Here is a 112606-nt window from a genome sequence, read left to right on the forward strand (position 1 = left end):
TCGAGACGCTGCTCAGATGCGGGAAGGTTACGTGCCAGAAGCGCTGCCACGCACTGGCCCCGTCGACTTTTGCAGCGCTCAGCAGCTGTTCGGGGACGGTCTGCAGGCCAGCCATCATCATGATCATGGCAAACGGAAACTCGCGCCAGATATTGACGACGATCAGGGAGGGCAGCACCGTGCTGACGTTGTCGATGAAATTCGGCGGCCGGTCGGCCAATCCGAGACCGACCAGCACCGCACCGATGACCCCGAAGTCCGAATGGTAGATCCACTTCCAGATGTAGGAAGCGGCGACCGCGCTGATAACCCAGGGAATGATCAGGATAGCGCGCAGGACGCCACGGCCGATAAAGTCGCGGTGGAGCGCCAGCGCGGAGCCAAACCCCAGGACGAAGGAGATGAAAGTCGATGCCAGTGTCCAGATCATAGTGTTCCAGGTGACTTTCCAGAACACCGGACTGGTGAGGATGTTCGTGTAGTTGTCGAAGCCGACGTAGATCTTGTCGCGCAGCTGTAGGCCTGGCGGCGTCTTAAAAAACGACAGCTCGATTGTGTAATAGATCGGATAGGCGATGACGATGAGCATCACGGCGATCGCCGGGAGCACGTAGGCGTAATCGGCGCGATGCTCCCATACCCTCCGCAGCACGCCGGACCTACCGGATTGCAATCTTCGGCGAGCCTCGGCCTTACCGGTCACGATCGTCACTATGGCGCGCCCTTATTTTCCTTGGAACGAACCGGCTGCACCGTCGGTGCAGGCCGGTCGAATCGTAAGCCAGGTTCAAACTAGAGTTTGCCTTCCACCAGGCTCTTCACCTTTTCAGCCGCGTCGTCCGCTGCCTGATCGACGGTCATCGCTCCGGTCAGGGCATTCTGCAGCATGTCCGGGACGATGATGTTCATGATCTCGGGAGACTGCGGCAGCGCTGGAAACGGGATGCCGTATGGCAGCATCGACGTCGTGACATCGAGGAACTTGATGCTGTCCAGACGTTCCTTCATCCATTTGGTCTTGAAGCCGTTGAGGTTGCCCGGGTTCGACCCGGCGTAGGCCATCTTCAGCGACCATTCAGGGCTTGTCCACATGCAGATGATGGCCTTTGCAGCCGGCTCGTCCACCTTGCCGCCCTCGACATATTCGGGCTTCAGGATGTGAATGTTCGAGCCGCCGAATACAACGGCGCGCTTGCCGTCTGGGCCAGTCGGAATCAGCCCGTAGCGCATGTTGTCGATGACGGTCTGTGCCTTGTCCTTGTCGGTGCCCGTCGCCTTTTTCTGCAGGTCTAGCATGACGTTGTAGTCGGACGGGTGCGAGACCATCATGCCGAGCTGGCCGGCGAGGAACAGCGGCTGGTTATCTGCCTGCTGGTTGGTGAGTGCCGACACCGGAACCGACTTGTCGCGAACATACATATCGTACGAGGCTTGCAGCGCCGCCTTGCTCTGGGGACTATTGAGTTCGACCTCCTTGTAGGTCGGGTTTGCGGTGGCTTCGTCGAAGACGCCGCCGCCGTAGGCCCACAGCTGCGGCATGAACCGGTACGGCGTGTTGCCGGCATTCTTGCGAGCCACGAGGCCGTAACCGGAAATGCCGAGCTTGTCGTGGATCTGCTTGGAATATTTGACCACGTCGTCCCAGGTCGCCGGAGCCTTGTCCGGATCAAGGCCGGCACGCTTGAAGACGTCGGCGTTCCAGATGAACGCCATCGTCTCGTTGTTGGTTGGAATGCCGTAGGTCACCCCGTCCCAGGTCACCGCCTTCATGGCGCCGGGCCAGAAATCCTCGGTCGAATACCCCACATCCTCGGGCTTGAGCGGCTGCAGATAGCCCTTTGCGGCGAACTCGGTACCACCCAGGATTTGCAGTCGGACCGCCATCGGCGCGGCATTGCCCAGGAGCGCCGTGCGGAACTTGTCAAGAAGGTCGTTGTAGGTGAGGGCCTGTTCCTCGAGCTGGATGTTTGGATAGGTCTTGCGGAAGGTCTCGAAGAACTCCTTGTAGTACTGGCGCAGGAGGTCGGGATCGCCCTCGAACACGCCCTGATACCAGAAAGTCAGTCGCCCCTTGTAGTCGAGCGGGGTGACTTTGCCGCAATCGGCCGCCGTATCAAAATCCTGCGTGCCCGCAATGGAACGCACATATTCCGGCGACCACTTGCTCAAATCGACCGGCGGCGCACCCAGCGCCGATGCGGACAGCGATACCACTAAAGCAGTGGAGACAGTGCCGCGCAGGACGGCACCGCCGAGTGTAATCCTCGTCATAGGTATCCTCCAGGTTCTCTCCCATGCCGCTTTGCTTCGAGGCAAGCGGTCCATGCTCGTTCGATCGCGGAACGTCTTCCTGTTCTGTGTATCCCTTCGAGCACTTTGTACGTTTTCAGATCATGGATTGTCTGTCAACGCGATAAATCGTACATTGTTTATGGAAACCGTGCGTGATATCGATCAAAGTGTGTATTGAATTGGGGAGCCGGCCTTGGCCGAAACAAGCGATTTTAAAGCAGAGCCACCCGCGGGGATTGATCCCATCGGGGCCTCCAGCGAGGGCGCCTCGCTTTATGAACTGATCAGGGAAGACATCATTGAGGGGCGGCTCGCCGCCAACGAGCGGCTTGTGGTGACCGATCTCGCCCGGCGCCACGGCACCTCGACCAACCCCGTGCGCGAGGCTCTGCAGCTGTTGCGCGGGGAGGGCTTCGTCACTTTTGTCGCCAACCGCGGGGCGCGTGTCCGGCCCATAGATCAGGATTTTGTGCGAGATATCTACGAGATCGGAGTCCTGATCGAGCCAGCCCTGACGCGATGGTTTGTGAATATGGCGACCGTCGAAGACATTGCCGAACTCGAACGTATCCAAGGCCTGATTGAAGAGAACAACTTTGCCGACACGTTCAGGCACAGTGAACTCGATACCGCCTTTCACACCGTGATGTACCAGCGGCACTATAACCGCCATGCCGCCGAGCTTTGGTGGAAGCATCGCGAGGTGCTGCGGGCCGTAAGCCGGCGATTCAATTTYACGCTCGCACGGCGCGCCGCAATCCTTCGCGAGCATCGGGAACTCATCGCACTCGTGAAGGCGGGAGAGGCTGACAAGGCCGCCGACCTCATTTCCCGCCATGTCGAGGGTTCCGGCCGGCATGTTCTCGAACAGATGCGTGCGCGTAACGCCGCTCGGGCCGGATAGCCTCTCCAATCTGGAACATCGTTAGCCTGACAATCAGATAAAGGTAGTTGAGAGATGAAAATCACGAGCGTTCGGCCGTGGCTGATCAAGTCCGATGCTTCATATTGGGGAGAGTACCTGTTCGTCGAAGTGACGACCGATGAGGGGGTGAGCGGCTGGGGAGAGATCACAACCACCACCAGGCTCGCCAACCGAGCGCTCTGCACGATCCTTCGGCAGATCGGCATCGCCGTAACCGGCGAGGATCCATCGCGGATCGAGCACCTCTGGCACAAGATTTTCCGCAGCTTCACCTATATGGGCAGCCGCGGCGCCGCCGTCGAATGCGTGAGCGCCATCGATATAGCCCTCTGGGACATCCGCGGCAAAGTCCTTGGTAAGCCGATTTACGAACTGCTGGGTGGACCGGTACGCGATAAAATCGCGCTCTACACCCATCCCAACCAGGCCAAATTTACCAGCAAGGAGGCCGTGGTCCGCGAAATTCGAGACATCGTCGAGTCCGGACACACCGGGCTCAAGTTCGACCCTTTCCCCCACCAGGGTCGCACCGCGGACGGCCTGTCGCGAGAACAGCGGGACGGCTACCTCGACGGCAGCATGACCCGCAAGGACGAGCGCGAAGCGGCCGAACTCACGGCGCTGATTCGCGAGACGGCAGGCCCCGATGTCGACATCCTGATCGACGCGCATGGCCGCTTCGACGTTCCCACCGCCATTCGCCTGTGCCGGAGCCTTGAGGAAGCCGGCCAGATCGACTGGTTTGAGGAGCCTTGCCCGCCAGAGAGCCTCAACGCCCTCAAGCAGGTGCGTGAAAAGGTCAGTGCCGCTATCTCGTGGGGCGAGCGCGGCCACACGAAGTGGGATTTCGTGCCGGTGCTCGAGAACAAGCTCGCTGACTACATCATGCCGGACGTCACCTGGACCGGCGGCATTACCGAACTGAAGAAGATTTCCGCCCTGTGCGAAGCCTATTACATCCCGGTCTCGCCGCACGACGCCGCGGGGCCGATCAACGTGGTTGCGGGAGCGCAGGTGATGATGACGGTGCCTAACTTCTACAAACTCGAAACGTCGGAGTGGAACCTGGGCAAATACGATCACCTGATCGACAGACCGCTCGACGTTTCGAACGGCAGCCTCAAGCTGACGTCGAAGCCTGGTCTCGGCGTTGAGATGAACCGCGACTACCTGCAGGCCAACGAGATAGAGCTGGGCTAGCAACGCTCCATGCCGCCCCGGCGTGCTTTCGACAAACCCCGCCGACCAGAATGAGGATAAGTCATGCCAAAGACAGGTGGAGCCGACGGGGCGCTCAATCGGGTGAACACGAATTCCAGGCCCAGCGACCTGCGCATCACGGACCTGCGCGTCGCTGAAATCGTCGGCGCGCCGTTCACCTCAGCGCTTATCAAGATCTACACCAACCAGGGCATCGTTGGGCTTGGCGAGGTGCGCGACGGCGCCAGCGCCACCTATGCGCTGATGCTGAAGAGCCGGTTGCTGGGCGAGAATCCCTGCGACATCGACCGACTGTTCCGCCGCATCAAGCAGTTTGGCGGTCATGGGCGGCAGGGTGGTGGTGTCTCGGCAATCGAGATCGCTCTCTGGGATCTCGCCGGCAAGGCCTATGGCGTGCCGATCTACCAGATGCTTGGAGGACGGTTCCGCGACAAGGTGCGAGTCTATTGCGACACCGACGCGGACAAGCCCAGCGGCACCGAGACCGGAAAGCGGCTCAAGGCGCGGATGGACCTCGGTTTCACCTTCCTCAAGATGGACCTCGGGCTGGCGCAGATCTCCCACATCCCAGGCGCGGTCGTCGCGCCGGCTGGCGTGCTCGACGGTTTCCGCACGCATGCCGGCCGCGGGCGAGCACGCACGCTGGACGAGCGCCGGGCGCGTAATGCCGCCTACGACGCGCAGAACGTGCCGCATCCCTTCACCGGCCTCCACTTCACCGAAAAGGGCATCGACCTGCTCGATCAATATATCCACGAGGTCCGCGAGGTGATCGGCTATGAGATTCCGCTCGCCATCGACCATGTCGGTCACGTCTCGCTGCAGGACGGCATCCGTCTCGCCCGGCGGATCGAGAAATACGCACCAGCCTGGCTCGAAGACGTGATCCCCTGGCAGTACACCGACCAGTATCGGAGGTTGCAGGAGGCAACGTCCGTGCCGATCTGCACGGGTGAGGACATCTACCTCAAGGAAGGCTTCGAGCCGCTGCTCAACTCAGGCATTTCGGTCATCCATCCGGACTTGCTTACCACCGGCGGCATCCTCGAGACCAAGAAGATCGGCGACGCGGCGCTGGACCACGGCGTCGCCATGGCCATTCACATGGCGGAAAGCCCGATCGCGGCAATGGCCGCCGCGCATGTCGCGGTGGCCACGGAAAACTTCATGGCGCTCGAATATCACAGCGTGGAAGTGGACTGGTGGGACGACATCGTCACCGGCTTGCCCAAGCCACTGGTCAAGGACGGGTTCATTACAGTGCCCGACAAGCCGGGCCTGGGCATCGACGACGTGGTCGATGAAGTCATCAGCCAACACCTGCAGCCCGGTGTCACAGGGATATGGCAATCCACCGAGCAATGGGACAATGAACATAGCTGGGACCGGACCTGGAGTTAGCCCAGACCCCATGCCCACATTCCCCCCAGGCTCACAGGGCCAACGACCGACCATTCGTGTCGACCTCCTCCCAAGGGAGAGGCGAAGAAAGAAACGGACGAAACCATGATCTACGAACTGCGTATCTATGACTGCCTGCCGGGCAGGCTGCCGGCTTTGCTCAAGCGCTTTTCCGACCAAACGCTGGCCATCTGGGAGAGGCATGGCATCCGCCAAGCCGGGTTTTTCACCACGGCTATCGGCGAAAACAGCAATCGCCTCACCTATTTCCTCGCCTGGGAGTCGCTGGCCGAGCGTGAGGTGAAATGGGCGGCTTTCGTCGCCGATCCGGGATGGCACAGGGCTCGGGACGAGTCTGAGCGCGACGGGCAGATCATTGCCAATATCAGCAGCCAGCTGCTCACGCCGACAGCTTTCTCGTCTGTGAAATAGGACTGCGCCATGAAGATCACCGACCTGCGCTGCGCCGTCATCGGGCGGCATCCCATCGTTCGCGTCGTCACTGACGAGGGCCTCTACGGTCTGGGCGAGGTGGAGTACACCAAGCCTTATCTCAAGCCTTGGGTGCTGCATTTTCGCGACGCACTGATCGGCGAGGACCCGACCGACGTCGAGCGCTGCATGCTGAAGATCCGCCAGCGCGGCTCGTTCAAGCCCTATGGCGCCGCTGTTTCTGCAATCGAGCATGCCTTGTGGGACATCGCCGGCAAGGCGGCAGGCGTTCCGGTCTACAAATTGCTCGGCGGCAAGGTCCGCGACAAGGTGCGGGTCTATAACGGCTCCATCCGCAAGAAAAGGACCGGCGACAGGCCCGAGGACTATGCGGCGGATGTCAAATGGATGATGGAGCAACCGCAGAACTTCTTCATGGTGAAGCAGGGGATCAGCTTCCACTCCAACATGAAGACGAGCGTACCCGACTTCCATTACGGTGTCCGGCAGCCGCCGACCTATCACGGCGCGATGGACCAGGGGCAGATCAGCGAGCGCGGCATGGCGCATATGATCGACTGCGTCATCGCCATGAAGGAAGTGCTCGGTGACAAGGTTTCGCTCGCGCTGGATTGCGGCCCCGGCTGGTTCCTGCCCGACGCGATCCGCTTCGCGCAGGCGGTGGAAAAATACAATCTCATGTGGCTCGAGGATATGCTGACGGGCGACTATGTGCCGTGGGTCAATCCGCAGGCCTACCGCGAACTCACCACATCCACCTCCACGCCCATCCACACGGGAGAGCAGATCTACCTGCGTCACAACTTCAAGGAACTGATCGAGACGCAGGCAGTACGCGTCATCGGTCCGGACCCCGCCGATATCGGAGGCATCGCCGAGCTCAAATGGGTGGCCGAACACGCCTATATGCACTCGATCCTGATGGCGCCGCACGGCACCGCGAATGGCCTCCTCGGTCTCGGCGCGCTGATCAACGTTTGCGCCACCTTGCCCGCCAACTACATCGCCTTCGAATACCCGAGCGCCTCCGACCCATGGTGGAACGACATCGTCATCGGCCTGCCCAAGCAGATTGTGAAGGATTCGATGATTGATCTGCTCGAAGCCCCCGGGCTTGGTCTCGACATCGACGCCAAGGCCGCCAAGAAGCATCTGCTGGAAGAGGACGCCAGGTTCTTCGACTGAACCACCTTTTTCGCCACCCTGACGTCGTGAGACGGGTGGCGCCGATCTGCACGATTGAGCGAGACCGAGCCTTACGTGGCCGCCATGCCTTCCGAAGCCGCTGACATACTCGTCATAGTCCCTTGATCAGGACATCAACTATCGCTGCCGCACGAGGCTTACCATTTGCGTCGTCAGTACCGTCAATCAATGTGCCATCGAGCCGGGGAAAATCGTCCTGACGCCCGGTGTCCTTTTTGGGCCCAATCTGGTCAACTGTGGACTCATAGGAATCCACGCCGGTTTTTGTAACGTCCGCCGACCTTCTATCTGAGATATTAATCACATAATCTAAAACATCACAACAGTGTTAGCGCCGTCTATCGACAGGTCAGGCTATTCGGAACAGGCGTTACTGTTACAGCGCGGTTCGCGCGTCGACAGGCGGCCTGTCGAGTTTATCGTGCGGCAGCACGTCTGGCTGCGCCCATTGCCTGCGGGCCCCTTCGGAGAGGACAAGGCCATGGCCGGGGCGCTCGGGGGCCTGAATCCATCCATCGACGATTGCCATAGGCTCATCGACAAGGTGGTTCAGATTCTGGAAGGAATATTCGAGCCACTCGACTTCGGGCAGGGCGCAGGCCATGTGCACCCCTATTTCAAGAAACGTATTGCCGAGGGTCACCGGGATGCCGAGTTCAGCCGCCAGCCAGCCGATGCGCATCACGTCGGTCACCTGTCCATGAACATTCAGCATGTCGGTCGCCCCGGCCTGCATCAACAGGCGCTTGCCGCCGGCATCGAGATATTCGCCTGAATTGATCATGGTTTGGGGGGTTACCGCCTTGAGCATCCGAAGGCCTTCGAAGTCATGGCGCAGAATCGGATCCTCAACCCATAGGAGTTCATAGCCAAGGTTATGAATTTTATGGATTTTTACCGATGCTTCCTTTGCGCCCCAAGCCTCGTTTGCATCGATCATGATCGATGCGCCCGGCCGCACCGTCTTTCTCAACAGCTCCAGCCGGGACAAGTCGCGGTCGAAATCGGGGTGCCCCACCTTGATCTTGAACGCGCGGTACCCGAGGGCGTCGGCATGGGCAAAAAACGCTTGGAACTCGTCGTCGCCAAGGTGGAAATCGAGACCTGAGGCATAGGCTCTCACGCGCTTGCGGCGGCTTCCCAGCAGGCTGTGCAACGGCAGGCCGGCCTGCTTGGCGCTCAGATCCCACAAGGCAACCTGAAGGGCCTCTTCGAAAGGCAAGCCGAAGAGGCGCCGGTTGCCACCGCGGGGTCGCTGGACCCGGTGCACGAGCGCCAGCGGCGGCTGTCCGACAAGACCGGGCCAGACCTCTTCCTCAAAAACGCGGATGATCTCGGCCTGGGCGGGTAAAGGGTGAAACAAGCTCTGCACAAAGCCCAGTCCGATTTGGCCGTCCTCGCCAACGAGCTCGAGCGCGGCTACATGAACCGCATCGATGCGCACCTGACTGTCACCTATGATACGGTCACGAGCGAATTGATAACGAGTGATGCGGTATTCTGCGATGCGCATATTAAAGTCTCTATATCTGATATTCCAGAATGTTGTTTAGATATTTCAGATTCAGGGAGGTGATGCAAGTGGCTGAGCGCGAAAGGAAGCCCGACGGAAACGACGGAGCGCCAGCGGGCCAACGCCTTGGCGATCGTGCCTACACGCGAATTCTCGAAACGCTGTTTGACAGAAAGATCCCCGCAGGGGCCTTTCTGTCGCAAGGCGATCTCGTCAAAATGCTCCAGATCCCGGTTGCGCCGCTGCGCGATGCACTCAAGCTGCTCGAGGCGGAGGGGATCGTCATCATCCACCCGCGGTCGGGCATCCAGTTCGTGAAGCCCGGGTTCGAATTGACCAGATCGACCTATCAGTTTCGCAGCATTCTGGAACGGGCGGCGACAGGTGTTTACGCGCAAACCGCCGAAGAGGCGGAACTAGCGGAACTGGAACGACGACATCTGGCGACCATCGAAGAGATCGAGCGCACCGGGCTCACCGACCATGTCAGAGCCGACCTCGAGGAACTCGAGACCTTGCTGCACCACTCCATCATTGCCAGCCTGAACAATCCATTGATCGAGAGTTCTTACAAGCGGCTGCACAACTACGTTCGGCTGATCCGGCTGGACAGAAAAGTCACCGTGCCACTCGTGCTGCAATCCTTGCGCGAGCACATGCAGGTCATCCTGGCATGCAAGGCACGTGACCCGGAGGCAGCAGCAGCGGCGATGCAGGCGCATCTGGCATCGGCCCTGCAGCGGGGCCTGGGGCTTTACTACGGTTACTAGGCTCAGGACCCTGACGCGTCAGGCGACGGAGCGCGACCGCTTGATGCCGCGAGGCGTTTCGCCGATCTCGCGCCGCATCCAATGAGAAAGGTGGGATTGGTGAGCAAAGCCCGTCAGATGCGCCACCTCGCTGATGCTCAAGTCGCTTGCCAACAGCAACAAACGCGCCCTTTCGACCCGGCGACGAAGCACATAGCGATGAACGGTCAGTCCCGTCGCAGCTTTGAACCAGGTTCTCAGGTGTGAATTGCTGACCCCAGCGACCCTGCTCAATGTTTCCAGGGACAGCGGGGTTTGGATTTGGGCTTCGATGAAATCGACTACACGCTTCAGTTGGATCCCGGACAGACGGCTCGCTCGCTCGGTCTCCTTTTCATGAAGACCCAGCAGGCGAACCGCCAGCGCAACGCCGATGCTGTCCGCGAACAGCGATCCGCTCGGTGTGCCTGAGCGGAAATCGTTCTCGAGCGCGCGAGCGAGATGCTCAATCCGTTCGTCACGGAGAAGGTGACGCGTCTCAAGCCGTCGAAGGCTCCCCGAACCCAGTTCCGCTGCGACGTTCTCCATCAAGGCTGGTGAGAGGCTGAGTTCAATGGTGTTGAACCGCGTCTCGGCTCCAAATCCTCCTTCCTCTCCCGCGGGCACGAGATCGATATCGCCGGCGCGCCGTACGAAATACCTCCCAACCTGGCTGCAATAGGAACGCGTCGCTGCGCTTGCGTGGACGAAGACGCGGTGCCGATGGGCTTGGGGCAATTGGAAGCTGCCGGCCTCAACCTGCAATGCCGCGACGGTAACGGCGTTGGCCGCAGACGAAGCAAACTGCGGATGCATGGGCGGCCTCAACGATTGGCGAAACATGCTGAACATTTGGCGAATGCCGCGCGATTTTCAATGCGTTGCCTCGCTAACGTTGACGCTATCGCAACGTTCGAAGGGATTTGACATGAGTACCTATGTTGTTGTGGGCGCCGGTCCGGTGGGGCTCGAAACCGCTCGCCTGCTTGGAGAAGACGGACATGACGTTGTTCTCACAAGCCGCGGTGTCGGCTCCGTTGATCTGAGGCACGTGCGCTCGGTCCAGGCAGATGCCACGGACGCCGACGCGCTTGCGCGGCTTGGCCGGGGCGCGGACGCCATTTTCATGTGTGCCATGGCCGCCTATGACCGTTGGCCAACTGATTTTTTCCCGATCATGGATGGGGTCACGCGCGCGGCCGAGATGGTCAGCGCAAAACTGATCGTTCTGGGAAATCTCTATGGATACGGCGCAAATGCCAAGGGCCAGCTTCGCCCCGATCTGCCGCTTGATCCCACCTCGCGCAAGGGCACCGTTCGAACCATAATGTGGCAGCGAGCCCTTGGCGCCAGTGTTCCCACCATTGAGGTTCGTTCCAGCGATTACCTTGGGTACGGCGCAGTCACCTACTTCTCGATTTTGGCATTGCCTTCTCTGTTGGAGGCGAAACCCGTTACCTTCCTGGGCAATCTTGATGCGGATCATGCCTGGACCTTCACGAAGGATGTGGCCAGAACACTTGTGGCTGCCTCATCCTATGCTGGAGAATGGGGCCGTGCATTTCACGTTCCGTCCCAGCATGCTTCGCCCCGGGTCGTCATGCAGAAGACCTCGGCGATGCTGGGAAAAAAACTTCCCGAAGTCAGCACCTACACGCATGCCCAGATGGACGCGTTGGGGATGCACGAACTCGTGGAAATGAGCTACCTCTTCGAAAGTCCGCTGCTGGTCGATTCCTCCGATTCCGAGGCGATCCTCGGAGTGTCGGCACAGAGTATTGATGTTATGATCGCCGACACGCTTCGCGAACATATCTAGTTGCATGCCGGGCATGACCGGCATGGTTGACCGGGGTTTCAGGCTGCCGCGACGTGGGCCAGCAGTGACGCGGCATCGGTGCCGGCCAAGCCAAGGTCGCGGACGCTGCTCATGTGGTTGGCCGCTGCAAGGATCGTGCGTGAGACATCCAGTCCTTGTTGCTCCAGGTGGTCCGCATAGATTGCGGCCTGGCCGTGGAAGGGAGGCGTTTCGTCGGCTCCGACCGAGATCTCGACAGCCACTGACGGATCGCAGGTTTTGCTGATCGGCGAGAACCGGCGGACCTCTTCGTCTGTGATCGCAATTTCGCTGGCAAGGAATGAGGTCTGCAATGGTTTCAGGTCATAGAGGCCGCCAAGCAGCAGTGCGGCTCTAATGCCGGATGGCCGGCTATCATCGTCAAAAAGCATCGTTGCCAGATGCGCTCCGGCTGAATGACCGCTAACGGTTAGCCGGCCGGGATCGCCCCCATAGTCCGCGATGTGGTCGGCTACCCACTGTCTGGCGCGGTGTACCTGGTCCACGATCGCCGCCATTCTGACGGCGGGCATGAGGGCGTAGTCGACAATGACCGCGATCGCGCCTGCAGAGGTAACGGTCTCGGCGACATAGGAATAGTCGCGTTTGGAGAACATCCTCCAGTAGCCACCGTGGATGAACATGTGCACCGGCAGGCGCTCGCGTTTGCCTTTCGGGAAGAACAGATCAACGGTTTCAGTTGCATCAGGTCCGTAGGCTACGTCGGCGACCATGGGTATGTTCGCCCTGCTTTGTGTGCTGCGGCGAACAATCTCGGCGACGATGGTGTCGAACTCGGCCACGTGATCGCGAATGCGGAACGGATCTTTTTGCATCGTATCTGCTCAGATGGTCACGGCGATGTACTTCGCCTCCATGAACTCGGCAACGCCGTGCTTCTGCCCACCTTCGCGGCCCAGTCCGCTCTGCTTGACCCCGCCAAAGGGCGCCGCAGGATCCGACATCAGGCCGCGGTTCAGGGCGATCATGCCCGACTCGATCTTCGATGCCACACGCATTCCCCTGGCCAGGTCGCGCGTATAGATGTAGGCGGCGAGACCGTATTCGGTGTCGTTGGCCTTTGCGATCACTTCCGCCTCGCTGTCGAAGCGCAGAAGCGGGGCCACGGGACCGAATATCTCCTCGTGCGCCATGACGGCGTCAGGGGACACGTCGCGAAGCACTGTCGGCGGGTAGAAGTAGCCCTTGCCTTCGGGGATCGCCCCTCCGCACAGAACCTTGGCGCCACGGGCAACTGCGTCCTGGACGAGCCGATCGATCTTGTCCACGGCCTTCCTGGTGATCATCGGGCCGCACTCGGTTTCCGAGTCTGTGCCAGGGCCTACTTGGAGGGCTGCCATGCGTTTGCGCAATCCATCGGCGAAGGCATCATGGATGCCGGCCTGGACGTAAAGCCGGTTGGCGGCGGTGCAGGCTTCGCCGGCATTGCGCATCTTGGCAACCATCGCACCGTCGAGCGCTGCCTCCAGGTCGGCGTCGTCGAACACAACGAACGGTGCGTTGCCGCCAAGTTCCATCGAACAGGAGATGACGTGTTTTGCGGCTTCGGCCAGGAGCACGCGGCCGATGCCTGTCGAGCCGGTGAATGACAGTTTTCTCACTCTTGGGTCGGCAAGCATGGCGGCCGTCACCGGACCGGGGCTTGAGGTCGTCAGGACGTTGACGACGCCAGGCGGCACGCCTGCTTCCTCATAGAGGGCTGCAAGCGCGTAGGCCGTCAGCGGCGTCTCGCTGGCGGGCTTCAAGATCACGGTGCAGCCTGCCGCGAGCGCCGGCGCGATCTTGCGTGTCGCCATGGCGGCGGGGAAATTCCATGGCGTGATAAGCACGCAAATGCCGATGGGCTGATAGTCGACGACGATCCGGTTCGTGCCCGAGGGGGCGAGGCCGAACTCGCCGCTGATGCGAACAGCCTCCTCGGCGTTCCAGCGAAAAAATTCTGCCGCGTAGGCAACTTCGCCGCGCGCATCGCGCAGCGCCTTGCCGTTTTCCAGCGAGATCAGCGCTGCCAGCGTGTCCGCCCGTTCGGTCATCAGTTCGAAGCAACGCCGCAGGATTTCCGAACGCCTGCGTGGCGGGGTTTCACGCCAACCGGCCGCTGCCTCCGCAGCCGCGTCGACGGCGAGGGCAGCATCGGCGAGCGTGGCGTCGGGAACCGCCGCGATCACCGCCTCGGTCGATGGATCGATCACTTCAATCACACGGCCATCCGACGACGGCTGCCAGCGGCCACCAATATAGAGACCGTGCGAAAACGTGGCGTAGTCGGACATACTTTCATCCTCGTCGAATATGTCTGCGGAAATGTTCATTGGACCAGCTCCTGTCGCATCGTGGCTGCAGACATATCGCCGTCGTAAGCGGCTCTGATCAGTCGTCGCATCGCGGTGAGGTCGAAGGGGCGGGGATTGTTCTTGATCAGCCGGTCGATGCCGAGCGCCTGCTCGGCCGTCCAGTCGATCCTGTCCTCGGGAAGACCAAGTTCAGCCAATGTCGGCGTGATGCCGATGGCACCGAACAGGCGGCTCACTTCGCCTATGGTGGCATGCGCCAGCGCATCAGGTCCGCTGCTGCTCCGATCGGACAGGCCGAGGGCGGTCCCGACTTCAGCAATTTCCGGGGCCGCTGCCGCAAGATTGTATGTCATCACATAAGGCATCATGGTGGCAACGCCGAGCCCATGCGGCGTGTGGGTGATCGCGCCGACTGGATACTGCACCGCATGAGCGGCAGCCGTTCCAGCCGTGCCGAATGCGCAGCCTGCGGCCAGCGCCCCCATCATGACGTCGGCGCGTGCATTTTCGTCCGATCCGTCGCGATATGCCTTTTCCAGGCTGCGGCCCAGCAGTCTGATGGCCAGAAGCGCGAAATGGTCGGTCAGAGCGCTCTTGCCGACGAACACATGCCGTTGCGGCAAATTTGGATCAGTGCCGCGCTTGGCCGCCGTGAAGGCTTCGATTGCATGCGTCAGCGCGTCGGCGCCGGCGATCGCCGTCAGGGAAGGTGGACATGTGGCCGTGAGATCCGGATCGCAGAGCGCCACCGCAGCGATGAGGTGAGGGCTTGAGATGCCGACTTTCAGCGTTCGCTCCGGATCGGATATCACGGCGACGGGGGTTACCTCCGAGCCGGTGCCAGCCGTTGTCGGCACAGCGATCACGGGAAGGGTAGGGCCCGGCACCTTGAACTCGCCATAGTAGTCCTGAAGCCTGCCGCCATGGCTGAGCAAAAGCGCGGCGCATTTTGCCATGTCGAGGCAGCTGCCGCCGCCGATCCCGATGACCATGTCCGGCTTGTAATCCATCGCCTCCGCAATGCAGGCGGCGACGCTATCGCGCGGAACATCCGGCAGCGTTCGGTCGTAGACCAGCGTCTCCACCGCGGCTTCGCGCAAGCCAGCAAGAATCTCGGCGAACTGCGTTGTCGTCGCGAAACGCTCATCGGTGCAGACGAACGCACGCCGTCCATACCTGGCGGCAACGGCAGGCAGCACATGGCGCTGGCCTTTGCCGAACAGGATCTCGCGCGGCAGGCGCACGGCTGCGAACAACGTCATGGACAGCATCCTTCGAAGAGAGGTTGAGAACTGAGTGAATTGGGGCAGAGACCGGCCCCGATCTCGAAGTCGTCGTTCAAAGCGCGAGCGCGCCTGCCGGACGCCCCGAAACCGGGGACGATGCCTGGGTGCGCGAGATCTGCTCTCGCGGCGCCTTGAGTTGGTATCACGGATATCCCCTATAAAATCGTATAGGATATAGTATTGAATTGGCCGAAGCATCATGTTAGTGGGTGCTCCTGTCAAGAGGTAAACCATGCAGAACCCCGACCTGACGGTTGACAATGAAGCCCGCCTGAGCGGCCGCATTCAGCGTGCCAACAGCCTGGCTGGCGACGTGTACGAGGCGATCTTCGGGCAATTGATGTCACTGCGGATTGCTCCGGGATCGCGCATCACCGTCGATAATCTCGTCAAGGAATTCAACGTCTCGCATACTCCCATTCGCGAAGCGCTTGGCCGGCTGGAAGGCGAGGGGCTGGTGGTCAAGACCCACCTGATCGGCTTTCGGGCCGCACCGCAGATCACCCGCCGTCGCTTTGACGAGCTCTATGAGCTGCGTCTTCTGCTCGAGCCCGCCGCGGCAGCCAAAGCCACAGCAACGCTCGATGACGAGCGTCTAGCCGTACTGCAGGAGGCCGCAGGCGTCATGGCCCGGCGTGTGGGGAAGGATGAACGCCTGCGCTATTCGAACTTCGCCCGCCAGGATGCGATCTTCCATGACAAGATCGTGGAGTTCGCTCAGAACGAGCTCATTCGCGAGACCCTGAATCACCAGCATACCCATTTCCACATCTTCCGCCTGATGTACCACTCGCGAGTGACCGAAGAGGCGCTCGACGAGCACGAGGCAATTCTCGCCGCCTTTTCCGCGGGTGACCCGGACGCCGCCGAAAAAGCGATGCGTGTGCACATCGAGAATTCCCGGGACCGGCTCCTGCCCGCGTTCGAGTAGCCGTTGCGATGTCCCTTGCCATGCGATTTGAGACAGATACCGGCACCTTGCCGGCGCGGCCTGAACGGCAAGCTGAGCCCGTGCTGCGCGCCGAGGGCCTTTCAAGGAAATACGGCCCGGTCACGGTACTCTCGGATGTGACGCTGGATATCTTGCCAGGTGAGATCCACGCGATCATCGGGGAGAACGGCGCGGGCAAGTCGACGTTCATGCGACTGCTGTCCGGCTACATCGAGCCGACCCAAGGCATGTTGTCCATGGCCGGAAATCGAGTGCGCTTCACCAAGCCTGATCAGGCTCAGGTAGCCGGCATTGCGCTCGTTCACCAGGAAATCCTGCTGGCCGAAGCACTCACCGTTACCGACAACCTTTTCCTCGGCCGAGAACTTACGAGGGGCGGCCTTGTCGACGACAAGGGCATGCGTCGTATCGCGGCGGCGAAACTGGCTGAGATCGGCTGCGCGGTGTCGCCAATCGCATTGGTGCGAGACATCTCACTGGCCGACCGCCAGCTCGTCCAGATCGCCCGTGCTTTGCTCGACGAGCATCGCCTCGTCATCTTTGACGAGCCGACGGCGGTGCTGACCGGGGAGGAAGTCGAGCGCCTGCTCGCCATCATCTTTGGCCTCAAGTCGCGCGGCATTGCCGTCCTCTATATCAGCCACCGCCTCGACGAGGTTCAGCGGCTGGCAGACAAGGTGACTGTCTTGCGTGACGGCAAGATGGTGGGCACCTACCCGGGGCATTCATTGAGCCAGTTCGACATGGCGCGGCTCATGGTGGGCCGTGAGCTCGCCGCGCTCTATCCGCAGAAGCGCGCAGTGCGGACGAACCAGCCAATGCTGAGCGTGCGGAACGCAAGGGTGCCCGGCTACGTCCAGGACGTGTCCTTCACCGTTCACAAGGGCGAGATTCTCGGCTTTGCCGGGATGATCGGGGCAGGGCGGACCGAGCTCTTCGAAGGCATCCTGGGTTTGCGGCCGGCGAATGCGGCCATCGAGCTGAACGGTTCCCCAGTGCATATTCGTTCGCAGCGGGAAGCCATGGATGCCGGCATCGGCTACCTGACGGAGGACCGCAAGGGCAAGGGTCTGCTCCTGCAGGAAGAGTTGGCGCCGAACCTCACCCTATCCGCGCTTGCCCGCTTTCATCCCGGTCTCATGGTTCGACGGCGCTCCGAGGCGCAGGCGCTGGCGCAAGCCGTTTCCAGCTACGACATCCGGGTGAAGAGCCTGAATGTCAAAGCCGGACAGCTTTCAGGCGGCAACCAGCAGAAGCTGCTTCTGGCCAAGGTCCTGCTGACCGAACCTTCAGTCGTCGTCATCGACGAGCCGACGCGCGGCATCGATATCGCCAACAAGGCCCAGATCTACGCCTTCATCCAGGAATTGGTCGACCGGGGCAAAGCCTGCGTCGTCATCTCCTCAGAGATGCAGGAGTTGGTCGGCATCTGCGATCGCATCCTGGTGATGCGGGAGGGCAGGATCAGTGGCGAGGTATCGGGTGAGGCGATGACCGAGAGCAACATCGCGCTGCTTGCGACCAGCGAGAGGGGTCACGACGTCGCCCCCGGAGGAAAACCGTGACCGCACTGACAAGTTCCACGCCAGCCCGCACCGAACGACAATACCATGTCTCGTGGGCCGATGCCGGACCCTTCCTCGCGCTCGTCGCGCTGCTGGTCATCGGGTTTCTGGTCAATCCGGATTTCCTCTCGGCGACCAATCTCGGCAACGTCGTCACGCGCAGCGCCTACGTCGCGATCATTGCCGTTGGCGCGACGTTCGTGATTTCCTCCGGCGGCCTCGACCTCTCCGTCGGTTCGATGGTCGCCTTCATCGCGGGCATTACGATCATGTTCATGAACATGATGGCGCCGAGCCTCGGTCTGTGGGCAATCCCCGCGGGCATGGCGATGGCGGTCGCCGCAGGTCTGCTATGCGGACTGGCGAACGGTCTGATCGTCACCGTCGGGAGGATCGAGCCGTTCATTGCCACGCTCGGCACGATGGGCATTTTTCGGGCACTGATCACCTATATGACGAATGGCGGCACGATCCCCATCGATCGATCGCTGCGGGAGGCCTACAGGCCGGTCTATTTCGGCACCCTCGCCGGCATTCCGGTTCCGATCCTGATTTCGGCCGTTGTGGCATCGATCGGCGCCTTCGTACTCTACAAGACCAAATACGGCCGCAAATGCGCGGCTGTCGGTGCCAATGAGGACGTCGCCCGCTATTCGGGCATCTCGGTCATCAAGACGCGTACCATCGCCTTCATCATCCAGGGCGTGTGCGTCGCCGTCGCCGCCATCTGTTACGTGCCACGGCTTGGAGCGGCGACCCCGACCACCGGAGTGCTGTGGGAGCTGCAGGTGATAACCGCGGTGGTTATCGGCGGGACCGCTCTTCGCGGCGGCAAGGGCCACATTTGGGGAACGGTCGCAGGTGCCGTGATCCTCGAGCTCATCGCCAACCTGATGGTGCTGTCCGATTTCGTCTCCGAATACCTGGTCGCCGCGGTGCAGGGCGTCATCATCATCATCGCCATGCTCGTGCAGCGGTTTTCGAAATAACCCGTCCTCGGACCCGACGGGTGCCTTGTGTTGTCTGGTCCATATCTCTGGGAGGTAGTTGATGTTTAGTAGAAAATGGGTCGCGGCCGCGGCAGCTGGCGCGCTGTTGTTGGCCGGCCAGGCGCTTGCAGCCGACAAGAAGGTGGTGGCGGTCTCGATCCCAGCGGCGGATCATGGCTGGACGGCTGGAATCGTGTACCACGCACAGGCTGCCGCCAAGGAAATCAACGCGGCGTTTCCGGATGTCGAGGTGGTCGTCAAGACCTCGCCTTCGGCGGCCGAGCAGGTGAGCGCGCTTGAGGATTTGTCCGCCAGCCGCAAGCTCGATGCCCTGGTCATCCTGCCATACACGTCCGAGGAACTGACCCAGCCGGTCAAGGCCATCAAGGACATGGGAACGTTCATCACCGTCGTCGATCGGGGGCTGACCGATGCCTCGATCCAGGACCTCTACCTTGCCGGCGACAATATCGCGGTGGGCACCAACACAGCGAAGTTCATGATCGACAAGCTGGGCGGCAAGGGAGACCTCGTCGTGCTGCGCGGAATTCCGACCGTCATCGACGACGAGCGCATCAAGGGCTTCGAGGATACGATCAAGGGCACCGGCCTGAAGGTACTCGACATTCAATATGCCCATTGGAACAGCGATGAAGCCTTCAAGCTCATGCAGGACTACCTTGCCAAGTATCCGCATATCGACGCGGTCTGGGCAAACGATGACGACATGCTGCTCGGCGTGCTGGAGGCCGTGAAGCAGTCGGGCCGGACGGACATCAAGCTGGCGCTCGGCGGCAACGGCATGAAGGATATCGTCAAGAAAGTGATCGACGGCGATGCAATGACGCCGGTCGAGACGCCATACCCGCCGTCGATGATCAAGACGGCAATCTACATGACCGTCGCCAATCTGATTGGCCAGGCGCCGGTCCGCGGCACGGTCAAGCTTGACGCTCCGCTGATCACCCAGGCCAACGCCAAGGAATACTACTTCCCCGACTCCCCGTTCTGATCCCGACTTCGAGTCCTTAGGGGCAAGACGCGGGGTGCGCCTTGCCCATCACAAACACCGAGAGGAAAGAGCCATGCCAGGCAAAAAAATCCTGATGCTGACAGGTGAGTTCACCGAGGAATATGAAATCTTCGTCTACCAGCAGGCGATGGAGGCCGTCGGCCACACTGTTCATGTCGTCTGCCCCGACAAAAACGCCGGCGACTTGATCAAAACGTCGCTGCACGACTTCGAAGGCGACCAGACCTACACGGAAAAGCCCGGTCACAACGCACTGATCAACAAGACTTTCTCCGAGGCCGAGAAGCAGCTTGATCAGTATCACGCGGTCTACTGCGCCGGCGGGCGCGGACCGGAATACATCCGCACCGACAAGCGCGTGCAGGCGATGGTCCGCCACTTCCACGAGGCGAAGAAGCCGATATTTACGATCTGCCACGGCGTCCAGATCCTGGTTGCCGTGGACGGCGTCGTCCGTGGCAAGAAGGTCGGCGCTCTAGGGGCTTGCGAGCCGGAGGTGACGCTTGCTGGCGGCACCTACATCGATCTGTCACCGACCGATGCCTATGTGGATGGGACGATGGTGTCGGCCAAAGGTTGGACGGCGCTTGCAGCCTTCATCCGCGAATGCCTGAAGGTGCTGGGAACGGAAATACGCCACACGTGAGCCTGGCCCGACGCATTCCTCAGGGGATGCGTCGGTTCCCTCGATGGGCCACGTCGTGCGCCGTCATGAACCCGCCGGGCGCGTTCGCCAATCATGTTCCTGCTTGAACCCCAGGACCTCGCGCAGCTTTCGATTTGAGATTGGCCCCTCGAACACGCCCATGGAGCGCGTAATCGGCGTGTCGGGCGCGTGCTTCTTGAGAAACTCTGCCGTTGGTGTGTCCGAGACGATGTTGTCGTTGACGGCGTTGAATACCTGGAACCCCAAACCGTCCTTCTCGATGCACAAATGCACGATCTGGCCCAGGTCGCGCGCGTCCATATAGGTCCAGCCGTCGCGCCGCCGCTTTGAGGGCTCCGCGAGGAACTCCGGAAACCGCGCGTAGTCCTGCGGTTCGACAACGCCGCCGATCCTCAGAGCGTAGATATCGCTCCCTGTGCGGGTAGCGAAGGAGCGCGCGATCTTCTCGCCCAGGACTTTTGAAAGGCCATAGCTGTCGGTCGGATCTGTGTCGTAGTCCTCTTCCACCGGAAAAGATGTGAAGTCGCGTTCGCCTTCGGCAAAGCACACGCCATAGACCGTTTCGCTGGAAGCTGTGACGATCTTGCGAATGCCGAGTTTGGTGGCGGCCTCGATCACATTGTAGGTCGACTGCACATTGGCGGCGAACATGGCGTTGTCCGGCCGCAGGAATATCCGCGGGATCGCCGCGAAATGGACCACGGCGTCGACCGGGCCGCGGCCCTTTCCGCCGAAATATTCGTTGAACCCGAAATGCAGCGTCAGCGCATTATAGGTCTCGCCGGCATCCGCAAGGTTGGTGATGACAGTCTCCACCCCAGGGACATCGAGAGGCGTCAGGTCGAGGTTCAGAACCTGATGCCCACGTTCGAGCAGATAGGGTATGACGTGACGGCCGATCTTGCCGCTGCCACCAGTGAAAACGATCCGCTTGCCCATGGTTTCCTCCCAACGGACCTCATTTCGTCGAGCGGCAGAAACGTGGCCAAAACGCACTTCCGCTTAGCCGATGTTGTCCGGTCAGCGCCTATTCAAAGATGCCGAAGCCAGGCACGGCGTATTTGTGCACGCCGTCCATGTTGAGCTCGACACCGATGCCGGGCGTGTCGGGTATGACGATGTGGCCATCCTCGACGATCGACTTGGCGCCATCCGGCAGGCGCACATAACCATCCCACGCTTCCCGCTCTTCGAGGGCATGCCACTCCAGCACGAGGAAGTTCGGAACGCTCGCGCACACATGGCATGTCGCCATCGTGCCCAGCGGTGTCGACACAAGATGGGGTGCGAATGGCACGTAATACATTTCAGCGAGATTTGCGATCTTGCGGCTTTCGGCAAGGCCGCCGCATTTCGGCACATCGGGCATGATGACGTCGGCGCCGTAATTCTGGAACAATTCCCGGAAACCCCAGCGCAGGTAGAGATTTTCGCCGACGCAGATTGGCGTCTTGGTTCTCATGCGGATCTGTTTCAGCGCCTCGACGTTCTCAGCCGGAATTGGCTCTTCCAGCCACAGAAGGTTGAACCGCTCCATCTCCGACGCTATGCGGCTGGCGCTGAGTACGTCATAGCGCGCGTGCAGGTCGATGCAGAGGTCTACGTCAGGACCGATCGCGTCGCGCACCGCCGCAACGCGCTCCACCATTGAGCGGAGCTCGGCGCCGTTGATGGTGTGGTTCACCGCATCGAACTTTGCCGGATGACGCACGTTGTCGATGTCGAATTTCACGGCCGTGAAGCCCTCGGCCACCATGCGGCGGGCGCGCGTTGCGCACCCCTGCGGTGATCCCGCTTCGTCATCGCCGTGGCCGCAATCGGCATAAAGCCTTATCCGGTCGCGGAACTTGCCGCCGAACATGCGATAGAGCGGCTGCCCCGCCGCCTTCGCCGCCACGTCCCACAGCGCCATTTCAAGCCCGGTCAGCGCGATGAGAAAGACGCCGGCCTGCGCACCGGAAAAGACATGGTCGCGACGGATCTTGTCCCAGCAATATTCGACGTTGCGGGGATCCTGACCAATGAGTTCCGACTTCAATTCTGAAATAAGTCCGACGATCGCGGCCGCGCCCGCGTCGGGGTTTGCCTCACCATAGCCGGAGATACCGGCGTCGGTATCGATACGGATCAGGGTCGCCTTGCCGTGATAGGCGACGACCGCCGTCTTGATGTCCACGATCTTCATCGAAGCTCCTCCCGGGGTGGCTCACCCCATACCTGTGCACTCACCTTGCGGGTAAGGCCTCAACTTGTCCGATGAGCATATAAGAAGAGAAGATGAAACGTAAACCCCCTTTTCCGACCGTTTTGCCGAATGTGTTTTTGGCAGTTGCGCCGGCGCAGCACGGTTTAACGGCCCGGATGGTGGAATTTTCTATCTCCGATCAAAAATAAGGGGCAGGTCACGATTTACTTGTCAGACGAGCATATAAGTCTATAAATGTGGTGGCAAACTGAGCGACGTGCCAAGACGGGCATGCCGCCGATCAGGAGGAGCAAATGCAACAGCGACAGTTAGGATCGTCGTCGGTCAAGGTATCCAAGATTGGCCTGGGTACCTGGGGTATGTCGGGCGCGTTCTGGGGCGCGGCCAATGACAAGGAATCGATACGGGTGATTCAACGCGCCATGGAACTCGGCATTACCTTGATCGACACGGCCGAAGCCTATGGGCATGGCCATGCCGAGCAGGTTGTCGGCAAGGCGCTCGCCGGCAACCGAGAAAAAGCGGTGATCGCGACCAAGGTTGCCCCGAACCATCTCGAACCAGCGGCGCTCGAGGCGGCGCTCGACGGCTCGCTGAGACGGATGCAGACGGACTATGTGGACATCTATTTCGTCCACTGGCCGAACGCAGACTTCCCGATTGGCCCGACCATGGAAATGATGGAACAGCTGCGGTCATCCGGGCGGATCAAGGCGGTCGGCGTTTCCAATTTCAGCACTGCTGATATGAACAGCGCACGCCAGTATGGCGTCATCGACGTGCTCCAGCCTCCCTACAACATGCTGTGGCGCGAGGTTGAGGCGGAAACTCTGCCCTATTGCCGCAAGCACAATATCGGCGTCATGCCCTACAGTGGTCTTGCCCAGGGGCTGCTTACCGGCCTGCTCTCACCGGATACCAAGTTCGTCGAGGGAGACGAGCGGCGCACCACCGTGCTGTTCCAGCCGGGCACCTACGAGCGAGCCGTCGCCGCTGTCGACGCCCTCAAGCCGATTGCGGCCAACTACGGCAAGACGGTGCCACAGCTTGCGATCCAGTGGCTTACCAGCAGGCCAGGCGTGAGTTCGCCGCTGGTCGGCGCGCGTACTGTCAGGGAACTTGAGGAAAACATCGAGAGCGTAGGCTGGACGATTTCCGACGCGGACGTCGCCGCCATCGACAAGCATACCACGCCTATCTGGGCGGAAATCAAGGACAAGGGCGATATGTTTGGTTTTCGCGCCCGGCAGCGCCAGGAGCGGGAAGCGAAAAGGGCTTAAAGCGCGCCGCGTTGAAAGAATTCAGGCGATGCGCTTTTGCATGTCGTTGCCCCAAGACCGGGCCCAGTTCTGGGCGACATGCATTGAATCCGGCCGTGTCCTCCCAACACGCCACGGCGCGGCCAGTGCGTTTGCTGGCCGCGCCGCACCAGGGATGGTCAAACGGCTAATCCTTATACGGTAACCCGACGGCGGTGGTTGCCTTCAGGTGCCGGCGCATCGCTTCTTCCGCACGTTTTGCGTCGCGCGCAACGAGTGCCTCATAGATTGCCCTGTGATCTTCCGTCGCGAAGGACAGGGCATGAGGCATCAGATTGCTGACGCGCCGGCTCGCCGCCTGCCACCATCGCGACGAGTACATGAAGCGGTCGAGGATCCTGTTTTGGGTAGACCGGCAAATCTCCATGTGGAAGTCGAGGTCTAGCTTCAGATAGGCATCCGGATTGTCCTCGGTCGCGGACATGGCTGCCAGCAGTATGCCAAGATGCTCAAGGTTTTCCTTCGTCATATGCTTGGCAGCGATGGCGGCGATGGCAGGTTCGATGATAATTCGCGTCGCGTGTGCTTCCGCCAGCAGTTGCCGGATCTGCTCGGGCGGCAGCCAGTCGATGAGCAATGGACTGAGATAGTCCCATTCCTCGGCCGGACGCAGCACCACGCGCCGTCCCTGTGCGATCTCGATCATGTCGAGGGAAGCCAGAATCTTCAACGCTTCGCGCGCCACGGCGCGCGATACCCCGAATTCTTGCAGGATCTGTTGCTCCGACGGTCCTTGGCCCCCGGAAACACCGTCGGTGGCGATGCGACGCGCGAGCACGCCTGCCACCTGCTTGGGCAAAGTTTGAAGCTTGACCTCCATGGCATCCATCATTAACATCCACTTGTCTGATAAGCTTATAGGCAGATGGCTAGATATGCAGTCAACTATCTCATAAAAATGCTCACTAGCCTATAACTCGTGCCGCGGGAAGGGAGGATTGGACGTTGGAGATTTCCAACCCCGGCGTTCGCCACCCGAGATGAGGATCGATATACTGTCGCTGAACGCGGCGGTCATCGTTGCTCAATCGTCCAGCGGGCTCGCAAGGGTCGCCTGGTTTCCGTGAGGAGAAATGTATGCGCGTAGCAAAGCGCGCCGGAACAAACGGAACACCGATGACAGAATCTCCGCCAGAAGCCGGCGAGGGCCATAGGCCCACTGCAGGGCAAAGGTGGTGTCTGCACGGGAGTGATCCAGACAGTCTCCTGGCGGGAGGAGCAAGCCGCCGCGGACTTTGACGGGAATGCTGAACGTCGTCGCTCGACCCAAAGGGCCGACCAATCATGATCAAGGAGGAAATTGTGATGTCCGGAAACTTATCGAGACGCAAATTCCTGGTGGCTGGCGCCACGGTGGCGGCAGGATCGCTCGCCGCGCCATGGATCGCCAGGGCGCAGGCCAACGAGATTACGGCGCTGCTGATCACGGGCGGCCCGCTCTATCCCAAATATTGGGAGAAGATTGTCCAGGATTTCACGGCGAAGACCGGCGTCAAGGTCCGCTATGATCTGCTGGAATTCACGCCGCTGACATCGAAGGTCGTCACGTTGAGCGCCGCGCGATCGAGCCAATATGACGTCTACAGCACCCACACGGCGCAGATTGACTCCTACTTCAGCCATTTTGCGCCGCTGAACAGCTATTTCAGCGAGTCCGAATTGGCGGATTTCTATCCCGTCGCGGTCAAATATCTGCGCGATCCCAAAAACGGCAATCTGGCGGCTATTCCGCGCAACATGGATGCGCGCGTTCAATATTACCGCAGCGACATCTACCAGGAGAAAGGCCTGAAGCCGGCCGAGACCTGGGAAGAACTCGTCGACGTCGGCCTGAAACTCACCGGCAATGGCCATTACGGGTTGGTTGTCCCGGGGCAGGGCGATCCGGCCCAGCGTACCTTCAGCGATCTGCTGTGGCAGGCCGGCGGGGATTGGGTCGATCAGGCCAACAAACCTGCCTTCAATTCCGAAGCCGGGATCAAGGCCCTCACATTCTACCGTGACCTCGTCCAGAAACACAAAATCGTCCCCCCGGATGCCGTCGGCTATCAGTGGAACGAAAATTCGACTGAATTCTCGTCTGGAACGGTCTACGCCAATTTTGACTGGCCGGGCGCTTTCGCCACTCTCTCCAATCCGGACACCTCCCGCGTTGTCGGCAAGTGGTCGAGCGCGCCCTATGTGCGGGACAAAGCGGCAATTTCCTGCGCCATCTCGCACGCTATGGCCCTCAACGGCCAGTCGGGGCGCAAGGATCCCGCGGTCGAGTTCATCAAGTATACGGTCGGCCCTGAGGCGCAGCGCCTGCAGTTCGACGAGTTCACCAACTTCCCCAGCAGTCAAGCGATCGCCAAGGAGGTGATCGCGGCGGCGAAAGGCCCGCAGGCCGCATGGCTGCAGCAGCTAGAGACGACGATCGCGAACGGCAAGGAATGGCCCAAGCTGCCCGGCTTCTCAAAAGTCTGCACCTTGATGTTCTCGGCCATCGAACAGGCGCTCACCGACCAGGTTTCGCCAAGCGATTCGCTCAATCAGGCGGCCGTGGAAGCGGAAGACGCCATGCGTAGGGCCGGAGCCTACGACTGAGGATGTCGTCCATCCCACAGGGCCGGGTGTCGGGGCGTCGGCGGCGTTCGCCGCTGCCCTACACCTGGCAGAAGGGGTACCTTCTGGCCGGCCCGGCGTTCGTCGTCATGCTCGCCATCTTCGTCTATCCCCTGGGGTACTCGTTCCTCATGAGTTTCTTCCGGTGGGATCTGAGCGGCTCCGCGCCGTTCATCGGGACAGGAAACTACACAGACGAGCTGTTTGGTCGGCAGTTCAACCAAGCCCTTCGAAACCAGATCATCTTCAGCGTCGTCTCCATTACGGTCGAGGTGGTGGCTGGAATGGCGATCGCGGTGCTGGTCAACGGAGAATTGCGGGGCATGCGGCTCGCCCGCACGCTGCTGTTGGTGCCACCGATGATCGCTCCCGCCGTCGTCGGCCTCAATTTTCGGTGGCTTTTCAATACGCAATACGGTCTTGTTGATGCATTGCTGCGCATGTTCAACCTGCCCAGCATTCCCTGGCTCAGTGACCCGACCTGGGCCCTTGTCTCGGTCATTATCGCCGATGTCTGGCAGAACACGCCGCTGATGGTGCTGCTGTTCCTGGCCGGCCTGCAATCCTTGCCCCAGGAGCCGCTCGAAGCCGCGACGGTGGACGGCGCCGGGCCGTGGCAGCGCTTCTGGCACATTGTTCTGCCGTTGATGCGTCCGGTCATCATGATCGCGTTGATGCTGCGTATCATAGACACGTTCCGAACCTTCGACGTCGTCTGGCTGATGACGCAGGGCGGGCCGGGGGGCGCTTCCAACCTGCTTACCGTCTACGCCTACCTGCTGGCATTCCAGGCCGTGGATTTCGGGCACGCGGCGGCGGTTTCCTACATTGCTCTGGGGATGTCCCTGGTCGTGCTCGGCCTGCTCTACGGAGTGCCGTGGCTGATCGCAAAGCGGAGGGCCATCTGATGGATACTGCGGCCGTGAGCACGCATCGCAAGCCAAGACGCCGCCGCCGCCGGTTCACAGCCGGCGTTGCCGGACGCTACCTCGCTCTCATCCTGACCATCGCCTTCACCATTTTTCCGTTGGTGTGGCTGTTCCTGACGTCGATCCGCAGCTCGGCCGACATCTTCTCCGTGCCGGTCCACATCATTCCCGTGACCGCGACGTTGACGCAATACGTGTCGGTTTTCCGCGAATATGACACCATGGATTATGTCTGGAACACGGTCATCGTATCGTTCGTGACCGTCATTTTGGTCCATTTGCTGGCCATCCCCTGCGCCTATGCCCTGTCGCGCTTCAGGATGCCGGGCGTCATGCTGATCTTCGGCCTGCTCTTGATCATGCGGATGATCCCGGTCATCGCGCTCGCCATCCCGCTCTTCGCCGTGTTCGCGGCAATCGGCCTCCTGGATTCGGTCTGGGCGCTGATCCTCGCCCATACGGCTGCCAAACTGCCTGTCGCCATCTGGCTCCTGCTGGGCTTCATCCAGGATGTCCCGAGAGAGATCGAGGAAGCTGCCCAGTCAGACGGCGCCGGCACGATGCGCACGCTGGTCCAGATTGTCACGCCGCTGATCGCGCCTGGCATCGGGGCCAGTGCGGTGATCACCTTCCTTTTCACCTGGAACGATTTATTGCTCGCACTGACCCTGACGTCGAGCAAGTCCGCGCAGACCCTGCCGGTCGGGCTCACCAATTTCGTTTCGCAGTTCGGCATCAACTGGGGCGCCATGTCAGCTGCCGGCGTTCTCATGGTCATCCCGACTTTGGTGTTTGTCTGGTTTGCCCAAGGGCTGTTGGTCAAAGGCCTGACCACCGGTGCGGTCCGTGGCTGAGCGGCGGGCAAGGAGCAATGCGCTCGATGCTTTCGATGACAGTTGGTTAGGCAAGTGAGACCGGCGCGGTGGATAAAAGTGGTGCTGCGCTAAGGGAGGACGACGAGTGGAAGCGGACCAAATACCGGCCATATCAGACATTTCCCGGCCACCGAGGCAATTGGTCGATGCGCTTGCAGCGATCGGTTCGGCGACACTGGCCAGTGAGCTCTATCATAAGATGGGAATTCGTGATCCGCACATCCGGGGCCCGAGGCCATTGAGGTCCGGCCGCACTGCGGCAGGCCCGGCTCTCACGCTCCAATGCATGCCGAAGCGCGAAGATCTCTATAACGAAACAGAGTATGAGGACCCGGAGCGACAGCTCCACCGTCACGTTCTCTACCCCACGCAGCCGGGCGACATGGTTGTCGTCGATGCGCGCGGCGATCTGGGCAGCGGCATCTTCGGCGAGATGATGCTCACCTATTTCGCCGGTCGCGGCGGGGCCGGGGTGGTCGTCGACGGCTGCATCCGCGATTCTGCCCAGGCCGCGGCCCTGGATATAGGTATCTGGGTAAAGGGGGCGACGCCGAATTTCCACGCCCAGACCAACATTGTCCCCTTCGCCGTCAACGTCCCCATCGCGTGCGCGAATGTGCTCGTCATTCCCGGCGACATCATAGTGGCTGACGACGACGGCGTGGTCGTCGTGCCGATCGCACTTGCGCCCAAGCTGGTCGCGCTTGCCGGCGAGCATATCGAGTGGGAAGAATTTACCCGCGCGCGCTTGGCCGAAGGAGGGGATTTGCGGAAATACTACCCGTTGAGCGCGGAGGGCGAGACCGAATACCGCGCATGGCGGCACGCTCAGCGAAAATGAGCAGGGCCTGCACGGGAGGAAAATAGATGTCTGCAATCCAGATAGAACAGCTCGGCAAGAGCTTCGGCGCCGTGGAAGTTCTGCGCGACGTGAACATTGAAATTGCCAGCGGCGAGTTCGTGGTCCTCGTCGGCCCCTCGGGCTGCGGCAAGTCAACTCTTCTGCGTATGATCGCCGGCCTGGAAGAACAGACGACGGGCGAGATCCGCATAGGCGGGCGCGTCGTCGACGAGATGCCCGCGAAATCGCGCGACATAGCGATGGTGTTCCAGAGCTACGCGCTCTATCCGCATATGAGCGTGGCCGACAATATGAGCTTCGCCCTTCGACTGGCCAAGGTCCCCAGGGAAGAGATCGTCTCGAGGGTGAAGGCAGCCGCCGAAATCCTCGGCTTGCAGGATCTGCTGCGTCGTATGCCGCGCCAGCTGTCTGGCGGCCAGCGCCAGCGGGTCGCCATGGGCCGCGCGATCGTGCGCGACCCGGCAGCCTTCCTGTTTGACGAGCCGCTCAGCAATCTCGATGCAAAGTTGCGCGTCAAGATGCGTGCCGAGATCAAGAAGCTGCACCAACGGCTCGGGCGCACCAGCATCTACGTCACGCACGACCAGACCGAGGCGATGACGCTTGCCGACCGGATAGTGGTGCTGAACCGAGGCCAGGTCGAGCAGATCGGTACCCCTTCCGAGCTCTACGAGAACCCTGCCAACCTTTTCGTTGCGAGCTTTATCGGCTCACCGGAAATGAACCTGATCAAGGGCCGAATTGACAATGGCGCATTCGCCGCCGAGCAGGGCCTGCGCTTGCCCTTGGCCGATGGCGCTCGGATCAGTGACAGGGAAGGGGTGGTATACGGGATTCGCCCGCAGCACATCACTGTCGGCGGCACCCACGCAAAGGCAACGGTTCAGGTGGTGGAACCGACCGGCGAGGCCCAGGAACTTACCTTAAATGCGAATGGCGTCGATCTGATTGCCGAAATCCGGGAACAGCCCCTGTTCAAACCTGATCAAGAGGTGAAGTTGGAGATTATGGTGCATAAGGTGCACCTGTTCGACGCCCAGAGCGGCACCAGGATAAACTAGAGCGCTTGTGCGATCGGAACGTCTTGCCAGGCGTTGGTGTCCATCCCATCGAATACAATCAGCGAACGCATCAATGTTTCCCTTGCCGAAGCCAGATGGGCTCGGCAGACCCGCTCAATCCGCTCGGAATCGCGGCTTTCGAGCGCATCGATATAGGCGAGATGCTCCAGGATCGCCGCCTGGTTACGCTGTTTTTCGTCATGCTTGTTCCACTGATAGTGGTAGTGGAAAATGAAGCTGATGATATCGTAGAAATCGTCGATGAAGCGGTTCGGCGAAGCCTCGTTTATGAGCCGGTGAAACCGGTTGTCGAGACTGGAGAAGTCGTGAAAGCGGCTTTCAATCTGCTTCAGCAGTTCGGTATGCGCAACCTTGAGCACGGCGAGCTTCTCCCACAGCGGAGACGTGTCGGGCTGTCGTGAAAACAGATGCGCCGAGCGCAGCTCGAACATCACCCGGATCTCGAACAGCTCAAGTGCGAAATCTTCCGTAAAGCCCTTGAAAAGCCAGCCCGTGTTCGGCCTCTTCTCGAGCAGTCCAAACCGGCTGAATCGGATCAGGAACTCGCGAATTCCGTTGGTCGCGACGCCGAACTGACGCGCAAGCTCGAGTTCGTTGATGCTGGTACCGGGTCTGGTGTCACCCCGCAGCATCCACTCCATGAACTGCTGTTCCACATGCTTGGCCCGTGAGGTGGTTTCGGCGTCGGGATAGTAATCGCTATCCTCGACCGCACGGCCTGCCGTCCTGACACCGCTGCGCTCGGCGATAAGGTCGCGGTGGGCAAGTTCTCCCAAGACCTTTCGGACAGTCGTGCGGCTGACTCCCATTTTCCGTCGAAGCTCATTTTCGGAAGGGAGCTCTCCGGTCAATTGTCCGTCACGCAGCATACTGGCGACGCGATTGAAAGCCTTCTTGTAGACAGTGTCGGTTCGCATCGGATCTTCCTCTGAGCAAGACCTTGTCCTTTCTACCATGAACTTTATCCATAAAAAACAACTTGACCAAGTCATGCAGGTTGTTTTTTATCGATAAGAGGGAACTAAAATACAGCATGAGTTTTTGACGACGCGGCTTGCACGGGCCGCGGCGGGGAGGGAACTTTGCCTGAAACGCGAGGCACCGGCACCACTGTCGGCGACGCGGCAATGCCAGCACCCAAGAAGCAAGAAGCCGTTCCCGGACTCGCGCTTGGCCTGGCCCTGCTGAGCGCCGGTCCGGTCGTCATCCTGGTGTTGCTGATCGTCGTTCTCAGTTTTCTGTCCCCCTATTTCCTGACTGGACGCAACCTTAGCAACATCCTCGCCCAGACCGCCGTCATCTCGGTGGTGGCGATGGGCCAGCATCTGGTCATTCTGACACGAGGGATCGACCTCTCCGTCGGCTCGAACCTGGCACTGGCTTCCGTCGTCGGCGCGCTCAGCTTTCATGCCGGCGCTCCCGCCTTCGTGGTGATCGCGGTGATGGTCGGCTGCGGGGCGGCGGTCGGCACCATCAACGGGCTCTTCTACGTCTTCGGCCGGTTGCCGCATCCGTTCATCATCACGCTGGCGACATTGAGCATCGCCAAGGGGTTGGCGCTCCAGCTGGCCGACGGGCGCGCCATCCCTGGAATGCCGGATGCCATCGATGCGCTTGGCCGCGAGGCGGTCTGGGGTCTGCCTGGATCGGTTTTTGTGGTTGCGGGCGTTGCCGCGGTGCTTTTCGTCATGGCCAAGACGATGGTCTGGGGGCGCTGGATTTATGCCGTCGGCGGCCGGCCCGACGCTGCCGTGCGCATGGGCATTCCTGTGTCCTGGGTCCTGGTTTCGGTCTATGTGATCTCGGGGCTGTGCGCCGGCATCGGTGCCGTCATCCTTGCCGGCCGCACCGACGCCGGTTCGCCCTTGTTCGGCAATCTGCTGGAACTGGATACGATCGCGGCGGTGATCATCGGCGGTGCCAGTTTTCTCGGCGGCCGCGGCCATCTTGGCCATGCCTTGATTGGCGCCATCATGATCGGCGTCATCCGCAACGCGCTCAACCTGCTCAACGTCAACGTCTTCTTCCAGCTCATCGTCATCGGCGTGGTCATCGTCATCGCGGTCGAGGCTGACGTGCTGCGCAACTATCTCGAAGGGCGCGTGCGGGTCATGCAGGCCGGGAGGCAGTCATGAGCGCCGTTGCGGCCAGCGCCGATCCTACAGCCACCGCGGATCATCCCGTCCTGGCGGTGCGCGGTGCAACCAAGCGGTTCGGCTCGGTCGTGGCGCTGGACGATGTCAGCATCGAGGTCCGACGCGGCGAGATCCTCGGGCTTCTCGGCGACAACGGCGCCGGCAAGTCGACGTTGACCAAATGCATCAGCGGGGTGCACCAACTCGATGCCGGCGCGATCCTTCTGGACGGTGCGCCAACGCAGATACGCTCCCCTGCGGACGCGCGCTTCGCCGGCATCGAGACCGTCTATCAGGATCTGGCGCTTTTCGACAATCTGACGCCGGGACAGAACTTCTTTGCCGGTCGCGAGTTGGCCTGGCCGGAATGGCTTCCTCGCGGCATGCGATTTCTCCAACAGCGCAGGATGGATGCCGAAACGCGCATTCTGCTTGCCAATCTGAAGGTCACGTTGCCAAGGCTGGACGCCGTCGTCGCCATGATGTCGGGCGGTCAAAGGCAAGCCATCGCCGTGGCCCGGTCGACCGTGTTTGCCCGCAAGGTTGTGATCCTGGACGAACCGACCGCCGCACTTGGCCTGCGTGAATCGCGGCAAGTGTTGAACCTGGTCGCGACGCTGCGCGACCAGGGCAACGCCGTCATCCTGATCACCCACAACATGGAACACGTCACTGAGCTTGCCGACCGCGCCGTGGTGCTTCGCCAGGGCCRCAAGGTCGGCGAACTGGTGCCGACCAAGGACAACAAGCAGGAGCTGGTCTCCATGATCGTTGGAGCCTGACTCGCTCGAAATTTGGGGACTGTTCCGGTCCGCAAATGCCTGAAGCGACTTCCGCCGGAAGACGCCTCAATCCAAGGGAGGAATGGAATGCCAATGAACCGAAAACTGTTCACCGGGCTGGCGATCGCCGTTGCGTTTGCGATGCCGGCTTCGGCCGCCGACAAGATCAAGATCGGCCTGATTACGAAATTCCCGGTGCCGTTCTACTCGACCATGGAGGATGCAGCCAAGAAATACGCCGCCGCCCATCCCGAGATCGAGCTGGTTACCGGCCAGGGCCAGGCGGCTACCGACATCGAAGGGCAGATCGCGCTGATCGAGTCCATGATCACGCAAGGCGTCAAGGGTCTGGCGATCACTCCGGTCGATCCGACCGTTGCGCCGGCGCTCGACAAGGCGGTCGCCGCCGGCATCAAGGTGGTTCTCGTCGACAACAGCATCCCGGACTGGAAAGGCCAGACAGCGCTGGTCTCGACCAACAATCTCAACGGCGGCAAGATCGCCGGAGAGTACCTCAAGACCGTGCTCAAGAGCGGCGACAAGGTCGGCATCCTGCAAGGCGTTCCCGGAGTGCCGGCACTCGACGACCGGGTGACCGGCATGATGGAGGGCCTCGGCGACGTCAAGATCGATGTCGTCGGCAAGGGTGCAACCAATTGCACGCTCGAACTTGGCACGTCGGTGACCGAAGACATCCTGACCGCCAATCCCGATCTCAAGGCGATCTACTCGGCCTGCGGCCCGCCAATCCCGGGCGCCGTCAAATCGATCAGCAATGCGGGCATCGCCAACGACAAGATCATCCTGGTCGGCTTCGACGCCTGCTGCGGTGAGATCGAAGCGATCAAGTCGGGCGCGGAAGATGCCAGCGTTGCGCAATTTCCAGCAAAAATGGGTGAGCTTGGCATAGACACGGTCGTCAAGGCGATCCGCGGGGAAGCCGTCGAGGCCAATGTGGACACCGGCGCCGGTCTCGTGACGCTGCAGAACGTCAAGGACTTCGAGTGATCCACCAGTGGTCCGGTGGATTGCACCTCCGGACCACTTCCTGTTTCCGCACTCCAGGAATTATGCCGTTAGCGAAGGGGTGGAATTACACTTATGGACGCCACCATCAAGATCGTCCGATGCGCCGAGCCCGGCAGGCTGGCGTTCGAGGAACAGGCAGCGCCAGGCGCTCCGCCGGAAGGCTGGGTGCTGGTCAACGTCGCCCACGTCGGCATCTGCGGAACCGATTACCACATCTTCCAGGGCAAGCATCCGTACCTCGCCTACCCACGCGTCATGGGCCATGAGGTTTCGGGAACAATTGCGGCAATCAATGGGCCCGTGGACATGGCGGTCGGGCAACACGTCGTCGTCAACCCCTATCTTGCCTGCGGCAATTGTCCTGCCTGCCGCCAGGGCAAGCCGAACTGCTGCCTCGCGATCGAGGTGCTTGGCGTGCACCGTGACGGTGCCATGAGCGAACAGATTCTCGTGCCGGCGCAGAACCTCATTCCAGCGACCGGTCTGTCATTGGTCGAGGCGGCGGCGGTCGAGTTCCTGGCCATCGGTGCGCACGCGGTCCGCAGATCCATGGCCGGGCCGGGCAGCCGCACTTTGGTTATCGGCGCAGGGCCAATCGGCCTCGGTACCGCGCTTTTTGCCCGCATAGCGCGGCAGTGCGTGACCGTCATGGACGTCGATGCCGAGCGGCTGGCTTTTGCCGCAAGGCAGGGTTTTCTGGTGATCGACGGGTCGACGGGTTCGATTGTCGAGACGATAGCGGAGCGAACTGCCAGGACAGGTTTCGATGTGGTCTTCGATGCAACGGGAAACAGCCGTTCGATGCGGTCTGCCTTCGCCTATGTTGCCCATGGCGGCGTCATGGTGATGGTCAGCGTCGTGCAGGACGACATAACCTTCTCCGACCCAGAGTTCCACAAGCGGGAAATGATGCTGATCGGCAGTCGCAACGCGACGCGCGCCGACTTTCAGCACGTCATGGCTTCGATCCGCGCCGGAAAAATACCAATCGACGAACTCGTCACGCATCGTACGACTCTGCGTAACAGCCCTCGCGATATTGCGATCTGGGCGCAGCAGAAGTCCGGTCTGATCAAGGCTGTTATCGACGTGGCGGGATCTGGCTGATTTTGCCAAACGCCGTCGTGCGAAAAAGTCTCTCCGGAGCGTGAGGTACCTGCGAGGAGAGGAGGACCAGCCTGACTGGGCAGGGATACCCTGGTAAGATCGCTACGGGCTGAGGAGGTCGCCACTGACGACGACGTGATGCTCGACGAATTCCGGCTTGTTGATCAGGTACTGATCGTCCTTGGGATAGTAGTGGGCCCGCTCAGGTTGATCGCCCGCATAGGCCTTTACCGCTTCCATATCGGTCCACCAGCTCAGAGCGCATATCTCCGTAACGCCGTCGCTGAGGTCGCGCAGCGTGATCTGGTGACCGAGATTGCCTTTGGTGGCGCCAAGCTCGTCGCCACCGGTCCCTGCCACGTAGCGCGCGTATTCGGCGGCCATCTGCGTGCGCACCGTCCCGCACCATCTTCGAAGAATTACCTGCCGGACCACTAACCCTGGCCTCCGCTACCTATTTCCCGTCACCCATCTTGAACATCACCCCGCCGCCGCCATTCTTGGCAATGACCTCGACCCCGGCTGGGCACGCGGGAAGTCGTCCAGGGTTTCACTCTGCCTTCAGTACCTGGTATCTGATCGACCAGTCACGAATGATCAGTCGGACGGCCTCAGGTCGCGAAACATCATGCTCGGCAGCAAATTGATCGACGCCCGCGAGCATGTCCGGTTGAAGGCGGACCATGATTGGCACGCCCTTTCCAGTCGGGGCCGGTCCCCGCCGTTTCTTTGATACCACGGTTTCTTGCTTTGGCATAAGAACCGTGATATCAGAATTCTTGTCCTTGCGGAAGCGCTGGATCCTCACACTAAAACTGAATTGGCGAAGATCCGATGCCGAACACCATTGTTCGAGCAGCCGCCGAAGGCCGCCCGCTCTCAACCGCGGCGGCTGCTTCAACCGCCGCCGCCGTAGCGGTCGAGCCAACGAACATGGCCGAAGCTGCGCCCAAGGGCGAGTTCATGGCATCGTGCAGGACATCCATGGAATGGAATGACTTTAACCAACGCTCTGACGCCGGGTGGGGAGGGCATTGGCGGCACTGATCTTGTTGACAAGGCACTCGGCCCGCAGCCCCACCAGCGAACGGGTTTGGTGCACTCGGCAGGGCTCGAACCTGCATCTGCCCGGGAAGGTCCCGCTCTGTCCTAGATTGAGCTACGAGCGCCAATGTTGGCACGCTAGTAGAACGGGCCCATTCGATCAAATTAGCGATTGGGATAGCCGGCACATGCATTGGAAGTAGGTCGAGGTGGGAGGCCGAGCTACCCTCTGTATCGCCCTTTCTCGCACCAATACCGAACAACGACACCGGGTTGCGCCCGAAACAGACTGGCCGCAAGTTGACAATTCTCTCTGTTGTATGCCTCCGCCTCGGTCGCATCGAACGTGGCCACATGGATACGCATTTCGGCGGCAGCGGAGCTTCGGTACAGCGTATAGGTCTTGGAGTCATCAGGCTGGGGCGCGCAGCCAGCCAAGGCCGAAACCACCGCCAGAGCAAGGAACAACCTCATTTCAGCATCATAGGTGAGACGGATCTAAGGAATGGAAAGGTCACGTTGCGCGGCGAACCTTTCGATCGCCAACGTGAAAGTGACATGATCTACGCCGGCTATGTGGAGGTGCTCGTTGCATCAGGCCCCGACGCACCGAAAGGCAGCGATGCTTTGGCCGGCGAGTGAAACTTACGGCGGGCATCCTCGTACAGTTCAGCGCTTCGCGAGGTCGTCAAATGTGATCCCGGTGCCATAACCGCTTGGTAGATCGGCGGTTGCCTCCCGGAAACTGCGTTCAACGGCAGCCGTGTACCGGCCGACATTCGCCAGCCTATCCCAAATGACGAAGGCGACAGCCAAGGCGATGACGACGAGCACCATTCGCATCGGAACCTCCCTCAAAGAGTTCCAGCAGGTATAATACAGCCTGTTGCTAATATGCGCCAGCGTGGACGATGGCGAGGCTCGCGTCGGCCTATGTCCAACCTCGCGGTCAGCGACGTCAATCAGCGCTAGCTAATATAGATGAGCCCGCGTCATCCAATCGAGGGATGGCGCGACTTATCCCGCTGCTCCACTTGATGGCAAGGCAAAGGGCGGCAATCCGGTTTTGCTGCCCAAGGGGCCTGCTAGCTCTAGGGGGGCTAAATATGAGCAATACTACTCTCATTGCTATCGCTATCCTCGCGATCAGCATCGGCCATGCCGATGCCAAGGGCCGCAAGGTGGACCTGCCGGTTTGCACCGCGTCAAACCACCTCTTCGAAGTCCTGGGTGACAAATGTTTTCTCGTCAAAGGTTCGATGATCTATGGCGACATCGCCGGTCTTTCCCAGATAGTCACCTGGGCTGGGGGTGGATCTGGCGGTCTGTGAGGTGCGCCCTTAGGTGCCATCGACGGGGACAGGCTACAAAAAAGGCCTATGCCGCAATGGCCGGTGCGCTCACAACCTAAGCACCCTCGCACCGGCCATTTCTTTTTGCGTCCAGCCTACAGTCGCGTGAATTCGGCAAGCCCTAAGCGTAGCCGCTGGCCCTCTGCATAGGCGAGAGCGAAAGATTCCAGTTCGAATGATCGGGTTAGTTCCTGGTCGTCTTCGACCACGCGGACGAACCATTCTCCGCAGGCTTCGACCACTTCAACGCAAGGGTAAACCTTGCCGTTCGACGTTACGCTATCCATCGCAGCCTCCCTAGAAAGCAATGGGGAACGTCCATTTTTATAAAGCTCGTCCGAGAGGAATTTCAATATCAAATGTGGTTGCAATAGCCGACCGGTGCGGCCAGCCCGGCGCCCTGTTTTTTACACTGAACAAACCAAAAAGGGCGCCGAGCCTTCACCGGCGGCGCTTTGAGGGAAGCGACGCCGAGAAGTGAGCATAGCGCTCTCGCTAGAGTTGTCGGAATACAACCTTTAGGATGATGGCCGCTGCTGCCCTACATTCTGATCGAAACATACGACAACAGGTAAACGATCGCGATGGTCGCCGTAGCGAGTACGACCCATACGCCCAAGCTGCTCATGCTTCCTCACTTTCCGCCGGCGCACCGTTGGGCAGGATGTTGGGATGGAGGACGCCGGCCCAGGCGGAAAAGGTACTACAAGCACAAGCTAATATAATCGAGATGCAGACGCCTATGGTGTGATCGCGGAAGCCTTGGCGTAAGCGCTCCCGTCGGTGTCGCTTTCCTCATCAATCCCGAGCACCTTCCTAAGCGCTTGATGACGGTGCATCGCATCGCCGTCCTGATAGCAGCCTAATCCTCTAAGAACGCCCGCCACTTGCCGCAGGCGCTGAGCAACCGCGATTGGAAACTCTCGCTCAGCTCATTACGATCGATTTGGGTCTTTAGGGCCGGCAAGCCAAGGACTTCAGTCTCAATTGCGCGATTGCTAATGTAATATAGACTTATCACCAGCGGGGGCTTTTCTCGCGATGGCCGGTGCTCGCTTACAACCCCTCGTCGTCTGCACCGGCCATTCCTTCGCGAGGCTACTAGCGGCCCAGCGGCCAAGGGCGGGGGGCTGGGGTTTGACCACCGGGCCTAACCGGCGCGGGGTTGGGGCTCGCCGGCTGGCGAATTATACGCCGTTCCCGCTTAGTCGACCATGTCTCACAGTGACTTCTTGCGTGTCGGAGAGCTCCGCCTTACGTGGCGGGCTTTTTCCCTGGTTCACTCTGAGCCGGTGCTAAGTACGGTGTACGACGACGTTGTCACCGCCCCGGAACCGTTACCACGCGTGACGCGCACTGTAGCAGGTCGGCTCTTCACAGGGGCAGGGGTTGCGGTCGAAGCGACTGTCCCGATCACGTCTGTGGCGCTGGCGTAGAATAGCTCGCCATTCGGCGAGACGCCCCATCTCGCGATATCATTCTCATCTCTGATCACCTGGCAACGTCCGACCGTTTTTTGACCAGTTTGCGGAACTCTCGATATCTGATCAGCCAGCGCTTCTTCGCATTGGGATGTGGTCGAAAAGATCATGGGCTTTGCTGCCGGCGCTCGGCATAGCATCAAATCGGGACTGCACGACAACAGCACCATAATGGCAGACGTTACCGTATCCATCGCCCTTCGCCTCCGCCACGCAATATAGCCTCAATGCTGAGATTGCGGAATGGTTCAAACGATCGAGCCCGCTGCCTTACGGTGGTGGGCCAGGACCATACTTCACAAGCAGCTTGCAGAGGCTGAAATCGAGCGCTTTCCGGTGGAGGCGGAACGGCTGCACAAGAGCTCGTCCAGCCGCTCCTATCGCCTGGCAGCGACGATTGCCGGGCGCTCCAGCGCACCACGAAGCGCTATTGAAGACGGTCGAGGACATCACCGGCAAGGATGCGCCCTTCATTCAATGGTTGGGACCGGACCGGTCTCCTACGCAGGGGTTGGGACTTCAGTCTCAGTTGAGCTATCGCTAATATGCCTATAGCTTAGGCAGTGCGGGGACAACCCGAAAACCTAATCCCGCAATGGCCGGTGCGGCTCGCTTACAACCCCAAGCACCCCGCCGGCCATTTCTTTTGCGTCTGGATGGCGCGGACTGCCTAAGCTCGATCGCGCGGGGGACATATGCGCAGGTCAGTCAAGATACTCGTGCCGGTCTTGGCCGTCGTTTCGACTGAGGCCATGGCTCACGAATGGTATACCGGGAAGAAGGACCCCGTCACTGGCTTCGACTGCTGCGCAGGGTCAGAGTGCGCACCGATCCCGCAATCTGAAGTCAGAGAAATGCCGGGCGGCTATATCTATCTTCCCACTGGCGAGTTCATCCCGCTTCGTCGCGTGCAACATAGCCATGATAGGCAGTATCACCGCTGCATCTATCACTCGGAATTTCTCAACCTGGATCAGGGCAGTTTCAGGAAGGGCGACACACGCTGTTTCTTTGCGCCGCATATCGAGATCGGCGCTGCGTATTAAAGCGGCCCGGCAACCGGCAGCAGCTTCAGTGTGGTTTCGGTCGGTTGCTCATGTAATCCACGGCCACGACCGCGACGAACGCCAAAACAACGATGGCTGTTCCACCTACCCAAATAACAGACATTTCGACCCCCCACGCGCGACTATACTACGGCCGAGAAGCCATGGTCGCAACGGTGGGTCTTTAGGGTCAGTAAACGAGGGACTTCAGTCTCAATTGCGAGACTTCTAAAACAATATAGATTTATCAGCGCGGGGGCCTTTCCCGCTATCGCGATGGCCGGTGCGGCTTCGCTTCCCCAAGCATCCCCTGCGCCGGCCATTCCTTCGCGAGGCACCAGCGGCCCAGCGGGAGGGTGCCATGCGAGATTTGCCCATCGACGTCGATGCAGATGTTGTGATTGCAGTCGGCCGGTATCTTGATGATCACGCGAAGACCACCGCAGTTTCGATATCTGAAGCGCTCCGTGTAATCAGGCGTGGCGTCAACAAATCGCGCATCGGCGATATGTGGCTGGAGGAACTGATTGTCGAAAGCGCCGCAGCCAGAAAGCTTGCCATCTTGTTGGACAACCACAACTAAGGCGCGATCCGGCTTGCTTTCGTACACAGTGCGTGTGCGCTACATTTTAGCGGTGCCTGATAAGCCTGTAACAACCTATGTGGTCAGCGTGTTCGAGAAGCCGCACTGGCGCACGGCGCTAACCGCCAAGGACAAAGACAAGGCCTTGGCCATGGCGAAGGAGACCGCCGACAAGGCACGGATCGAGGAGATCACGCCGAAGGGCGCTGACCGCGACAAAATTACCCGTGCAAACGATATGAAGCGCGAAGATCCGCAATGCGTGATCGGGAACTACGCCTGACAAGGTGCGTTGCATGGAAAATGCCTGCTCTTCCTGCAGGCGAGAGCGGGAGATTTGTATGGATCGGCGATCCTTCTTGACAGCAATGTTTGGTATTGCAGGGGCAGCGGCATTTGCAAGCGCAGTTCGGCCTATCGACGCAGTGGCCGGCGTTCCAGGCGCCAGAAGCGGCATTCTCGATGAACTCGAGGCGCCAGAGGCCGAGACCTTCGACAACGACGGTACCCCGGCAGAAGTGGATCGGGTCCACTACCGCTACTACCGCCGCTACCCCCGCCGAGGTTGGAGAAGGGTCTGCCGTAGCTATTGGCGACATGGTCGTTGGCACGTTCTATGCTACCGCAGGAGTGCTTGGGGTTATTATCCCCGTGGATACTAGCGAGTGGGCTCCGCCCGAATTAGTCCCGGATTGAAAGCCCGCCACGGGAGCGACCTGCGGGGGCTTTTGGAGTGGCTACAGAAGCGCTGAGCGGATTTTCACCGGGCGGCGCCAGCGAGCTTCGAGGCGGTGATCGCGGCGATGTAGATCGGAACCACGCCTACATCTTGGTCTTCAGGCTGGGCGCGCTCGGCTTCATGTTGTCCCGCATCATGTCCACGAAGGCGCAAGCTCCCTTGGTGAACTGCGAATCCACGCCCACGCCGAGATTCATATCTTCCTTTGTCATCGCGAACACCGCATCGAGTAGTTGATCGTTCAAGACACCACGGTGCGTTAAGATAAGAAAAAGCGATCGGATAAGAGCTGTGTTGGCAATTAATATTTCTGGCGTTGTGTACTCGTGAGATTTTGAGATCATTTTGCCCCTCCACTTTCCCCAAGGCCAACATCGCGCCAGTCGAGCGCAAACGCAAGCAGGCTCCCCGAAAGGAGTAGCGAGCTCCCCTCTGATGCCTACCCTGTTGATGCTTCCGATTTCAGAAGGCGCTCCGCCAACTTCTTCAACACCACCCGATCAACCTTATCCGTGGCGCTGAGGGGCATCTCATCCAGCAAAAAAACGCTCTCCGGTGCCTTATAGCCAACGCTGGCGCGAGCGAAATGGATAAGCTCCTGCGGGGCTGGCTGCGCGGCGCCTGGCTTGAAAGTTACGAACGCGTGGACATTTTCGCCATGGACGGTATCAGGGACCCCGACAACTCCGGCGATTGCCACAGCGGGATGCCGCATAAGGGCTTCCTCGACGTCCTGCGGGCTGATGTTCGAGCCATCGTGTACGATGATCTGTTTTCGCCGCCCGCAGAACCAAAGGTATCCGTCCTCGTCTATCTTCATCACATCGCCGGTGTCCAGCCAGCCATCCCTGATGGTGGCACGCGTTGCATCTGCATCACCCCAATAGCCGACCATGTTGCAAGGCGAATTGATCCAAAGGCGCCCCTGAGCGCCGGGAGGCAGTTCATTGCCGTTATCGTCGCGGATGGATATCTGGTAGCCGACAATCTGACGCCCGATCGAACCCGCTTTGTTGAGCCCGTCAGGAGGGTTGATCGTGGCAACTCCAATTTCAGACATGCCGTACAGCTCATTGACGGACAAGCCGCTGAGCGCAGTAACTTCGAGCGCCAGCTCGAGCGGCACTTTATCGCCGCCGGCACAGAGCAGTCTGAATGACGAAAAGTCTTCGCGCCTGGCATTCTTCGCCCGAACCAACCCGAAGAGGACCGAGGGCAAAGCGATGAGTATGGTTGGGCGATGCTCGCGCAGCATCAACAGGAGCCCGGGTCCATCGAAGCTTGGCGGGACGACGACACGAGCGCCGGCTGCGAGTCCCATGAGAGCGTCCAGGAGCGCTCCGATGTGCGACATGGATCCGCTCAGCAGAACGATGTCGTCCGCCGCAGTTTGGCAGCCCTGTGCGAAGCTGGCAATCATACTGCCCAGACTTTCGAAACTATGGGCTACGCCCTTTGCCGGGCCGGTACTGCCCGAAGTGAAAAAGATAACCGCAGGATCAGTAGGCGCAGGCATAGGCGAATTTTCGTGCGCGATCGGGCTCTCCAAGAGCGTCGCGAAGTTTGAATGGCGATCGTGCTCGGAGCCGTAGTTGATGACCCCAAGTGGCAAGTCCCGCGCGACACTGGACGTGATGTCTTCCTGACGGTCAACATGGGCCAATAGCGCCCGGGCGCCGCTCGTCTTGAGTCCATGATCGATCTCGGGAGGCGTGTATCGGTAGTTCAAGGGTACTGCCACGATCCCCGATTTGAAGCAGCCCAGGTAGTGAATCATCAGCGCAGCGCTATTGGGCATGAGCGACGCAATTCTATCGCCCGGCTTCAGCCCATAGGCCAGCAAGCCAGCGGAATAGCGTTTGCTGGCGCGCTCGAGTTCTTGCCAGCTCAAGCTGCCCTCGGGGCTAACAAGTGCCAGATCATCTGGCTTGCGTCTTAGCCCAACGTCGAGCAGACGTGGTACCCAGATTGGCTCGTCATGCTTGGCTCGTGACTGAGGCACTTCGTTCCCGCCGCGGGATTGACGGCCGTCGATGGTCCTGACTTGCTGAATTTGGATCGTGCACGGCCTAAGTTGTAGCCATGTTAGCAGTCGCTCATTTTAGATTGAAGGTCTGGTTCACTCGACCTAACCGGAAAACGGATGTGGGCCCCTGGGCGGCCATCAGCAGGCAAGCGGCCATGCCGATCATATCGCGCTGCCGGTAGCGCCAGGAGGCGCTAGCGAGCATCTAGGCGGTGATGGCGGCGATGTAGAGGGGAAACGCTCAACCGGGTCGGACTAGGGCAAAGAAGCAACGGCGGCCCACGCCTGAACCACAGTTGCCGCGACGCCGATGCTAGCAATAAAAAGACCGGCAATTGCCAGACCGCGCTCAAAACCAGCGAACCGCGGTCGTTCCATCTCGGTATGTCGAACCCGTACGGTCAGGTTGCCGCATTGCCGTTCAGCTTCGACAACAAGAGTATCGGCGTCGATCACTTCCTGAAGAAACGTGGCCGTCGGAAGTCATAGAAAAACCACCAGCGCAACGTCTGCCGTTGAGATCGACAGCAGCCCCGGTGCCCCTTGGAATGGCTACTACAAGAGCGGCGTCAGCGAAGCAGCGATAGTGAACGTCTCCAGCTATTCGTCAGGCGGCGGCAACGTCAGTTATGGCCTCGCGAAGATCGAATCGTTGGTCTGAGATAGACACGGCCGTCACGCCGCGGCAAAAAAGCATAGGCTGAAGGTTACGGCTGACTTGAGAACTGCTACGCCCTACGCCATGTCCGATAATCCGCAGGCTTCGGTAAGTTCGGCTGTGAAGTGGTGGCGTCCTCGATGACGATAGATTCCGCTTTTGGCTGGAGCCACAATCGTACCTCGACCATGGTGGTGGTAGCGATTGCACCGGCCACAGCCGCCAGAAGAAACAGTCCCCAAAAACGGTCCTGCAGACTTCTTCGCGGGGCGGTCAGAATATGCTCAAGGTCGTCTAGCAGATTGTCCATGCCCCTATTTTACATCGAAAATCTTTAGACACTGCTAATGAACAGCGTTCTCATCGAACGCCAAGGCCAACCTATCTGGCCATCTGGCGATTCGCTCGCACCGACCCAAGTTGAAGTGCGCCGCTCGGGTTCAATCGGACGGCGGCGCGCGTAGTCACTACGGCGTGCAATCGCCGCCAGCACCGCCACCAGCAGTGACGCCCTTGGTGTTGAGGTTGGCGCAGAGACCGGTGAACTGATCACCAACCCACCCGCCGATGGCAAGGATCGCGAGCAGCGACACTGCAGAGATGATACCGACGAGAATAGAATATTCGACCATCGCGGCGCCGGACTCTTCATCGCGGAACTGCTGAATGAACTTACGCATGTTCCTTCCCCCTTGTTGACTTTCAACCCCGGAGCCGACCTATGCTCAAAGCCCCGTCGAGGGTTATTTAGCTACCGCTGAAGAAGTGCTGGAGTCAAAGGGATTTTAACGCACCATTAACTGGAATGACCTCCGAAAGCGCTTGGATGATCGAGCTAACCAGATGATTTTGCGTGGAATTTTGGCGACTTAACTATAGAAATAGCCCTTTGGTGGAAGATATATCCCGTTATTTGCACAACTTGCGACGACTGTGTTTTTGACGACGTTCAAAAGCGCTGCCTGGTAAGCCACAGCAAGGCGCCAGATTAGAGCTGGGCTTTAAGGAAGGAACGAAGCGGTAGACCCGACACTCAGCCGGCCAGTGGGTGCCCTATAGCAATGCCGATACCGATGGCGAGGCCACCAGCGAGCTTTGCGGCAAAGTCTAGGGCGAAGGCGCGGATGGAGCCCGTCCCGCCTATCTGTAGAGCTGCGCCTCGTTTCGGAATGCTTTGTCTACAAGGGTGTTATTGGCAAACCCTCCATCGACGTCGACAATCTCTAGGCTGATTGGCTTCTCGCCGGCCGAAGAATCTTCATCGTCCTTGCTGTTATCCTGCTTCTGGATGGGGCTGTTTATGAAGACGCTGGTATAGCCATCAGGCTTGAGCTGGGTATGGCCATTGATCTTGGCCTGGTTGGCGATGCAGTTGACGATCGCCATGTTGAGCAACCGGCGATCGGGATCCAGGGTTGGCGTCGCTCCTTTGAAGCAGGCTGGAACGCCGGTCTCCTTTGTCGGCGCCTTGGACTTGTCCCCGACAAGCCCGTTCGCGATCTCGTATTTATAGACGTCATATCTGGAAGCCGGTACAGCGGCGCCGGTCGGGTTGGTGGTGCTCGGGACGTTGGGGTATGCCGTACCGTGATTGATCAGCCAATAATTGCTGCGATCCCAGGTCGAATTCGTCATCCCTGTGGCGGAATCGAAGCTATTGCCTGGCGGTAGCGCCATTGCCGTCCCGTCTGTGTTTGCCTTGTATTTGTTGCAGTTGGCGGTTTTGTCCACTCCCTTGCGCACATTGGTCGCCGGCCGATATCGCCAGTCCTTGTCATTCTTCTTCAGCGAGGAACTGTAGATGTCGAAGCGGACGTTGAGCCCAGCGTTGACCTGGCCCAAAGTGACGCCGGTTTTCGTGGTGAGCTTATCGCGTTGATAGCAAGTGCCTGCGGTGCCCATTGCGAGGGCATCTCGCAGCGAGGTCAAGTTGTTGTCGATTAGTCCGAAGTTGCCGGGACCAGGGTTCGAGTCAACCTTGAGGATGCGGTATTCGCGGCTATAGGTGAGGCCGGCGGCGAACGCTTGCTGGATGGTTTTGCTGGTCGCGGGCGTCGTCGTTTCGAACGGGTTGCACATGAAAATCGGCACGGTTTCGCAGATAGACTGGACGAACCCGGCCACGGCCTGGGGCTGAATATCGATCTTGTCGGCGCTGCCGATGAAGCTTGCAGGGAAGATCGTCTCGAAGGCACCGGCACCATCCGCCAGACCAGAGGCAATCACCGTCACTTCGGCGAATTGTACCGCCTTAGGGTCAGTGCTTGCCCAGTTGACGCCGTTGCCGTCGACGCCATCGGCGGTCAACGGGATGTCATCGCTGGCAGGTATTCCGGTCAGGTAAGTGATTTTCACGTCTGCAAGAGTGAGCGTGTGATTGTCTGCCGTAGAAAACTTGGTGTTGTTGGTGAGGAGAGTTGCGGCCGCCAGATTGCCTCTGGTGATCGAATCCGCCCGGCCGTCAAGTTCCGCCGCAATGGCAATGGCCATCGCGTCGATGCCCTTCTGCAGATCGTTTTGGAGCCCGTTGACACGAGCCACATCGATCGCCAATACGGAAAAACCGATCAGAACCGGAAACATAATGGCGACGAAGATCATCGCGATACCGCGTTGATCATTCCAGAATTCGCGCAAAAAATGAAACATCGCAGCGCCCCCAACCCTGCCGCAAATATTTCCCCGTGGAAAGACAATAGACCTCATTTTTCTCCGCGGTCAAGTGGCCGTTATTCATCTTGGTTGCCGTATATTTTCGGCATACCCCGCTATATAAATCTTCTCTCCGCATTTTTCTGATACCTATGTTCATTCCATGCATGGGAGATGTTGATCGATCCTCGTATAGTTTTGGCGGAATTCGATAGGGGGACATCTTTATGCAGATCGAACACGCCTAAAAACTGATCCTGCGGAGTATGTATATATCTTGATTGACTGAAGTAACCGAACTGCCGATGGGTGTTGGTAGAACTTAAGCAGTTGACCCAGACCTTTGCGTCTGTCATGCAAGACTTTAGTCCTGCCCTCTGCCGGCCTCTTCATCTGCTCAAATGCAGGGGGGCGAGCCGCGACCGGGCATCCCAAGGGGCCTGCAGAGGGAGCGGAACCGCGACTGGAAGCCGATATCCGGGACGACTAGAGCCCAATTGATCCGCCTGACTGGCGCGGTCGGCGGCTCGTCAAGCGTTAGCTAATATAGATGAGCCCGCTTCATCCGATCGAGGGATGGCGCGACTTACCCGCTGCTCCGAGGAGGTCTCGGCCGGGCTATTCAGGGTATATTACTTCGCCTACCAGCGCGGCTATGAATGCCAAGAGAAGATATGCGTGGCGAGTTCATCGTCACGGCCGACACGATGGTGGCGATGCCGAACGCGACAGGAGCACGGGAAGCCTCGCGTCGGCTACTTGGGGAATAGCGCTCGCCGATGAATTGATCAAAATCTCTGCCGAGAACATTGGCCCGCTGCCTCTGGTGGCGGTCTATTTCTTTTGGCGGACAATATCCCCCAGAACGTCAGGGGAGTAATTTCGCACCTGTCGCTGCTTGTTGACGCGAGGCATATCTACAGGCAAGAGGCAGAGCGGGTTTGGTTGCGGTGGCATGCGGCCACAGGTGGGCGCCAGGACGCGCGGTGTGGTTCGGGGGTCTAGGACGGCGGCCGGCGGGAAACGCAACTGGCGAGGCTGTGCAGGGCTTCAGCCTGCGAAGTCCAGGAGTATGGTGGCGGGCTCACGACGAAGTTCGGTATGGGTGCGGTCGATGCCTTCCACGGTGATCGCAAACGTCCCGTTTTCGATCCTTCCTATCCAGCCTTTGGCTTTTAGATACCAAAGATGAAACTCCAGATGTTCACGCGGGCAGTCTGCCAGGCGCTCGATTTCTGTATCGCCAACACCAGCATTGTTCACGTCTTGTCGGCGTTTGACATAGAGGAGCGAGAGCACTTTGGCCTGAATGACGGCATCCCGTTCTATGCCTTTGGCGTTGCTGGCTTCCTCGCTCAACCCGCGGCGAATGTTCAAATGCTCTTTATACTCGATGTCGTACTGCGCGCGCTTGAGCGGATCTTTGAGCGTATTGTGGGCATCTACGATTTCACTAAAGCGGGATTCGTCCCCGGTATCCCGGTTGTCGGGATGGTAGCGCATGGCAAAATAACGAAATATCCGTTCTATCGTTTCCGAGTTGGCGTTCGGACTGATTTCCAGAAGTTCATAGTAATCAACGAACAAAGTGATCCTCCCTCGACATCGAGGCAGAGTGTTACGACGCCTCTTCGTCGCCGGCGAGGACCAAGCAATAGTGGTGCCAGACGCATTGACCCATTGCGGGACATCATCTGCGCGCGTCGCTTAAGCCGGTGGCACGCTAACCGCCAGTCTGCGCTCCCAGTGTGCGCGACTGCGAGCTTGTCGAGAGCCGTGGTCGGGCTGGACGCGCAGCGCTTAGGATCGCGATCGGCACGCTGGTGAGGTTCGGGGTCAGTGCCGACTTGAAGGGGGTTGCCTACGAAAGCTGACCAAGGCACGCATGAAGCCTACCACTTTATCCACCAATGGCGGATGAGCTATTCTATCAGCTTTTTCTCGGGCAAGTCGCTCCTGTTCCAAGGCATTTCGTCGAGCCTCTAGCCCATCATCATACAGATTCTGGGCGTAGCGCTTCCTTGAATGCTCTGACGCCGAAAGCGAATTGGCGTCCAGCCATGCTTTGAACAGGTCGGGTCTGATGCGCACGTTGTAGCGGGCAAACCCAGGCTGCTTCGCTATATGCGATACTTCTAAATTTGCGCGCCACTCTTCCCAAGTCGCGGGCATATCGTCGGCGCCAGGAAGCTCCCGGATAAGAGGATAGTCTTTGGGCATGTAAACCGGAACTGCCTCTCCCGCGGTAGCCAAAGCGCGCCTCGGATCGAGCTCTTCGCGATTTCTGGCACGAAAATCCGCCAGTGCTGTTTCTGTTTCCTCTTTCGACCTGCCGGCAATGATTTGAAATGGCGGTTCGGGCGCCGTTAGGATAGCGCCGTTGTCAGATATCATCAGAAAGAGCTCGGACTGATCTTCTAGTCGAAACAGAAAGCAATAACCTTCAGGCTCCTTGAGCCCCATACTCGGGTGGGTGAACCTTGCGTGAAAATTAATTGGTTTCGGCTTCGATATTTCTCGAAGCATCTCGACTCCAACGGTCCCGGCGTACTCTGCGTACCCGATATGCTCCATACTCCGCTCCCACTCGATTGGAATGCATGCATGGGCAGTCTTCAGGAAAGCAAATCCACCTTTTTGTGTGGATATGTCGATGTCTTCGAATGGCGCAAGAACCATACCCTCAGACATCTTGACTGCTCGCAACCGACCAATCACGGTTTCAAGGCAATAGCTCTTCACCTTATTGCCTCGCATGTTGAGCAAAGCTTCAGCTTCCCTAATTTCTGTGATTAATGGTCGTTCCGGCAGTGCATTGCAGAAGCTCTGTAAGAATGGTGTCGGATCGTTAGGATCGCTGATCTTAAAGATCGTGGAAAGCAGCCATTCGTCGTCCCTTTTAATGGCTTCCTTTTTGTTGAATGCGCGCAAGTTCCCCTCCCTTTTCACCAAGGGTCAGCATCGCGCAGCGCGCAGTCAACTGCAAGGCGAGCCTGCCAGCTATCGGGATCAGGAATAGCCTCCGTTGCGGAGGCTCGTTGGCTGATCGTCGTGCAAAGGCTGCGGGCCCAGACCGCCGGCCGGTGTTTTTCACTGTGGTTCCTGATTACGAAGGAATCAATGCGAAGCGCAACCGCGACTGGAAATCTACGTTCGATCGACGCTAGACGGCTGGGCTGGGACTTCAGTCTTAGTCCAGCCAATAGGCTTAATTGCTCGGTTGCTATTGTGCCCATAGTTTAGGCAGCGCGGGGGACGTCCAAACCAAAAACCCGCATTGGCCGGTGTGGTCCGCCACCCCAAAGAGCCCAACCGCACCGGCCATTTCCCTAACAAGACGCGGCCGGGCGCCGACACCCTCAGACGCCTATGGTTTGATCGCGGAACCTCCGGGCTTACGCGCTCGTTTGCCCTGTGCTGGCTTGATCCCCAGCACTCCATAAGACCCTGGCCCGCTGCCGAAAGGTGGCGGGCTCTTTTGCCTGCAAGTTTGGTGGCAGCGTCCCAACCGCCCTGCTATGTTCCCGTCTGGTGGGTTAGTTGGGAGTTCCGATCATGGACACGATGCAGGTGATAGGCGACACCCTCATGCGGATCGTCACGCCAGAAATGACACCGAAGCAATTGGTCAAAGCGGCTCGGAAAGAGCACCCAAAAGCCTCGAAGAAGGATATCGCCAGGGCCGCATTCTTCTCGATCATTGCCCATGCAGACGAGGACCACGGCAAGGCAAAGAACCTACAGGCGTTCGCCATTGCCGAGCGTATTAACGGCAGCTAGAGAGCTAAAAAGAAAGCCCGGTTTGACGCCGGGCCTTGGGAGGATCGATTGGGAACCCCGAAGGGGGGAGGGATCGATTGAACCCCCTTCAGCGCTTACTAATCTGCATCGCTATTGTGGCGCCCGCGTGAAGCGAACCAAGCGCTGTGCTAGACGCCACCGACGGGTAGGCTATATTTTAGCGATGCCTGATACGCCCGTAACGACCTACATCGTCAGCGTGCTCGAGAAGCCGCATTGGCGAACGGTGATGACAACCAAGGACAAAGCCAAAGCTTTGGGCATGGCGAAGGAGATCGGCGACAAGGTCAGGATCGAAGAGATAATGCCGAAGGTGAAACGGCGGTAGGCTTTGTTGAGTGAAGATGGTGAGAAGTCTAGCCCGCACCTCCACCGTGATTGCAACTATAGCTGCCGCTATCGTGCTGACATTTATGGCAGCTAAGAGATTTGAGTTACGGCGCCCAAATACGATCGAGGCTCATATCGAGAGGAACATCTGAGGCGCTACGCCAGGGGCGCGGACTTCCTCAGTGCGCAGCGTGCCAGGTTGGCCCTGACCACGAGGTGATGAAAAGGCCTGATCGCGTTGAGATAGGTGAAGCCCAAGGCATTGTGGGTATGCACAACGGTTGTTGCGATGAGCAACGTGCCTATTGGAGAATGGCGTCGGAGCAGAGATAGCCGGAAGTCCAGGTGTCGGTCATCCGTTCCGAGCACAATTTCGTCCTTGCCCTCCCAGTGCACCGGGAAGAAGTCCACCCGTTGATGGCTGTCCCGGGACGTCCTGACCGTACCGGAGGTTTTGATGCCAAAGGGCGTAACAATGGCGTCGCGCAGCGCGATCAATGCCTTTTGCCACGCCGGTGGATTGACGAGTGTCCGCGTCGCCAGCTCGCGCATGCTCGACTGTTCCGATGCACTCATGTCAATGCTGTAGCTATCGAGTAAGCTGGCGTTCTCGTACCAGCCCGCAACGACACTTTCCGACGGTGGCGTCGTCCGGCGTACMTGCGGTTGGCGGTCTAAACCCATGCTCATGATCGTGTCACCTATTCAAGGGGCCATCAACTACGGGGGTGAAGACGAGGCTTATTCAAACTCAAACCACGAAGAGGCGCTAGGGTCTACGGCGCTTAGAAATGGCCTGCAACAGATCTTTCGACCATCGATGACATAGAACGCATGCGTCCTTTGGCGAGGCCAAAGGCAGAGGGCTTTTCATATCGGTTGGTCAAGTCTACACCATCAGTCGGGCGAAAACGCTGGTGGGGCGCCATGAAGCCGATCGCGATTGCAATTCCGTTACTCTTCCTCGTGGTGCAGGCTCAAGCGCAAGAGCGCAGGGATATCGCCGGCCTGAGTTGCGCCGAAGTTCAGGCACTACTGAAGCAGGACGGCACCACCGTCATTCGCTACCGCTCCATATTCAACCTCAGCCTGACGCGCTACGACCTCTATGTCAGCGGGCAGAAGCAATGCGGTCCTGGCGAGGTGGCTACTGGCGCAGGCGTGCCGACGACCGACACAGATTATTGCCCGGTCCATAAATGCATTGCGAGCAATCTCTTCGTGGCAAGGTAGCCGGCCAGGTCGAGAAGCTGAAATATCGACCGGCTCGTGATCGCCGGCCGGTATTTTTCACTGTGATTCCTGATTACGAAGGGATCAATGCGAAGCGCAACCGCGACTGGAAATCTACGTTCGATCGACGCTAGACGGCTGGGCTGGGACTTCAGTCTTAGTCCAGCCAATAGGCTTAATTGCTCAGTTGCTATTGTGCCCATAGTTTGGGCAGCGCGGGGGACGTCCAAACCAAAAAAGCCCGCAGTGGCCGGTGTGGTTTGATGCCCCCAAGAAGCCCCAACTGCACCGGCCATTACTCTAAGGATGGTGCCGTTTAAGATGACAGATAAGCCGGTGACGACCTACATCGTCAGCATGTTCGAGAAACCGCACTGGTGCACTGTTCTAACGACCAAGGACAAGGAAAAGGCGTTCGCGCTAGCCAAGGAGATCGGGGACAAGGTTAGGGTTGAGGAGATCACGCCCAAGCCGAAAAAGCGCTAGAGCCTTCAGTGTGGTTTCGGTCGGTTGCTCATGTAATCCATGGCCACGACCGCGACGAACGACAAAACGACGATGGCTGTTCCACCTGCCCAAATAACAGACATTTTGCCTCTCCCCAGGGCGATCCTACGCCCAGTGAGGTAGCGCCGCAATCACGACAGGCAATGGTGGTAAAATGCGAGAAGCGCGGGAACAAAATTTCGCATCTCTCGTTGAAAATGCCGGCCGGATGCCTGTCCAAAGTCCATGTCCGGCTTGTGTCAAAGGCCCGTTGCCGTGCCCTGGCAGCGGGCCGCTGGCACTGGCGAGGTTGTCAAAAATCGCGTCCATCCGAAGATTCTTGATCGGACCGGTTTCGTAGTGAATCCCCTGTTTGTTCACGGCACAAGCCATGACGATTGCGAGGCCGAGAATGAGCATGGAGGCGACGTGCTGGACGAAGCGCACGACGGCTGGGACGATGACGAGTATGAACTTGGCTGGACGGAACATGTCGACCAGCGCAAGGCAGTCATCGTCGATCAGAACACCTGGAACCACCCCGAAGGCGAGCCGCTGCTCGGCTGGTGCGAGAATCACGGCAAAGGCGTCATGCTTTGCGAACCGGCAGACGATCGCGAAGGCGACGATGAGCGGGAGCAGCCCGACTTCTACTGAAACCGAAACCAAGTTTCGAATTGGCCCGCTGCTTCGGTGGCGGGCTCTTTTTACTGGCACTGTTCGCCGTCGTTGCCGACAAAAGGTGATTTGACGTTACGTTAACTGGGCGCAATCATATCGGATTGTACAAGGGTGAGGGCGTTTCAATGAAACTCATTGTCTTTGGCGTAGCAATGGTATTGGCCGCCACCGGAGCAGCTGTTGCGAAAGAGAAGAAAAAAGTGGCCACAGCTCATCAGGCTGCAACCTCGTGTTCTACACCTCATATGAAGGCTGGCAGCAAGCCGACCCCGAAACTGGATTGTAAATCGACAGGCACCGTGGTTGCGCGACAGCCAAATGGGGCAAACTTCCTGGATCATTATAATCCGCGCTTAGGGTATGATGACACCAGTCCGTGGTTTCAAACTGGCTATAATTGACTGCGGCTTCGGCTTCCGGGCCTTTCTTTATCCAGCGACGCGGCCAGCCCGCTGCCCTAAGGTGGCGGGCTTTTTATTATTGGCTCCGCCGACTTACTGCGAGTGTTTTGGGTGGTCCCCACATACCGCCTGTAAAACTGTTAGAACCGGCGATCTGCAAGACGTTCACCTCTCTTTGATATTTTTTTCCGAACCAACCTTCATATTCGATCTGAATCGGAAACTCGGCCTGCGCGATCCAAAAGCTTTGACGCAGATCTCTATGGGTTAGACCAAAAGAAAAGGACGTCCGAGCACCGTTGTCGAGGAGACGGATCACCCTGGAAGGCTCGAAACAAGCCAACTAAAGGCCCTTGTTCTCGTCGTTGGCTCCGGCACCAAGCGCCGCCTCAAGCGCTTTCTGATCGCTAATGAATAGCTTGATATTCTTTGCCGGGATCGATCCGGAGTTAAGGATTACCAGGTCGTACGCGATAGCCTCGTTGCCGCCGTGGTGCGTCTCAACCATCGCCGTGATGATTGGGCGAAACTGACGTCGCCAGAAATGCAGCGACAGTCCAAGGGCCATCACCGTCGCGAATACGCCGGCGACGTTGAGCCAGTCCACGCTGACCAACCAGTAGATGAGAGATTTCACTGCCCCACCCCCTTTTGTCGCGCGGGCCTGCCGATAGTTGCAGGAAAGGTTTGGCACCGCAATCAGCCGGCGAGGGCGCGGCCGACTGCTATCCCGACGCCGATCGTCACGTTTCCTGCCAAGCGAAACGCCCAGGCCATCGCAGTTGGGCGCCAATTCCATGTCGGCTGGGCTCGCAGCAGGCCAATCAGTTCATCAAAAACATAGTCCATGGACGTTCTCTCCTTCAGCGCCTAGCGAAGTCGAGTTGCGTACCTATACCGTACCTATCGCCAAAAATGGCGATTTTGCAGATTCGGTAAGTGCTTGGAAAAGTTGGCTCCCCGGGCCGGATTCGAACCAGCGACCAACCGGTTAACAGCCGGTTGCTCTACCACTGAGCTACCGGGGAACAGAGGCTCTCATGTGAGTGGCGCAGCCTATAGCAAACCCTTTTCCGCTTTGCAAAGAAGCATTTCGCATTTTTCCGAGGCTTTTTCGCTCAGGCGTTTCTCGCAATCGTTCGCGGATGCCCTCATATTAGCCGTCTTGCTGGGGATATGGAACCGAAAGCGCGGTTGCGGCTTAGATTCAACGGTGCTCCTGAACGGTCAAAAGGGTTAATCTTTCGAGACGATGACAGCACAAGACAACCAGATGCCGGCGCGGAAAATCTCGGTTTTCGGGCGTGAGTTCAAAATGCCGCGCTCGCGCGGGCTCAGAATCACCATGGGCATCGTGCTGACCATCGGCGGCATTCTGGGTTTCCTGCCGATCCTCGGCTTCTGGATGGTGCCGCTTGGATTGCTGGTGCTGTCCTATGAATTCGCCATGGTCCGCCGCCACCGGCGCCGCTTCGTTGTCTGGTGGGAACGGCGCCGCCGGCCGGATTGAGGCCGACAGCGCCCGGTCTCAGCGCCCGGCGTGCTCCTCCAGCGCTTCGCGGATCTGCTTGAGAATCGCAGCCGCCGAGGCGAGCTTTGCCCGGTCACGCGGCAACAGGCTGCTCGCGCTCCCGATGCACAGGCGGTCAATGGCTTAGCGCAAAAGCTCTTCGCACTGCGGCAGCGACAGGCCGGACGCCGCATTCATGTCGTCTGCCTTGCCTTTTGCTGCCGTTGTCCGACGCATGGCATGTCTCCCGCCATGTTCAACGTATGGGCTGCTGAATGAGTTTCTTCCGGCGTCGAGCCATGCTTAACAAGCAGCTAACGTATCGTCGTCAGGCCCGGGCCTGTGATTTGACGGGACGCTGCCCAAACCGGCGAGAGGAAACCGTTCGGAATGCACGGGTGGCCGCTTGACGGCATTTTCGCCGCAACCTATTGGAACCGGGTGGAACGCCGGGAGCAATGAGGCCTCGTGGCGGAGTGGTTACGCAGAGGACTGCAAATCCTTGCACCCCGGTTCGATTCCGGGCGAGGCCTCCAATGCCCGGGCCCCCGCGCAGCAGCGCTGGGGCCTGAAGTTCCGATCGTAATGAACCGCGGTTCTGGCGCGGCAAGCGGATTGGTTGGAACATGAGCGCTGATTTCTCCGAGCTTCGCGTCAAGATGGTCGACGGCCAGGTCCGCACCACCGATGTGACCAGCGCGCCTTTGCTCGAAGCGATGCTTGTCGTGCCAAGAGAAATCTTTGTCGGGGCCGAACAGCGCGATCTCGCCTATATCGACGAGGACATCCGCATTGCCGCCGGCGCGGACGGCGCGCGCTATCTCATGGAAGCCTCGCCGCTGGCCAAGCTCATGCAACTGGCCGAGATCAGCCCGGCCGATTCGGCGCTCGATGTCGGCTGCGGCACCGGCTATGCCTCGGCCGTGCTGTCTCGGCTGGCGAAGTCCGTTGTGGCGCTCGAAAGCGATTCGGCGCTGGCTGAGACCGCTAGATCGACGCTTTCATCGCTCGGCTGCGGTAATGTGACCGTTGTCCACGGGGCGTTGCCGCAAGGACATGCGGCCAAGGCGCCCTATGACGTCATCTTCATCGGCGGCAGCGTCGCGGACGTGCCGGCACCGCTGCTCGACCAGCTTGCCGAAGGCGGCCGACTCGTTGCTGTCGAAGGCCAGGGCAATTCCGGCGTGGCCCGGCTTTTTTTTAAAGCGGGGGGGGTTGTAACCGGAAGACGCGCATTTAATGCGGCAATTAAGCCACTACCGGGATTCGAACGTATTCGCGCCTTCGAATTCTGAATGATTTTGCCTTGCAGGATAGGCGTTGTCATGGTCGCTTGTGTTTGAAATCGTTGCTGATCCGCAAAACTGGGGGCACTTTGGGGCTGAGCAGCAGGGAACATTGAACACGCGGCGCCGGCTGCTCAAGAAGGAGAAGCCGGCGTGGCGTGGTTCCCATGGACAACGAATGAGGGATACATGGTCCTGCCTATACGCAAGAGTCTTTTCGCCGCCGTCCTCGTTTCCGCGACCGCGCTTTCTCCATTCTCGGCCTCGGCGGAATCCATCCTCGGCGCGCTGGCAAAGGCCTATCAGTACAATTCTTCGCTTAATTCGGCCCGGGCCGGCGTCCGCGTCACCGACGAGAGCGTCGCCATCGCCAAGTCGGGATGGCGCCCGACCATCAACGGGTCGGCGGACATCGACTACTCAAGCAGCCATCTCAACGGCACGAACTCAAGCGTGCGGCTGACCACCGGCAATTTTGGCGTCCAGATCAATCAGACGCTGTTCGACGGTTTTCAGACCAGGAACAATGTCGCCGCCGCCGAAGCGCAGGTCCGCGCTTCTGTCGAAACCCTGCGCAACACCGAAGAGAACACCCTGTTCAGCGCGGCGCAGGCGTATATGAACGTGATTCGCGACCGCCAGATCGCCGTGTTGACCGAGCAGAACCTGCAATTCCTGACCGAGACGGCGCGCGCGGCGCGTTCGCGTTTTGAGGTTGGTGAAGGCACGCGTACCGACGTCGCGCAGGCCGACGCTTCGCGGGCCGCCGCCGTGGCATCGTTGAGCGCCGCCCGCGCGCAAGCCTTGTCCAGTGCCGCAAGCTATCGCCAGATCGTCGGCGACGAACCGGGCAAGCTCAAAGCCGCTTCCCCGGTGGCAAAACTGTTGCCGTCGAGCCTCGCAGTTGCCGTCGAGGTGGCCGCGAACGAGCACCCGGCCATCCTTGCCACCCAGCATCTGGTCGACGCGGCTGCGTTTTCGGTGAAGTCGGCCGAAGGCGCGCTGCTGCCGCAGCTGACTGCAAGCGCAGGTGTTTCGAGCGATTATCGCAATACTGTACCGGGCGTCTTCGCGTCGCAGGACGGCACTACCAATTCGGCCAACATCGGGGCCACGCTGAGCATCCCGATCTATTCCGGTGGCCGTAAATCGGCGATTGTGCGCCAGGACAAGGAATCGCTCAGCCAGGCCCGCATCGAGGTCGACGTCAGTCGCGACCAGGTGCGCCAGGCCGTCACCGCCGCCTGGACCGAGTACACTGCCGCGCAGCAACAGCTCACGGCCAACAAGCAAGTGATCGAGGCCGCGAAGCTAGCACTGAGCGGCGTCATCGAAGAACGCAATGTCGGCCAGCGTACCACGCTCGATGTCCTCAACGCACAGGCGACGGTCATCACCGCGGAGATCAACCAGGCTGGCTTTGAACATGATGTGGTGGTGGCGAGCTATGCCATCCTGCAGGCGACCGGCCGCCTGTCCGTCGACCGCCTTGGCTTGCAGGTGACGAAGTACAGACCTGAAGAGCACTACAACGCGGTCAAGGACAAATGGTTCGGCCTGCGTACGCCGGACGGCCGCTGAGAGGTTCGGCTCGGACTTTTCGGTCCCTCCTGCCTGAGCCAGCTCTTTGGCTCCACTCCCCGTTGGTTCGGTATCTGGTCTAATCTGTTGAAATCCCACAAGTCCCCAGATTGGGGATTCTCGTGCGGCGATCCGTCGGTTACGCTGGCGTCATGATTCGATCCGGCTTTGCCGGAGCGGAAATCTGCAACGGGTCACAAGGGCGGCGGATGTGACGATGGCGACGGCAAGCAGCGCACAGCGCGAACCTTCCATGGAAGAGATACTGGCTTCCATCAGGAGGATCATCGAGGACAGCGACGGCGGCCGCAAGCAGCCGGGCGACACCGACGAGCTGCGCCAGGACCTGGAGCCGGCGGCGAGCGCCGGTGCAGTTGCCGACGTCGAGGCATTCCGAGCCGACCTGCAGGCCCCAGAGATCAAGAAGCCGGTGACGCTGGCGGAAGTCCAGGCACAATTGCCGGCAGTCGAGCCGGTGATTACGCGGATGGAAACGCCGGTGCGCCCCGAGCCCGTCCCGGCAAAGCCATCGATGACACTTGCAGAAGTCAGCGCCCGGGTCGCCGCCGAGCCGACCCCGCCGGTCATGGCCGACGCGCCGGAAGCGCGTCCTATTGCCGACTCGCTGGCAGTGCGCCCTGTCGCCGACGCCCCCGTAGCCGATTGGCGGCGCGAGATCACCGCTGTCGGCGAGCAAGCCAAAGCGGTGCCGGACAAAGGCGAGGCCCTTAAGTCGGTTGTCCAGCCGCCGGTGGAGGCTCCGAGGGACGAGCCGACTGCCGAAGCAGCCACCGAGCCGTCTCATCCGGGCGCAAGCGTGGTGCGACCGGCGGTGGCCAGCGATGCGCCGCGTCCGGCCATCGTTTCCGAGCACACGGGCAGGCAGGTTGCTGCCGCCTTTGGCGAGCTTTCCGATGCGTTTGCCAGCCGTAGCAAGAAGACATTCGACGAGATGGCCGAAGAGATGCTGCGGCCGATGCTGCAGGATTGGCTCGACAACAATCTGCCGACACTGGTCGAGCGGCTGGTGCGCGAGGAGATCGAGCGCGTGGCGCGCGGGGCGCAGTAGTCTCACGTGCCATCACCCTCGAAACGCCGCCCGCGAGGCGGCGTTTTTGTCGACTAGGTCAGCCCGCGCTGGTCGCGAAGCAAATGAGGTTGTCGTCGGGATCCCTGACGATGAACGTGCGGGCGCCCCACGGTTCGGTTCGCAATGTCTGGTGGAACGGAGCCTCGGCTGCCTGAAACTCCAGGAACAGCGCCTTGATGTTGTCGAGTATGATCGTCGCCGCCAGCAGGTCATCGGCCGAATTGGCGGCCAATGGCGGCTTGTCGACATGGCGCAGGTTGAGCCGCGCGCCATCGCGCATAATCTGGGCGTAGAAGGGTGGCTCGCCATAGGTGAAGCGCGTCTCGAAGCCGAGCTTTTGCCGGTAGAAATCACAAGCCGCTGCGATGTCGCAGACAAAGAGCTGTGGCTCGGCAAAGGCGAGATGCGGTTTTGCTGCGTCTGGTGCTGCACGATCGGTCACGGTTCGAAGGCCTTCCTTCAGCGCCTGCCAGCTCTCGAAACCTGACTTCCTGGCGACGAGTTCCTGGGCATCGGCAAGCTTGAAGCCGTGATCGAGGATCTGGCTGTCGCTGAGATCGCGAAAACGCGGCAAGAGCCATCCAATCACCGCGGCGACGGGATAGTACCGCTCGCGATGCCATTTGAGATAGAGCTTGGCCTGTTTCTTTTGGTGTTCGAGGGTCGGCATGGGCGCACTGCGGGGTTGAGGTGGCGTAGGCGGGCAATGCCCCTCCGGCCGGAAGCCGATGCGCCCTACAGCAGCGTTGGCAGCGTAGGATGGCTGAGATCAGTCGTCAAGGATCCACCCTTTCAAAGCCATGTGCAGCTGTTATTCTTGCGCGATGGATAGAAGGCTGACTTACAGTTATCGATTGCGGGCAAAAGGTTCCAATGCTCACGGACGAGAAATATCTGAAGATCGTCGACGACCCGATAGTCCTTTACTTGCAGGTTAAGCAGTTCGTTTCCAAGAATGGTCTCCAGAAAGAAATGAAGCATCCGGCTGCCGATCGCTATCGCGAATGCACTGGAGTTGCACTCGCCCATGCATTTTGGCTCCTGCAAGTGCGCCGTTCCGACTACGGCCCTGACTGCCCGGCCTGCGGAAAGCCTTACCGCACGCAAATGGCGAAGTTTTGTGCCGAGTGTGGACACGGCCTTCCGTTGAAATGAACACGGCCACGCCTATTTGCCTGTAGTGATCCAAGGCAGCCCCTGCGGTTGACTTGGCCAAAACCTTCCGATTTACACCGGACCAGCAAAACTCCCGACAGCGCGGACCATTTTCCCATGCTTGAAAAGACCTACGACGCAAAAACCGTCGAGCCGAAGATCGCCAAAGTCTGGGAAGACGCCGACGCGTTCCGCGCCGGCGCCGGGGCCGGGGAGGGGGCGGAAGCCTTCACCATCGTCATCCCGCCGCCGAACGTGACCGGCTCGCTGCATATGGGCCACGCGCTCAACAACACGCTGCAGGACATATTGGTGCGCTTCGAGCGCATGCGCGGCAAGAACGTGCTGTGGCAGCCGGGCATGGACCATGCCGGCATCGCCACGCAGATGGTGGTCGAGCGCCAGCTGATGGAAAAGCAGATCCACCGCCGCGACCTGACGCGCGAGCAGTTCATCGAAAAAGTCTGGGAGTGGAAGGACGAATCGGGCGGGGCGATCTTCAACCAGCTGAAGCGGCTCGGCGCCTCGGCCGACTGGTCGCGCGAACGCTTCACCATGGACGAGGGCCTGTCCAAGGCGGTGCTGGAAGTGTTCGTCACGCTCTACAAGGAAGGGCTGATCTACAAGGACAAGCGGCTTGTGAACTGGGATCCCAAGCTGCTCACCGCGATCTCCGATCTCGAGGTCGAGCAGCACGAGGTCAACGGCAATCTGTGGCACTTCCGCTATCCCATCGAGGGCGAGGTCTTCGATCCGGAAAATCCGAAAACCTTCATCACCGTGGCGACGACGCGCCCCGAGACGATGCTGGGCGACACCGCCGTCGCCGTGCACCCCGACGACGAGCGTTTCCGGCATCTGGTCGGCAAGAACATCGTCCTGCCGATCGTCGGCCGCAAGATCCCGGTGGTGGCTGATGAGTACTCCGATCCGGAGAAGGGTTCTGGTGCGGTCAAGATCACGCCCGCACACGACTTCAACGATTTCGAGGTTGGCAAGCGCCACAAGCTGCCGGCGATCAACATCCTCACCGTCGCGGCGGCGATAAGCCTCAAGGACAATGAGGATTTCCTCGCCGGTCTCGAGGTGACGCGGGAGCGGCAGGCAGTCTGGGATGAACTCAACGGCCTCGACCGCTTCGTCGCGCGCAAGAAGGTCGTCGAGCTGATGGAAGAAGGCGGCTTCCTGGAAAAGGTCGAACCGCATCGTCACGCGGTGCCGCATGGCGACCGCGGCGGCGTGCCGATCGAGCCGTTCCTGACCGAGCAGTGGTATGCCAACGCGGCGGAACTGGCCAAGCCGGCGATTGCCTCGGTGCGCGAGGGGCGCACCAACTTCGTGCCGAAGAACTGGGAAAAGACCTATTTCGACTGGATGGAAAACATCCAGCCCTGGTGCATCTCGCGCCAGCTGTGGTGGGGTCACCAGATTCCGGCCTGGTATGGGCCGGACGGGCGCGTCTTCGTCGAGAAGACCGAAGAAGAGGCGCTGGGTGCGGCGATCGAATATTATCTGGCGCTGGAAGGGCCATGGAAGGCCTGGGTCGAAGACAAGCTCGAGAACTTCAAGCCGGGCGAGATCCTGATCCGCGACGAGGACGTGCTCGACACCTGGTTTTCGTCGGCGCTGTGGCCGTTCTCGACGTTGGGCTGGCCGGACGAGACGCCTGAGCTGAAGACCTACTACCAGACCGACGTGCTGGTCACCGGCTTCGACATCATCTTCTTCTGGGTCGCCCGCATGATGATGATGGGCCTGCATTTCATGGACGAGGAGCCGTTCCACACCGTCTACGTCCATGCGCTGGTGCGCGACAAGAACGGGCAGAAGATGTCGAAGTCGAAAGGCAACGTCATCGATCCGCTCGACCTCATCGACGAATACGGCGCCGACGCGTTGCGTTTCACCCTGACGGTGATGGCGGCGCAAGGCCGTGACGTGAAGCTCGATCCGGCGCGCATCGCCGGCTATCGCAATTTCGGCACCAAGCTGTGGAACGCGACGCGCTTTGCCGAGATGAACGAAGTCGCGCGCAATGATGATTTCTGGCTCAACGATGCCAAGCTTGCGGTCAACCGCTGGATCCTCACCGAACTGACACGGGCGGCGCGCGAGATCACGGACGGCATCACCTCATACCGCTTCAACGAGGCGGCTGGGTCGGCCTACCGGTTCGTCTGGAACCTGTTCTGCGACTGGTACCTGGAACTCCTGAAGCCGGTGTTCATGGGCACGGATGAGGCGGCCAAGGCCGAAAGCCGCGCCTGCGTCGCCTTCGTGCTCGACGAGATCTACAAGCTCTTGCATCCGATGATGCCGTTCATGACCGAGGAACTTTGGGCGCAGACCGCTGGCGAAGGCAAGGAACGCGCCTCGCTGCTGTGCCATGCGGCGTGGCCGTCGCCGGACTTCGAGGACGCCGACGCTGCCGCCGACATCAACTGGCTGGTCGATCTCGTCTCGGGCATCCGCTCGGTGCGCTCGGAGATGAACGTGCCGCCGGCGGCGATCGCGCCGCTGGTCGTGGTCGGCGCCAACGAGGTGACCCGCGAACGGCTCGTTCGCGAGGACTCGGCGATCAAGCGGCTGGCACGGGTCGGCGACATCTCGCTGGCCGATGTCGCCCCAAAAGGCTCGGCGCAGATCGTGCTCAACGAGGCGACGATCTGCCTGCCGCTTGGCAGCCTGATCGATCTCGCCGCCGAAGCGGCACGGCTGCAGAAGGAACTGGCCAAGGTGACCGAGGAAATCGCGCGCTTGCACAAGAAGCTGTCGAACGACCGATTCGTCGCCAGTGCGCCGGCCGAGATCGTCGATGCCGAGCGTGAAAAGCTCACCGAGTACCGCGACGCGCAGGACAAGCTTTCGGTGGCGTTGACGAGGGTTCGCGACGCTGGTTGAGGGCAGATTCGTGGCGCCTCGGCGGCTTCAAAATCAGACCTTCTTGCCTCGAAAATAGGCATTCCGCTGCGTTAATGTTGACGTAAACGGAAAGTTTTGGCCCCATTGTTGCCATAATGTAACAATGGGGCCCTGAATCCCCAAAAACATATATTTTTGAGCCTTTTGGGCGGATTTTTCTCGCGTTTTGAGGGCGGCACACACTCCGGAGGCGGCTTTTTGGCCTAACGGCGGTGGCTTGTTTTGTGTCGAAAATGCGCTTGGCGAACATGTACATGTACTCCCCAGGAATTCGTTATTGCACCGTTAACCCGAATTGGTTCTAGCTTGCCGCACTCGAATTCGGGGAGGACATTCATGACTATTTTGCGACATAAAGCACTGCTGGGGGCGGGGTGCTTTTCGCTGGCTTTGATCGGGACGGCGTTGAACTCGGCGCATGCTGGCGGCCTAGAGCGCGGCGGCTACGACATCGACTTGCTGTTCGATCCGGCGCAGGTCACAGGCGAGCTTTCCGGCACCTATGTGATGCCGCAACGAGACCTGAAGAATGCAACGGATACGGATCCATCTGACGGCAATCTCAATGCGCTGGGCAAATCCAGCACGGCGCGCGATACCGAAAGCTATTGGGTGCCCTACGGCGGCATCAAGATCGGCATGGGACCGGTCGATTGCCTGGGCGACTACTCCCAGCCAATCGGTGCATTCAGCAATCCTGGTGCGAACTGGGCGGGTGCACAAAGCAATGTCGAGACGAAGGTAGAGAGCAAAGCCTTCAGCGCGACCTGTTCTTACAAAATGGACCTCAGCAAAGGTCAGTTTCGCTTCATCGGCGGCGTGTTCCATGAGGACGTTTCGGGTTTCAAGGAACAGTTGGTTGCTCCCATTCCCGCCTTTCTCGGCACAGGCATTGGCCGCCTTGATCTCCAAGGAGATGGATGGGGATGGCGTGCCGGTGTCGCCTATGAGATCCCGGACATCGCCTTGCGCGCCAGCCTGGTCTACAATTCGTCGGTCAAGCTCGACAATTTGAGTGGAACGCTTGATTTGACCCAGGTGCCTGGGCTTATCAATCCCGCAAATCCGCTTCTGGGCAACGTCACTGACGTCTATGGTTCCTCGCAGGTTCCGGACTCTGTTGAACTCAAGCTTCAGTCAGGCATCGCTCCCGGCTGGTTGGCCTTTGGATCCATCAAGTGGGTGAATTGGAGCGATCTGCAGAGCATTCCGTTTTGCCCGACCTCAACCCAGGGGCTCATTGCCTGCACGACGACCAGCCCTGTGCGCGCCACCTCGCTTGACTTGCTCTATCGCGATGGTTGGACGGTTTCCGGTGGCATCGGCCACAAATTCAACGATCAGTGGAGTGGGGCGGCGGTTCTCACCTGGGATCGTGGTACGACCACCGGCCTGAGCGCGCAGACCGACACCTGGACGGTGAGCRGCGGCGTGGCCTACACGCCGACCCAGAACATCGAAATTCGTCTCGGTGGCGCGCTGGGCGTGCTTACCAGCGGATCGATCCATTCGGTCGTCGGCAGTGACGGCGTTACCTACGGTACCGAATACACCGCAGACTTTGGCAATGATCTTGTTTCGGCGATCTCCACTTCCTTGAAGGTCAAGTGGTAACCATCTGAAGTGAAAAGAAAAAAGGCCGGGCATTGCCCGGCTTTTTTTGTTTGGGCCGGCGCCGTTTGGGCCCTGGCATCCAAGCTACGTTGCAGATAAGCCGCAGCGCTTTCGCCTCGTGCGATTGTGACGTTTTGGCAACACTTTCTGAACAACCCCTGCGCTAGAAGTCAGGCTAGGGAAATTGCCCATTTCCCGCCATAAACCCGGCGCACCTCGATCTTGTCTCGGGACACGCGCCAAAAGGCTCGGCGATGGGGCAGGCCGCACCGCCCGCGGCAAGGAAGAGTATGGACGCCAAAGTTATTTCCAAGGCCAAGCTCCCGAGCCGCCATGTGACCGTCGGTCCGGCGCGTGCACCGCACCGTTCCTATCTCTATGCGATGGGATTGTCGGCGGCCGAGATTGCGCAGCCGCTCGTCGGCGTCGCGTCCTGCTGGAACGAGGCAGCGCCCTGCAACATTTCGCTGATGCGCCAGGCGCAAGTGGTCAAGAAGGGCGTCGCGGCCGCCAACGGCACGCCGCGCGAATTCTGCACCATCACCGTCACCGACGGCATCGCCATGGGCCACCAGGGCATGAAGTCGTCGCTGGTGTCGCGCGAGGTCATCGCCGATTCAGTCGAACTCACCATGCGCGGCCACTGCTACGATGCGCTGGTTGGGCTGGCCGGCTGCGACAAGTCGCTGCCCGGCATGATGATGGCCATGGTGCGTCTCAACGTGCCGTCGATCTTCATCTATGGCGGCTCGATCCTGCCCGGCAGCTATCGCGGCCGCCAGATCACCGTGCAGGACGTGTTCGAGGCGGTTGGCCAGCACTCGGTCGGCACGATCAGTGACACCGAGCTGCTCGAAATCGAGCAGGCGGCCTGCCCGTCGGCCGGCTCGTGCGGCGCCCAGTTCACCGCCAACACCATGGCCACCGTTGCCGAGGCGATCGGCCTGGCGCTGCCCTATTCCTGCGGCGCGCCGGCGCCCTACGAGATGCGCGACCGTTTCAATTTCGCCTCGGGCGAAAAGATCATGGAACTGATCGCCAAAAACATCCGGCCGCGCGACATCGTCACGTTGAAGGCGCTGGAAAATGCGGCGACTGTGGTTTCGGCCACCGGCGGCTCGACCAACGCCGCACTTCACCTGCCGGCGATCGCCCACGAGGCCGGCATCAAGTTCGATCTGTTCGACGTGGCGAAAATCTTCGAGAAGACGCCCTACATCGCAGACCTCAAGCCGGGCGGCAAATATGTCGCCAAGGACATGTTCGAGGCCGGCGGCATTCCGCTCCTGATGAAGACGCTGCTCGACCACGGCTATTTGCATGGCGACTGCATGACGGTGACTGGCCGTACTTTGGCCGAAAATATGGAGCACGTTGCCTGGAATGAACATCAGGATGTGGTCCGCCCGGCCAACACACCTATTACCCAAACCGGCGGTGTCGTGGGGTTGAAGGGAAACCTCGCCCCCGAAGGCGCGATCGTGAAGGTCGCCGGCATGTCGGAGTTGAAGTTCTCCGGCCCGGCGCGCTGTTTCGATTCGGAAGAAGAATGTTTCGAAGCGGTGACGAAGCGAGATTACAGGGAAGGCGAGGTGATCGTCATCCGTTACGAGGGGCCGCGCGGCGGCCCAGGCATGCGCGAGATGCTGTCGACGACGGCAGCCCTCTACGGCCAGGGCATGGGCGGCAAGGTTGCGCTGATCACCGACGGGCGCTTTTCGGGCGCGACGCGCGGTTTCTGCATCGGCCATGTCGGGCCCGAGGCAGCGGTGGGCGGCCCGATCGGGCTGCTCAGGGATGGTGACGTGATCTCGATCGACGCCGTGAACGGCACGATCGATGTGGCGTTGTCCGATAGCGAATTGGCGGCGAGGGCAAAGACCTGGAAGGCGCGCACGACCGACTATCAGTCGGGCGCGATATGGAAATATGCACAGACGGTTGGGTCGGCGCGCGATGGCGCGGTCACCCATCCGGGCGGTGCGAAAGAAACACATTGTTATGCGGACATCTGAGTTGTTGAGGTCGTCTGTCTTTTCGGCACTGGTCGTGTTCGCCACTTTTGGCGCGACCTTTGGCGCCGTGGGCCAGGCCATGGCCTTTGACGACAAGGTGTTCGACGACAAGACCGGCGTGAAGCCGCAATCCAGCCCATGGGCGGTGTTCCAATTCGGCTTTTCCGCCTACAAGAACGGCCACAAGGAACAGGCCGCCGAGGCCTATAAATACGCCGCCGAGAACGGCCAGATCGGCGCCACCTGGAAGCTTGCCCGCATGTATGCCGAGGGCGACGGCGTGGCGCGCGATGACTATGAGGCGTTCAAGTTCTTCTCGGAGATCGTCGACCAGGATGTCGAGCCCGGCTCGCCCGAGGAAAGCTATGTCTCGGACGCGCTGGTGGCGCTTGGCGATTATCTGCGCAAGGGCATTCCCGGCAGCCCGGTCACCGAGAACGAGGTGGCGGCCCAGGAATATTACATGCGCGCCGCCGCCAACTACCGCAATCCGAACGCACAGTTCGAGATGGGTCAGATGTTCCTGAAGGGCGAGGGCGGGGTGAAGGCCAGCGTCAAGCAGGCCGGGCGCTGGTTCCAGCTTGCCGCCGAGAAGGGCCATGCCGGCGCCCAGGCGACGCTCGGCCATTTGTTGTTCCAGAGCGGCAAGATCGTTCGCGGCCTGGCGATGATGACGGCTGCGCTTGAACGCGCTTCGCCGGCCGACCAGCCGTGGATCCGCGGCATGCAGGAAGAGGCATTTGCCACCGCCGGCGAAGCCGACCGCCGCACCGCGATCTCGCTGGCCGATGACATCCTCACCAAGGGCGGCAGCGCGGACCAGTAGGCTCGCGGCCTGCGCTGGCCTTACCAGAGGTGCTCGATTTTGATCAATTCTCGGTCGGTTCCGTCGGCACCATGCTGGGGGCCGGCGTTGAGATCGGCGTCACATGGAGATGCGGCGCCATCGTGTTTTCAGGACAGCTGTCCCCGACCTTGGTCCACGACGTGTTGTTGAGCACCATGTCGCAGCGGGCAAGATGGCTCTGGTCGGCGACCGTCAGGCAGGCGACCTGACCAACCGAATACGATTTTCCATTGGCAAGACATTCGGGGGCGGCGAAAGCCGGCACGACCGCGGCCATGGCAAATGCCAAGCCGATCGGACAAAGAACAATTCGAATGCTCATGGGAACCCCGGCCGCCATGATGATCCCCCATCATGCGCCGGAATGTGGCCATATGAGGTCAAATGCCTGCGTGTCCGGCGTCAGGGCCTGCTGGACAGGGTCTCCGTCAGGTCGGCTGCAGCGCGAGGTCGATCGCCACCGGCACGTGGTCGGACGGCTTTTCCCAGGCGCGCACATGCTTTTCGATCGAGGCCGCGGAAAAGCGGTTGGCGGCTTCCGGCGACAGCAGCAGATGGTCGATGCGGATGCCGTTGTTCTTCTGCCAGGCGCCGGCCTGATAGTCCCAGAACGTGTAGGTGTCGGGCCTGTCGGTGACCGCGCGGACCGCCTCGGTGAAACCAAGATTGAGCAACCGGCGGAAAGCCTGCCGCGTCTGCGGCTGGAACAGCGCATCGCCCAGCCAGTTCTCCGGAAACCTGGCGTCGATCGGCTCGGGAATGACGTTATAGTCGCCGGCCAGAACCAGGGCCTCTTCCAGCCTCAGCCGCTCCTGTGCCCAGCGCTCCAGCCGCTCCATCCAGGATAGTTTGTAGGGGAACTTCTTATCGTCATCGATCGGATTGCCGTTCGGCAGATAGAGCGAGGCGATGCGCAACGCGCCCTTGTCGGTCGAGAAAACGCCTTCGATGAAACGCGCCTGCTCGTCGGCATCGTCGCCGGGCAGACCACGATTGACCTCGTCGAAGCGCAGTTTCGACAGGATGGCGACACCGTTGAAGCCCTTCTGGCCGTGGGTCTCGACATTGTAGCCAAGCGCCTCGATCTCGGCGCGCGGGAATTGGTCGTCGACCGTCTTGATCTCCTGCAGGCAGACGATGTCGGGCGCGCTTTCGGTCAGCCAGTGGGTCAGGTTGCCGATGCGGGCGCGCACGCCGTTGATGTTCCAGGTTACGATTTTCATGGCGGTCTCGATGCTGTTCAGTGGGGTTCTTGCGGCGGATGGCGTTCGACCAGGCCGATCGTATTGCCTGCCGGGTCCTTTAGAAAGGCCATCCACTCGCTTTCCCCCGCCGGACCGAACTGACCTTCGGTGTCGTTATGGACGAGCGTCGGCGACGCGGTGAAGGGGACGCCCGCGGCTTTTGCCTCGGCATGGAAATGGTCGAGGCCTGACATGTCGAGATAGACGGTTCCCGCCGGTACGCCGTCGGTGAACAGCAAGCGCACATCGCCGGCCATGATGAAGGCAATGCCCGGCGGATCGAAGCGCGCATGCACGGCCATGCCGAGCACTTCGCGCCAGAACGCCAGCGTTACGTCGAGGTCACGTCCGGCCGACAGCGCGATCTGGCGGACCGCACCGACACGGCCCATGTCACTGATCCTCAAAGGGCTGTTGTTCGGCATATTCGGCGAGAATCTGTTCGATTGCTTTCCGCAGATGCGGTGCCTCTTCTCGTGTGGTGCGTTCGTCCATCCAGTCGCAGGCGTTGTAGAGGTCGCCGAGCCAAGGTGGAAAGTCGTATCTGACTTCAATCGGCGCCACCATCAGACAAATCTGCATGGGTTCGAGATCGCCATCCAGGTAACTGCGAATGCGCCTCAGGAACAGCGTCCGGGCTATCTGGTGGGCTGCTCGGGATTTGCGGTCGAATTCGGGAAAGGCGCGGAGAACCAACGACGTTAGATGCTGTCGGGGCTTGCCCCCACTGGCGGGATTGCGTGGATTCAATCGCACAAGCTGGATGTAGTCGGAATCTTGGGCATAGGACAGGGGTGCCGCGTGACGGCCTGCCCAACCAACGATATCCGCATCGGTAATTGCTTCCATCTCGCGGGCGAGAAGAACCGTAACCGGATCCTCATGGCCCTTGAGAAGCGGTCTCATATCTTCAAATGCTGAAGCTCGTGCCGCAGCCGCAGGAGGCGACGGCGTTCGGGTTCCGGATCTGGAACGACTGGCCCATCAGGTCGTCGACGAAGTCGATCACCGAGCCGCCCATATAGACCAGCGACAGATCATCGATCAGCACCGTGGCGCCATCCTTCTCGATGGCGACGTCGTCGTCGTTGCGCGTGTCGACCAGGTCGAACTTGTAGGAAAAGCCGGAACAACCACCGCCTTCGACCGAAACGCGCAGCGCCGTCTTGCCAGCTTCGCCAGAGACAATCTTGGCGATCCGCCTGGCGGCGGCCTCGGTCATGTCGACTTTCATGGCAGTCTTGGCATCCGCGCCCATGGGCGTCACCTTGCTTTCGGTTTCACATGATAGGTATGAAGCGCGAGCGGCCAAGTCAACTAGACCAATCAATTGCGGCATCGATCATGACCAACGAGTTGGGCGACATCGGATTCGGCTATCGGCCACGCGCCGCCTATGCCTGCGATCCGGCAAAGTCGCGCGGGCGGCTTTTCGATGAGGTCGAAAGCCCGACCCGCACGCCGTTCCAGCGCGATCGCGACCGCATCATTCATTCGACGGCGTTCCGGCGGCTGAAACACAAGACGCAGGTCTTCATCGCGCATGAAGGCGACCACTATCGCACACGTCTGACCCATTCGATCGAAGTGGCGCAGATCGCGCGGGCGCTGGCGCGGGCGCTGCGCGGCGACGAGGACCTCGCCGAAGCCGTCGCGCTGGTGCATGATTTCGGCCACACGCCGTTCGGCCACACCGGCGAGGACGCGCTGAACGAGAAGATGGTTGCCTGGGGCGGGTTCGACCACAATGCGCAATCGCTGCGCATCGTGACGAGGCTGGAGGCGCGCTACGCCGAATTCGACGGGCTCAACCTGACCTGGGAAACGCTGGAAGGCCTGGTCAAGCACAATGGACCGCTGACCGATGGCAATGGCCAGGGCCTGAAAGGGCCGGTGCCGCAGGCGATCCGCGATTATTCGGAGCTGCACGATCTCGAGCTGGACCGGTTTGCCGGCATCGAGGCGCAATGCGCGGCGATCGCCGACGATATCGCCTACAACACCCATGACATCGACGATGGTTTGCGGGCAGGGGTGCTGACGCTGGACATGCTGGAGACGGTCTCGCTGCCGGGAACGATCCTCAAGGGCGTGCGCGCCCGCTATCCGGCGCTCGATGACGTGCGCACCGGCCACGAACTGATGCGGCGCCAGATCACCGCCATGGTCGAGGATGTCATTGTTTCGACCACTGCCAATCTGGACCGGATCAAGCCGCAGAGCGCGGACGCGGTGAGGGCAGCCGGGGAGACGATGGTGACCTTTTCGACCGAAATGGCTGCCTTCGAGAAAGAACTGAAGGCCTTCCTCTACAAGCACCTCTACCGGCACGCGGAGGTGATGCGGGTGCGCGCCGACGCCGAGCAGATCGTCAGGGACCTGTTCGACGTCTATTTCGCCGACCCGCGCGCCATGCCTGACGGCTGGCGAGAGGGGCTCGATCGGGCCGACGATCGCATCAAGGCGCGCAGCGTCGCCGACTTCCTGGCCGGCATGACCGACACCTACGCGCTCAAGGAACATCGGCGTTTGTTTGACCGCACCCCGGATTTGAGCTAGGGCGGGCTCGATTTTGCCGGCCAACGAGCCGGATTCGCTACAAAGCCGCCAGAGCCAGTCCAAATGAACATCTTCGCCGATTTCACCGCGCGAATCATAAAAGCCGTCGAAGCGCTTGATCTTAAAGACAATGATGGCGTTTCGCCGGACCTGTCGCGCATTGCCGTCGAGCCGCCGCGCGACGCCAGCCATGGCGACCTGGCGACCAATGCGGCGATGGTGCTGGCCAAGCCGACCGGCCAGAATCCGCGCGCGCTGGCCGAAAGACTGGCGCAGGCCCTGCGTGGGGACAAGGATGTTGCCGCCGCCGAGGTCGCGGGGCCCGGCTTCGTCAATCTCAGGCTCAGGGACGGTTTCTGGCAGGCGCATCTGACCGCGCTGCTTGGCGAAGGCCGCAACTATGGCCGCTCGACGGTTGGTGGTGGCAGGAAAACCAATGTCGAATATGTCTCGGCCAATCCGACGGGCCCGATGCATGTCGGCCATTGCCGGGGCGCGGTGGTTGGCGATGCGCTCGCCAACCTGATGGCCTTCGCCGGCTACGACGTGACCAAGGAATACGTCATCAACGACGCCGGCTCGCAGATCGACGTGCTCGGCCGTTCGGCTATGCTGCGCTATCGCGAGGCGCTCGGCGACGATATCGGCGAGATTCCGGCAGGACTTTATCCCGGCGATTACCTGGTTCCTGTCGGCGAGGCGCTGGCCAGGGAGTTTGGCCGCTCGTTGCTGGAGATGCCGGATGACGAGGCGCTGGCCATCGTCAAGGACCGCACCATCGATGCGATGATGGCGATGATCCGCGAGGATCTGGCTATGCTCAACGTGCATCACGACGTGTTCTTCTCGGAACGCACGCTGCACGCCGACAACGCCAAGAAGATCCGCTCGGCAATCAGCGACCTGACGTTGAAGGGTCACATCTACAAGGGCAAGCTGCCGCCGCCCAAGGGAGAGAAGCCCGACGACTGGGAGGATCGCGAGCAGACGCTGTTCCGTTCGACCGCCGTCGGCGACGACATGGACCGGGCGCTGGTCAAGTCCGATGGCTCGTTCACCTATTTCGCCGCCGACGTCGCCTATCTCAAGGACAAGATCGATCGCGGCTTCGTCGACCTGATCTATGTGCTCGGCGCCGACCATGGTGGTTATGTCAAGCGGCTGGAGGCCTTGGCGCGCGCGATTGCCGGCGACAGGGTGAAGCTTACCGTGCTGCTTTGCCAATTGGTGAAGCTGTTTCGCGAGGGCGAGCCTGTGCGCATGTCGAAGCGGTCGGGTGATTTCGTGACGCTGCGCGAAGTGGTGGAGGAGGTCGGCCGCGACGCGATCCGCTTCATGATGCTCTACCGCAAGAACGATGCGCCGCTCGATTTCGACTTCGCCAAGGTGACCGAGCAGTCCAAGGACAATCCGGTGTTCTATGTGCAGTACGCCTCGGCCCGCTGCCATTCGGTATTCCGGCAGGCAAGCGAGCAACTGGGCGAGGCCAATTTCGACCGCAACAGCCTGGCGTCCGCCGTGACCTTGCTGACCGACGAGGGCGAGATCGGCCTGATCCGCAAGCTTGCAGAATATCCGCGTTTGATCGAGTCGGCGGCACTTGCGCTGGAGCCCCACAGGCTGGCATTTTACCTTTATGATCTGGCTTCTAGTTTCCACGGACACTGGAACCGTGGCACGGAAAATCCAGACTTACGTTTTGTTAAGGTTAACGACCGACAATTGACGCATGCCAGACTAGGGCTGGTGCAGGCTGTCTCGGACGTTCTGACGTCCGGCCTGACGTTGATCGGAGCCGCCGCGCCCACCGAAATGCGTTAGGTTTGACTAAAAAACCTGTCACCTTTTGCCCACATTGCGCTGGTAAGGGCCAACCCTACGCGACGTCCATGGCGTCCGAATGAGTGCGAGTTCGGGAACAATAATGGCAGATAGAACCCAGCTGAGAGTAGCCGACAACAACGACATCGTTGAAGATGATCCGTTCGCGGAACTGACCAGGATCATGGGATTCGACCCGCGCCAGCCGGTCAAGCCGCAAGCGCCCGTCCAGCCGAAAGCGCCCGTCGCCGATCAGCCGGCGCAAGAGGACGATTTCGAAATCGATCTCGAGAAGGAACTGATGGGCGAGTTCGGCGCTGACGACAGCGACGCCGCTCCAGTCGCCGAGGCGCATGAGCCGACAGCCGAGGCCAGCGCGATGGCCGACGATCTTGCGATGTCGCTCGACGACGATTTCCACCTGGACATGGCGGATCTCGACGACCACGCACCGGTCGCCAGCCATGCGGATGTCGCCAGCCATGCCGATTTGGACGCTGCCGAAACCGCGCCAGCCATAGAGCCGGCTTTCGATTCCGATTTCGACAATGCCGTCGCCAGTTCGCTCGAAGACGTTTCGCCCTTCGAGGACGACCAGCCGATAGAGGACGAGCTTGCCGCGTCGCTCGATCAGGACTTCCAGATTGACGACGAAGCCGACGAAGTCCGGCACGCCGCCGCCATTGCCGAYGCACCTGCTGCTGTCGAGCCTGCTGCTGTTGGGCCGGCCTCCGATCCTGAATTCGACGATGCGATCTCGCTCGAAGACGAGCTGATACTCGACGACCGTTGGGCCGTGGAGCAGTCCGACGCGGCTGCTGAACCGGCGGCTTCGGAACCTGTCGAGTACGCCATGCCGGCGCAAGCGACTGCGCGTGACGCCCAGGCAATCTCGAGCGAGGATTTTGCCGGTCATTTCGACGACGCCATGGCTGATGTCGATATGGATTTTGACAGTCGTGATGAGCCGGTCGCCTTCCAGGAGCCGGAAGCTCATGATGTGCTTGCCGATACCGCGGACGTGAAGGGCGAGATTTCCGGCGCTGAAGGCTCGCTGGACGATGGGTTCGACCTGAACCTGGACGACTCGTTTGCCGAAACGGCCGAAGAGCCGGTCGCCGTGGTTGCCGCCGCTGCGGTCCAGCCGCTGGCGCCAGCCGCCGTTGCGGCCGAGCCGGCGGATTCGCTGATCGCGGATGAACGAAGCCTGGAAGACGAGTTGAATGCGCTGCTGGGTGCAATGACCGCGCGCCCGGTGCCGGTGGCCAGGGAGCCCGTCCTGGCTCGGCCGGTCGTCGTCGCCGCTCAACCGCCCGTCGCCGCAGTTGCAGAGACCACTGAGGAGCCGGCCGATCTCGCCGACCTCGAATGGGATATCGACGGACACGCACCTGAGGAGCAGCACCGCCTTGAAGCTGTCCAGGCCGCCGACTCGGATCTCGACGTTCTACAGCTCGATGACCTGCAGGAGCAGGATCAGCGCTCGCATGTCACCGCGCAAGGCGATGTCGATTTCGACGATGATGCGTTCGACGCGGCTTTGGCGAACAGCCTGGATACGCGCGACGCAGCCGCTTCTCGGCACGATCAGGACGATTCTCATGATTGGCTGGCGGAACGCTCCGAGCCGACGGAGCCGACCCGTTCGTGGAGCCGCGTGACGCCGGTTCCGCAGCAGCCGGCATTTAATGCTCAGCCGACCGCTTCGATAACACCCTGGGCCGCGGCGCCGGCAGTCGCCGCAGTGCCATCCTACCGTTCGAGCGAGCCGGTCGAGACCGTCGCCCCTGCAGCCCCTGTATCCGTGCCGCAACCGCGACAGTCCTCGCATTACGAAGACATGCCCGATGTCGAGACGATCGACGTGCCCGAGCGTGTCGTGGCGTTGGCGGACGATCTCGACATCCCGGAACTGCACTTCGAGGAAGACCAGCCGGCGACGCCTGCCTATGACGATCTCGACGCGGAATTCTCCAGCCTTCTCACCGAGATGAATTCGGTGGAGGTCGCTCCTGCTCCCGCAAGCAGTGCCGCTTATAGCGATGAATCCCACAATGCCGGCTATGAGGAACCCAAGTCGGCCTATGACGCCATCAAGCCGGCCTATGACGGGGTCAAGCCGGGCTATGACGGGGTCAAGCCGGGCTATGACGGGGTCAAGCCGGCCTATCAGCCGGAAGCGCGGACCTATGCGGCGAGGCCGGCCGAAATGCCTGCCCGCGCGACAGCGTCGGCTGGCTATGCGGATGCGGCTGGCTTCGACCTCAACAATCTGCCCGGCAGCCAGCCGGTTTCACAGGCGGACGATTTCACCGTCGACGAACTCGACTACGATCCCGAACTGGATGAGGCTATGGCTGTTCCGGGTCTCGGCGAGCGGGAGGCCGCGAGGCCCTCGCGCCGACGTGGCCTGTTCATTGCGGCGGTTGTCGGCGCGGTGGCGGTTGCTGGCGGCCTCGGCGCCTTTGCGCTGTCTTTCGGCGGCAAGGGCGGCAGCGATGCACCGGTGATCGTCAAGGCCGACAACGCGCCGATCAAGGTCAAGCCGGAAAATCCGGGCGGCACAGTGGTGCCGAACCAGGACAACAAGGTTTACGACGCGGTGGTCAAGGGGACCAAGCCCGCCGAGCCTGTCCAGGATAAACTGGTCACCAACGTCGAAGAGCCGGTGGATGTGCAGGCCAAGGATCCCGCTCGCGCGATCGATCTTTCCGCTGACCAGAACGCCGCGGCAACTGGAGCGGACGACGGCAACGCCGCGCCGGTCGCCAATGCCGCGCCGGCCGCCAGCGCGGCGCCGGCCGATAACGCGGCGCCGGCACCGAAATCCGAAGATCGCATCGCGCAGGTGCTGCAGGAGGCCGACAAGGGCACCAACGCCGATGTCGTCGCCGTTGCGCCGCGCAAGGTGAGGACCATGGTGGTCAAGTCAGACGGTTCGCTGGTGCCGCGTGATGATCCGGCGCCCGCCGCACCGCAAGTGGCGGCCGCTGAGCCGGCCGACCCGGCGCCGCAGCAAGTTACCCCGTCGTCCCAGGCCGATGCGGACCAGACCGGCACCGTGACGCCCGCCACCGCCCAGGCAGACGACGAGCCGGCCCTCAAGCCGGCAGCCAAACCGGCCGCGGCGCCCAAGGCTGAGGCCAAGGCCCAATCGGCAAACACGCCTGCCAAGGTTCCGGTCGCGCCGCAGCGCCCGTCCGACCAGCCAGTTGATGTTGTCGGCGAGGTCAAGCCCGACCAGGTTGCATCCATCGATCCGGGATCGACCGCGACCGGCGGTGGTTCGTGGTCGATGCAGATCGCTTCGCAGCCGACGGTCGAAAGCGCCCAGTCCAGCTACCAGGATCTGCAGCGCCGCTACGGCAGCGTACTTTCCGGCCGCACCGCCAACATCGTCAAGGCGGAGATTGCCGGCAAGGGCACGTTCTACCGTGTGCGCGTTCCGGCGAAGTCGCGCAACGACGCGATCAACCTGTGCACCAGCTACAAGGCTGCCGGCGGCAATTGCTTCGTCTCGCGCTAGCAACTGAGTCAACCAATCAAAGCCGGCGCGGTCTCAGACCGCGCCGGCTTTTTCATGTGGATGAGATCTGTCTTCAAGCGCATGCGGCGGGGGACGATTCCCTTTGACCGCGCGAAGCCCTAAACTCCCGTCATGACCGAATCAAAATCCATGATCCTCGGCTGTGCCGGGAAATCGCTCACTCGCGAAGAAATCAATTTCTATCGCAACGAATGCCCGTGGGCCTTCATCCTGTTTGCGCGCAACATCGGCGAGACCGAGCAGATCCGCGATCTGGTCGCCGAGATGCGCGACTGTATCGGGCGTCCGGACGCGCTGGTGTTCATCGACCAGGAAGGCGGCCGGGTGCAACGCCTGCGGCCGCCACTGGCGCCGAACTATCCGGCCGGTGGCGCGCTTGGCGCGCTGTGGCGCGACGATCACGATGCCGGCGCCCGCGCGGCCTGGCTGATGGCACGGCTGCATGCGTTCGACCTGCTGCGCTACGGCATCACGGCGGATTGCCTGCCGGTGCTCGACGTGCCGATCGAAGGCGCCAGCGACGTCATCGGCGCGCGTGCCTATGGCAAGGAGCCGCGACCGGTGATCGAACTCGGCCGTGCTGCCGCAGAAGGGCTGATGTCGGGCGGCGTGCTGCCTGTGATGAAGCATATTCCCGGCCATGGGCGCGCCCTTGCCGACACGCATTTCGAATTGCCGACGGTGAATGCGTCGCTCAGCGATCTGCAACGGCATGATTTCGCCCCGTTCCGGGAGCTCAACCATCTGCCCATGGCGATGACGGCGCATGTCGTCTACAGCGCCATCGACCCCAAGAACCCGGCGACGACCTCCGGCAAGGTCATCGACGAGATCATCCGTCGTGAAATCGGCTTCGACGGACTGCTGATGAGCGACGACACCTCGATGAAGGCACTTTCTGGGGATTTCCCGACAAAGGCGGCCTCGATCCTTGCGGCGGGCTGCGATCTGGTCCTTCACTGCAACGGTGTTTTCGAGGAAATGGCCGGCATCGCGTCGCGCACCACGGGGCTTGAGGGCAGGTCACTGGAGCGCGCAAAACGGGCGCTGACCTATATCAAGAAACACGACGCGGCTGAAGAAACCGAGATACGCGCAGAATTCGCCACCTATTTCGATGCGGTGGCCTGACAAAGGAAGCGAGAGAAAGTGGCGGAAACATTGGAAAGCAAGGCCGCGAAGGCCGCACCGATGGACCGTCTGTGGGCCGAGAACGACGATTCCCGCGTCACCGGCGATCCGTCGCTGGTCGTCGACGTGGCCGGCTTCGAAGGTCCTCTCGATCTGCTGCTGCATCTTGCCCGCACCCAGAAGGTCGATCTGGCGCGGATCTCGATCCTGGCGCTGGTCGAGCAATATCTGACCTTTGTCGAGACGGCGAGGGCGCTCAGGCTCGAGCTTGCCGCCGACTATCTGGTGATGGCGGCGTGGCTGGCCTTCCTCAAGTCGAAGCTGCTCATTCCCAAGCAGCCGGGCGACGAGGGCGAAAGCGGCGAGGAGTTGGCGGCGGTGCTGCAGTTCCGGCTGAAGCGGCTTGAGGCAATGCGCGACGCCTCGGCGCGTCTGGTCAACCGCAACCGGCTCGGCCGCGACGTGTTCGCGCGCGGCATGCCGGAAATGGTCATCATCGAAAAGCGCAACGCCTATTCGGCCTCGCTCTACGACCTTTTGACCGCCTACGCCCAGCAGCGGCAGAAGCAGGCGATCAACAATGTGACGATCGCCAGGCGCGGTGTCTGGTCGCTCAAGGACGCCCGCGACATCCTGACCCGGCTGGTCGGTGCGGTGCGCGACTGGACGGCGCTGGAGAGTTTTCTGATCGAGTACATGACCAGCCCCGAGGAGCGGCGGACGGCGATCGCCAGTTCGTTCGCGGCCACGCTGGAACTGGTGCGCGAAGGCAAGATGGACATGCGGCAGGACGACGTGTTCGCGCCGATCTACCTGCGCGGCCGCGCACAGGCAATCAAGGCAGTCGAGGTGGCATCATGAGCGAGCGCGCCAACGCTTCGGTTATCCCGTTCAAGGTCGATGATGAAACGGAAGGGGAGTTGTTTCCCCAGGAACCAGCCGAGCAGGTCCAGAACCCGGCCGAGCGCCTCTATATGGCGGAAGCCGTGCGCATGGCCGAGGCGATCGTGTTCGCCAGTACTGAACCTGTCAGCGAAAAGCAGCTGGCGGCGCGCCTTCCAGACGGCATCAACATCGCTCTGGCCATGGCCGACCTGCAGCAGATCTATGCGCGGCGCGGTGTCAATCTGGTGCGCGTCGGCGACGCCTGGGCGTTCCGCACCGCCGGTGACCTGGCCTTCCTGATGAGCCGCGACACGGTGCAGCAGCGCAAGCTGTCGCGCGCCGCACTCGAAGTGCTGGCGATCATCGCCTACCACCAGCCGGTGACGCGCGCCGAGATCGAGGACATCAGGGGCGTCGAAACCTCGAAAGGCACGCTCGACACGCTGCTGGAAACGGAATGGGTGCGCATGCGCGGCCGGCGCAAAACACCGGGACGCCCTGTCACCTATGGCACGACCGAGACCTTCCTCGACCATTTCGCGCTGGAGGAAATCCGCGACCTTCCCGGCATGGAGGAACTGAAGGGGGCAGGGCTGCTTTCGGGCCGCATGCCGTCGAATTTCTCCATTCCGCAGCCGCCGGCCGATCCCGATGCGCTGGCCGACGACGAGGATGCGCTGACCGACATCGACCTCGAGGAACTCGGCCTGCTGACGCCGCGCGTCACGGAAGATTGACTGGCAATCGCGGCCAATCTGTCGAGGATGCGCGGATTCGTAGCGGGCCATCACGCCGAAAATGCGTGACATCCGCCACCCTTTCATAAACTCTGTCGCAGTTGTGTTTGAATCCCAACGCGAAAACGCATAGATCATCGCCAGGGAAAACATTCGAGAGAGATTTGCTATGGGTTCATTTTCGATTTGGCACTGGATGATCGTGCTCGTGATCGTGCTGCTGGTGTTCGGCCGCGGCAAGATCCCTGAGTTGATGGGTGACATGGCCAAGGGCATCAAGAGCTTCAAGAAGGGTATGGCGGACGACGACGTTGCCGAAGACAAGCGCACCGTCGAACACCGCGCCGACGAGACCGTTTCGGCCGCGAAGGAAAAAGCCAGCAAGAGCTGAGCCAAAGGTTCTAGTCGGAACAGAGTGCCATGTTTGAAGTCGGCTGGACCGAAATGCTGGTCATCGCGATCGTCATGATCGTGGTCGTCGGGCCCAAGGATTTGCCCAATATGCTGCGCACCTTCGGCCGCACGACGGCCAAGCTGCGTGCCATGGCGGCCGACTTCCAGAAGCAGTTCAACGAGGCGCTGAAGGAAGCCGAGCTCGACGACGTCAAGAAGTCGGTCGACGAGCTCAGGGGCCTCAGCCCGATGTCCGAGATCAGGAAGCAGCTCAATCCGTTCGAGCAGGCGGCGGCCGATGTGCGCTCAGGCGTCGACGCGGTGATGAAACCCAAGCCAGCAGATGATCCGACAGCGCCAGCCGCTTCGACGCCGCAGGCGGCCGAGCCGTTGAAGAACGGCGCGACAACCATGCCTGGCGTCAGCGGGCCGGAAGCCGCACCAGCAGCGCCGATTTTCCCGGCAATGACCGATGAATCGGTGGTGACGGCGTCAGTGCCAGCTGAACCGGTTGTCGCGGCGAAGGCGTCGGCGGTGAAGAAAGTGGCCACGGCTGTTCCGGCAAAAGCGCCTGCCAAGGCGTCGGCAAATGGCACGATGGCTTCCGCGCCGGCAAAGGCGGCGACCGCCAAGGCCGCACCTGCGTCCAAGGCGGCGGTAAAGCCTGAAAAGGTTGCGAAGCCCACTGCGGCCAAGACGGTCGCGACCAAGCCGATCGTTACCAAGCCGATCGTTACCAAGACAATCGTTACCAAGACTGGGACGAAAGCTGAACCGAAGCCTGCCGCGGCGAAGAAGCCGGCGGCCAAGAAGACGGCTGGAGCCGCCAAGTGAGCGTTTCGGACAAGGAAAGAGACGAGATCGAGAAATCGTCGGCCCCGCTGATGGAGCATCTGATCGAGCTGCGCCGGCGGCTGATCTGGTCGCTCGGCGGCTTCTTCGTCGCCTTCCTGGTCTGCTTCTTCTTCGCCAAGAGGCTTTTCAACCTGCTGGTCGTCCCGTTCAAATGGGCGACGAAGTGGGCCGGGCTCGATCCGCACAAGGTCGAGCTGATCTACACCGCGCCGCAGGAATTCTTCTTCACCCAGGTGAAGCTCGCCATGTTCGGCGGCATGGTCATCGCCTTTCCGCTGATCGCCACGCAGATCTACAAGTTCATCGCGCCCGGCCTCTACAAGAACGAACGCAACGCCTTCCTGCCGTTCCTGATCGCATCGCCGGTGCTGTTCCTGATGGGCGCATCGCTGGTCTATTTCTTCTTCACGCCGATGGTGATGTGGTTCTTCCTCGCCATGCAGCAGGCCGGCACCGACGATCAGGTGCAGATATCGCTGCTGCCGAAAGTGTCGGAATATCTCAGCCTGATCATGACGCTGATCTTCTCCTTCGGCCTGGTGTTCCAGCTGCCGGTGGTGACCAGCCTGATGACGCGCGTCGGCATGCTGTCGTCGAAGGCGCTGGCCGAAAAGCGCAAATGGGCGATCGTCATTGCCTTCGTCGTCGCGGCGGTGCTGACGCCGCCCGACCCGATGAGCCAGATCGGCTTGGCCATTCCGACGATCCTGCTCTACGAGGTCTCCATCTGGGCTGCGCGGCTGATCGAACGCGATCAGGAAAAGCAGCGTGTGGCCCGCGAGAAGCAGGACGCGGCCGAAGAGGTGGCCGAAAAGCCGGCGGACGCGTCTTCCACATAGGCTATGGGGCTGCCCCCGCAGGGGGGGCGGCGGGCTTGGCATCGATTGCATTGTGACGGCAATTATGCTATAGATTTGGGCATGGTGCTGATTTGCGCCAACGACCCGCCGCAAGGCGGGTTTTTTATTTCCGGCTCTCGCGCCATCACCGGTAAAGCGCGCTAAAGCGAGCTCGAAGCCCTGGCTTGATCACGCCTGATCTTGCATCGATCAACGATGCGGTTTACGCCCTCTGGCTGAAACGCATCGCCATCGTGGCGATGCGTTTCAGTTTTGTTTGAAGCATGTCAACCGCTGCGCACTTTTGGGCGACATGCTACCCAGGAGCGTTCAAACCATGCTTGACATCAAATGGATTCGCGACAACCCGAAGGCCCTTGTCGAGGCGCTGGTGAAGCGCTCGTGGTCGGCCGATGAGGCGCAGTCCACGGTCGATGGGCTGATCGCCTCGGACGAGGCGCGGCGCGAACACGTCACGGAGCTGCAGACCAAGCAGGAGCGCCGCAACGCCGCCTCGAAGGAGATCGGCAACGCCATGCGTTCGGGCGACGCGGCGCTTGCCGAAAGGCTGAAAGCCGAAGTCGGCGAGATCAAGACCTTCATCCAGAATGGCGAGGCGCGAGAACGCGAGCTCGACAAGACGCTGAACGATGCGCTGGCGGTGCTGCCCAACGTGCCGTTCGACGATGTGCCGGTCGGCAAGGACGAGCACGACAATGTCGTCAAGCATATCGTCGGCAAGCTGCCGACACGTCCGAATTGGGTGAAGGAGCATTTCGAGATCGGCGAAGCGCTCGGCATGATGGATTTCGAGCGCGCGGCGAAGCTTTCAGGGTCGCGCTTCACGGTGCTGAAGAACGGACTGGCGCGGATGGAACGGGCTCTCGGCCAGTTCATGCTCGACCTGCACACGACCGAGCATGGCTATGAGGAAGTCATCCCGCCATTGATGGTCAAGGACGACGTTCTTTTCGGCACCAACCAGTTGCCGAAATTCGAGGAGGATCTGTTCTTCACGGCGCACGGTGAGGGCAGGCTTGGCCTGATCCCCACCGCCGAGGTGCCTCTCACCAATCTCGTGCGCGAAGAAATCACAGCGCATGAAAAACTGCCGCTGCGCTATACCGCGCTGACGCCGTGCTTCCGGTCGGAGGCAGGTTCCGCCGGGCGCGACACGCGCGGCATGCTGCGCCAGCACCAGTTCTACAAGGTCGAACTGGTGTCGATCACCGACCAGGAATCGTCGCTCGCCGAGCACGAGCGGATGACGCAATGCGCCGAGGAAGTGCTGAAGCGGCTCGGGCTGCCGTTCCGCACCATGACGCTGTGCACCGGCGACATGGGCTTTGGCGCGCGCAAGACCTATGACATCGAGGTCTGGCTCCCTGGCCAGAACGCCTATCGCGAGATTTCGTCCTGTTCGGTGTGCGGCGATTTCCAGGCGCGCCGCATGGACGCCCGCTACAAGGACAAGGACGGCAAGGGCAACCGCTTCGTCCATACGCTCAACGGTTCGGGCACCGCGGTCGGCCGCGCGCTCATAGCCGTAATCGAAAACTACCAGAATGAGGATGGCAGCGTAACCATTCCTGAAGTGCTGCGGCCTTACATGGGCGGCCGGGAAAAGATCGAATCGAAATAATGCGCATCCTGCTGACCAATGACGACGGCATTCACGCCGAGGGCCTGGCGTCGCTCGAACGGGTTGCGCGCACGCTGTCCGACGATGTCTGGGTGGTGGCGCCGGAACAGGACCAGTCCGGTTATGCGCATTCGCTGTCGATCTCCGAGCCGCTGCGGTTGCGCAAGATCGGCGAGAAGCATTTTGCCGTGCGTGGCACGCCGACCGATTGCGTCATCATGGGCGTCAGGAAGATCCTGCCCGGCGCCCCCGACCTGATCCTGTCCGGCATCAATTCCGGCGCCAACATCGCCGACGACGTCACCTATTCGGGAACCGTCGCCGGCGCTATGGAGGGCGCGCTGCTCGGCATCCGCTCGATCGCGCTCAGCCAGGGCTACAGCTATGTCGGCGAGGATCGGGTCGTTCCCTACGAGACGACCGAAGCGCTGGCGCCGGCATTGCTGCAGAAACTGGTGGCGACGCCGCTGCCGGACGGCGTGCTGCTCAACGTCAATTTTCCGAACTGCCTTCCTGAAGAAGTCGCCGGTACGGTGGTGACCTCGCAAGGCAAGCTCGTGCACAGCCTGTGGGTCGACGAGCGCCGCGACGGGCGCGGCCTGCCTTACTACTGGCTGCGTTTCGGCCGCGAGCCGGTCGAAGGCAAGCGAGGCACCGATCTCCATGCCTTGCGCAACAGGCTGGTGTCGGTGACGCCATTGCAGCTCGACCTCACCGCGCATGAAATCCGAGACCAACTGAGCAAGGCGCTTGCATGAACCAGGGCCTCCCAACCGACGACCGCGAAGGTTTTGCTGCCTTTCTGCTGCGTTTGCGCGGCAGGGGGACGGTGCCGAAGGCCCTGATCGCGGCCTTCGAGGCGACGCCGCGGCGCGGTTTCCTTGGCGCCCAGTACCATCCGATCGCCTGGTCGGACCGCATGCTGCCGATCGAATGCGGCGAGGCGATCGAAGGTGCCGACCTGCAGGCGGCGGTGATTTCAGCCCTTGCCATCGAGCAGGGCAACCGCGTTCTCGAGATCGGCACCGGTTCCGGCTACACGGCGGCGGTGATGTCGCGGCTGGCGGCGCGGGTCGTCACCACCGACCGCTACAAGACGCTTGTCGAGCAGGCCAGGCAGCGCTTCGAGGCGCTCGGCATCGGCAATGTCATCGTGCGCCAGGCGGACGGTTCCGGCGGCCTGCCGAACGAAGGGCCGTTCGATCGCATCGTCGCCTGGGCTGCCTTCGACAGCCTGCCGCGCTTCCTGCTCGACCAATTGTCGAGCGGCGGCATCGTCATCGCCCCGATCGGACCGGAAGAGGGCGAACAGGTGCTGGCCAAGCTGACCAAGGTCGGCAGCCGGTTCGAACGCGAAGACATCGGCCTCGTGCGCCTGCAGCCGATCCTGCGCAGCGTCGCCGCCGTCATTTAGAGTGATATTTCATGCGGCGCCGGCCTGCGAATTGTGAGCCCGCAAACCGCTGCATTCGGTTCGGCGAGTCGACTTAGCCAGCCCGGCCTGAGCATAGCTTCGGCACTCTCCAAGCGATCTCAAATATTTTAAGAAAATTCGCATCGGATTCTATGGGGTTAACCGACGAGTAACATTAACGCGCTTTAATCATGCCTAGTTTGTACCGGGTATGTGCGGGTTAGTGCGATGCAACTCAGTGTTTTGAAGACAAACGGACGCAACCTGATGCGTGGTTGTGCCGTACTCATGGTCGCAGGCGCTGCTGCAGGATGCAGCTCCCAGGCCTCACGCTTCAACAGCGTCGATGACGTCTTTACCTCGTCGACCAACAACCAGCGCGCCATCATCAACAAGCAGGACGCCGTGCAGGCCTATCCGGGCGATGTCGAGGCTGCTCCGGTCGACGGCAGCCATACGCAGTCGGTCAGCCGCTCCAGTCTCGAACCGGTCTCGACGCGGCCGCTGCCTCCGCCCGTTGCCCAGGCACAGCCGGCTCCGGCACTCGCGCCTGCCGCAAAGCCGGTACGCACCGCATTGGCCCCGGCGCCGCATGTCGACCGGACCACGACCGGCACCGTCGCTCCGGCGGCATCGCCGTTCAAGGTCGCGCAGCCCGACGCGCCACGCGTGGCGGCGGCCGGAACGCCGCATGCAACCGAGATCGTCGTCAGGGATGGCGAAACGATTTCTGGCCTGGCGCAGCACTACAAGGTGCCGGCCGACGTGATCATGAAGGTCAACGGGTTGAGCCCGACCAAGGGGCTGAAGACCGGCCAGAAGCTGGTCATCCCGGCCTATGCCTATTCCAGCAAGTCGGAAGCGAAAGTCGCCGACGCCAAGCCGGCGAAAAACGGCAAGCACGACCTGCCGGCCACCGCACCGGACAAGGTCGCCGTCCTGCCGCAGCAGCCCAAGCTTAAGGAGGGCAAGTCCGCCGTTCAGGTCGATACTTCGGCCGCCGCAAGCCAGCCCAAGGAGCCCAAGCCGCAGATGGCCGCGACCAAGGCGACCGGCGCTGCCGGAACCTACACGGTCCAGTCGGGCGACACGCTTTCTTCGATTGCCAGGAAGACCGGTGTCGGCACCGTTGCGCTGAAGCAGGCCAACGGCATGAAGGACGGCTTGCTCAAGATCGGCCAGACCTTGAAGGTGCCGGCCGGCGGAACCGCGACCGTCGCCAGTGCCAAGCCGGCGAAGATCGATCCGGTGACAACGGCGACCACGCAGCCCGCGGCAAAGACGACGCCGTCGGAAACGCTGGCGTCCTACACGCCGCCGAAGAAAGATACGAAGGTCATCCAGCAGGCCGAAGACGACGACGCAGTTGCACCGGATGCAACCGGCATCGGCAAGATGCGGTGGCCGGTGCGCGGCCGCGTGATCTCCGGTTTCGGCTCCGGCAAGGACGGTGTCGACATCGCCGTGCCGACGGGAACGCCGGTCAAGGCGGCCGAGAACGGCGTCGTCATCTATGCCGGCGATGGCCTGAAGGAATTCGGCAACACGGTGCTGGTGCGCCACGAGAACGGCCTGGTCACCGTCTACGGCCATGCCAGCTCGATCGAGGTGCAGCGCGGCCAGAAGGTCAAGCGCGGCCAGGAAATCGCGCTGTCGGGCATGAGCGGCACGACGGACTCGCCGAAGCTGCACTTCGAAGTGCGCAAGAACTCCGCCCCGGTCGACCCCTCTGGCTATCTCGAATAGTCGGGCTGTCTCGAATAGAACAAGAAAGCGATTTGCGGGCCGTCTGACCTCCAGTCCGGCCCGCCGGCTCAGCCCGCCCCGCAAGGAGCGGGCTTTTTCAGTGGCTTTTCTCCGACCCTAATCCTTGAGCGGCTTGCCGAGCCGTCCAGCTAGGTCCTGGGTGAACTGCCAGGCGACGCGGCCCGAGCGGCTGCCACGCGTCGTCGCCCATTCCAGCGCTTCGGCGCGCAACGTCTCGGGATCGACGGCAAGATCGTGATGGCGGACATAGCCGTCGATCATGTCGAGATATTCGTCCTGCGAACATTTGTGGAAGCCGAGCCATAGGCCGAACCGGTCTGAGAGCGAGACCTTCTCCTCGACCGCTTCGGACGGGTTGATGGCGGTCGAGCGCTCGTTGTCGATCATGTCGCGCGGCAAGAGATGACGGCGGTTCGAGGTGGCGTAGAAGATGACGTTGGCCGGACGGCCCTCGACGCCGCCTTCGAGCGCTGCCTTCAGCGACTTGTAGGAGGTGTCGTCGTGGTCGAAGGAGAGGTCGTCGCAAAACAGGATGAAGCGGAAGGGGGCTGACTTCAGCAGTCCCATCAGCTTCGGCAGAGTGTCGATGTCCTCGCGGTGGATTTCGATCAGCTTCAGCGGCAGGTCGGACTTGGCCCTGGCGTTGATCTCCGCATGCACGGCTTTGACCAGCGACGATTTGCCCATGCCGCGCGCGCCCCACAACAACACGTTGTTGGCTGCGTAGCCGGCAGCGAAGCGTTCGGTGTTGTCGACAAGGATATCGCGGACGCGGTCGACGCCACGGATCAGGCCGATGTCGACACGGTTGACCTTCCGCACCGGCTCCAGATAGCCGGGATCGGCCTGCCAGACGAAGCAGTCGGCCCCGCCGATGTCCGTTTCAGGCACCGGCGGCGGGGCGAGGCGGCTAACCGCCTCGATCAGGCTGTCGAGCTTCTTGTTGAGGGCGTCAATGCTGCTGTCGGTCATGTCGGTCTTTTGTTTTTCGCGTTTTGAAGTGGGGAGCGTGCCGATTCCGTCGGGTTCGAAACCGGTTGCAACCTTTTGTTCGAGCGTGATCTTTTCCGAAAACCGGCTCGTGCTGTTCGCGATCATGCTCTAACACGGCTCAACAGGCCGGAAAAGCAGCCGATTTGGCCGGCCACGCAGTTGCATTGGCAGCTTTACCGACTATATTCCGGCCAAATTTCAAGGGGCCGCCAAACTCCACAAGGACGGGTGGCGGCTGTTTTCAAAATTCAGGAGTACCTCGATGTTCGTGACACCGGCATACGCCCAAGGCGTTGGGGCTTCTCCCGACATGTTCATCAGCATTTTGCCGTTTGTCCTGATTTTCGTGATCATGTATTTTCTGATCATCCGGCCGCAGCGCACGCAGCTGAAGAAGCGCGGCGAGATGCTGGCCGCGGTTCGTCGCGGCGACACGGTCGTCACTGGCGGCGGCTTCGTCGGCAAGGTGACCAAGGTGATCGACGAAAACGAACTCGAGATCGACCTCGGCGGTGGCACCAAGGTGACCGCGCTGCGTTCGACGATCGCCGATGTGCGCGTCAAGGGCGAGCCTGTGGCGAACCAGAACGCCAAGAAGTAACCGAATTTCAGGCGGAGCGATCCGCGGATACGCTCTGACGGACGACGCCATATGCTTTATTTTTCGCGCTTCAAGATGATCCTGATCTGGGTGGCCGTGGCCATCACAGTGATCCTCGCCGCGCCCAATCTGTTCTCCGCCAGCACGCTGGCCCAACTCCCCAGCTGGGTGCCGAAGCGCCAGATGACGCTCGGCCTCGATCTGCAGGGCGGCTCGCACATCCTGCTGGAGATGAATCAGAACGACCTGATCAAGGACCGGCTGGAAACGACGCGCGACGAAATCCGGACGCTGCTGCGTGACGCCAAGATCGGCTATACCGGGCTTGCCGGCACGGGTCGGACCTTGCAGGTCCGCATCACCGATCCCGCCCAGCTCGATGCCGCAAAGAAAGCGTTGAAGTCGCTGACTGATCCCGTCGCTGCCGGCCTGTTCACTGGCGGCTCCATCCAGGAAATGACGCTCGACGATTCCGAGCCCGGCCTGCTCAAGTTCAACGTCACCGATGCAGGCATCAAATACCGCACGTCGACCGCCTTGACGCAGTCGATCGAAGTGGTCGAACGCCGCGTCAACGAACTCGGCACGACCGAGCCGATTGTGCAGCGGCAGGGCGACGATCGTATCCTTGTCCAGGTGCCGGGCCTACAGGACCCGCAAAGGCTGAAGGAAATCCTCGGCCAGACCGCCAAGCTGACGTTCCAGATGGTCGACCAGTCGATGCCGGTGCAGGACGCGCTCAATGGCCGCCCGCCTGCCGGCTCTTCGGTGCTGTATTCGCAGGACGATCCACCGGTTCCCTACCTGATCGAAAACCGCGTCATCGTTTCGGGCGAAAATCTCGTCGATGCCCAGGCGACATACAATTCGCAGAACAACGAGCCGGTGGTTTCGTTCCGCTTCGATTCGAAAGGTGCGGCGCGCTTCGGCCAGGCCACGGCACAGAATGTCGGCAAGCTGTTTGCCATCATCCTCGACAATCAGGTGATTTCGGCGCCGCAGATCCGCGAGCCGATCCTCGGCGGCACCGGCCAGATTTCGGGCAATTTCACTGCCCAGAGCGCCAACGATCTCGCCGTGCTGCTGCGCGCCGGCGCGTTGCCCGCGACGCTGACGGTGATCGAAGAGCGGACCGTTGGTCCAGGGCTCGGCCAGGACTCCATCCATGCCGGCAAGGTCGCCGGCATCATCGGCTCGATCCTCGTCGTGGCCTTCATGTTCGTTGCCTACGGCTTCCTCGGCTTCCTCGCCAACATCGCGTTGGCGGTGCACGTGGCGATGATCGTCGGGCTGTTGTCGCTGCTTGGCGCAACGCTGACCTTGCCGGGTATCGCCGGTATCGTGCTGACCATCGGCATGGCGGTCGATTCCAACGTGCTGATCTACGAACGTATCCGCGAGGAACGGCGAAACGGCCGCTCCGTGATCCAGGCGATCGACACCGGTTTCTCGAAGGCTCTGGCGACCATCGTCGATTCCAACGTCACCTCGCTGATCGCCACGGTGGTGCTGTTCTATCTCGGTACCGGGCCGGTCAAGGGCTTTGCCATCACCTATGCTATCGGCATCCTGACCACCGTCTTCACCGCCTTCACCTTCACCCGCCTGCTGGTCTCGATCTGGTTGCGCCGGGCGCGCCCGAAGGAGTTGCCGAAGGCGCCGGTGACCTTCATTCCGCCGGGCACCAAGATCCCCTTCATGGGCATTCGCCGCTGGACGTTTGCGCTGTCGAGCGTCCTGTCGGTGCTGTCTGTCGTGCTGTTCATGACCGTCGACATCAACTACGGCATCGACTTCAAGGGCGGTTCGATGATCGAGGTGCAGGCCAAGACCGGCAACGCCGATCTTGCCGATATCAGAGGCAGATTGACGGAACTCAACATCGGCGAAGTGCAGGTGCAGCAGTTCGGAGCGCCGAACGACGTGCTGATACGTGTCGGGACGCAGGATGGCGGCGAGAATGCCGAGCAGACGGTCATCGACAAGGTGCGCGGCGAACTGCAGGACCAGTATGATTTCCGCCGTGTCGAAGTGGTCGGCCCGACGGTTTCCGGCGAGTTGGCCAAGCAAGGCACCATCGCCATGCTGGTCGCGCTGGTTGGTATCCTGGTCTATGTCTGGTTCCGTTTCGAGTGGCAGTTCGCGGTCGGCGCCATCGTCGCGACGGTGCACGATGTGGTCATGACGCTCGGCTTCTTCGTCATCACCGGGCTTGAATTCAACCAGTCGTCGCTGGCGGCGATCCTGACCATCATCGGCTATTCGCTGAACGATACGATCGTGGTCTATGACCGCGTTCGAGAGGATCTGCGAAAATACAAGCGAATGCCGCTGCCGCAACTCCTGAACAACGCCATCAACGAGACGCTGTCGAGAACGACGCTGACCTCGGTGACGACGATCTTGGCGCTGCTGGCGCTGGTGCTGTTCGGCGGCGAGGTGATCCGGTCGTTCACCATGGCCATGCTGTTCGGCGTCGTGTTCGGCACCTATTCGTCGATCTTCATCGCGGCACCGCTGCTGATCCTGTTCAAGCTGCGGCCACAGGCTGAAAGCGACGAGCAGAAGCCGGTCGGCGGCAGCAAGGCGGTCGCGACCTGACGCGCGGTCCCGAAGGGGTGACAGAACGGTGACCGGCAAAGGCATCGTCATCCGCGAGGCGCATTTCCCCGGCCGCGCGCCGATCGAGGCCTATGGCAATGGCGGGTTCCGCTTCGCTGACATGTCGCATCGCGGCTCGCTGCTCTGCCTGCCATCCGGCATCCATGGCTGGGAGCCGGCGGATCCCCTGGCGCTGACGGCGGCGGATTTCGACAGGCTGCTGGCCGAAGCCGACAAGGTCGAGATCCTGCTGGTCGGCATGGGCAGGGAACTCAGGCCATTGCCGGCAGCATTGCGGGCCGCGTTGAAGGCGGCAGGCATTGCGTCCGATCCGATGTCGACGGGTGCCGCGGTGCGGACCTACAATGTCCTGCTGGCGGAAGACCGCGCCGTGGCCGCCGCGCTCATCGCCGTCGATTGACATGTCTCAGAATGCCAAAATCGTCATGGATGCGGTGCGCGCCGCCGACCATGACCGCTATCTCACCGCACTCTACGCGCCGGCCGACAAGCGCGATGCGCTGCTTTCGCTCTACGCCTTCAATGCCGAGATCGCCGGCATTCGCGATCGCATCCACGAAGCACTGCCTGGCGAGGTGCGGCTGCAATGGTGGCGTGATGTCATTGCCGCTGAAGATGACGGCGCAAGCATCGGCCACCCCGTTGCCGACGCGCTGAAGGCGACGATTTCCGCCTTCCGCCTGCCGAAACCCGCCTTCGACAACATGCTCGACGCGCGCATTTTCGACCTCTACGACGATCCGATGCCGTCGCGAACCGATCTGGAAGGCTATTGCGGCGAGACGGCAGCCGCACTCATCCAGCTTGCGGCGATGGTGCTCGATCCCGTCGCGGCGCCACGGTTTGCCGAACTGGCGGGTAGGGCAGGCTGTGCGCAGGCGATGACCGGCCTGCTGCTTCTGCTGCCGCTGCACCGCAAACGCGGGCAATGTTTTGTCCCGGCCGATATCCTGGCCGCGGCTGGATCGTCGCCGGAAGAGTTTGTTGCCGGCGATGGTGGCCCTGGCGCCAAACGTGCGGTGGCAGCGATGATGGCGCTGGCGCGCGACCATCTTTCCGCCTTCGAGCAAGGCGCATCGGCTCTGCCGGTCTCGTTGCATCAGGCATTCCTGCCGTTGGCCCTGTCGCGTGCCTATCTCAGGAAAATGGAGAGTGGTTCGCCGCTCGATGGCGTGGCGCGGCTGTCGGCTTTGCACAGGCATTGGCTGCTGCTGCGTCGCGCGGGCAAGGGCTGGCCGGCACTTTGACGTAAACGTCAATCATGTTAAGGAGTCTCCCGGCCAAAACTGTTGCCAAAGACGACAGACCGGCCGGAGGAGATGCTGCATCCATGAGTTTGCCTTTGCTGGTCGCGATCGTCGCCCTTGGCATTGCGCTGTCGGTCGCCGCCGTACATTTCACCGGCGGCAGCAAGACGGCCACGCTTGCCGGCACGGATCAGGCGATGAGCCGTTTCGCCGAAGATTTTCCCGACGAGGTGGCCGCAACAGTTCGCCTGACGGCTGATGCCGGGACGGCGTTCCTGGATCTTGGGCGAGGGCGCACCGGCATCGTTCACAGCGTTGGCGACTGTTTTTTGACCCGCATCGTCACATCTCGGGACGTCACGGGTTTGACTGCCGGCGACGCAGACACGGTCTCGTTTCGGCTTGCCGACTTCACCTGGAAGGGCGGCCGCTTTCGCTTTGCCAGCGCAACAGATGCGCAAGGCTTGCTGAAAGCGCTTGAGCCGCGACATTCCAATTCCGCTGGGGAGGCGACGTGATGGACAGCTACAACTTTCCGCAGGTCACCCAGCTGGCCATCCCGTTCTTCGTTGCCGCGATCCTGATCGAGCTCTGGCTGGTGCGCAGCGGCCGCGCCAAGGGCTCGTTCGAGACGCGCGACACGCTGACCAGCCTGATGATGGGCACCGGCAATGTCGACGCCGGGCTGCTGCTCGGCGTGGTGTCCTACTGGGCGCTGCTGTGGCTGTGGCAGTTCCGCGTCTTCAATCTCGGCCTGTCGGTCTGGGTGTTCCTGGCTGCCTTCCTGCTCGATGACCTGCGCTACTATGTCTACCACCGCATCGCGCACAGGGTGCGCTGGGTGTGGGCCGAGCACGTCAACCACCACTCAAGCCAGCACTACAATCTGTCGACGGCGCTGAGACAAAGCTGGACCAGCCTGTTCACCTTCATGTTCGTGCTGCAGGCGCCGCTGGTGCTGCTGGGCTTCCATCCGGCGGTGATTGCCTTCACCTTCGGCTTCAACCTGGTCTGGCAGTTTTGGATCCACACCGAGACGATCGGCAAGATGTGGGGCTGGTTCGAATTCGTCTTCAACACGCCGTCGCACCACCGCGTCCACCACGCCACCAATCCGCGTTATCTCGACGCCAATTATGCCGGCACACTGATTATCTGGGACCGCCTGTTCGGCAGCTTCGTCGAAGAGCTGGAAGAGGACCGGCCCCGCTACGGCATCGTCAAGAACCTTGGCACCTTCAATCCGCTGAAAGTGGCGTTCCACGAATGGATCGGCATGTTCAAGGATGCCTTTGCACCGGGGCTGACCTTGAGCGATCGGCTGAACTACCTGATCAAGCCGCCGGGCTGGAGCCATGACGGCTCGCGCGAAACCTCGGAGAGCCTGAAAGCCGCCTATGTCAGGCGGAATCCGGGCGAAGCCGGCAAGCCGGGCTTACCGGAGGCGAGTGCTGCGCCGGCCGAGTAGTGAAGTAAACTACGACCTTGTGGCAATTTGACAGCATGATGGCTTGGTATTATTTTTGACATCCTAGTACTTTTGAGGGTGGTGATCATGCTTCGTCTTGTATCCACTTGCTTTTTTCTGCTCGCCACAACATTGACTTACGCGGCGCCAGCCATCGACTGGCGGGTCAAGCATCCTTTCCGGTATTTCACCGAAACCACCGATTTTGATATGCAGCGGGAAGCCATGGCCGAGGTCATGGCAACCCATGGCGGCGCCTTAACGGCTACGGCGGTTTCTGATCTCGAACGGCTGCTCAACGATCCGCGTTGGCTGCGTGAGTGGTACAAACAGGACGCCACGCTCTATCCGAATCCCAAGGGCGCGGGCCGGCCCGAACGCGGCTGGGCGAACCCTGTCAATCGTCGCCGCTCCACCTGCTGGGACGCCCGAGAACAGTGGCATTCGTCCTGCGCCAGCGACAGTTTCGGAACCGCGCTTCGTACCGACTACGTGCGCCCGCAAGGGCACACCGTTGTCTTCAGCTTGACGGATGCGCCGGCCGGAATCTGACGATGGCAAGCCGCGCGGCCGATTTTCATTGCCGGCCGTGGCCGGCTTTCGGCGACGGCGGAACAGCCCTGCGCCGCGCTCTTTGAAGCACGCATTCCCTTTGAACCAGATATCCCGGAAGCAGCGCGCGGTGTCGATGTGTCTGTGACCTTGCCGAATGGCATGGTGCTTTCGCAACCTTCCATCTGGGTTCGCGACCGGCTCATCGCCGGTATCGGCGACAGTTTCTCGTCGGGCGAAGGCAATCCCGATACGCCGGTCGAGATCGATCCGCTGTCAAGACGGAGACTTCTCAACATCTCCTTCGTCTATGACCCCGACACCCAAGCGATCAAATCGGTGCCGGCCTATTCGTTGCCGGTGCGCTATCAGAATGCGCCGGCTGGCTGGCTCGACCGCAAATGCCACCGTTCGGCCTATAGCTATCATCTGCGTACCGCCTTGCAGGTCGCTCTTGCCGATCCCAAGCACAGCGCGGTGACGTTTCTCGGCTTTGCCTGCTCGGGAGCCGAAGTAACGGAAGGGCTGCTTTTTCCCTATGCCGGGGTTAAGGCAGTCAACAGTTCCTATTTTTCGCCGGGCGGCAAACTGCGTCGCAACTTGCCGCAGATCGATCGACTGATGATCGAACTGTGCCGTGATGATCTGCTGCGCACGCATGCAACCCGTACAGTGGCTTTCGACACGCCGCTCACCGACGAGCAAGGCCACGCATTGCGCAGCGCCAAACTCCTTGACTGCAAACCGGGGCGGTTCCTGCGCACGATCGACATGCTGATCGTGTCCATCGGTGGAAACGATGTCGGCTTCACACCGCTCATCGTGGAAGCGCTGACCAAGACAAGGCCTCCATACGCAAACGTCAACAGCAGCTTGCGCGCCGACGCCCTCGGCGCGTCAGTCATTAGAACTGTCGCGCGGATCGCCAAGGCGCATGATGTCGCCACGGCGCGAAACCGCGCAAAGGAGTTGCCGGCGCGCTTTGCCGCCTTGCGAAAGGCGCTGGCGCCGCTGCCCATCGCCAGCAACGGTGGAATGCCCAACATTGTGCTGACCGCGTTTCCCAAGATCGAATTCAACCAGGACGGAAGGCTCTGTGGCGAAGCCACGCCGCGTGAAAGGCTTGAAGGCTTCAATGTCGGCGGGGTGCTGTCGATCGACGTACCGACGCTGCGTCCCATCAGCGATTTCGCCAACAATGTGCTTTACCCGGCGACGCGCGAGGCTGCCCACGCGGGAAACTGGCATTTCGTCGATGCCCAGCGTGCCGCGTTCGCCAAGCATGGGATCTGCGCGCAAAAGAACCCGTCGAGCGGCGTCACGGCCGCCGAGAGCCTGATGTTGCCCTACTACCATGCGGACGGGCCGCGACCGGACAAATGGTCGGAATTCGAGCCATTTTCCGCTTATCGCGATGCCGATTTCAAGGCGTCTCGCGACACGCGTGCCTACGCGCCGCGCGAGCGCTGGTTCCGCACCATCAACGACATCTGCCTCTTCGTGCAGTCCAAGGCGAGCGGCACGCCACCGCCGCCGCAGGATTGGGCGTTGCTCGATCTGGTTGAGGTTTGCCTGGGCGGTCCGTTCCATCCGACCGCGGAAGGCCATGCCCACATCGCGGACGCGGTGTTCGCGGCAGCAACCACGATGCTCAACTTGCCACGGCCAACGGTCGCGGATGTGCGACCGCACTGAAGGGAGGAGCAGGGCTACTCGGCTGCTTCCACTTGGGATGCCAGCCCCAGCCACTGCCGGCAATCGGCGCGCGCCCGTGCGGTTATCCCCTGCCGCTTGGCGACGGTCTTGTCCTTGCCGCGCAGGCGCTTGCCTTCTGACTTCGGTGCTTCCATTGGCGGGAACAGGCCGAAATTGACGTTCATCGGCTGGAAGGAGCGTTTTCCCGGTTCGTCATCGGAGACGATGTGGCCGCCGGTGATGTGGTTGAGCAAGGCACCGAAGGCCGTGGTGAGTGGCGGCAGGGACGGTGCCTGGCCGAGCCGCTCGGCGGCGGCGAAGCGTCCGGCGAGCAGGCCGATCGCGGCACTTTCGACATAGCCCTCGCAGCCGGTGATCTGGCCGGCGAAGCGCAGGCCGGGTCGCGACTTCAGCTGCAGCGAAGCGTCGAGCAAGGTCGGCGAGTTGATGTAGGTGTTGCGGTGCAGGCCGCCGAGGCGGGCGAAATCGGCGTTTTCCAGACCCGGTATGGTGCGGAACACGCGCACCTGCTCGGCATGCTTCAGCTTGGTCTGAAAACCGACCATGTTGTAGAGCGTGCCCAGCGCGTTGTCCTGCCGCAGCTGGACCACGGCATAGGCCTTGACCGTTGGATTGTGCGCATTGGTCAGCCCCATCGGCTTCATCGGCCCATAACGCAGCGTCTCGACGCCGCGTTCGGCCATGATCTCGATCGGCAGGCAGCCGTCGAAATAGGGCGTGCCTTCCCATTGCTTGAATTCAGTCTTTTGGCCGTCGACCAGCGCCTGCACGAAGGCAAGGTATTGCTCCTTGTCCATGGGGCAATTGATGTAGTCCTTGCCGGTGCCGCCCGGGCCGACCTTGTCATAGCGCGACTGGAACCAGCAAATGTCCATGTCGATCGTGTCGAAGTGGATTATCGGCGCGATGGCGTCGAAGAAAGCCAGCGCATCGGCGCCGGTCGCCTCCGCGATCGATTGGGCAAGCGAAGGCGCGGTCAGCGGCCCGGTGGCGATGATCGCCTGGTCCCAGTCCGCCGGCGGCAAGCCCGGCACTTCCTCGCGCTGGATGGTGATCAGCGGATGGCCTTCGAGCTTTTTCGTCACGGCGTCGGAGAAACCATCACGGTCGACGGCAAGCGCACCGCCGGCCGGCACCTGGTTGGCGTCGCCGGCGCTCATGATCAGCGAGCCGGCCAGCCGCATTTCGGCATGCAGCAGGCCGACGGCGTTGTTTTCGGCGTCGTCGGAGCGGAAGGAATTGGAGCAGACCAGCTCGGCCAGGCCATCGGTCTTGTGCGCATCGGTGCCGCGAACGGGCCGCATTTCGTGCAGGATGACGGGCACGCCAGCCTCGGCTGCCTGCCAGGCGGCTTCAGAACCGGCGAGGCCGCCGCCGATGATGTGGATGGGAGTTTTGCTCATGAGCGCCGGAATAATCGCTTGGAGCGATGATTGCAATTGCCGCGCGTGGCGCAGGTCAAGCGGCTGCGGCGGAACCAACCCCTGAAAACAACAACACCCGCCGGGGGAGGAGGTCCGGCGGGTGTCGTTTTTGGGGTCGACCCTCGGGAGGAGGTGAAGGCCGACCGTATTCGTCATCGCCGGGGAGGAGGTCGGCTTTGACGAAATCTCTTTCGCCATTTTTGAAAGGGGCGAAACCTCTGGGGCAGAATTCGTTTTGCCCCTGGGGAACAACGCCCGCCGCGGGAGGAGGTGCGGCGGGCGCCGTTTTGTTGGTCAACCCTCGGGAGGAGGTGAAGGTTGACCGGATCCGTCAGGGTCGGGGAGGAGGTCGACCCTGGCGAAATTCTGGTTAGATCGCCCGGCGGGCGATGATCTTGATTTCGTCGCGGACGATACCGAGATCATGCAGCTGACGGTTCGAAAGGCGACCCAGCTCGGTAACCGTCTCGCGATAAACGCGCCAGTTACGATAGTTGCGGATCAGGTTCATTGTCTTTCTCTTTTCAAAACTGTTCGGACCATTTGCGGTCCGAAGAAATTAGACCGCCTTGCGAGCGACGTAAGGAATGTCGCTGCGGCTGATGCCGAGGTCGGTCAGTTCACGGTTGCTCAGGCGGCTCAGCTCGGACACGGTGTCCCTGTAGCGGCGCCAGTTGCGGTAGTTGCGGATCAGGTTCATGGTATTTCTCGTTTCGTCTTTCTTTCGGATCATTCCGTCTTTGTGTACGAAGCATAGATAGGCGGGCCTATATCGATTTAAAAGCGCTATGGCTGCATGGCAGCAATGCAAATTGTGCAATGCAGCATTAACGCGCGTTCACGGACCTGACACAAAGAAACCCGAATCGGAAAATGCCGTTGCGTCAACGGTTTGACCGGATCGGCTGAAAAAAAGACCAAGCTGGGGGAGAAGCGGCATGGCGGGCTATTCGTCACGATTGAGGTCGGATATCGCGCGCTGGCGGCAGGCCGGCCTGATCGACGCCGCGACCGCCGATTCCCTGACGCGCGATGTCGAGGCAAACGAGCGCAAATCGCTCAGCTTCGGCTCGATCCTGGCGATGATGGCCGCCTTGCTGTTCGGCGCCGCCATCCTGATTTTCGTCGCCGCCAACTGGGATGCGATCCCAAGGCTGGCGCGGGTCGCGGCACTCTTTGCCATCATCCTTGGCGGCTATGTCGGCGGCGCGCTGTTGAAGACGCGCGGCCATGCGGCGATCGGCGAGGCGCTGTGGATCGTGGCCGCGGCGGCCTTCGGCGGTTCTATCGCGCTGATCGGCCAGATGTATCATCTCTCGGGCGACGAGGCGTCGGCCTTGGTCACCTGGGGCGCGGGCACGGCACTGGCGGCGGTCGCGCTGCGTTCGAACCCGCTGACTGTCGCTGCGGTCGGCATCGCCGATGCCTGGCTGTTCCTGAAAGGCTTCGACTATTACAGCCGCAGCGATTTTCCGCATCTCTTCGTGGTCATGGCGATCGTGCTGTTTGCAGTCTCGTTCTGGACCCGCAGCCAGCCGGCGCGGCACCTGATCATCCTGTCGCTGCTGTTCTACCTCGTCCTGTTTGGCATGGACCACGCCACGCTGCAGGTGGCGATCCCCCTGGTCATCGTCTCGGCGCTGCTGTTCGCGGCATCAGTCTTTGCGCCGGAGCCGGTCGACAACATCGTTCAGCTCGGCGGCCGCTTGCCCTTGCACGCGCTGCTCGGCTTCCTCACCGGCCTGGCAATGGTCCAGTTCGAACTGGCTGATGAAAGCACCTACAACAGCGGATTCGCCATCGCTTCGGTGATTGCATTGGCCGGCATCGTCGCGGCAATCGTGCTGGCCGGGCGGGAAAGCCGCGGGTTGCGCTGGCTTGCCTATGCCGGCTTCGCCTTTGAAATCGCCATCATCTATGTGGTGATGCTGCAATCGATGCTCGATACGGCCGGCTTCTTCCTGGCCGCCGCGGTGCTGCTCGGCATCCTTGCGGTCGTCATCATCCGCATCGAAAAACGCATGAAGGGCCCAGCCGCCAAGGGAGCCACGGCATGATGACCGGAAAGAGGCTGATCATCTCGGCGCTGGTGCTGGCGCTCGTCCAGATCGGATTTTTGAGCTGGATCATCGCCGGCCGGGCGGCGATCCTGCGCAACGGCAAGGAAGTGCTGCTGAAGATCGAACCCGTCGATCCGCGCGATCTCCTGCGCGGCGACTACATTATCCTTGGCTATCCGATTTCGCGCATACCGGTGAAAATGATCGCCAACATCCCCGCCGACAAATATTCGAGTGACGACACGCCGATCGTCGTCCGCCTGAAGAAGGGTGCCGACGGCTATTGGCAGCCCACCACTGCATGGTTCGGCAAGGCGCCGACGCCGGCCGCTGCCGACGAGGCCGACATATCAGGCCACGTCGCGGAGGGCTGGGATCTTCGCAGCGAAGGCATGACCATCGGCCCGGATTACGGCATCGAGCGCTTCTATCTGCCGGAAGGCGAGGGGACGGCGATCCAGAACGACATGCGGGTGCGCCCGTTCGGCATCCGCCTCGCCCTCGCGGGCGACGGCACCGCGCAGATCAAGGCGCTGGTGGACGGCGACAAGATACTGTTCGAGGAACCCCTCTATTAGAGGGACAGCCAGAATGGGCGCTCATCGAAACGAAATTCAGTTCATCCACCTGTTAAGGGGCGTCGCTCCGCTGCCTGTGATGTGGTTGCATCTCTCGGGCTTGACCGTCTGGCATTACCACGCCGACTGGACGCCCTTGAGGTATTTCCAACGCCTGTTGGGGACACCGCTTGGGCTGTACCAAAATGGCGCCCACCTGGGCGTGGTGATCTTCTTCCTGATCAGCGGCTTCATCATCAGCTATGTGGTCGAGGAACAGACCCGGATGTCTTTCGCCATCAAGCGCGTGTTTCGCCTGTGGCCGCCTATCTTGTTCGCCCTTATCGCGACTGTGATCGGGACCTATGTCGGGACGGTCGTGCCCATTCCGTTCTCATTCGCCGACTATGCGAGGACATTCTTTCTGGTGGATCAGTTCGCAGGGATCGGGAGGCACGTCTTGCCCGTGACCTGGACGCTTTTCCCCGAGGTCGTATTCTATATTATGGTCTGGTGCATCGCGCCCATGATGAGGAGCAAACCACTCCAGTCCACGCTCATACTGACCGCTGCATCTTATGCGATCATGGCTAGCGCGAACATCAATGGAACCCCTGCCGTGCAATTCTCGCCGCTTGGGTATCTGCCGCTGTTCTTGATCGGCCGCCTCTTCTTCCTGTTTCGTCAGCAGCGTATCAGCGGCCAGATGGCGATGGCTCTGGGTGCTGCTGAAGTCTTTTTGTTCTATGCGGTGCGGGTGGGCATCTGGTGGGGCATCTGGCGGCCCCAGGTTCTGCTCGACGATTCGTTGTTCCCGATTTTGGCAACATATCCGTTGGCCATCATCGTGTTCTGGCTGTGCATGCAATGGACGGCAAAGACCGTTCCTCAACCATTCCGCTTCTTTGGCGACATCAGCTATTCGCTCTATCTGCTGCACATGCCGGTTGGGTTCGCCGTCATCTACAACCTCTACCCGGCCTTGAATTTCTCACTGGCCTTCGCCGCCGCCGTCGTTGCAACGCTTTTGGTCTCGTGGCTGAGTTTCAGATTTGTTGAACAGCCCAGCCGGCGCTTCTGCCGGCGGCTCATCGCAAGACGAATTGTTACCCGCGAGACTGCTTTGGCTGGAGCGCAGGTATAGTCGACAGACGCCCTCGGCGGTCTCCCACTTGGACGGTAACAAGCATGCCAATCACCCTGTCGACGCGTGAAGACATCAACCTCGACACGGTTTTCCGCGTCGCCTGGAAGAAGGAGACGGTGGAGATCGGCGAGAAGGCGTTGCAGCGCATCGCCGAATGCCGAGCCTCGTTCCTCAGGCTTATCGAATCCGATCCGCCGCCGGTCATTTATGGCGTAACCACCGCCATGGGGGAGTTGGCGAGCCGCAAGCTCGAACTTGACGAGCGGGATCGCCATGCGCGCATCAAGGCGTTCGCCGCCGCCACCTCGTTCGGCGATCCCTTGCCCGATCGGGTGGTCAGGGCGATCACGCTTGCCCGGCTGACCAACTTCATCGAGGGCAACGCAGCCACCACGCCGCGCATCGCGCTCGCCGTTGCCGCGATGCTCGACGGTGGCCCGATGCCAACGGTACCGGCCTCCGGCCAGGGCGGGGCCGGCGAGATCCTGGCGCTCTATCCGCTGTTTGCCGAGCTTTCGGCGCGCTTCGACCTCGAGGTCAAGGAGCGGGGCTCACTGATCAACGGCTCGCCCTGCGCCGCCGCGCTGGTGGCCGATGCGGCGCTCGCGGCTCGCCGCCGCATCCGCATGGCGCACAAGGTGTTCGCACTGTCGATCGAAGCGTTTCGCACCCCGCTCGAGCACTACGACGCGGCGCTCGATACGCTCTGGGGTGACGACCATGAAGCGGCGGCCCTCCAGGGGTTGCGGGAATTTCTGGTCGGCGCCGGAGACGGCCGGCGCAATTATCAGGCGCCGGTCAGTTATCGCATCGTGCCGCGCGTTCTCGGCCATGCGCATCGCGCTCTGTCGTCCGCCGAGCGGGCGGCTACCGTCTCGCTGGCCGCGATATCGGACAATCCGGTCTACATCCCGCCGGACGACGCACATCCGCTTGGCCGCTGCATCAGCACCGGCGGCTATCACAACGCCATGGCGACGCCGGCGCTGGACGATCTGGCGGCCATATGGGCCGACATATGCCTGCTCTGTGACCGTCATGCCTCCAAGCTTTTGAACGGCAAGGTGTCGCTGCTGCCCGATCTTCTGATGACCGGGCGGCATTGGGCCGACAGCGATGGCCACGGCAGTGTCGGCTATGTGCCGATGGCGATAACCGGCTATCTCGAGCAGGCCAAGCTCGCCGCGCAACGCACCTTCATTCCGGGAACGGAATCGGCCGGTGCCGGACAGGACGACGTCGCCACCACGGCGTTCTTCGCATGGACCAAGGAGGCGACCGCGGGCCGCTGCGTCGATGCGGCAATGGCGATGCTGGCGATGATGGCCTCGCAGGCGCTGCACGTCACCGAACGCGCGCCGCCGCCGGCGCTGCAGCCATTTGTCGATGACATCAGAGCTATCGTGCCGCCTGTCGGCGACGATCGCGTGCTGGGGCCTGAACTGGCGAACCTGGCCGCGTGGTTCACAGGGAGAGCGTTCGAGGCGTAGGCACTGATGCCAGGACGGTCGCGGTCATCGGTTGTGTGCCTGTCGACGGATGGCGTTGGAACCTGCACCGGTCCTCCTTTGCCAAGGCTTCGGAACGCGTCAGAGGAGTGAGGTCACGCCGATCTGAGATAGCCCGAGCACGGCGCGGTATCGGGCGATCGCTGCCGGAACGGCGAACGCAGCGGCGACGGCCGGATCAATTGACGGCACACTGTCAATTGAACAATCATCGCTGGACACCACATGCGAGATGCAGTTGCGTTGCGGCAGCGCGGCACCGGAATGGACTCATTTTTGTATCAACTGTGGTACCCCACCGGGAGGGGCGTGTGCCACTATACGAAATAGCCAAACAGATCTTTTCGCAAGAAAGTTCACTGACTCAGGGATGGAGAACGCTGCTGATCAACTCCGGACCTTACTCGTCTCGGCGATGATTTTGGGATAGGGACCAATCGATATTGTGTAGCTAAAGTCTGCTACGCCTTTTTCCTGCTTGTGTCTCGAGGGGCTGCGCACAACCCAGTCATAGACGCCAGAAACCATGCAGCGATCGTTTGCACAGGTGACCACAGTGCTGTCATTGCGGACGTTATATACCCGTTCGGGCCATCGCTGGTAATAGTTCCTCTTGTCCTGAATGATCGAACTCAGGTTCGTCAACTTGCCATAATAGTCGACCGTGCGAGCGTAGGACGCCTGAACTTGAGCAAGAGCGAAATCGTCGTTGTCGCCATGATGCTCGATCAGATCCTTGACGAAGGCGACCGCAGCGCTCTCCGCCTGTTGCCTTGCGTCGGGTGCGGGCACGGGCGCAGGCGCAGGCGAAGGATCTGGCCTCGTCGACACCTGCGATGTATCTGCGGGCGATTGGTTCGCTGCGATATTGGTCACACGCAACTCTGCCATTTCGCTGGCCGATAGGTATCTTATGTCATGCTTGTCATAGCTCGATGCCAATTCCATCAGCTCGGGGTCCACTCCCATCTCGACTACATAGGATGTGATTGCGGCCGTTCCGAGCTGGACACGGGCCTTTGCTTCTTCTCTGGACATCCCGTCAACCGATTTCAACCAAGCCCGATGAATGCCGATAGAACCTGGTTCGGCACCACGGTGGACGCCACCCAAGAAGGCCAGTGAGCAGGCTGAAGCGCACTGCAATTGGCGAAGCTGAAGCGTATCCAACCCTGCCGCGCGGATCATACGCCCCAACCGAAGCGCGCTGCCGACATTGCCGCCGGGGGAGTTGAATACGATCGTCCTGGCCCCGCTGCTCACAACCGCGTTACTAAAAGCGTTCAGGGGTTCATTGTCGTTGAACTCGCCGGAAACAACAAGAAACGGCTGCTGCCCTGGAGACGAAACAGGCGTGTACTCTAGGGCCTCAACCTTACATGTTGCTGCCGCGACAATTGACCCTACCGCCAGAACTAGAGAAACTACACGCACAGCCCGACAGAGCCCCAACCTGCCTGCTGCAAGTAAGAACCTGTCAACAACCTATTTCAAGAGCCTTCTTTGAAAGTTGGATCTCATTCGGAGCGGTCATTGGCGAAAAAATTGGTGCGGATGAAGGGACTCGAACCCCCACGCCTTTCGGCACTGGAACCTAAATCCAGGGCGTCTACCAGTTCCGCCACATCCGCATGGACCGGCAATCCCATGTAGCCATCATTCTGTCAATGTCGGGAACAAGTGTTGGGGTCAGGACCAAAGGTGGGTCAGGGCCAAAAATGTTGGTTGTTCGCCGAAATGCGAAGATGGTTGAAAATTAGCCTCGCCTGTGACAAAAGGCGTGTCGAATGTGACGGGACGCGACGATCCGCTTCTGCAAAATGTGATAAGAAGTAGGAAAAACAAGAACTTATTCACATTTTGGAACGCAGTTTGGGAGAGTTTGAGCCGTATTTTCGGTCAAATCGCCAGGTTCCGTACCAAAAGCCATTCCCGGCAAGATTATACCGGCAGGCTGTGAGCGGCAGAGGCCGTGGCAGTCTCATTGGTGAAAACAAAGGTTTTACGATGCAGGTCACCGAAACACTCAACTCCGGTCTCAAGCGCGAGATCAAGGTCACCGTGCCGGCCGGTGACATGGAAGCCAAGCTGATGGCGCGGCTTTCGGACGCCAGGAACAAGGTCCGCATCAACGGCTTCCGCCCCGGCAAGGTGCCGGTGCAGCACCTGCGCAAGGTCTACGGCAAGTCGTTCATGGCCGAAGTGGTCAACGAAATCCTCAATGATTCGACCCGCACGATCATTACCGGGCGTGGCGAAAAAGCTGCCATGCAGCCCGAGGTCATCATGACCGAGGACGAGAAGGAGGCCGAGAAGATCCTGGCCGGCGGCGCCGACTTCGAGTTCCGCCTCAACTACGAGATCATTCCGGCGATCGAGATCAAGGATTTCTCCGACATCAAGGTGACGCGCCAGGTGTTCGACGTGCCGGACACCGAGATCGACGAGCAGGTCCAGCGCGTTGCCGAATCGGCACGCAGCTACGAGCCGAAGACCGGCAAGGCCGCCAATGGCGACCGCGTCACCATCGACTATGTCGGCAAGATCGACGGCGAGGCCTTCAATGGCGGTGCCGGCACCGATCAGCCGCTGGTGCTGGGCTCGAAGGAGTTCATCCCGGGCTTCGAGGATCAGCTGGTCGGCGCCAAGACCGGTGACGAAAAGCAGATCACCGTAACCTTCCCGGAAAACTACCAGGCGGCGCATCTTGCCGGCAAGGAAGCGACCTTCGACGTCACCGTCAAGGAAGTGTCCCAGCCCGGCGAACTGGAAATCAACGACGAGACCGCCAAGAACCTTGGCCTGGAATCGCTGGAGCGCCTGCGCGACGTCGTGCGTGGCCAGATCGAAAACCAGTTCGGCGCCATGACGCGCCAGAAGGTCAAGCGCCAGCTGCTCGACCAGCTCGACGCGTCCTATTCGTTCGAGGCGCCGTCGAAGCTCGTCGACGCCGAGTTCAACAACATCTGGGCCCAGGTCAATCGCGACCTGGAAGCGGCCGGCCGCACCTTCGCCGACGAAGAGACGACGGAAGAAGAGGCACGTGCCGAATATCTGCGTCTTGCCGAGCGCCGCGTGCGTCTTGGCCTGGTGCTGGCTGAAATCGGCGAGAAGGCCGGCGTCACGGTGTCGGACGAGGAGCTACAGCGCGGCCTGTTCGAGCAGGTGCGCCGCTATCCGGCCAACCAGCAGCAGGAAGTCTTCGAGTTCTACCGCAGCAATCCGGAAGCGTTGAACACGCTGCGGGCGCCGATGTTCGAGGAGAAGGTGGTCGACCATCTGCTCGGCCAGATCTCGGTCACCGATGTCAAGGTCAGCAAGGAAGAGCTGATGGCCGACGACGAGGAGGCCGATACCGCCGTCAAGGCGAAGCCGGCGAAGAAGGCCGCCGCGAAGAAGGCTGACGACAAGAAGGCCGACGACGCGGAAGAGCCCAAGAAGAAGGCCGCGCCGAAAAAGAAGGCCGCCAAGGACGCCGAATAAGCCCAGCGCTTTCCGTAGAATCGACGAAGGCCGCCCTTGAGGCGGCCTTTTTCGTTGCTAAACTGCAACAGCCGGAACGCTTCGCGGGTGGTGGCCAGTGGTGATACGAAGCTTTGATGATTATCTTCTATCGCTAGCCGCTTGGGTCGTCGGAGACGCGCGTTGAGACTGTTCGTCGAAGTGGGACACGCCTCGGCAATGGCGCTGGTCCTCGTTTCGGTCTGCGGCATCGCCCGCGCCGATGCGGTGCTTGACAATTGGCGGTTCGAAACGGCCGAGGACGGTCTCGTCACGGCGTCGCTCTATGCCACCAACAAGCTGATCACAGGCGGCGGCGCGTTGAGCTACAGCCCGATCCTGACCATTGGTTGCCGGGCAGACAGCGAACCGCGCTGGACCGAATGGCTGCAACTGAACGACACCGTTTCGGCCAGCCGGAAGATCACCGTGTCGGTCACGCTCGACCAGGGCGGCAAGTTCGATGAAAGCTGGTCGGTCGGGCCGCGCGGCCGCAGGCTGATGCGCGACGGCGCCGACGGCATCAAACGGCTCGGCGCCGCAAACCGGCTCCAGCTTTCCTGGCGGTTCGGGTTGCTGTCGGGGCGAGGGGAGGCCGATTTCGACCTCGCGGGGTTCGATGAAGCCGTCAGCCAGGTTGCCGGCAGCTGCAACACGCACGTACCCTGAGCCGCTGCAGACGACCTAAACCTTTGCGCGGCCGACCTCTTCTACCCGCCGGCCAGAATCCGTGGTACATAGGTGCCGAAATTCCATTTGGGGGAGAATCCGATAATCTGTTCTGCCGTGAAAGGCGCGTTGCTGGTGGCCCCGGTATGCGCAGATTATCTCAGGCACATTTGACGATCAGGGAGGAAAAGTCATGCGTTTGGTCGCGTTTTTCGCCGTCGTTTCTGTTGCAACCTTCGTTGCCAATCCATCGCAGGCTCAGGATGCTGCGGCTGGCGAGAAGGTCTTCACCAAATGCAAGGTCTGCCACGTCGCAGACGAGGACAAGAACAAGATCGGTCCATCGCTGCATGGCGTCATCGGCCGCGTCGCCGGCACGCACCCGGATTTCAAATATTCCGATGCCATGATCGCGGCCGGCAAATCCGGCGTCAAATGGGACGAACCAACACTGACCACCTATCTTCACGATCCCAAGGCCATGGTCAAAGGGACCAAGATGGCGTTTCCCGGCCTCAAGAACGATGCAGACGTGGCCAACGTCATTGCCTATCTGAAAACGTTCTCCAAGTGACCTGGCTCGCTCGCGCGCATCCATCGGTCCGAGATGTCGACTAGGGAAAACCGCCTCAAGGATACCGGCATCCGTCTCTCGGAAGCGACGGCGGGTGATTTCTTCGCGCTTTTGAAGCCGCGGGTCATGGCGCTTGCCGTATTCACCGCCTTCGTTGGCCTGATGGCGGCGCCTGGCGCGATGAACCCGGTCATCGCCGTGATTGCAATCGGTGCGATCGCGATCGGCGCAGGAGCGGCCGGGGCCCTCAACATGTGGTACGACGCGGACATCGACGCGCTGATGTCGCGCACGTCAAAGCGGCCGGTGCCGTCGGGTCGCGTCACGCCGGGTGAAGCTCTCGGCTTCGGCCTGGTGCTCTCCGCGCTTTCGGTCATGACGCTCGGCGTGCTTGTGGACTGGCTTGCCGCATCGCTGCTGGCCTTCACCATCTTCTTCTACGTCGTCATCTATACGATGTGGCTGAAGCGCTCGACGCCGCAGAACATCGTCATCGGCGGCGCGGCGGGTGCCCTTCCTCCTGTCATTGGCTGGGCGGCTGCAACCGGCGCCGTCAGCGCTGAAAGCGTCATCCTGTTTCTGATCATCTTTCTGTGGACGCCGCCGCATTTCTGGGCGCTCGCGCTCTTCAAGGTCGGCGACTACGCCGCTGCCGGCATCCCGATGATGCCGAACGTTGCCGGTCAGGCATCGACCAGAAAACAGATGTTCGCCTATTCACTGCTGCTGGCGCCAATCGGCGTGCTGCCCTGGGCGTTCGGATTCGCGAGCGGGTTCTATGGGATTGTTTCGGCCGCATTGGGCGCGGGGTTCATTTGGCACGCCTGGAAGGTTCTGGTGGTTCCCGACAAGGAGATGAAGCCTGCAAAGGCGCTGTTTGCCTTCTCGATTTTTTATCTTTTCGCGATCTTTGCCATACTGCTTGCCGACACCATCGCAATGCGAGCGTTCATGTCAGCCGGGGGTTGATGGCATAAAGGAAACCATCGGATCGAGATGGCCGACCTGAAATTGCTGCGTTGAAGACGTTGCAAACAAGGGCCTGCTCGAACGTCACGACGGCATTGCGCAGAATCCCAGGATCAGCAGGGCGACTATGCCAAGGCCGAGTATGAGAAGCGTCCTTCCGTCCATGACCTTCAACCTTTGCGCGGCCAAAAAGGGCGCGCGGCGCTGTACGAGAATAGCGAAGAAGGCCTAACAGAGCTAGCCAGACCGCTCGAGGGTAGTGGCTCAGTTTGAAATTTGACGCCGCGTTTGTCGCATCAGACCCTGACCTCCACTATGCTTGGTGCAATGCATGGGAGTGGCAATGAAGCTTGAGAGCACCCTCACTTGCCCAGAGTGCGGCCATCAGTCGGTGGAAGCGATGCCGACCGACGCTTGCGTTCACTTCTACGAATGCAAGAACTGCGGCGTACTCTTGAAGCCCTTAGCGGGTGATTGCTGCGTTTTCTGCTCATATGCCGATCTGCCATGCCCGCCGCTTCAGGAGGATGGCCAAGCCAACCGCACTGAAGGCCAGAAGCGCCCGCCGATGTGATCGGGCAACGTCGTCCGCGTTATGCGCATCGCCGGCGGCGAGGAGGCCGACGACATCAAACTGAGACGCTACCCGCCGGAGCTCCTCTGACAAAGGGCGACAAGTCCCTGGCAAGGGAGTATGTTGATTCCGGTGCAGGTCGCGGTTTTGCGTGGCCAGTCTCGCAGAACGACAGCACCGCTAAACCGCGACCTTACCGGACCTGGTCTGGAGGGAATGGTCATGGCAAGCTTTCATGTGATCGCAGGCGCCAGCGAGACGCTGGAACATACCAAAATTCGAAAAATCGGTGTTTCCGACCTTTTCGACGCGCTCAAACGGGGCGTCGACGATTTCATGGTCAAACCATCGCACATCGTTTTTCTTTGCCTGATCTATCCGCTCGTGGGTGTCGTGCTCGCCGCCTGGACTTCGGGCGCCAATGCATTGCCGTTGTTGTTTCCGCTGGTCTCCGGTTTTGCGCTGATAGGCCCCTTCGCGGCGATCGGCCTCTATGAAATCAGCCGCAGACGGGAAGCCGGTCTCGACACCTCCTGGAGACACGCTTTCGAGGTCAGGAATTCTCCGGCGCTGCCGGCCATCGCAGCGGTTGGAATCATGCTGTTTGCGATCTTCATCGCCTGGCTTTTGACCGCGCAGATGTTCTACGAATATCTTTTCGGCCCGGCGCCGCCAGAATCGATATCCGGCTTCATCAATGAAATATTTGCCACCGGCCGCGGCTGGACGCTGATCATCCTTGGGCACGTCATCGGCTTCGTCTTCGCTGTGGTGGTGTTGTGCACAACGGTCGTCGCCTTCCCATTGTTGCTCGACCGCGACGTCGGCGCCTACGAAGCCATCCACACCTCGGTGCGTGCGGTGCTGGCGAACCCGATCACCATGGCTGTCTGGGGACTGATCGTCGCCGTCGCTCTGATCATCGGCTCGCTGCCGGTGTTCGCCGGGCTGGCCGTCGTGTTACCGATCCTCGGTCACGCCACCTGGCATGTCTACCGAAAGGTCGTGGAGTCGCCCGCCAGACCGGCGAGTTGAGGAGGTTCTGCCTGACTGCACCGGCTGGGTGCCGGTGCAGTTCGATCGAGGCCGTCAGTAAGCCGGGTGACTGAAGCTGGCCTGGTATGCGCCCATGGTCAGGCTGCGGAAATCCTTGCCGCTGACATGCACCAGCGTTCTATGGTCGCCGCCTTCGAAGTAGATATCGGCGGCATCGCCAAGGCTTTCATCGACAATCACCGGCACATCATAGGCTGCGCCGATCGGCGGGATGGCGCCGGTATCGCAATCATCGAAGAGCGAAATCACCTCGTCTTCGGAGGCGAGCCCGAGACGCCTGTCCATGACGTCCTGCAACCTGCCAAGTTCGATCCTGTGGGTGCTCGGAACCACGGCCAGCGTGTAGCCAAGCTCGTGGTGAACGACTACGGATTTCGCCATGATGCTGCCGGGGACATGCGCGGCTATGGCCGACTGCCGGCTTGTTGACGTGCGATGATGAGCGACGGTGTCGTAGGAAATTCCCTTGCCGTCGATGAAGTCCTTCAGTCTGTTTGCGATCGTCATCTTGGCCTCCTTGCCGGAGTTCGCGACGCACGGGTTTGCGCGTCAGTGCCCGGATCCGAAAAACGCCAGCCTGGTGAACAGGGTATAGTCGGCTTCGAAGACCATCATTGTCGTGAACACCAGCACCAGTATCGGCGGCAGGATGATCGCATAGGCCAGCGCCAGCCGTTCCCAGGCCATGTGCATGAAGACGGCGACGATCAGCCCTGCCTTGAGGATCATGAAGATCAGGATCAGCGACCATCTGAGATAGCCTTGCAGGCCGAAATAATCGACCAGGTAGGAGCAGGTGCTGAGGATGAACAGCCAAGCCCAGACCACCAGATAGAGCTTGATGGGATGTTCCTGATGCTCGTCGGCGTGGGCGACAGCCACCGGCGCCTCATGTGCATGACCAGCATGTAGCGCGTGTTGTCCGAGGCCGTTTGCGGTTGCTTCTGCCATGTCTGCCTCTCACCAAAGATAGAAGAATGCGAAGATGAACACCCAGACCAGGTCGACGAAGTGCCAGTACAGCCCCATGATCTCGACGTTCTCGTAGCGGCCCGTCCGGCTGGTGAAGAAACCGCGCCGTCCGGTGTCGAAATCGCCGCGCCAGACCTTTCGCGCCACGATGATCAGGAAGATCACCCCAATCGTCACATGAGTGCCGTGGAAACCGGTGATCATGAAGAAAGACGAACCGAATTGTGCAGCGCCCCAGGGATTGCCCCAGGGCCGCACCCCTTCAGTGATCAGCTTGGTCCATTCGAAGGCCTGCATGCCGACAAAGGTCGCGCCGAGTGCCGCGGTCAGAAGCATGAGGATTGCCGTCTTGCGGCGGTCGCGGCGATAGCCGAAATTGACCGCCATGGCCATCGTTCCGCTGCTTGAGATCAGCACGAAGGTCATGATGGCAATCAGGATCAGCGGGATATCCGAGCCGCCGATGCGAAGCGCAAAGACCTCGCTCGGATTGGGCCACGGCACGCGTGTCGACATACGCGCGGTCATGTAGGAGAGCAGGAAGCAGCCGAAGATGAAGGTGTCGCTGAGCAGGAAGATCCACATCATGGCCTTGCCCCAGGACACGTTCTTGAACGCACGCTGATCCGAGGACCAGTCGGCGGCAATGCCTTGCCAGCCCGAGGGCCGTGGCTCCGTCTTGCCGATATGCGTCAGTGTCTCTGCCATCCGCTTGATCCCTTCAGGTCAGCAACTGTCGGCAAATGTCGATGAACGTAGCGGCCCAGCCGGCCAGCAGGGCAAAGATGGCGAGCCAGACGAAGAGCAGGAAATGCCAGTACATGGCGCACAGTTCGACGCCGAGGCGAAGCCGCTCGGGTCGTGCTCCGTTCCATGCGCCGACAGTTGTCCTGCCCAGGCCCACCAGCCCGCCCAGTATGTGCAGGCCATGCATGCCGGTGATCAGGTAGAAAAAGCTGTTGGCCGGATTCGAGCTCAGCAGATAGCCGTCGTCGGTCATCTGCCGCCATGCCATGAGCTGTCCGATCAGGAAGGCAAGCGCCGTGAGCCCGGCCGTTGCAAGGCCGAGCCTGACCATGTCGACCTGACCGTTGCGTGCCGCCACCACGGCGCATTGCAGCGCGATGCTGCTCAGGACCAGCACGCCCGTGTTCAGCCAGAGCAGGCGCGGCAGCGGCAGAGGCCGCCAGTCCGACAGGCCCATGCGCATGAAGTAGGCGCTGGTGAACAGCGAAAACAGGCAGCCGACGACGGCGAGGAAGACGCCGAGGCCGATCTTGGCGGTGGGCAGCGCTGACCGGTCGAGGCCGACAAAATCGCCGGCCAGACCTTGTTCGAGCCATGGCTTGGTCGTCAGCCGCTGGTGCGAAAGCCACCATCCGGCAAACCCGGCAATGACGAGCAGGAAGAGCAGGATGACGCTCATGCCGGCTCCCTCGAGGGGCCGAAGGAGCCCGGCATGTTCTGCGGGATGAAATCCTCCTTGGCGCCCGGTACGCTGTAGTCATAGGGCCAGCGATAGACGATCGGCAGGTCCTTGCCGAAATTGCCGTGCGTCGGCGGTGTATGCGGCGTCTGCCATTCGAGGGTCGTGGCCCGCCACGGATTGCCGCCGGCCTCGCGGCCATGGCGGATGCTCCAGATCAAATTGAACAG

Annotated in this window: 114 protein-coding genes and 4 tRNA genes (2 of these 118 cut by a window edge); 73 read left to right on the plus strand and 45 right to left on the minus strand. The window is 60.9% G+C overall.

What is annotated here, in order from left to right; all coding sequences use genetic code 11:
- A protein-coding gene (locus AC1D2G_RS23630; RefSeq protein ID WP_457153281.1) for a carbohydrate ABC transporter permease crosses the window boundary here: on the minus strand, positions 1-712 show its 5' portion. It extends 248 nt beyond the left edge of the window; 712 of the gene's 960 nt are visible here — the first part of the coding sequence; it begins with the start codon at positions 710-712; its stop codon lies beyond the left edge, outside the window.
- 80 nt (positions 713-792) lie between these two features.
- The gene (locus tag AC1D2G_RS23635; RefSeq protein ID WP_095087549.1) at positions 793-2271 is read right to left on the minus strand and encodes an ABC transporter substrate-binding protein; all 1479 of its coding nucleotides are present in this window, start codon (positions 2269-2271) and stop codon (positions 793-795) included.
- Positions 2272-2485: 214 nt separating this feature from the next.
- On the opposite strand from AC1D2G_RS23635, the gene AC1D2G_RS23640 reads away from it, so the two are divergent.
- The 5 genes from AC1D2G_RS23640 to AC1D2G_RS23660 all read left to right on the plus strand — a co-directional run bounded on the left by AC1D2G_RS23640 (position 2486) and on the right by AC1D2G_RS23660 (position 7477).
- Positions 2486-3196 carry a GntR family transcriptional regulator gene (locus AC1D2G_RS23640; RefSeq protein ID WP_477227464.1) on the plus strand — a complete coding sequence of 237 codons (711 nt, stop codon included), beginning with the start codon at positions 2486-2488 and terminating at the stop codon, positions 3194-3196.
- Positions 3197-3250: 54 nt separating this feature from the next.
- Positions 3251-4417, plus strand: coding sequence for a mandelate racemase/muconate lactonizing enzyme family protein (locus AC1D2G_RS23645; protein ID WP_477416987.1), 1167 nt, complete (start codon positions 3251-3253; stop codon positions 4415-4417).
- Between the two features lie 63 nt (positions 4418-4480).
- Positions 4481-5839 carry a mandelate racemase/muconate lactonizing enzyme family protein gene (locus AC1D2G_RS23650; protein ID WP_477416989.1) on the plus strand — a complete coding sequence of 453 codons (1359 nt, stop codon included), beginning with the start codon at positions 4481-4483 and terminating at the stop codon, positions 5837-5839.
- Between the two features lie 105 nt (positions 5840-5944).
- Positions 5945-6271, plus strand: coding sequence for an NIPSNAP family protein (locus tag AC1D2G_RS23655; protein ID WP_095087556.1), 327 nt, complete (start codon positions 5945-5947; stop codon positions 6269-6271).
- Between the two features lie 9 nt (positions 6272-6280).
- Positions 6281-7477: a mandelate racemase/muconate lactonizing enzyme family protein gene (locus AC1D2G_RS23660; protein WP_477416991.1), complete on the plus strand. Its 1197-nt coding sequence runs from the start codon at positions 6281-6283 to the stop codon at positions 7475-7477.
- Positions 7478-7874: 397 nt separating this feature from the next.
- On the opposite strand, the gene AC1D2G_RS23665 is transcribed toward AC1D2G_RS23660, so the two are convergent.
- Positions 7875-9011, minus strand: coding sequence for a mandelate racemase/muconate lactonizing enzyme family protein (locus AC1D2G_RS23665; RefSeq protein WP_477416993.1), 1137 nt, complete (start codon positions 9009-9011; stop codon positions 7875-7877).
- Between the two features lie 68 nt (positions 9012-9079).
- Here AC1D2G_RS23665 and AC1D2G_RS23670 point away from each other — a divergent pair, with 68 nt between their 5' ends.
- Positions 9080-9781, plus strand: a complete 702-nt coding sequence (locus AC1D2G_RS23670; protein WP_477416995.1) for a GntR family transcriptional regulator — start codon at positions 9080-9082, stop codon at positions 9779-9781.
- Positions 9782-9799: 18 nt separating this feature from the next.
- Here AC1D2G_RS23670 and AC1D2G_RS23675 read toward each other — a convergent pair whose 3' ends face one another.
- Entirely contained in the window at positions 9800-10615 is an 816-nt protein-coding gene (locus AC1D2G_RS23675) for a helix-turn-helix domain-containing protein (protein WP_477416997.1), read from the minus strand.
- Between the two features lie 112 nt (positions 10616-10727).
- On the opposite strand from AC1D2G_RS23675, the gene AC1D2G_RS23680 reads away from it, so the two are divergent.
- Positions 10728-11618, plus strand: a complete 891-nt coding sequence (locus tag AC1D2G_RS23680; RefSeq protein WP_477416999.1) for an NAD-dependent epimerase/dehydratase family protein — start codon at positions 10728-10730, stop codon at positions 11616-11618.
- 38 nt (positions 11619-11656) lie between these two features.
- On the opposite strand, the gene AC1D2G_RS23685 is transcribed toward AC1D2G_RS23680, so the two are convergent.
- The 3 genes from AC1D2G_RS23685 to AC1D2G_RS23695 are packed head-to-tail and all read right to left on the minus strand — an operon-like array spanning position 11657 to position 15213.
- A complete protein-coding gene (locus AC1D2G_RS23685; RefSeq protein WP_477417001.1) occupies positions 11657-12472 on the minus strand; it encodes an alpha/beta hydrolase in 816 nt (271 codons plus the stop codon).
- A gap of 9 nt (positions 12473-12481) precedes the next feature.
- Positions 12482-13969: an NAD-dependent succinate-semialdehyde dehydrogenase gene (locus AC1D2G_RS23690; protein ID WP_477417003.1), complete on the minus strand. Its 1488-nt coding sequence runs from the start codon at positions 13967-13969 to the stop codon at positions 12482-12484.
- Complete coding sequence (locus AC1D2G_RS23695) at positions 13966-15213, minus strand: iron-containing alcohol dehydrogenase (RefSeq protein WP_477417005.1); 1248 nt, start codon at positions 15211-15213, stop codon at positions 13966-13968. The genes AC1D2G_RS23690 and AC1D2G_RS23695 overlap by 4 nt, the downstream gene beginning before the upstream one ends.
- 256 nt (positions 15214-15469) lie before the next feature.
- Between AC1D2G_RS23695 and AC1D2G_RS23700 the strand changes: the two genes are divergently transcribed.
- The 5 genes from AC1D2G_RS23700 to AC1D2G_RS23720 all read left to right on the plus strand — a co-directional run bounded on the left by AC1D2G_RS23700 (position 15470) and on the right by AC1D2G_RS23720 (position 20422).
- Complete coding sequence (locus tag AC1D2G_RS23700) at positions 15470-16168, plus strand: GntR family transcriptional regulator (RefSeq protein WP_095087567.1); 699 nt, start codon at positions 15470-15472, stop codon at positions 16166-16168.
- Between the two features lie 20 nt (positions 16169-16188).
- The gene (locus tag AC1D2G_RS23705) at positions 16189-17754 is read left to right on the plus strand and encodes a sugar ABC transporter ATP-binding protein (protein WP_477417007.1); all 1566 of its coding nucleotides are present in this window, start codon (positions 16189-16191) and stop codon (positions 17752-17754) included.
- Entirely contained in the window at positions 17751-18743 is a 993-nt protein-coding gene (locus AC1D2G_RS23710; RefSeq protein WP_477304280.1) for an ABC transporter permease, read from the plus strand. The genes AC1D2G_RS23705 and AC1D2G_RS23710 overlap by 4 nt, the downstream gene beginning before the upstream one ends.
- A 61-nt stretch (positions 18744-18804) precedes the next feature.
- The gene (locus tag AC1D2G_RS23715; RefSeq protein WP_477227451.1) at positions 18805-19755 is read left to right on the plus strand and encodes a substrate-binding domain-containing protein; all 951 of its coding nucleotides are present in this window, start codon (positions 18805-18807) and stop codon (positions 19753-19755) included.
- Positions 19756-19828: 73 nt separating this feature from the next.
- Entirely contained in the window at positions 19829-20422 is a 594-nt protein-coding gene (locus AC1D2G_RS23720) for a DJ-1/PfpI family protein (RefSeq protein WP_457154763.1), read from the plus strand.
- A gap of 63 nt (positions 20423-20485) precedes the next feature.
- On the opposite strand, the gene AC1D2G_RS23725 is transcribed toward AC1D2G_RS23720, so the two are convergent.
- The gene (locus tag AC1D2G_RS23725) at positions 20486-21382 is read right to left on the minus strand and encodes an NAD-dependent epimerase/dehydratase family protein (RefSeq protein WP_477417009.1); all 897 of its coding nucleotides are present in this window, start codon (positions 21380-21382) and stop codon (positions 20486-20488) included.
- An 88-nt stretch (positions 21383-21470) separates the two neighbouring features.
- Complete coding sequence (locus AC1D2G_RS23730; protein WP_095087576.1) at positions 21471-22628, minus strand: mandelate racemase/muconate lactonizing enzyme family protein; 1158 nt, start codon at positions 22626-22628, stop codon at positions 21471-21473.
- Between the two features lie 314 nt (positions 22629-22942).
- Here AC1D2G_RS23730 and AC1D2G_RS23735 point away from each other — a divergent pair, with 314 nt between their 5' ends.
- Positions 22943-23929 (plus strand): aldo/keto reductase, encoded by a 987-nt coding sequence (locus AC1D2G_RS23735; protein ID WP_477417011.1) that lies wholly within the window; start codon positions 22943-22945, stop codon positions 23927-23929.
- Between the two features lie 166 nt (positions 23930-24095).
- On the opposite strand, the gene AC1D2G_RS23740 is transcribed toward AC1D2G_RS23735, so the two are convergent.
- Positions 24096-24797, minus strand: coding sequence for a FadR/GntR family transcriptional regulator (locus tag AC1D2G_RS23740; RefSeq protein ID WP_477417013.1), 702 nt, complete (start codon positions 24795-24797; stop codon positions 24096-24098).
- A gap of 476 nt (positions 24798-25273) precedes the next feature.
- Between AC1D2G_RS23740 and AC1D2G_RS23745 the strand changes: the two genes are divergently transcribed.
- The 5 genes from AC1D2G_RS23745 (at position 25274) to AC1D2G_RS23765 (ending at position 30299) form a co-directional block, all read left to right on the plus strand.
- Positions 25274-26554 carry an ABC transporter substrate-binding protein gene (locus AC1D2G_RS23745; RefSeq protein ID WP_457153698.1) on the plus strand — a complete coding sequence of 427 codons (1281 nt, stop codon included), beginning with the start codon at positions 25274-25276 and terminating at the stop codon, positions 26552-26554.
- Positions 26555-26556: 2 nt separating this feature from the next.
- The gene (locus tag AC1D2G_RS23750; protein ID WP_457153697.1) at positions 26557-27480 is read left to right on the plus strand and encodes a carbohydrate ABC transporter permease; all 924 of its coding nucleotides are present in this window, start codon (positions 26557-26559) and stop codon (positions 27478-27480) included.
- Positions 27480-28355, plus strand: a complete 876-nt coding sequence (locus tag AC1D2G_RS23755) for a carbohydrate ABC transporter permease (protein WP_477417016.1) — start codon at positions 27480-27482, stop codon at positions 28353-28355. The genes AC1D2G_RS23750 and AC1D2G_RS23755 overlap by 1 nt, the downstream gene beginning before the upstream one ends.
- Positions 28356-28476: 121 nt before the next feature.
- The gene (locus AC1D2G_RS23760) at positions 28477-29217 is read left to right on the plus strand and encodes an RraA family protein (protein ID WP_477417155.1); all 741 of its coding nucleotides are present in this window, start codon (positions 28477-28479) and stop codon (positions 29215-29217) included.
- 26 nt (positions 29218-29243) lie between these two features.
- Positions 29244-30299, plus strand: a complete 1056-nt coding sequence (locus AC1D2G_RS23765) for an ABC transporter ATP-binding protein (protein WP_457153695.1) — start codon at positions 29244-29246, stop codon at positions 30297-30299.
- Here AC1D2G_RS23765 and AC1D2G_RS23770 read toward each other — a convergent pair.
- Entirely contained in the window at positions 30296-31237 is a 942-nt protein-coding gene (locus AC1D2G_RS23770; protein WP_477417018.1) for a GntR family transcriptional regulator, read from the minus strand. The two genes, AC1D2G_RS23765 and AC1D2G_RS23770, sit on opposite strands and share 4 nt — an antisense overlap.
- 165 nt (positions 31238-31402) lie before the next feature.
- Between AC1D2G_RS23770 and AC1D2G_RS23775 the strand changes: the two genes are divergently transcribed.
- The 4 genes from AC1D2G_RS23775 (at position 31403) to AC1D2G_RS23790 (ending at position 35373) form a co-directional block, all read left to right on the plus strand.
- On the plus strand, positions 31403-32455 hold the full coding sequence (locus AC1D2G_RS23775) for an ABC transporter permease (RefSeq protein WP_477304262.1): 1053 nt from the start codon (positions 31403-31405) through the stop codon (positions 32453-32455).
- Positions 32452-33237, plus strand: a complete 786-nt coding sequence (locus AC1D2G_RS23780; protein WP_477417020.1) for an ATP-binding cassette domain-containing protein — start codon at positions 32452-32454, stop codon at positions 33235-33237. The genes AC1D2G_RS23775 and AC1D2G_RS23780 overlap by 4 nt, the downstream gene beginning before the upstream one ends.
- A gap of 93 nt (positions 33238-33330) precedes the next feature.
- Entirely contained in the window at positions 33331-34245 is a 915-nt protein-coding gene (locus AC1D2G_RS23785) for a sugar ABC transporter substrate-binding protein (protein ID WP_457154369.1), read from the plus strand.
- 105 nt (positions 34246-34350) lie between these two features.
- Complete coding sequence (locus tag AC1D2G_RS23790; RefSeq protein WP_477417157.1) at positions 34351-35373, plus strand: zinc-binding alcohol dehydrogenase family protein; 1023 nt, start codon at positions 34351-34353, stop codon at positions 35371-35373.
- Positions 35374-35475: 102 nt separating this feature from the next.
- On the opposite strand, the gene AC1D2G_RS23795 is transcribed toward AC1D2G_RS23790, so the two are convergent.
- The 3 genes from AC1D2G_RS23795 to AC1D2G_RS23805 all read right to left on the minus strand — a co-directional run bounded on the left by AC1D2G_RS23795 (position 35476) and on the right by AC1D2G_RS23805 (position 36542).
- Complete coding sequence (locus AC1D2G_RS23795) at positions 35476-35769, minus strand: hypothetical protein (RefSeq protein WP_477304258.1); 294 nt, start codon at positions 35767-35769, stop codon at positions 35476-35478.
- 154 nt (positions 35770-35923) lie between these two features.
- Entirely contained in the window at positions 35924-36274 is a 351-nt protein-coding gene (locus tag AC1D2G_RS23800) for a ribbon-helix-helix domain-containing protein (protein WP_477304256.1), read from the minus strand.
- Between the two features lie 193 nt (positions 36275-36467).
- Positions 36468-36542 (minus strand) — tRNA-Gly (locus AC1D2G_RS23805).
- Positions 36543-36771: 229 nt separating this feature from the next.
- Between AC1D2G_RS23805 and AC1D2G_RS23810 the strand changes: the two genes are divergently transcribed.
- On the plus strand, positions 36772-37059 hold the full coding sequence (locus AC1D2G_RS23810; RefSeq protein WP_477417022.1) for a hypothetical protein: 288 nt from the start codon (positions 36772-36774) through the stop codon (positions 37057-37059).
- A 27-nt stretch (positions 37060-37086) separates the two neighbouring features.
- On the opposite strand, the gene AC1D2G_RS23815 is transcribed toward AC1D2G_RS23810, so the two are convergent.
- Complete coding sequence (locus AC1D2G_RS23815; protein WP_477417024.1) at positions 37087-37260, minus strand: hypothetical protein; 174 nt, start codon at positions 37258-37260, stop codon at positions 37087-37089.
- Between the two features lie 263 nt (positions 37261-37523).
- Here AC1D2G_RS23815 and AC1D2G_RS23820 point away from each other — a divergent pair, with 263 nt between their 5' ends.
- The gene (locus AC1D2G_RS23820; protein WP_095087600.1) at positions 37524-37748 is read left to right on the plus strand and encodes a hypothetical protein; all 225 of its coding nucleotides are present in this window, start codon (positions 37524-37526) and stop codon (positions 37746-37748) included.
- Positions 37749-37864: 116 nt separating this feature from the next.
- On the opposite strand, the gene AC1D2G_RS23825 is transcribed toward AC1D2G_RS23820, so the two are convergent.
- Positions 37865-38056, minus strand: a complete 192-nt coding sequence (locus AC1D2G_RS23825; protein ID WP_477288192.1) for a hypothetical protein — start codon at positions 38054-38056, stop codon at positions 37865-37867.
- Between the two features lie 2601 nt (positions 38057-40657).
- Here AC1D2G_RS23825 and AC1D2G_RS23830 point away from each other — a divergent pair.
- Positions 40658-40879, plus strand: a complete 222-nt coding sequence (locus tag AC1D2G_RS23830; protein ID WP_477417026.1) for a hypothetical protein — start codon at positions 40658-40660, stop codon at positions 40877-40879.
- 13 nt (positions 40880-40892) lie between these two features.
- Positions 40893-41162, plus strand: a complete 270-nt coding sequence (locus AC1D2G_RS23835; RefSeq protein WP_477417028.1) for a hypothetical protein — start codon at positions 40893-40895, stop codon at positions 41160-41162.
- A 539-nt stretch (positions 41163-41701) separates the two neighbouring features.
- Here the strand turns inward: AC1D2G_RS23835 and AC1D2G_RS23840 are convergent.
- From AC1D2G_RS23840 to AC1D2G_RS23870, 7 genes are all read right to left on the minus strand, one after another.
- On the minus strand, positions 41702-41962 hold the full coding sequence (locus tag AC1D2G_RS23840; protein ID WP_477288202.1) for a hypothetical protein: 261 nt from the start codon (positions 41960-41962) through the stop codon (positions 41702-41704).
- A 95-nt stretch (positions 41963-42057) separates the two neighbouring features.
- Positions 42058-43620 carry a class I adenylate-forming enzyme family protein gene (locus AC1D2G_RS23845; protein WP_477417030.1) on the minus strand — a complete coding sequence of 521 codons (1563 nt, stop codon included), beginning with the start codon at positions 43618-43620 and terminating at the stop codon, positions 42058-42060.
- Positions 43621-44372: 752 nt separating this feature from the next.
- Positions 44373-44612 (minus strand): hypothetical protein, encoded by a 240-nt coding sequence (locus AC1D2G_RS23850; RefSeq protein ID WP_477417032.1) that lies wholly within the window; start codon positions 44610-44612, stop codon positions 44373-44375.
- A 157-nt stretch (positions 44613-44769) separates the two neighbouring features.
- On the minus strand, positions 44770-44982 hold the full coding sequence (locus AC1D2G_RS23855; protein ID WP_457154884.1) for a Flp family type IVb pilin: 213 nt from the start codon (positions 44980-44982) through the stop codon (positions 44770-44772).
- 460 nt (positions 44983-45442) lie between these two features.
- On the minus strand, positions 45443-46951 hold the full coding sequence (locus tag AC1D2G_RS23860; RefSeq protein ID WP_477417034.1) for a TadE/TadG family type IV pilus assembly protein: 1509 nt from the start codon (positions 46949-46951) through the stop codon (positions 45443-45445).
- Positions 46952-48004: 1053 nt separating this feature from the next.
- Positions 48005-48541, minus strand: a complete 537-nt coding sequence (locus tag AC1D2G_RS23865; RefSeq protein ID WP_477417036.1) for a DnaJ domain-containing protein — start codon at positions 48539-48541, stop codon at positions 48005-48007.
- 249 nt (positions 48542-48790) lie between these two features.
- The gene (locus tag AC1D2G_RS23870) at positions 48791-49885 is read right to left on the minus strand and encodes a hypothetical protein (protein WP_477417038.1); all 1095 of its coding nucleotides are present in this window, start codon (positions 49883-49885) and stop codon (positions 48791-48793) included.
- A gap of 624 nt (positions 49886-50509) precedes the next feature.
- Here AC1D2G_RS23870 and AC1D2G_RS23875 point away from each other — a divergent pair.
- Together AC1D2G_RS23875 and AC1D2G_RS23880 are read left to right on the plus strand one after the other, a co-directional pair.
- A complete protein-coding gene (locus AC1D2G_RS23875; RefSeq protein ID WP_477417040.1) occupies positions 50510-50734 on the plus strand; it encodes a hypothetical protein in 225 nt (74 codons plus the stop codon).
- A gap of 184 nt (positions 50735-50918) precedes the next feature.
- Positions 50919-51083, plus strand: coding sequence for a hypothetical protein (locus AC1D2G_RS23880; protein WP_477417042.1), 165 nt, complete (start codon positions 50919-50921; stop codon positions 51081-51083).
- 158 nt (positions 51084-51241) lie between these two features.
- On the opposite strand, the gene AC1D2G_RS23885 is transcribed toward AC1D2G_RS23880, so the two are convergent.
- Positions 51242-51775: a DUF2867 domain-containing protein gene (locus AC1D2G_RS23885; protein ID WP_477417044.1), complete on the minus strand. Its 534-nt coding sequence runs from the start codon at positions 51773-51775 to the stop codon at positions 51242-51244.
- A 237-nt stretch (positions 51776-52012) separates the two neighbouring features.
- Here AC1D2G_RS23885 and AC1D2G_RS23890 point away from each other — a divergent pair, with 237 nt between their 5' ends.
- Both AC1D2G_RS23890 and AC1D2G_RS23895 read left to right on the plus strand, forming a co-directional pair.
- On the plus strand, positions 52013-52318 hold the full coding sequence (locus AC1D2G_RS23890; protein WP_095081959.1) for a hypothetical protein: 306 nt from the start codon (positions 52013-52015) through the stop codon (positions 52316-52318).
- Between the two features lie 321 nt (positions 52319-52639).
- Entirely contained in the window at positions 52640-52804 is a 165-nt protein-coding gene (locus tag AC1D2G_RS23895) for a hypothetical protein (protein WP_477417046.1), read from the plus strand.
- A 126-nt stretch (positions 52805-52930) separates the two neighbouring features.
- On the opposite strand, the gene AC1D2G_RS23900 is transcribed toward AC1D2G_RS23895, so the two are convergent.
- Positions 52931-53224: a hypothetical protein gene (locus AC1D2G_RS23900; RefSeq protein ID WP_457154481.1), complete on the minus strand. Its 294-nt coding sequence runs from the start codon at positions 53222-53224 to the stop codon at positions 52931-52933.
- Positions 53225-53233: 9 nt separating this feature from the next.
- On the opposite strand from AC1D2G_RS23900, the gene AC1D2G_RS23905 reads away from it, so the two are divergent.
- Positions 53234-53461: a hypothetical protein gene (locus AC1D2G_RS23905; protein WP_477417048.1), complete on the plus strand. Its 228-nt coding sequence runs from the start codon at positions 53234-53236 to the stop codon at positions 53459-53461.
- Between the two features lie 149 nt (positions 53462-53610).
- Positions 53611-53886, plus strand: a complete 276-nt coding sequence (locus tag AC1D2G_RS23910) for a hypothetical protein (protein ID WP_457154479.1) — start codon at positions 53611-53613, stop codon at positions 53884-53886.
- A gap of 343 nt (positions 53887-54229) precedes the next feature.
- Here AC1D2G_RS23910 and AC1D2G_RS23915 read toward each other — a convergent pair whose 3' ends face one another.
- The 3 genes from AC1D2G_RS23915 to AC1D2G_RS23925 all read right to left on the minus strand — a co-directional run bounded on the left by AC1D2G_RS23915 (position 54230) and on the right by AC1D2G_RS23925 (position 54914).
- Positions 54230-54523: a hypothetical protein gene (locus AC1D2G_RS23915; RefSeq protein WP_477227429.1), complete on the minus strand. Its 294-nt coding sequence runs from the start codon at positions 54521-54523 to the stop codon at positions 54230-54232.
- A 62-nt stretch (positions 54524-54585) separates the two neighbouring features.
- Complete coding sequence (locus tag AC1D2G_RS23920; RefSeq protein ID WP_477304232.1) at positions 54586-54735, minus strand: hypothetical protein; 150 nt, start codon at positions 54733-54735, stop codon at positions 54586-54588.
- A 104-nt stretch (positions 54736-54839) separates the two neighbouring features.
- Positions 54840-54914, minus strand: a tRNA-Asn gene (locus AC1D2G_RS23925).
- A 224-nt stretch (positions 54915-55138) separates the two neighbouring features.
- Between AC1D2G_RS23925 and AC1D2G_RS23930 the strand changes: the two genes are divergently transcribed.
- The 5 genes from AC1D2G_RS23930 (at position 55139) to AC1D2G_RS23950 (ending at position 59332) form a co-directional block, all read left to right on the plus strand.
- Complete coding sequence (locus AC1D2G_RS23930; protein WP_457154476.1) at positions 55139-55396, plus strand: hypothetical protein; 258 nt, start codon at positions 55139-55141, stop codon at positions 55394-55396.
- A 462-nt stretch (positions 55397-55858) separates the two neighbouring features.
- Positions 55859-55932 (plus strand) — tRNA-Cys (locus AC1D2G_RS23935).
- A gap of 90 nt (positions 55933-56022) precedes the next feature.
- The gene (locus tag AC1D2G_RS23940) at positions 56023-56691 is read left to right on the plus strand and encodes a protein-L-isoaspartate O-methyltransferase family protein (RefSeq protein WP_477303950.1); all 669 of its coding nucleotides are present in this window, start codon (positions 56023-56025) and stop codon (positions 56689-56691) included.
- A 180-nt stretch (positions 56692-56871) separates the two neighbouring features.
- Entirely contained in the window at positions 56872-58263 is a 1392-nt protein-coding gene (locus AC1D2G_RS23945; protein WP_457153486.1) for a TolC family outer membrane protein, read from the plus strand.
- Between the two features lie 217 nt (positions 58264-58480).
- Positions 58481-59332 carry a PopZ family protein gene (locus AC1D2G_RS23950; RefSeq protein WP_477417050.1) on the plus strand — a complete coding sequence of 284 codons (852 nt, stop codon included), beginning with the start codon at positions 58481-58483 and terminating at the stop codon, positions 59330-59332.
- A 58-nt stretch (positions 59333-59390) separates the two neighbouring features.
- Here the strand turns inward: AC1D2G_RS23950 and AC1D2G_RS23955 are convergent, their stop codons facing one another.
- Positions 59391-60023 (minus strand): bleomycin resistance protein, encoded by a 633-nt coding sequence (locus AC1D2G_RS23955; protein ID WP_477417052.1) that lies wholly within the window; start codon positions 60021-60023, stop codon positions 59391-59393.
- 203 nt (positions 60024-60226) lie between these two features.
- On the opposite strand from AC1D2G_RS23955, the gene AC1D2G_RS23960 reads away from it, so the two are divergent.
- The 5 genes from AC1D2G_RS23960 (at position 60227) to AC1D2G_RS23980 (ending at position 67885) form a co-directional block, all read left to right on the plus strand.
- Positions 60227-60508: a hypothetical protein gene (locus AC1D2G_RS23960; protein WP_477417054.1), complete on the plus strand. Its 282-nt coding sequence runs from the start codon at positions 60227-60229 to the stop codon at positions 60506-60508.
- Between the two features lie 117 nt (positions 60509-60625).
- Positions 60626-63409, plus strand: a complete 2784-nt coding sequence (locus AC1D2G_RS23965; protein ID WP_477417056.1) for a valine--tRNA ligase — start codon at positions 60626-60628, stop codon at positions 63407-63409.
- Between the two features lie 357 nt (positions 63410-63766).
- Positions 63767-65044, plus strand: a complete 1278-nt coding sequence (locus tag AC1D2G_RS23970) for an OmpP1/FadL family transporter (RefSeq protein ID WP_477417058.1) — start codon at positions 63767-63769, stop codon at positions 65042-65044.
- 290 nt (positions 65045-65334) lie between these two features.
- The gene (gene ilvD, locus AC1D2G_RS23975; RefSeq protein WP_457150635.1) at positions 65335-67059 is read left to right on the plus strand and encodes a dihydroxy-acid dehydratase; all 1725 of its coding nucleotides are present in this window, start codon (positions 65335-65337) and stop codon (positions 67057-67059) included.
- On the plus strand, positions 67046-67885 hold the full coding sequence (locus tag AC1D2G_RS23980) for a tetratricopeptide repeat protein (RefSeq protein ID WP_095087686.1): 840 nt from the start codon (positions 67046-67048) through the stop codon (positions 67883-67885). The genes ilvD and AC1D2G_RS23980 overlap by 14 nt, the downstream gene beginning before the upstream one ends.
- A gap of 43 nt (positions 67886-67928) precedes the next feature.
- On the opposite strand, the gene AC1D2G_RS23985 is transcribed toward AC1D2G_RS23980, so the two are convergent.
- The 5 genes from AC1D2G_RS23985 to erpA all read right to left on the minus strand — a co-directional run bounded on the left by AC1D2G_RS23985 (position 67929) and on the right by erpA (position 70408).
- A complete protein-coding gene (locus AC1D2G_RS23985; protein WP_457150636.1) occupies positions 67929-68246 on the minus strand; it encodes a hypothetical protein in 318 nt (105 codons plus the stop codon).
- 88 nt (positions 68247-68334) lie between these two features.
- Positions 68335-69129, minus strand: coding sequence for an exodeoxyribonuclease III (gene xth / locus AC1D2G_RS23990; RefSeq protein ID WP_477417060.1), 795 nt, complete (start codon positions 69127-69129; stop codon positions 68335-68337).
- Between the two features lie 17 nt (positions 69130-69146).
- Positions 69147-69542: a VOC family protein gene (locus AC1D2G_RS23995; protein WP_477417062.1), complete on the minus strand. Its 396-nt coding sequence runs from the start codon at positions 69540-69542 to the stop codon at positions 69147-69149.
- A 1-nt stretch (position 69543) separates the two neighbouring features.
- Positions 69544-70056 carry a hypothetical protein gene (locus AC1D2G_RS24000; RefSeq protein ID WP_477417064.1) on the minus strand — a complete coding sequence of 171 codons (513 nt, stop codon included), beginning with the start codon at positions 70054-70056 and terminating at the stop codon, positions 69544-69546.
- 4 nt (positions 70057-70060) lie between these two features.
- Positions 70061-70408, minus strand: a complete 348-nt coding sequence (gene erpA / locus AC1D2G_RS24005) for an iron-sulfur cluster insertion protein ErpA (RefSeq protein WP_027024881.1) — start codon at positions 70406-70408, stop codon at positions 70061-70063.
- An 86-nt stretch (positions 70409-70494) separates the two neighbouring features.
- On the opposite strand from erpA, the gene AC1D2G_RS24010 reads away from it, so the two are divergent.
- From AC1D2G_RS24010 to AC1D2G_RS24070, 13 genes are all read left to right on the plus strand, one after another.
- Positions 70495-71709, plus strand: a complete 1215-nt coding sequence (locus AC1D2G_RS24010; protein WP_457150640.1) for a deoxyguanosinetriphosphate triphosphohydrolase — start codon at positions 70495-70497, stop codon at positions 71707-71709.
- 63 nt (positions 71710-71772) lie between these two features.
- Positions 71773-73530, plus strand: coding sequence for an arginine--tRNA ligase (gene argS, locus AC1D2G_RS24015; RefSeq protein WP_477417066.1), 1758 nt, complete (start codon positions 71773-71775; stop codon positions 73528-73530).
- Between the two features lie 103 nt (positions 73531-73633).
- Positions 73634-77056: an SPOR domain-containing protein gene (locus AC1D2G_RS24020; protein ID WP_477417068.1), complete on the plus strand. Its 3423-nt coding sequence runs from the start codon at positions 73634-73636 to the stop codon at positions 77054-77056.
- Between the two features lie 132 nt (positions 77057-77188).
- The gene (gene nagZ, locus AC1D2G_RS24025; RefSeq protein ID WP_477417070.1) at positions 77189-78208 is read left to right on the plus strand and encodes a beta-N-acetylhexosaminidase; all 1020 of its coding nucleotides are present in this window, start codon (positions 77189-77191) and stop codon (positions 78206-78208) included.
- 60 nt (positions 78209-78268) lie between these two features.
- Positions 78269-79069 (plus strand): segregation and condensation protein A, encoded by an 801-nt coding sequence (locus AC1D2G_RS24030; protein WP_477417159.1) that lies wholly within the window; start codon positions 78269-78271, stop codon positions 79067-79069.
- A complete protein-coding gene (gene scpB / locus AC1D2G_RS24035; protein WP_477227417.1) occupies positions 79066-79830 on the plus strand; it encodes an SMC-Scp complex subunit ScpB in 765 nt (254 codons plus the stop codon). The genes AC1D2G_RS24030 and scpB overlap by 4 nt, the downstream gene beginning before the upstream one ends.
- Positions 79831-79999: 169 nt before the next feature.
- Positions 80000-80221 (plus strand): twin-arginine translocase TatA/TatE family subunit, encoded by a 222-nt coding sequence (locus AC1D2G_RS24040; RefSeq protein WP_095087696.1) that lies wholly within the window; start codon positions 80000-80002, stop codon positions 80219-80221.
- A gap of 29 nt (positions 80222-80250) precedes the next feature.
- Complete coding sequence (tatB, locus tag AC1D2G_RS24045) at positions 80251-81057, plus strand: Sec-independent protein translocase protein TatB (protein WP_477417072.1); 807 nt, start codon at positions 80251-80253, stop codon at positions 81055-81057.
- Complete coding sequence (gene tatC / locus AC1D2G_RS24050; protein ID WP_095087699.1) at positions 81054-81917, plus strand: twin-arginine translocase subunit TatC; 864 nt, start codon at positions 81054-81056, stop codon at positions 81915-81917. Before tatB ends, tatC begins: the two co-directional genes overlap by 4 nt.
- A gap of 337 nt (positions 81918-82254) precedes the next feature.
- Entirely contained in the window at positions 82255-83559 is a 1305-nt protein-coding gene (gene serS, locus AC1D2G_RS24055) for a serine--tRNA ligase (protein ID WP_477417074.1), read from the plus strand.
- Positions 83559-84317: a 5'/3'-nucleotidase SurE gene (gene surE, locus AC1D2G_RS24060; protein ID WP_477417076.1), complete on the plus strand. Its 759-nt coding sequence runs from the start codon at positions 83559-83561 to the stop codon at positions 84315-84317. The genes serS and surE overlap by 1 nt, the downstream gene beginning before the upstream one ends.
- On the plus strand, positions 84314-84973 hold the full coding sequence (locus tag AC1D2G_RS24065; RefSeq protein ID WP_477417078.1) for a protein-L-isoaspartate(D-aspartate) O-methyltransferase: 660 nt from the start codon (positions 84314-84316) through the stop codon (positions 84971-84973). The genes surE and AC1D2G_RS24065 overlap by 4 nt, the downstream gene beginning before the upstream one ends.
- Before the next feature lie 228 nt (positions 84974-85201).
- Positions 85202-86719, plus strand: coding sequence for a peptidoglycan DD-metalloendopeptidase family protein (locus AC1D2G_RS24070; protein ID WP_477417080.1), 1518 nt, complete (start codon positions 85202-85204; stop codon positions 86717-86719).
- A gap of 117 nt (positions 86720-86836) precedes the next feature.
- Here the strand turns inward: AC1D2G_RS24070 and AC1D2G_RS24075 are convergent, their stop codons facing one another.
- Positions 86837-87712 carry an ATP-binding protein gene (locus AC1D2G_RS24075; RefSeq protein WP_477417082.1) on the minus strand — a complete coding sequence of 292 codons (876 nt, stop codon included), beginning with the start codon at positions 87710-87712 and terminating at the stop codon, positions 86837-86839.
- A gap of 283 nt (positions 87713-87995) precedes the next feature.
- Between AC1D2G_RS24075 and yajC the strand changes: the two genes are divergently transcribed.
- From yajC to AC1D2G_RS24115, 8 genes are all read left to right on the plus strand, one after another.
- On the plus strand, positions 87996-88334 hold the full coding sequence (gene yajC / locus AC1D2G_RS24080) for a preprotein translocase subunit YajC (RefSeq protein ID WP_477227411.1): 339 nt from the start codon (positions 87996-87998) through the stop codon (positions 88332-88334).
- Between the two features lie 51 nt (positions 88335-88385).
- Positions 88386-90935: a protein translocase subunit SecDF gene (gene secDF / locus AC1D2G_RS24085; protein WP_477417084.1), complete on the plus strand. Its 2550-nt coding sequence runs from the start codon at positions 88386-88388 to the stop codon at positions 90933-90935.
- Positions 90936-90963: 28 nt separating this feature from the next.
- A complete protein-coding gene (locus AC1D2G_RS24090; RefSeq protein ID WP_477227409.1) occupies positions 90964-91356 on the plus strand; it encodes an Mth938-like domain-containing protein in 393 nt (130 codons plus the stop codon).
- 1 nt (position 91357) lies between these two features.
- Positions 91358-92203, plus strand: a complete 846-nt coding sequence (locus AC1D2G_RS24095; RefSeq protein WP_477417086.1) for a phytoene/squalene synthase family protein — start codon at positions 91358-91360, stop codon at positions 92201-92203.
- An 83-nt stretch (positions 92204-92286) separates the two neighbouring features.
- Complete coding sequence (locus tag AC1D2G_RS24100) at positions 92287-92721, plus strand: hypothetical protein (protein WP_477417088.1); 435 nt, start codon at positions 92287-92289, stop codon at positions 92719-92721.
- Positions 92721-93671 carry a sterol desaturase family protein gene (locus tag AC1D2G_RS24105; protein WP_477417090.1) on the plus strand — a complete coding sequence of 317 codons (951 nt, stop codon included), beginning with the start codon at positions 92721-92723 and terminating at the stop codon, positions 93669-93671. The genes AC1D2G_RS24100 and AC1D2G_RS24105 overlap by 1 nt, the downstream gene beginning before the upstream one ends.
- Positions 93672-93758: 87 nt before the next feature.
- The gene (locus tag AC1D2G_RS24110) at positions 93759-94223 is read left to right on the plus strand and encodes a hypothetical protein (RefSeq protein WP_477417092.1); all 465 of its coding nucleotides are present in this window, start codon (positions 93759-93761) and stop codon (positions 94221-94223) included.
- 144 nt (positions 94224-94367) lie between these two features.
- Positions 94368-95918 (plus strand): SGNH/GDSL hydrolase family protein, encoded by a 1551-nt coding sequence (locus AC1D2G_RS24115; RefSeq protein ID WP_477417094.1) that lies wholly within the window; start codon positions 94368-94370, stop codon positions 95916-95918.
- 14 nt (positions 95919-95932) lie between these two features.
- Here AC1D2G_RS24115 and trmFO read toward each other — a convergent pair whose 3' ends face one another.
- The 3 genes from trmFO to AC1D2G_RS24130 all read right to left on the minus strand — a co-directional run bounded on the left by trmFO (position 95933) and on the right by AC1D2G_RS24130 (position 98063).
- Positions 95933-97342: a methylenetetrahydrofolate--tRNA-(uracil(54)-C(5))-methyltransferase (FADH(2)-oxidizing) TrmFO gene (gene trmFO / locus AC1D2G_RS24120; protein ID WP_477417096.1), complete on the minus strand. Its 1410-nt coding sequence runs from the start codon at positions 97340-97342 to the stop codon at positions 95933-95935.
- Positions 97343-97733: 391 nt separating this feature from the next.
- Entirely contained in the window at positions 97734-97874 is a 141-nt protein-coding gene (locus AC1D2G_RS24125) for a DUF1127 domain-containing protein (RefSeq protein WP_019858543.1), read from the minus strand.
- 48 nt (positions 97875-97922) lie between these two features.
- A complete protein-coding gene (locus AC1D2G_RS24130; RefSeq protein WP_013531315.1) occupies positions 97923-98063 on the minus strand; it encodes a DUF1127 domain-containing protein in 141 nt (46 codons plus the stop codon).
- A gap of 238 nt (positions 98064-98301) precedes the next feature.
- Here AC1D2G_RS24130 and AC1D2G_RS24135 point away from each other — a divergent pair, with 238 nt between their 5' ends.
- Genes AC1D2G_RS24135 through AC1D2G_RS24150 form a run of 4 tightly spaced genes read left to right on the plus strand, consistent with a single transcriptional unit; the run spans position 98302 to position 102617 of the window.
- The gene (locus AC1D2G_RS24135; protein ID WP_477417097.1) at positions 98302-99420 is read left to right on the plus strand and encodes a DUF2157 domain-containing protein; all 1119 of its coding nucleotides are present in this window, start codon (positions 98302-98304) and stop codon (positions 99418-99420) included.
- The gene (locus AC1D2G_RS24140) at positions 99417-100001 is read left to right on the plus strand and encodes a GDYXXLXY domain-containing protein (RefSeq protein WP_477417099.1); all 585 of its coding nucleotides are present in this window, start codon (positions 99417-99419) and stop codon (positions 99999-100001) included. The genes AC1D2G_RS24135 and AC1D2G_RS24140 overlap by 4 nt, the downstream gene beginning before the upstream one ends.
- 13 nt (positions 100002-100014) lie before the next feature.
- The gene (locus tag AC1D2G_RS24145; protein WP_477417101.1) at positions 100015-101124 is read left to right on the plus strand and encodes an acyltransferase family protein; all 1110 of its coding nucleotides are present in this window, start codon (positions 100015-100017) and stop codon (positions 101122-101124) included.
- A 44-nt stretch (positions 101125-101168) separates the two neighbouring features.
- A complete protein-coding gene (locus AC1D2G_RS24150; RefSeq protein WP_477417103.1) occupies positions 101169-102617 on the plus strand; it encodes an aromatic amino acid lyase in 1449 nt (482 codons plus the stop codon).
- A gap of 405 nt (positions 102618-103022) precedes the next feature.
- On the opposite strand, the gene AC1D2G_RS24155 is transcribed toward AC1D2G_RS24150, so the two are convergent.
- On the minus strand, positions 103023-104069 hold the full coding sequence (locus AC1D2G_RS24155; RefSeq protein ID WP_477417105.1) for a COG3904 family protein: 1047 nt from the start codon (positions 104067-104069) through the stop codon (positions 103023-103025).
- A gap of 112 nt (positions 104070-104181) precedes the next feature.
- A tRNA-Leu gene (locus AC1D2G_RS24160) sits at positions 104182-104266 on the minus strand.
- A gap of 376 nt (positions 104267-104642) precedes the next feature.
- On the opposite strand from AC1D2G_RS24160, the gene tig reads away from it, so the two are divergent.
- The 6 genes from tig to AC1D2G_RS24190 all read left to right on the plus strand — a co-directional run bounded on the left by tig (position 104643) and on the right by AC1D2G_RS24190 (position 109957).
- The gene (tig, locus tag AC1D2G_RS24165) at positions 104643-106118 is read left to right on the plus strand and encodes a trigger factor (RefSeq protein WP_477417107.1); all 1476 of its coding nucleotides are present in this window, start codon (positions 104643-104645) and stop codon (positions 106116-106118) included.
- Between the two features lie 162 nt (positions 106119-106280).
- Positions 106281-106805, plus strand: a complete 525-nt coding sequence (locus AC1D2G_RS24170) for a hypothetical protein (RefSeq protein WP_477417109.1) — start codon at positions 106281-106283, stop codon at positions 106803-106805.
- A gap of 193 nt (positions 106806-106998) precedes the next feature.
- Positions 106999-107379 carry a c-type cytochrome gene (locus tag AC1D2G_RS24175; RefSeq protein ID WP_184873768.1) on the plus strand — a complete coding sequence of 127 codons (381 nt, stop codon included), beginning with the start codon at positions 106999-107001 and terminating at the stop codon, positions 107377-107379.
- Between the two features lie 33 nt (positions 107380-107412).
- Complete coding sequence (locus tag AC1D2G_RS24180) at positions 107413-108348, plus strand: heme o synthase (protein WP_477417111.1); 936 nt, start codon at positions 107413-107415, stop codon at positions 108346-108348.
- A gap of 343 nt (positions 108349-108691) precedes the next feature.
- Positions 108692-108922: a GDCCVxC domain-containing (seleno)protein gene (locus AC1D2G_RS24185; RefSeq protein ID WP_477417113.1), complete on the plus strand. Its 231-nt coding sequence runs from the start codon at positions 108692-108694 to the stop codon at positions 108920-108922.
- Positions 108923-109144: 222 nt separating this feature from the next.
- On the plus strand, positions 109145-109957 hold the full coding sequence (locus AC1D2G_RS24190; RefSeq protein ID WP_095088101.1) for a DUF2189 domain-containing protein: 813 nt from the start codon (positions 109145-109147) through the stop codon (positions 109955-109957).
- Between the two features lie 54 nt (positions 109958-110011).
- On the opposite strand, the gene AC1D2G_RS24195 is transcribed toward AC1D2G_RS24190, so the two are convergent.
- The 5 genes in view from AC1D2G_RS24195 to ctaD are tightly spaced (at most 42 nt apart) and all read right to left on the minus strand, a layout consistent with a single transcriptional unit that may run on beyond the window.
- Entirely contained in the window at positions 110012-110485 is a 474-nt protein-coding gene (locus tag AC1D2G_RS24195) for an aminoacyl-tRNA deacylase (protein ID WP_477417115.1), read from the minus strand.
- A gap of 42 nt (positions 110486-110527) precedes the next feature.
- Positions 110528-110929, minus strand: a complete 402-nt coding sequence (locus AC1D2G_RS24200; RefSeq protein ID WP_477417117.1) for a cytochrome C oxidase subunit IV family protein — start codon at positions 110927-110929, stop codon at positions 110528-110530.
- A 9-nt stretch (positions 110930-110938) separates the two neighbouring features.
- Positions 110939-111658 carry a heme-copper oxidase subunit III family protein gene (locus AC1D2G_RS24205; protein WP_111547360.1) on the minus strand — a complete coding sequence of 240 codons (720 nt, stop codon included), beginning with the start codon at positions 111656-111658 and terminating at the stop codon, positions 110939-110941.
- A 13-nt stretch (positions 111659-111671) separates the two neighbouring features.
- Complete coding sequence (locus AC1D2G_RS24210) at positions 111672-112376, minus strand: cytochrome c oxidase subunit 3 (protein WP_477417119.1); 705 nt, start codon at positions 112374-112376, stop codon at positions 111672-111674.
- Positions 112373-112606, minus strand: partial view of a cytochrome c oxidase subunit I gene (gene ctaD / locus AC1D2G_RS24215; RefSeq protein WP_477417121.1) — the 3' end only. Its footprint extends 1536 nt past the window's final position; only the last 234 of its 1770 coding nucleotides appear in the window; the start codon falls outside the window, past its right edge — the gene reads right to left on this strand; it ends in the stop codon at positions 112373-112375. Before ctaD ends, AC1D2G_RS24210 begins: the two co-directional genes overlap by 4 nt.

It is taken from the genome of Mesorhizobium sp. P2_C7 (genome assembly GCF_056404515.1).

Excerpts from the sequence above, each read along its gene's own strand:
- AC1D2G_RS23875 (WP_477417040.1), top strand. The coding sequence starts at position 50,510 with ATGGACACGATGCAGGTGATAGGCGACACCCTCATGCGGATCGTCACG.
- AC1D2G_RS23685 (WP_477417001.1), bottom strand. The coding sequence starts at position 12,472 with ATGCAAAAAGATCCGTTCCGCATTCGCGATCACGTGGCCGAGTTCGAC.
- AC1D2G_RS23785 (WP_457154369.1), top strand. The coding sequence starts at position 33,331 with ATGAACCGAAAACTGTTCACCGGGCTGGCGATCGCCGTTGCGTTTGCG.
- AC1D2G_RS23820 (WP_095087600.1), top strand. The coding sequence starts at position 37,524 with ATGAGCAATACTACTCTCATTGCTATCGCTATCCTCGCGATCAGCATC.
- AC1D2G_RS23720 (WP_457154763.1), top strand. The coding sequence starts at position 19,829 with ATGCCAGGCAAAAAAATCCTGATGCTGACAGGTGAGTTCACCGAGGAA.
- AC1D2G_RS23940 (WP_477303950.1), top strand. The coding sequence starts at position 56,023 with ATGAGCGCTGATTTCTCCGAGCTTCGCGTCAAGATGGTCGACGGCCAG.
- AC1D2G_RS23665 (WP_477416993.1), bottom strand. The coding sequence starts at position 9,011 with ATGCGCATCGCAGAATACCGCATCACTCGTTATCAATTCGCTCGTGAC.
- AC1D2G_RS24185 (WP_477417113.1), top strand. The coding sequence starts at position 108,692 with ATGAAGCTTGAGAGCACCCTCACTTGCCCAGAGTGCGGCCATCAGTCG.
- AC1D2G_RS23980 (WP_095087686.1), top strand. The coding sequence starts at position 67,046 with ATGCGGACATCTGAGTTGTTGAGGTCGTCTGTCTTTTCGGCACTGGTC.
- AC1D2G_RS24195 (WP_477417115.1), bottom strand. The coding sequence starts at position 110,485 with ATGACGATCGCAAACAGACTGAAGGACTTCATCGACGGCAAGGGAATT.
- AC1D2G_RS23705 (WP_477417007.1), top strand. The coding sequence starts at position 16,189 with ATGCGATTTGAGACAGATACCGGCACCTTGCCGGCGCGGCCTGAACGG.
- AC1D2G_RS23995 (WP_477417062.1), bottom strand. The coding sequence starts at position 69,542 with ATGGGCCGTGTCGGTGCGGTCCGCCAGATCGCGCTGTCGGCCGGACGT.
- AC1D2G_RS24010 (WP_457150640.1), top strand. The coding sequence starts at position 70,495 with ATGACCAACGAGTTGGGCGACATCGGATTCGGCTATCGGCCACGCGCC.
- ilvD (WP_457150635.1), top strand. The coding sequence starts at position 65,335 with ATGGACGCCAAAGTTATTTCCAAGGCCAAGCTCCCGAGCCGCCATGTG.
- AC1D2G_RS23840 (WP_477288202.1), bottom strand. The coding sequence starts at position 41,962 with ATGATCTCAAAATCTCACGAGTACACAACGCCAGAAATATTAATTGCC.
- AC1D2G_RS23730 (WP_095087576.1), bottom strand. The coding sequence starts at position 22,628 with ATGAAGATCGTGGACATCAAGACGGCGGTCGTCGCCTATCACGGCAAG.
- AC1D2G_RS24095 (WP_477417086.1), top strand. The coding sequence starts at position 91,358 with ATGTCTCAGAATGCCAAAATCGTCATGGATGCGGTGCGCGCCGCCGAC.
- AC1D2G_RS24105 (WP_477417090.1), top strand. The coding sequence starts at position 92,721 with ATGGACAGCTACAACTTTCCGCAGGTCACCCAGCTGGCCATCCCGTTC.
- AC1D2G_RS23880 (WP_477417042.1), top strand. The coding sequence starts at position 50,919 with ATGCCTGATACGCCCGTAACGACCTACATCGTCAGCGTGCTCGAGAAG.
- tig (WP_477417107.1), top strand. The coding sequence starts at position 104,643 with ATGCAGGTCACCGAAACACTCAACTCCGGTCTCAAGCGCGAGATCAAG.
- AC1D2G_RS23825 (WP_477288192.1), bottom strand. The coding sequence starts at position 38,056 with ATGGATAGCGTAACGTCGAACGGCAAGGTTTACCCTTGCGTTGAAGTG.
- AC1D2G_RS23675 (WP_477416997.1), bottom strand. The coding sequence starts at position 10,615 with ATGCATCCGCAGTTTGCTTCGTCTGCGGCCAACGCCGTTACCGTCGCG.
- AC1D2G_RS23725 (WP_477417009.1), bottom strand. The coding sequence starts at position 21,382 with ATGGGCAAGCGGATCGTTTTCACTGGTGGCAGCGGCAAGATCGGCCGT.
- AC1D2G_RS23735 (WP_477417011.1), top strand. The coding sequence starts at position 22,943 with ATGCAACAGCGACAGTTAGGATCGTCGTCGGTCAAGGTATCCAAGATT.
- AC1D2G_RS24125 (WP_019858543.1), bottom strand. The coding sequence starts at position 97,874 with ATGAACCTGATCCGCAACTATCGTAACTGGCGCGTTTATCGCGAGACG.
- AC1D2G_RS24030 (WP_477417159.1), top strand. The coding sequence starts at position 78,269 with ATGGACCGTCTGTGGGCCGAGAACGACGATTCCCGCGTCACCGGCGAT.
- xth (WP_477417060.1), bottom strand. The coding sequence starts at position 69,129 with ATGAAAATCGTAACCTGGAACATCAACGGCGTGCGCGCCCGCATCGGC.
- AC1D2G_RS23650 (WP_477416989.1), top strand. The coding sequence starts at position 4,481 with ATGCCAAAGACAGGTGGAGCCGACGGGGCGCTCAATCGGGTGAACACG.
- AC1D2G_RS24100 (WP_477417088.1), top strand. The coding sequence starts at position 92,287 with ATGAGTTTGCCTTTGCTGGTCGCGATCGTCGCCCTTGGCATTGCGCTG.
- AC1D2G_RS24190 (WP_095088101.1), top strand. The coding sequence starts at position 109,145 with ATGGCAAGCTTTCATGTGATCGCAGGCGCCAGCGAGACGCTGGAACAT.
- AC1D2G_RS23830 (WP_477417026.1), top strand. The coding sequence starts at position 40,658 with ATGCGAGATTTGCCCATCGACGTCGATGCAGATGTTGTGATTGCAGTC.
- AC1D2G_RS23690 (WP_477417003.1), bottom strand. The coding sequence starts at position 13,969 with ATGAACATTTCCGCAGACATATTCGACGAGGATGAAAGTATGTCCGAC.
- nagZ (WP_477417070.1), top strand. The coding sequence starts at position 77,189 with ATGACCGAATCAAAATCCATGATCCTCGGCTGTGCCGGGAAATCGCTC.
- AC1D2G_RS24000 (WP_477417064.1), bottom strand. The coding sequence starts at position 70,056 with ATGAGACCGCTTCTCAAGGGCCATGAGGATCCGGTTACGGTTCTTCTC.
- AC1D2G_RS23850 (WP_477417032.1), bottom strand. The coding sequence starts at position 44,612 with ATGGACAATCTGCTAGACGACCTTGAGCATATTCTGACCGCCCCGCGA.
- AC1D2G_RS24110 (WP_477417092.1), top strand. The coding sequence starts at position 93,759 with ATGCTTCGTCTTGTATCCACTTGCTTTTTTCTGCTCGCCACAACATTG.
- AC1D2G_RS23895 (WP_477417046.1), top strand. The coding sequence starts at position 52,640 with ATGACAGATAAGCCGGTGACGACCTACATCGTCAGCATGTTCGAGAAA.
- AC1D2G_RS24180 (WP_477417111.1), top strand. The coding sequence starts at position 107,413 with ATGTCGACTAGGGAAAACCGCCTCAAGGATACCGGCATCCGTCTCTCG.
- AC1D2G_RS24205 (WP_111547360.1), bottom strand. The coding sequence starts at position 111,658 with ATGGCAGAGACACTGACGCATATCGGCAAGACGGAGCCACGGCCCTCG.
- AC1D2G_RS23740 (WP_477417013.1), bottom strand. The coding sequence starts at position 24,797 with ATGGATGCCATGGAGGTCAAGCTTCAAACTTTGCCCAAGCAGGTGGCA.
- AC1D2G_RS23900 (WP_457154481.1), bottom strand. The coding sequence starts at position 53,224 with ATGCTCATTCTCGGCCTCGCAATCGTCATGGCTTGTGCCGTGAACAAA.
- AC1D2G_RS24140 (WP_477417099.1), top strand. The coding sequence starts at position 99,417 with ATGATGACCGGAAAGAGGCTGATCATCTCGGCGCTGGTGCTGGCGCTC.
- yajC (WP_477227411.1), top strand. The coding sequence starts at position 87,996 with ATGTTCGTGACACCGGCATACGCCCAAGGCGTTGGGGCTTCTCCCGAC.
- AC1D2G_RS23910 (WP_457154479.1), top strand. The coding sequence starts at position 53,611 with ATGAAACTCATTGTCTTTGGCGTAGCAATGGTATTGGCCGCCACCGGA.
- AC1D2G_RS24210 (WP_477417119.1), bottom strand. The coding sequence starts at position 112,376 with ATGAGCGTCATCCTGCTCTTCCTGCTCGTCATTGCCGGGTTTGCCGGA.
- AC1D2G_RS23920 (WP_477304232.1), bottom strand. The coding sequence starts at position 54,735 with ATGGACTATGTTTTTGATGAACTGATTGGCCTGCTGCGAGCCCAGCCG.
- AC1D2G_RS23770 (WP_477417018.1), bottom strand. The coding sequence starts at position 31,237 with ATGCGAACCGACACTGTCTACAAGAAGGCTTTCAATCGCGTCGCCAGT.
- AC1D2G_RS23930 (WP_457154476.1), top strand. The coding sequence starts at position 55,139 with ATGACAGCACAAGACAACCAGATGCCGGCGCGGAAAATCTCGGTTTTC.
- AC1D2G_RS23680 (WP_477416999.1), top strand. The coding sequence starts at position 10,728 with ATGAGTACCTATGTTGTTGTGGGCGCCGGTCCGGTGGGGCTCGAAACC.
- AC1D2G_RS23765 (WP_457153695.1), top strand. The coding sequence starts at position 29,244 with ATGTCTGCAATCCAGATAGAACAGCTCGGCAAGAGCTTCGGCGCCGTG.
- surE (WP_477417076.1), top strand. The coding sequence starts at position 83,559 with ATGCGCATCCTGCTGACCAATGACGACGGCATTCACGCCGAGGGCCTG.
- erpA (WP_027024881.1), bottom strand. The coding sequence starts at position 70,408 with ATGGGCGCGGATGCCAAGACTGCCATGAAAGTCGACATGACCGAGGCC.
- AC1D2G_RS24200 (WP_477417117.1), bottom strand. The coding sequence starts at position 110,929 with ATGGCAGAAGCAACCGCAAACGGCCTCGGACAACACGCGCTACATGCT.
- AC1D2G_RS24135 (WP_477417097.1), top strand. The coding sequence starts at position 98,302 with ATGGCGGGCTATTCGTCACGATTGAGGTCGGATATCGCGCGCTGGCGG.
- tatB (WP_477417072.1), top strand. The coding sequence starts at position 80,251 with ATGTTTGAAGTCGGCTGGACCGAAATGCTGGTCATCGCGATCGTCATG.
- AC1D2G_RS23815 (WP_477417024.1), bottom strand. The coding sequence starts at position 37,260 with ATGCGAATGGTGCTCGTCGTCATCGCCTTGGCTGTCGCCTTCGTCATT.
- AC1D2G_RS23985 (WP_457150636.1), bottom strand. The coding sequence starts at position 68,246 with ATGGCGGCCGGGGTTCCCATGAGCATTCGAATTGTTCTTTGTCCGATC.
- argS (WP_477417066.1), top strand. The coding sequence starts at position 71,773 with ATGAACATCTTCGCCGATTTCACCGCGCGAATCATAAAAGCCGTCGAA.
- secDF (WP_477417084.1), top strand. The coding sequence starts at position 88,386 with ATGCTTTATTTTTCGCGCTTCAAGATGATCCTGATCTGGGTGGCCGTG.
- AC1D2G_RS23700 (WP_095087567.1), top strand. The coding sequence starts at position 15,470 with ATGCAGAACCCCGACCTGACGGTTGACAATGAAGCCCGCCTGAGCGGC.
- AC1D2G_RS24145 (WP_477417101.1), top strand. The coding sequence starts at position 100,015 with ATGGGCGCTCATCGAAACGAAATTCAGTTCATCCACCTGTTAAGGGGC.
- AC1D2G_RS23860 (WP_477417034.1), bottom strand. The coding sequence starts at position 46,951 with ATGTTTCATTTTTTGCGCGAATTCTGGAATGATCAACGCGGTATCGCG.
- AC1D2G_RS23715 (WP_477227451.1), top strand. The coding sequence starts at position 18,805 with ATGTTTAGTAGAAAATGGGTCGCGGCCGCGGCAGCTGGCGCGCTGTTG.
- AC1D2G_RS23955 (WP_477417052.1), bottom strand. The coding sequence starts at position 60,023 with ATGCCGACCCTCGAACACCAAAAGAAACAGGCCAAGCTCTATCTCAAA.
- AC1D2G_RS23810 (WP_477417022.1), top strand. The coding sequence starts at position 36,772 with ATGGATACGCATTTCGGCGGCAGCGGAGCTTCGGTACAGCGTATAGGT.
- AC1D2G_RS24075 (WP_477417082.1), bottom strand. The coding sequence starts at position 87,712 with ATGACCGACAGCAGCATTGACGCCCTCAACAAGAAGCTCGACAGCCTG.
- AC1D2G_RS23660 (WP_477416991.1), top strand. The coding sequence starts at position 6,281 with ATGAAGATCACCGACCTGCGCTGCGCCGTCATCGGGCGGCATCCCATC.
- AC1D2G_RS24150 (WP_477417103.1), top strand. The coding sequence starts at position 101,169 with ATGCCAATCACCCTGTCGACGCGTGAAGACATCAACCTCGACACGGTT.
- AC1D2G_RS23645 (WP_477416987.1), top strand. The coding sequence starts at position 3,251 with ATGAAAATCACGAGCGTTCGGCCGTGGCTGATCAAGTCCGATGCTTCA.
- AC1D2G_RS23855 (WP_457154884.1), bottom strand. The coding sequence starts at position 44,982 with ATGCGTAAGTTCATTCAGCAGTTCCGCGATGAAGAGTCCGGCGCCGCG.
- AC1D2G_RS23960 (WP_477417054.1), top strand. The coding sequence starts at position 60,227 with ATGCTCACGGACGAGAAATATCTGAAGATCGTCGACGACCCGATAGTC.
- AC1D2G_RS24130 (WP_013531315.1), bottom strand. The coding sequence starts at position 98,063 with ATGAACCTGATCCGCAACTACCGCAACTGGCGCCGCTACAGGGACACC.
- AC1D2G_RS23655 (WP_095087556.1), top strand. The coding sequence starts at position 5,945 with ATGATCTACGAACTGCGTATCTATGACTGCCTGCCGGGCAGGCTGCCG.
- AC1D2G_RS23755 (WP_477417016.1), top strand. The coding sequence starts at position 27,480 with ATGGATACTGCGGCCGTGAGCACGCATCGCAAGCCAAGACGCCGCCGC.
- AC1D2G_RS23750 (WP_457153697.1), top strand. The coding sequence starts at position 26,557 with ATGTCGTCCATCCCACAGGGCCGGGTGTCGGGGCGTCGGCGGCGTTCG.
- AC1D2G_RS23695 (WP_477417005.1), bottom strand. The coding sequence starts at position 15,213 with ATGACGTTGTTCGCAGCCGTGCGCCTGCCGCGCGAGATCCTGTTCGGC.
- AC1D2G_RS24070 (WP_477417080.1), top strand. The coding sequence starts at position 85,202 with ATGCAACTCAGTGTTTTGAAGACAAACGGACGCAACCTGATGCGTGGT.
- AC1D2G_RS24065 (WP_477417078.1), top strand. The coding sequence starts at position 84,314 with ATGAACCAGGGCCTCCCAACCGACGACCGCGAAGGTTTTGCTGCCTTT.
- AC1D2G_RS23950 (WP_477417050.1), top strand. The coding sequence starts at position 58,481 with ATGGCGACGGCAAGCAGCGCACAGCGCGAACCTTCCATGGAAGAGATA.
- AC1D2G_RS24175 (WP_184873768.1), top strand. The coding sequence starts at position 106,999 with ATGCGTTTGGTCGCGTTTTTCGCCGTCGTTTCTGTTGCAACCTTCGTT.
- AC1D2G_RS23745 (WP_457153698.1), top strand. The coding sequence starts at position 25,274 with ATGTCCGGAAACTTATCGAGACGCAAATTCCTGGTGGCTGGCGCCACG.
- serS (WP_477417074.1), top strand. The coding sequence starts at position 82,255 with ATGCTTGACATCAAATGGATTCGCGACAACCCGAAGGCCCTTGTCGAG.
- trmFO (WP_477417096.1), bottom strand. The coding sequence starts at position 97,342 with ATGAGCAAAACTCCCATCCACATCATCGGCGGCGGCCTCGCCGGTTCT.
- AC1D2G_RS23965 (WP_477417056.1), top strand. The coding sequence starts at position 60,626 with ATGCTTGAAAAGACCTACGACGCAAAAACCGTCGAGCCGAAGATCGCC.
- scpB (WP_477227417.1), top strand. The coding sequence starts at position 79,066 with ATGAGCGAGCGCGCCAACGCTTCGGTTATCCCGTTCAAGGTCGATGAT.
- AC1D2G_RS23945 (WP_457153486.1), top strand. The coding sequence starts at position 56,872 with ATGGTCCTGCCTATACGCAAGAGTCTTTTCGCCGCCGTCCTCGTTTCC.
- AC1D2G_RS24040 (WP_095087696.1), top strand. The coding sequence starts at position 80,000 with ATGGGTTCATTTTCGATTTGGCACTGGATGATCGTGCTCGTGATCGTG.
- AC1D2G_RS23635 (WP_095087549.1), bottom strand. The coding sequence starts at position 2,271 with ATGACGAGGATTACACTCGGCGGTGCCGTCCTGCGCGGCACTGTCTCC.
- AC1D2G_RS23890 (WP_095081959.1), top strand. The coding sequence starts at position 52,013 with ATGAAGCCGATCGCGATTGCAATTCCGTTACTCTTCCTCGTGGTGCAG.